Genomic DNA, 115,343 nt, shown 5'->3' with positions numbered 1-115,343 from the left:
CATCATCGCTCCCAGACGTACAGAGGTCTATTTCTGGCCTTTGACCAACGAGTATATGGCTGACTGGTTCAGCCTGGATGAAAAGGTCCAGGGCACTCTAGAGATTCTGCAAGGTGGTCGTCTCGCTTGGTCCTTCCCCACAACGAAGTACTGCATTCAATATCCAGAAGGGCAGGACGGTGGAAAGGTTTATCTTTATGAGGGTGAGGCGGCCGAGAGGCAATATGAGAAGTTCACGAAGGCCAGAGAGAACTTCTTCAAGCAGATCGAGGATTACAACCACCAGAGTGATGAATATGGTCGGCTGCTTGAGGAATGGTCCAAGAAGGCGCCCGGAGAGAGGCAGACCCTTCCGCCGGAGCCCCCTCAGCCCCCGCCCCCATTTAAGTTTGTGAGCACTGGCGTATTTGAGGGCTTTGTAGTGTCTCTTCCTGAGGGGAGCTATACCGTCAGGGTGAGAGCTGGGGATGGGAGCATAGTGGCCGGGAGCGAGAAGAAGCTGATCGTCTTCGCCTCCCGGCGGCAGGGCATCGGATATGTGGTGCGGCCCCAGAGCCGCTGGACCGTCCCGGAGCAAGCCGCTGACCCAGCAGGAGTGATCTACGCCCAGGGCGAAAGCACTATTTATTTAGAGCCATTCACTCAGAGGGAGTATAGAGATCTCTATTACGCACGGTTACTGAACCCGCAGAGCCAAGAGGGCCGGGAGGATAGCTGGAGATGGGTCTTTCTTCAGCCTGAATCCGGCGTCCGTTTGCAAATAATTAAACAGGGACAGCTCATCAACACCATAGATTTGCAGCCGTACTTCGCCCAACTGACCCCCGGCCCAGCCCTGGGCTACGAGGTTGTGCCTTATGATAAAGAGAAAATCAAAGAGGGCTCACCGAGTTTCACGGGGTACAAGGTGCAATTGGATCCGGGCGGTGCTCTGTATACCGTCAGGCTAATTGATAGCGCTGGACAGGTTGTTCCAGGCTCCGAAAGGGAGATCCGGATAATTAAGGCCCAGGACACCTTGACGGCTTTTCCTCCAGCAGCGGTTCCGTTATTGGCTGGGATCATCTTAATGGCCTGGCACCGCAGGCGATTGGCCGAAAAGAGTAAGGTCAGGATACTCTGAATAGTTCCTTAAGAGATTCATTCCAGGACTAACCCCGATTCAAACTGAGACCGAAATCGCGCTTTAAGGGTACAATAGAGTATGGGGCAGGAGACTCAGCACAGCATCTCAGCATTTTTCCCGGCGTATAATGATGGGGGAACCATTGCCAGCATGGTTATCTCTGTTGATCGGGTGTTGCGCTCTATCACCAGGGATTATGAGATCATCGTCGTCAATGATGGAAGCGTTGATTACACCCAGGAGATGCTGGACGAGCTGCGCGAAAAATACCCGGCCTTGAGGGCCATCCTCCATCCCCAAAACGCCGGTTATGGCCGGGCACTGCGCAGTGGCTTCGCCAATGCTAGCAAAGACCTGGTCTTTTATACCGATGGCGATGCCCAGTATGATCCACGCGAGTTGGTTCTCCTCCTTGAGCATCTCACGGATGACGTTGATGTAGTGAATGGTTATAAGATTCAGCGTCATGATCCCCTCCATCGCATCATCATTGGCCGTGTCTATCACTGGATAGTGAAGATAGCCTTCGGGCTGAAGCTGCAGGACGTCGATTGCGACTTTCGTCTTCTCCGCAAGAGGGTCTTAGACTCGCTACAACTGGAGTCGGACAGCGGTGTCATCTGTGTTGAGCTGATGACTAAGATTCAGCAGGGTGGCTTTGTGGTGGCTCAGGTCCCGGTGCATCATTACCATCGGGCCTATGGCAAATCCCAATTTTTTGCCTTCCGACGTATTTGGCATGTCGTAGTGGGCTTAGTGCGCCTGTGGTGGAAACTGATTCTGCGCCAAGAGTTGTCCCAAGCCAGACGCCGTAGCCGCTCTCTGGAAATAGAAGACGGATAGCCAGTGGAGAAGGAGCAATATCGCCTGCTGTTTGAGGCAGAAGAGCGCCACTGGTGGTATTTGGGGATGCGGCGAATCTTTCAGGAGCTTATCTGCCTCTATTATCGAAATGGCTGCGATGGTGAAGTCCTGGATGTGGGATGTGGCACAGGTGGGACCACTCGTTACTTAAGCCGCTACGGCCGGGTTACGGGGGTGGATATCTCGGCTGAGGCCCTTACTTACGGCCAGGAGCGGGGGCTAAATCGTCTTCTGCGGGCAGCAGTGGATAGTCTACCCTTCGCTGATTCCTCCTTCGACCTGGTTTGCTGCTTCGAGGTCATTTATCATCAGCTGATCGGCGACGATAGGCTCGCCCTGCAAGAGTTTTATCGCGTGCTGCGGCCGAAGGGCATCCTTTTCCTCCGAGAACCGGCTTACAATTGGTTACGAGGAGCACACGATATCGCTGTCCATACCAGACATCGCTACACGACTGGGGAACTCTGGGCTAAGCTAACCAGTGTTGGTTTCACAGTGAAGAGGGTGACCTATGCCAATAGCCTGCTCTTCCCCCTGGCGGGGATGAAGCGCCTTATGGAAGGGAAGATCGGCCAATGGGGTTCAGACCTGCGGCTTCCTTCAGCAGGGATCAACCGCTGGCTGATGCGTACCTTATTTTTGGAAGCGTGGCTTTTAGTCCGGACGAATCTACCCTGGGGACTTTCGGTGATCGCCATCGCTGTTAAATAACCGGCACCGTATGCCTAGTAAAGGGGGAAGCAGTGAGAGCCTTTTTACTGTTGTTAGTCGCTATATGTCTCTCAGTCAGTGGTGAGCTATTGCTGAAATACGGAGTCAACCAGATTGGAGTTCTTTCAATGCATCCTAGCCTCCTGCTTGGCGGGCTGACACGTGCTTTTACTACCGTACCGATACTCCTCGGCTTCGGATTGGTCTTCTCTGGCTCTATCTTCTGGCTATCGGTCATATCACGGGTCGATCTGAGCTATGCCTATCCTATGCTCAGCCTGGGCTATGTTCTGGTGGTAGTGACCTCCTGGTTGATCTTGCGCGAGCAGGTTTCGCTCCTGCGTTTTGCTGGAGTATCTATAATCTGCCTGGGAGTCTTCATCGTTTCCAGGAGCTGAAAGGTGGACCTGCTGGATCAAGCAGCTGCTGAGATCGGGAAAAGGCATAGCGGCAAATATGGGCGAGTGTACTCCCTGGCTATGAGGGTGGGGATGAGGGGTGTCCGGGGTCTGGCCCAAGGAATCATGAGGCGAGCCAGGTTTGGGTGGCAGAGCGAGATGAGAGGCGATGTTGGGGCCATCGCCTTTCTGTTTTGTGCCGTGCTTTTCCTCTTCAGGGAAGCTATTCTGGCAGGCAAGATCTACTATGAAAGTGATACCGTCACTTTCTATTTTCCTCTGGCGATGCGGGTGGATCAGGCCTTTGCCCAGGGACGCATCCCGTTATGGACGCCCAATATGCTCGCCGGATTCCCTCTTTTTGCCGATGGGGAAACGGGCATACTTTATCCCCTGAATCTGCTCCTGTTCGCTATTCTTCCTGCCGTGCAGGGCTTCGTCTGGCAGCGGGTGATCCACTTCTTCCTGGCGGGCTGCTTCACCTATGCTTACGCGCGGCTGCTCGACTTGAGCCGATCAGCGGCCATGGTGGCAGCCCTGGTCTTCACCCTCGGTAGCTTTATGGTCGCCCAAATGCATCATGCTAATGTCGTGAACAGTGCTACCTGGCTGCCGTTGATCCTGTTCTTCCTGGAAAAGGGCCTATGCTCTCGGGGCAAGCGCTTTTATCTCTACCTCACCCTCGCTGGGGTTGCCTTGGGTGTTGAGTCCCTGGCCGTACATGTCCAGCCGGTACTGCTCACGTCGCTGGCCATCGCTCTGTACGTGGCCTTTCGTGTCCTCCTTGCAAGTGGGATCACCGTTGAGATGAGGTCGTTTGGTCCCCTCGTCCGGACAGGGGTGGTACGATCGTTGCTCCTTTTGCAAGTGCTGTTCCTGGTGTTCACCATTGGCCTCGGCCTGGCCGCGGTACAGCTTTTGCCACTTTATGAGTTATCTCGCTATTCTTTTCGAGGCTATCGCGCCGCCTGGGAGTTTGCCACGTCGTTCTCTCTGCCGATGCAAAATATTTTGACCTTGCTCTTCCCTTATTTCTTCCGTGGCCCCCATGGGGAGAACTGGTCGCCCTGGGTGCACTGGGAGACGACTGTCTATGCCGGAATTGCCCCACTGATTCTGGCCTCCCTGGCCGTCATCTGGGTGAGAAATAGATATGTTCTCTTCTTCGGTGTCTTGGCCCTGCTGAGTCTATTGCTGGCCTTCGGCGGCTATTTGCCCATCAAGCTTTATTGGCTGGTGTGGCGCGTGCCTGTGCTTTCGATGATGCGCGTGCCGGGCCGCTTCAGCTTGCTGTTTATCCTCTCTGTGGCCATATTGGCCGGGTTTGGTTTGGATTGGCTGCGAAAAAGAGCACTGAGTCATGGCTCGTCTGCCTCTGCATCATCCCTGACTCAGGTGAGACGGGACCGGTTCGGTCTATATCTAGCTGTCCTGGCGGCATGTCTGGGTGGGATAGGTTTGCTTCTGAGCAGCGGTCGGGCCTGGCTGGTGACCAATAGAGAACTGGCTCTCGCTCTGATCCAGCGATTCTATCTGGCTCAGGACCGAGGCAACGCCACGCTCACCGCTGAACAAGCGTACGATTTCTTGTTGCATTCTTTAGACCTTTCTAACCCAAGGACGATCGTGTCCCTGGTCCTTTTACTACTCACTGTTCTGACGCTCTTCTGTTTCCAACGCTTTACAATTGCTCCCTGGTTGGGGCAAGGTTTGTTAGTGCTTCTCGTGGCTGGCGATTTGCTCTATTTTGCCTCGGGATTTCACCCGATGATTTCAATTGAACGGCTGGTCACGCCCTCAGCGGCCATTGATTTTATGAGAGAAGGCGCTGGCCTCTATCGGGTTTACACTTGGAGGCATGTCGAGCTGGAATCCAATAAGCTGACCCAATTCGGGCTGGCCCAGTTTGGGGGCTATAGTTCTCTGAGGATGGATCGTCACCGTATCTATACGGTTCATGCCCAACGCGCTGGCAATCGTCTACTGGACCTGGCCAATGTCCGCTATGTTCAGGCAGCCAAAGATACGTCGAGCAGTGCGCTGTCCAGGTACCGGCCGGTTTTTCAGGATGGCGAAAACATGGTCTATGAGAACCCCAATTATCTGCCGAGGGCTTTTCTTGTCCCCTCGGTCAAAATCATCAAGCCCGGGCCAGGCGTTATGAGGCGGATGATGGAAAGCGACTTCGACCCGGCCAAAGAGGCCATCCTCGAGGAACCCTTCGATTTGACGCGGTTGATGGTGCCTGATAAGGTATCAACGTTGGGGGTCAGTCCCGATGTTTCCCTAATGGGTTCCACTGAGGTAGTGCATTACTCGCCCCAAAGAGTTCTTCTGCGGGTACAGGCCGCAAGAAATGCCTTGTTAGTCCTCACCGATGCCTATTATCCGGGATGGAAAGCCTTTGTGGGTGGGAAGAGGACAAAGATCTATCGGGCTGATTACCTCTTCCGGGCGGTTTACGTTCCTCAAGGCGATCACACCGTGGAGTTTGTGTTCGACCCCTTCATGGTGAAATTGGGGCTCCTGATTAGCGCTATTACAGCCATCCTCCTTCTTCTGTTTTGGCTCACGGTGATCTACGAGTCGCATTTGACAAAAGCTGCCCTGCATCTTATACTTAAAAAGGACACCCGTGGCAGTCCTGAAGCGGTCCTACCGCACGGTGGGGAGTAATAGGCAGCGGCATAATTTATGCATCTTCTTAATCCATAGAGTATCTTAGCGAGGAACACGGCAAGGGAGGAGCAGTAGGATCATGGTTGAGATGACTGTCGAAAGTGTTCGCGTGAGCCTCCAGACTTACCAGCGTGTGGTAGTCTTGAAGGAAAAGGCCGCTGAGCGCTATCTGCCAATCTGGATAGGAAATAACGAGGCTGATGCTATCGTCCTCCGCTTACAAAACGTACCTGTGCCTCGTCCCCAAACCCATGACCTTCTTAAATCGGTCATCCTCCAACTGGGAGCCAAGGTGACTCGCATTGTAGTGAACGATTTGGCCGACGATGTATTTTACGCTAGAATCCTGATGGATCTTGACGGGCGGCATATAGAGGTGGACTCACGCCCTAGTGATGCCATCGCCCTGGCGGTGCGGGTGCAGGCGCCAATCTTTGTGGAGGAGTCTGTCCTGGAAAAGGCCGCTGTCACTCTGGGGACGGAGCGTAAGGAAACGCTACATGAGGAGACTGGCCAGGGTGTTACTGAGGAAGAACTGAAGAGGTTATCGGCCTTTCGGAATTTTATCAACACGCTCGATCTCGACGATCTGGGCAAACCTGATTCTGGGTCAAAAGGGATGCAGTAGGGTAAGTGAAATGAGTGGCCACGAAAGAATAATCAAACAGATGATTTTGACCACAGTAACGAGGTGTGCTGCGTGTGGGCGGCCATATCATATGGATAATGTCAGGATTCTTGGCCACCAGGATGACCTCTGGTTCCTTATGATTATCTGTAATCACTGTCGCAGCCATGGCCTGATCGCGGCTTTAATTAAAGAAGAGCATATCACCGAGATCGTCACCGACCTCACCCCCAGGGAGATGGAAAAGATTCGCGAGGCAGCCGCCATCGGGGCTGATGATGTGCTGGACATGCACGAGTTCTTGCAAGAGTTCGACGGCGATTTCCTCTCTCTATTCCGCGGGCAGGAAGAATCCTGAGCTCGATCTCAGCAGTATCCCTTGTCTTATTGGTTTTTCCAGCCCCTAACCCCCTACGCTGGTGGAGGCTTTATAGAGAGGGTCGCAGCTGGGGGATGCCCCAAACCTCGCCAGGGTGGATTTGTTGCCCTGGGACTCCCGTTGTTGAACATCCTCTTTTATTGTCTGGTTTACCCTGACCCAGGAAAATAGTTTTCTGCCTAACTATTGAGAGGAGAATATCGGTGAAAAAGGGCTATTTTACTTTTGTGCTCCATAGCCACCTACCCTACGTTCGCAAGGCCGGCCGCTGGCCTCACGGGGAGGAGATGGTGCATGAGGCCTTGGCCGAAACCTACATCCCTCTCCTCAACGCTCTTAATGATCTTAAGGATGGTGGATACCAGCCAAAGCTTAACATCGGCTTTACTCCTATCCTTCTCGAACAGATCGCCGACTCCACCGTATTGGAACATTTTGAACTCTATTTGCTGGAAGAGATCGAAGCTATCGAGTCGGACATAAAGCGGTTTGAGCGTGGAGGGCAAGGGCACCTCCATCACTTGGCCAGGTTCTATCATGACTGGTATAGCCAGATCCTAACTAGCTTCCAGGAGCGCTATAAACGGGATGTCGTTGGGGGCTTTCGCCGTTTGCAGGACAGTGGCAATCTCAATATCCTCACCAGCGCTGCCACCCACGGCTACCTCCCCCTACTGGAGAGGGATTCGAATCTTTATGGACAACTTAAGGTTGGTGTGCTGGCCCATTGGCGACACTTTGGGCGAAGGCCGCAGGGCATCTGGCTACCGGAGTGTGGCTATCGCCCCGCCTACTATCGGTCCAATAAGACCTCATATTATAAACCGGGGATAGAGGAGTTTTTGGCCGATTTCGATTTGCACTATTTCTTCACCGATAGCCACGTAATCGCTGGGGGGCAATTGGTGGGCAAGGTAGCTGGCGACGTCATTGGTCCCTACGGTCGGCCGCTAGAGCGGAAGCTGGCCGTAAAAATAGACACGCGACAGCAGGCTAGGGAGCGAACAACTGCTCGCCCCTATTATGTCCAGGCAACCAATGTGGCTGTCTATGGCCGGGATGAAAGGACAGGACTCCAGGTATGGTCTGCTTCCCAGGGCTATCCCGGCGATCCTCTTTACCGTGAATTCCACCGCAAAGATGCTGTCTCCGGGCTTCAATATTGGCGGGTGACTGGTCACAACGTTGACCTGGGGGAGAAGGAGCTCTACGATCCATCCCTGGCGAATAGCCAGGCCCTCAACCACGCTCGCCACTTCGTGCGCATCGTTGGGGAGAGATTACTTGCCTTCCATGAACAGCATAGTCAGCCCGGTATTATCGTCTCTGCCTATGATAGCGAGCTCTTCGGGCATTGGTGGTTTGAAGGGGTCGTCTGGCTTAAGGAGGTACTGAGGCTGCTGGAGACAAACGCTGAGATTGGTCTGACTACGGCTGAGGAGTATCTTGATGCTTATCCACCAGAGGAGGTCATCAGTCTTCCGGAAAGCTCCTGGGGCGAAGGGGGGCAACACTGGACCTGGTTCAACCCTCAAACCGAATGGATGTGGCCATTGATTCATAATGCTGAGCAGATGATGGAGCATCTGGTGTCCAGATACCCTCAAGCAACGGAACCATTACTCTCTGTGCTGAATCAGGCCGGGCGTGAACTCCTGCTGCTTGAGTCAAGCGATTGGCCCTTTCTCATCAGTACTGGACAGGCAGCAGCCTATGCCAGTGCTCGCTTTCAGCAGCACTTAGCCCGTTTCAACCATCTCAATATGATCGCCGCTTCTGGTCAGATGCGACCGGAGGACAGGCGTTTCCTGGCCCTTGTCAGCGAGCTCGATAATCCCTTCCCCGACATTGATTATCGCTTCTTCGCCGACCGGGAGGGCGAGCGGGCTTGAGCCTTGCGGAACCCGCTTCCTTCAGGAGGCGGTCTTCTCTGGCTGAACTTCCAGGGCGCGCAGCACCTCCTGAAGATAACGACTCTCTGGTGTGGCCCCCATAAACTGTATCTTCTCGTTGATTACCACCTTAGGCACCCCCATAACGCGATACTTTTGCGCTAAATGGGGAAATTCTGTGGCCTCAATGACATCAGCTTTAATGTGGGGGGTTTCAACGGCCATCTTATGGGCCAACCTGGCCGCCATCGGACAATGTGGTCAGGTTGGTGTCACGAAGACCTGGATATGGACATCCTTATCCATTTTTTGCAATTCCTCTTTCGTCTTCGTGGATAGGTCCGTCGTGCCTTTAGAGATGTCGATGATCCCCTCGACGAGTGTGGAGAACTCGTAGCCGGAGGGGATACCAAAGAACCTTACCTGCGTGCCCCCCGCACCGCCAACGATGGTGGCCGGTATCTTGTCCACATTGTACTGTTTGGCTGTCTCCTTATCGGCCACAAAATCGTACACCTGGAGATGGATCTTATCAGAAAGGGCGGCCACTTCCTCCAGGAGGTCATGCGTCTCCTTGCAATAAAGACACTCCTGTCCAGGAATGGTCAGCTTGGACTGATGTTGGGTAAAGTAGGTGATTTGCACCTCGTTCCGCAGTTCCTTGGCAAAATGGTCTTTTAGAAACTGCTGGTCTTTCTCGGAAATCAAAGCCATTGGATGGTCCTCCTTGAATTTATGTAGTGGCGTTCGGAAACGCTTCTTAATAGGGCAAAAACCAAGCCATCAAGTTTTTGACCAGATTGGGCAGCGCACTTCGATTATATGATACTCAGGCAAGGTAGTCAAAACGATGTAAGAATATTGAACGAGAGGTTCCCCAGAACACAAACAAGCCCGCAGGGCCGCCTTGAACCCCCTGTAGGGATTGGGGAGATATACACTCTCGATAGGGCCTTGACAGATACACTCAATTGATGTATATAAATTATACATCAATCGTATATATAAATGAGGTGTATATAATGCCTAAGCAAGAGACGGCGAGGGAACGGGAAATTGAGAGGGTCAATGTGCGCTTCCCTAAGGGGCTGATGAGGGAGTTGCGGCGGTACGTCCCTGTTGGGAAACGCAGTCAGGTTATCATCGCCGGGACGGCCAGGTTGCTGGCCGAGCTGAAACAGAAAGAGGCGCTCAAAGCGGGAGCCGGGGCCTGGTCCGACGAGAGCCATCCCGAGCTGAGGAGCCAGGAGGACATCAACCGCTATTTGGCGGAGCTGCGCGCCTCCACCAGTAAGAGGCTGGGTCATGAACGGCTATCTCCTTGACTCGGACATCATCATCTGGCACCTGCGGGGCCGTCAGGAGGTGGTAAGGCTCCTGGAAAGGCTGGCTGGGAGGGGGGAACTGGGAGCTTCAGCGGTCTCGGTGTTGGAAGTGCAAGCGGGGGTGAAGGCTGGTGAGGAAGAACAGACTAACACCTTTCTGGAGGGCTTGACCTGTTGGGCAGTTGACCGGGGGATAGCCAATCAGGCGGGAGAGTATATGCGGACCTATAAGGCCAGGGGAATTACCCTGGATTTCGCCGACAGCCTGGTGGCGGCCACGGTTGTTCTCCACGACCTGACCCTGGTGACAAAAAATGTTTCCCACTACCCTATGCCGGAGCTCCGGCTGCTCGGAGAGGAAAGCTAGACGCTAAGGAAGTTATTTGGTGCGTAGGAGTTATCTGAGCGTGGCAGAGGTTCGGGCCATCACCGCAGAGGTTGTGCGTCATTATCCGGAGATGGAAGGGGTGGAACCGGCGATTGCCGTGAAAGGCACCGCGGCGCCTTTTTATACCCTTACCTACCGCAGGGTGTGGCGTGCTGAGGGTGGTGCCGAATTGGTGCGGATAGTCAGGGCTACTGTTGATGCCACTGGCCGACTGGTCAAGCTGAGCGCCTCGAAGTAAAGGCCGATTAACCCCGGACAAGCGTCTTCTATTTTATGCGAATGGGTTAATTCGAAGAACGTCTATAGTTTAAATGGTCTCGTAATAATGTGGTTATCCTTCTGACTTACTAATTTCTTTATGGATTTCCTCAGGTTTTTCACAATCTTTTGTAAAACAGAGAACCGGTATCTTGGGCTGGCCTACTTGCCCTGTGATTATAGTTGCTGTATACTTTGTATGCTTCAGAAATACATAAAGGGAGGCTGTATCAATGCGGCACACTGTATTCGTCAACGATGGGCTTTTGGAGGAGGCCCGCCGCGTGCTGGGGACGGAGAGTATCCGGGCCACCATCGAGGCAGGGCTACGGGAGGCCATCCGCAAGCGCCGTCTTGAGGAGCTGAGATGGTCCCTGGGCACCGTGGATCTGGACCTGACTCCTGAGGAGCTAGTGAGGCTGCGAGATGAGGGATAGTTTATATCTCATCGACACCTCGGTTTGGCTGGAGGTGCTGCCGCCGGGGCGGGCGGCTTCTGAGCTACGGGAGCGGGTAGATGCCCTGCTAGCAGCCGACCAGGTGGCCACTACGGGCATGATCCGTCTGGAGCTCGTGAGTGGGGCAAGAAACGAAGCCGACTATAGGCGGCTGGAGGAAATGCTGTCGGCCCTGCACGCAGTCCCTGTGGCTGAGGAGCGGTGGAATGAGGCCGCGCAGTTGGCGTTTCGGCTCAGGCGCCGCGGCGTGGTCGTGCCCTCCACTGACCTCTTCATCGCCGCAATAGCCATAGCTGCCGGAGCTACCGTCTTGCACCGCGACCGCCACTTCGATATGGTGGCGAGTCATGCCTCCCTTTCCGTGGAGAGCCATGTCCCAGCGGTGAGTGGGGGCGCCTAGCCCAGGGCTACAGCGTGCTTCTTCACCAACTCATCAATCTCCGCCAATTCCCCCTTCAGTATCTCGCGCACCATCCGGGCAACTTGCCGGTGCTGGTGATCTTCCCCACGCCGCCGTTTCGCCTAACGTTTTCCGAGTTGCCGAAGTCACACAAAATGCGATTTGGGTGGAGGCTGATAGGCCGTAGCCGGCAACACGGTGTTATGCGCTGTTTCAGGCGAGTTTGGCTGGCTATAAATTCCGTTAGCCCTCTCACCTGCTCTTGGACAGCATACCTCTCTTCGGAAAGTAACCACACTTTGCCCCTCGGCATCCATGGGGATGTCTTTTGAAATAGGAGCAAACGATCCTCTCCCGATGAATGGGTAGTTTGATATCAAGATATTCCTTGGCGAGACCACAGCCAACGGTCAGACCAGTCCACACATAGCTCTTGCAACAGCAAGGACCTGTTTCGTTGGCCATTGCATCAACTACTCTGGCTACGGTACGCATGGTGATCGCCGTCTCTTTGTCCTTGGGACACTCGGCTCCCAGAATCACACTAAAAACTGCCCCAATAGACACCGGCACACCACATACCCCTGTCAGCCCGCAATAGGCAGAGATAGATTGTCTCTGAGTACGATTCATCGCCTCGATGATGTATTTATCATCTATGCCTGGGTAGCCCCCATTCTTCAGAGCGGTCATAAATGCAGCCGCAGACACAAGGGCATTTTCACAACCAAGCATCGGGATATTAGGGTGAGTCATCAAAACTTCCGCGATGGCCAAGGGGTCCTTCAAACTACTGGACAGGGCGATGTCCTTAATCGCTTCATAGGCTCCCTTGCCATGGCATGCTTCGCAAACATAGTGCCCTTCGGGACACCTGACATAGCCCTTCTCTTCCCTGCCGCAGTAAAGGCAGGTGCCACTCACTGGCTCCGTCAGATACTCCAAGGGACCACCGCAGATCATGCAATTCTCCTTTTGCCTGGCTGCCTCCTTCCTGGCGATAGTGAAATGGATCTCCTCCTCCCCCTTACTTTCTTCGAGAATGAGGTACCCTTCATCCTGGGCAAAGCGATGAACCATCTTCTCAAAACTTGGCCTGACAATGACCTTAATGGACTCATCGTCCTCTATCGTGGCGATGGCTTCCTTGATAGGGGTGGCCAGGGTGTCGAGGCAACAAGCCCCCTTGGCATCCACCGTTTTGACAACTTTCATCTCACATCCTCCTCGCCCGAAATGGCGTATAACTGTTCAAATATGCGAACTAGTTCATTCTATGCTCCTAGGATAGAACTTATCACGCAGTACTTTGGTTATTTTCGACGCTCCATAGCGCGGTGTAGAAGGGCTGAGGCCGAAGCCGAGGTCAAATGACGGTAGGCATCAACGTAATCTGGTTTCAGCTCTAAAGCGCGCTGCAGCTCCTCTATGGCTTCTTGATATCTGCCCAACTTCTTCAACACCACGCCACAGTTGCGACGATGAAGCGCATTGCGTGGCTCGAGCTTGGCCGCATGGCGATGTTCTTCAAGAGCCAGCGTGTACTCGCCACACTGCTCATACAGTTCGCCCAGTGCACTATGCCAGCTGGCTCGGCCGGGCTCCAGACTCATAGCCATCTTAAGGGCGTTTATGGCCTCGTCCAGCCGATTCATCCGTCTCAGGAGGCCGGCCATATCGGCGTAGAAGACCCCTTTCCTTTCCAGGGCTACGGCCCGTTCATAGGCGGCCAGGGCCTTATCCCAACTGGATTCGGACTCGGCCAAGTGGGCGGCTTCGTAATGAAGCATAGCCTCATAAGGGAACCTCTCCAATCCCGTTTGAACATAGGTGACCGCTTGATCCCCATGGCCCAGAAGGCGGCTCACTCTGGCTGCAGCGTAAAGGTAATCCGCTTCACGGCTCAGTTTTAGGGCTGTCTCTAGTTCGGCCAACGCCTCTTCCAGTAGACCCTGTTCTTCGTACAAGATGGCCAGCTGATAATGGGCCGGGGCATAGGTTGACTCCTCGCTGATGATCCGCTGCATCCTTTCTTGTGCCGAGGCATAGCGCCCGCGCAGCTTATACATAATGGCTATGTCCAATTCATAGTCCCTTTGACCCGGCGCTATCTTCAGGGCCTGGGCATAGCAACGCATGGCCTCTCGTAGATCCCCGCGCTGGAGATGGATGGCTCCCAGTTCAGCGTAATTTGCGGCCTCCGTCGGGGCAAGGCTCAGCGCCTCTTCCATCATCTTGAGAGCCTCACTGCTGCGACGTAGCCGCCGCAGGATTCGACTGGCGTGGCGAAGATAGACTGTCTGCTGTGGCCTTCCTCGGATAGCTTCCTGATACTCAGACAGTGCCTTCTCCCAGAGGCTCTTGGACTCATATAGCTGACCGAGCTGAGCGTGCCATTCAGCCGGGGTTGGCCCCAGCTTAATGGCCTGTTCCAGATCAGTCTGGGCCTCCTCCTGTCCCAGGCAGAAGCGAATCCTGGCCAGATCGTAGCGGAAAGCGGCCACCTCAGGGGCAAGGTGGACGGCTCGCTCATAGGCGGCCAGGGCCTTTTCCCATTCCCCGCTCACTTCATAAATACAGCCTTGCTGGTTGTACAGAGGAGCAGCCTCTAGTCCCTCGGCCAATCCCTCCTCGATCAAAGCCAGCCCTTCCGCCACTCTCCCCAGATGAAGGTAAAGGCCAGCCAGATGACAACGGAAAGAAGCCTCGCCTGGCGCCAGGCTCAGGGCCTGCTGATATTCGGCTATGGCCTCTTCCCCATTCCCCTGGCGCTGATAAATAGCACCGCGTCGATCGTAGGCCGGCGCATACGTTGGGTCGATGGCGAGGGCTTTTTGCAGGTGTTCAAGGGCTAAACGGTGATATTCGCTGTCTTCCTTCTCCACAGCCAGCTGGCCATAGACATCGGCTATGGCTGTGTGAAGCACACAGCTCTGCGGCGAGTATTGCAGCGCTGCGGTGTAATGCTCGAGGGACTGCCCGAATAACCCTATCTCCTGGTAGGCTATCCCCAGGCTATACAGACTATAAACATCGGCTGAGCCGCAGGTGACGGGCTCTCTCAGTATGGTGATGGCCTCCTGGGGGTGGTGCAGGCGGACCAGAAGGAGACCCTGTTTACGTCTGTAGGACATCTCAGCAGGAGTGAGCCGGAAGGCCGTTTCATATTCCTGCGCCGCGCGTTCCAGCTCTCCCATAGATTCCAGGATGGAGCCGAGTTCAGTGCGCCAGAGGGCTGATTCCTGTAATTCAAGGGCCAGCGTGAGTTGGGATGCCGCCTCAGGGTATCTTTGCAAATGGTAGCAGGCGTTGGCGGCATTCCGCCAATAAGATGCCTCTCGTGGCTGTAGCTCAGCGGCCCGGCGGAAGGAATCTGCTGCCTCGAGCCATTGTCCCATTTGTTCGTAGGCCTGTCCGAGCTCGTTATGCCAGGCCGCCTCGTCAGGATCCAGGGCGACACCTTTGCTTAACGCCTCACTGGCCTTCTCCCACTGCCTCAAGGCTGCGTAGGTCAAGGCCGTCTCGCGGTGAAAGAGGCCGACGGTCTCATCGATTTCCACGGCTCGCAGACAGTGAGGGAGGGCTTCCTGCGGTCGGCCACTTTCCCGCAGGGCAGCCCCAAGCAGCACGCGGGCCTCGGCCCAGTCGGGTTGAAGGGCCGCAGCCCTCTCGAGATAGCCGACAGCCCTCTCCCAGTGCTGGAGATGGGAAAGGAGGCGTCCTACATCGAAAAGATAAACTGCCTCTGGCTGTAGTTCGCTGGCCCGCTCATAGCTCCTTAAGGCTTCCTCCAGGAGATGAAGGGCTTCCTGCGCCTGTCCCAGCTGATGGTGCCCTTCAGGGCGCAGTGGTTCGGCCGTTACGGTAGCCTGGAAGAAGTGCACTGCCTCTGCAAAGCTGCCCAGCTGAGCGCAGATGGAGCCGGCTAGCCGAAGGTAAGAACCGCATTCAGGCTGAAGTTCTACAGCCCGTGTCGCCTGGCTGAGGGCTGCTTCCAAACGTCCTTGGGCAAGGAAGACTTGGGCTAGCTCAAAGTAGGCTTCAGCCAGGTCGCTTTGTAGAGCGATAGCTGTTTCCAGTTCGCCAAGGGCCTCGTCTAACCAACCGGCCAGACGGAAGCAGCGACCAAGCGTCACGTGGTAGAGGGCGTTGTCTGATTGCAGCTCAAGCGCCCGCTGTAGTGAGGCGATGGCCTTCTGGGTGTTTCCCTGGGCCAGGTAAACGAGAGCGAGCTCGTAGGGCGCCGCGGCCAGCTCTGGCCGACGCTGCGCCACCGTCTGTAGCTCGGCCTCGGCCTCCACCAGTCGTCCCAGCTGCTGGAAGGCACTCCCCAGATAGAGGGAAAACAGGGGTTCCCCTGATTGCAGTTGGACGGCTAGAAGGAATTTAGATAGCGCTTCTTGAGGGTGGGAGGTATCCTGATATGTGAGTCCCAATTCGGCGTGGAGTTCAGCTCCCTCTGGGGCAAGCGAGATAGCTTCCTTCAGAAGTTGGATGGCTATCTCATACTTGCCCAGTTGGCGATAGACCTGGGCCTCTCGCTTCAGGTATACGGCTGTGAGGGGGGCCAGTTCCACCGCCTGCTGGTGGTGGGCCAGGGCCTCCTCATAGCACCCCACCCTCTGATGGAGGAGACCGAGCTCACTATGGGCATCAGCAGCGATAGTTGGGGCGCCCTTCTGCTCCGAGAGATACAAGGCTTGCTCAAACGAGAGTTGGGCCGCCTCATCCTGCCCCAGGTGTGCCTGCATGATGCCGCAACTGTAGCGGTAGAGTGGCTCATCTGGAGCCAATACAGCGGCGGCCAGCTGGGCGGCGAGTGCCTCCTGGTAGCGGCCTTGCTCGCTGAGAACCACACCTAATTCATTTTGCCACTCGGCCTGGGTCGAGTCCAGGCGTAAGGCCATACTCAGCTCCGTCTCCGCCTCCTCCAGGCGGCCCAGAAGCCTGAGCAGCCACCCGGCCCGTTCGTGATACTCAGCCTGTTCCGGTCGATAGCGGATGGCCTGACGGTACTGCTTCAGGGCCTCCTCAAGCCGGTCGCACTGCATATAAAGTGAGCCGAGTAGGGCGTATCCCTCGGCCCTGTGCGGGTCCAGACGTAGTCCCCGCTGTACCACGGCCATCGCCTGGGTGTGATCGCCCATCCTTTGATAGATGCGCCCCAGGTTGATGTGATTTAAGGACTCATCTGGACGCAGTCTGATGGCCAGGCGGAATTCTTCCAGCGCCTCAGGGTAACGTCCAAGCGCCTCACATAACTCGGCTAGCGCGGTGTGCGCTTCCAGGCACTCCGGATCCAGGGCGATTGCCTGGCGGAGAGTGCGTAAGGCTTCTTCCTGATCGCCTTCCCTCCGTTGTATGCCAGCGCGGTGACACAGGTAGTGGGCCTTTGGCCTCAGGTCAGAGGCGGCCAGGAATTCTGCACTCGCTCGCTCGAGGTACCCCTCGCTTTCGTAGATGTGGCCCAGGCGATGCCGCGCCTCAGCCTGCATTTGGTGAATGTGCTCAAGAGCCTTTGCCAGCTCCTCTTTGGCCTGCTCCAGGTCGCCCTGTCCCTGTCGGACAGTGGCGGCACCGAGGTGATATTGCGCCCAATTGCCCCCGAGCTCGGCCGCCAGCTGGTGCTGGACAAGGGCCTCGGTGTATCTCCCCTGTTCTGTAAGTACTTCGGCCAGCTCCTGGTGTAGATCGGCCCGTTGTGGTTTGAGCTTAACGGCATCTTCCAGGACCGCCCGGGCATCATCGAGACGCTTCAGTTCTTCGAAAGCCCTGGCAAAATGGCGATGGAGGTCAATGTCTGCCGGATTGAGCCGCACGAGGCGGTTATAGGATCCCGGTGGTTCGTTTTGGACTACACATCTGGCGGCGAGAAGAACGTCGGCGTAACTTGCTCCAGGGCGCAGTATGGCCTCCAAGACCCCTGCTCGTGCTTCGGACATGCCGTAGAGGAGGGGCATGATCTCCGACCAGGACTGAACGCCGTCGTCACCTAAAAGGGTAGGGAGCGCTTGGCCTCGTTCCATCGACTCTTTTAAGGCTACCGCGGCGAAGAACTGTCCCAGGAGGCCGCTGCGGAAGGTGAGAAAAGCGCGTTCCCTAGCGGGGATAAGGATACCTGTATCTACCAGTCGATCGAGGATCTCTCGACCGCGCCAGGAGCCGCCTGGGGAGAATTCCGCTGGGTGATCCCTTTGAGGAAGGAGCGGGCTGCTCTCAATCAAACGTTGGCAGAGGGTACGCTCCAGAAGAGAGGTGTGCTGCTGCCGCATCTCCAGGGCGAGGCGGGCCGCGGCCGACCAGACGGAGGCGAGGTGCTGATCCCTCTCTGCCGGGCTGTCTTCCCGCGCCGTCTCGATCAGCCTATGCACGATCTGGTGGAGTAGATTGGCGGTCGTGGCGGCCTCGAAATCGCTGCGCTGGGAGGCAAGGGAACAGAGCATCCCCAGAATGCGTGGGTTACGGGCCAGTTCCCACCATCCCTCCTCGATGGTCAGTCTTTGCAGGAGTGCTTGAGCGCAGCTCTCCTCCAAGGCATGGCTGACATACTCGGCCACCTCCCGATCGGATAAGGGTTGAACGACGGCCGTCTCAGCCGTTCCAAACCAGGGCTCCAACAGGGGATAGTCGTGTGTTCGGCAGGTGATGATGAGGCGTTGTTGAGGATGGGAAGAGATGAAGTCAGCCAGGGCGCGGATGCTCTCTAACGGGTTAGGAAAGGTGGCCCGTTCCAGGTGATCGACAAGGAACAGGAAGGCGCTCTGTCCCAGAAGCTCGTCGAGTATCTGCCGCCTCGCCTTTGAGGAGCCCAGCGACCCACCTGGGAGCCAGGGCGATGGGGTGGCCGCATAATGTTGAAGGGTGGCGAGGATGGCCTCCTCGAGGATCTCTTCCATCAGGCGACTCAGGTCAAGGTACAGTGGGATTCGCCGCTCGGCGCAAAGCAGGCGAGGGGATATCTCACCCGTGCTTGGGTGGAGGGCATACGAGGCATAGTCATAGGTGAGAGCCTGGAGGAGGGTGCTCTTACCGCTCCCAACCTCTCCCAGGATCAGCCAGAGGTAGCTCCTTGGCAGGACGTCAGCCGGAGCGATCCCCATCTGGGCGGGTTGAGTGGCGCTGTCTGTTTCCCCTGGCTCAGCAGAGGGCTCTTCGCTCAAGGATACAGCAGATAGCGACCTGAGATGCAAGGGGACGTAGCGGGCGCGCAAGGCGGCCAGGGTTGGGTCGCCGACGAGGGCCTGGAGGTAGTCCTGCAGGAGCGTTTCTACACCTGGGCTGAGCTGTGCTTCTCCATTGGTCTGGCTCTGCGGCTCCTGGGCGTTCATCTCTTCTTCCTGGACTATATAGCCTCTTACATAATGACCCCCAAATCCGCCTTCGGCGGATTCAGGGTAGCCCTTCAGGGCTTTGTTAAATAGGGGGACGCTCCCTGTGACCCCCGGTCCGCCGAAGGCGGACACTCCCATTATGAAAGTCCCTGATTCTGGTTGGTCAGAGCCTCAGTCGCTGGCTCAGGAAAGCCCCCCACCCGTTCGAAGTCGCTCAGATTATACCATGTCTTTAAGGCATTAAAAATGGCTGGCGGGACATAACGTTATGTCCCGCCAGCCAGGCTTTTACGGGTCAACCTATTTGGCGTACTTCTTCAGCTCGGCATCGAGCCTGGAGACCATCGTTTTGATGGTGGCGTCCACGGGCTGCCCCTTGATGATATTGGTCAAGGCTTCGGCCGTCATGGTGCCGTAGGCGGTGAAGCCGGGGGTCACCGGGGGAGGCTGCCCCCACTCGATCAATTCCTGATAGGGGATGTTGAGTGGGAAGGTCTGGTACTCCGGTATCTGGGCCAGGACCGACTTGCGGGCCGGCAGGCTGTTGGTCAGCTTCTGCCAGGTCGCCGCTATCTCCTTGCTCGTCGCAAACTTGATGAACTCCTTAGCCTCCTTCTGATGCTTGCTGGCGGCCGTGATCGTGAACATGAAGTGTCCTGTGTGGGTGATGGGCGTCTTGAGGTAAGGCAACGGGGTGATCGACCAGGGCAGATTCGGATACTTCGCCGTCAAGATGGGGTAGAGATCCTCTGGGCGAAGGTAGGTGGCTGCCTTGCCATCCTCGAAGGCATTGGGGACTGTCGCCTGAGGCGAGAGCTGCCACTTGTTGAAGAAGTCGGACATGAACTGGAAGGCCTCCAGCGCCTGGGGTGTATCGAGGTAACCAGACGCCTTAGAGCCGTCGGGGCTTACGCCCATGTAGGTGGGGGTGCCCGGCTTATCATTGGAGCGGATCAGCGGTAGCCAGTCGTAGAACGCCCCCAGGCTGCGTGTCACCAACCCCCAGACCTTGGGGACGCCACCGGCGGGGATAGGACCGACGACCTTGCGCAGGGCCTCAGCGAACTGGGGCCAGGTCCAGGCATCCTCTAGGGTTCTCGGTGGCTTAATGCCTGCCTCATCGAACATCTTGGTGTTATAGAAAATGAGGAGGGTGGCTTGCATCCAGGGAGCGCCGTAGAGTTTTCCTTCGTAGGTGCCTTGCTTAACCGAGGTTTCAACGAAATCAGCCATATCCTCCTTGGTGTAGATATCACCCAGAGGGATGATGGAACCGGCGTAGGCGTAGCTGACGATGAAGGGCCCACCAGGCCAGATGATGTCAGGCGGATCGCCTGAGGCCAGGTAGACAGCTATCTTACGGTAAAACTCCCCGAAGGGCACTGTTTCATAAGCGACCTTGATGTTGGGGTGCTTTTCCTCAAACATGGCGACGATTTTCTTGGTGGCTGGTTCAAGTGGTTCACCGGCTACACCGAAGAGACGGATAGTAACGGGTGCTGGCGGTTTGGTGGGCGTCGCCGTCGGTGGCAGCGGCGTCGGGGTCGCCACAGCCACTGGAGTAGGTGTGGCTGGTGGTGGAGCCGCTGGCTTGGTTGGCGTTGGCGTTGGGGCGGCTGCTGGGACGCAGGCGCTGGCGACGAAACTGAGCAGCAGAATGACCACGATTGGCAACAGGAACAGTCTTTTCACTGAGGGTCTCCTTTCACAACAAACTTTCGCAAAACGAAGTGTTGCGCTTCCGCGGAAAACATGAGCAACTGTCTGCCTTTATTGATCACCTCCTTCGGAGTTTCAAGCCCTCACCATCTCCTGCAAGGCTCGAGATGAGGGATCGGAGGCCAGGTCGAAGACTCTTCGAGTCGAAGAGTCTTCGGGGCGGAGCCCCATCCTCCTTCGGCGGACTCCGGGGGTGTCGGGCGGCATCCCACCTTGGCCCCCCCAGCTTTGTTTTTCACGATGCGAAAAATGTTTCCGCGAAAATTATAGAGCCAAACCAGAATGCTTGTCAAGCTATCGACAACGACACGGTGGCGTAGTATAATAGAGGTGGGCTGGTAAGGCGATTGAACCAGGTGGCTGCTTTGTAAGGACTGACTGTTCTGTATGTGGAGGGCGAATAGCCGAGCCGGGAGGTGGTACATGCTGAGAAGGCGTCACTTTTTGGCCATTCTGGTCTGCTTCGTCATCATCCTCGGTCTCCTTACGTTGCCCCTCCATCTTCCCCGTCCGTCACTTTTCGTTCCACCCATAGCCCACGCCGATGGTGGCGACTGGCCCATGTTCCGCCACGACCCAACCCACAGCGGCTACAACAGCGACGAAACTAGTCTCAAACCCCCGCTACGGCTCAAGTGGAGCTATAATATGGGGGGCTACCGCTGCTTGGTGCAGCAGTGGACGGAACTATGCTGTATGAGGGTTCCTACGGCCAAAAGGGGAACGGCTCCGAGATAGACATTGTGCCTACGCCGATGCCTAAGCTACTACCCATGCCCTTAGCCACGGCAACGCCTGGGACCGTGCGAAATAGCACTGCAGTAAGCGGCGGCATCTATGCCAACACCACGTGGGACCTCGGTAAAAGCCCATATATCGTGACTGGAACGGTAACTCTGTTTCCGGGCTGCACCCTCACTATCGAGCCGGGCGTGCAGGTGCGCTTCGCGGCGGGGGCCACCCTTATCATCCGTGGCGCATTAGTGGCCGAAGGAACGGCTACTAACCGGATCGTGTTTACCTCGGATAGTCCTGCTCCCATCAAAGGAATCTGGGGTGGAATTCAGGTTGCCACGAATCAGGGTGGTAAGGTGTCTCTCAAATTCGTCACCGTCGAATATGCGCAAACTGCCCTGTCCGTCGAGTGCTGCTGGTCTGGCGGGCCGGTCAATATCTCGGACAGTGTGTTCACCAATAACGTCACGGCATTGGGAGGCTACGCAGGCTGGGATATGCAGGTTGACCGCTCGACCTTTGAAAAAAACACGTACGCCGTAATGAGTGCGGACAAGAAGATCTCTAACTCTGTCTTTAGAGATAACCGTTATGGCTTATATGAGACGGAGCGTGTCAGTGTGTACGGCAGCACGTTTACGGGCCACGAGGTTGCCCTATGGGGAGGACGGGGCGTAGTCAAGTATTCTACCATTGCAAACAACGGCACTGGTGTGCGGGCCTTCTTCGAGGGGTTCACTCTATCGAACAATACCATCACGCGCAACACTGTGGGCGTCATTTTAGGCCAGTATGACTCCTATTCATCACCTGTGAGTTTTAACAATATCTACGGCAACACAATCGTCACGGGGACCATCAACATGAAGAACACTGGGCCATCCAACAAGGATGCGCTGAACAACTGGTGGGGGACAACCGACACTAGTGTGATAGAAGCGGGCATTTACGATGGACGGGATGACCCTGTGCTCGGTTTGATCAACTACCAGCCGTTTCTAACCGAACCCGCTCCCACCTCGTTAGTGACTACGTCCCTTTCCTCACTCGCAACCTACCAGTCTTCTCCCTCCTTCTCTGTTTCTTGGTCTGGAACTTCAGATCCTGACCCCATCGCCTCCTACGACGTGCAGTATCGGGATGGAGGGGAAGGAGCATGGACCGACCTCATCACCGCCACCACCGCCCTCTCCACCACCTTTAGCGGCCAGGACGGCCACATCTACTCCTTCCGGGCCCGGGCCACCACCACTACCGGTGTGGTGAGCGATTGGAGCGACCCTGTCTCCACCACGGTGGATCTGACGGCACCCACGGGGACGTTGCAGGTGCAGGGCTGGTCCTCTCCCTACATATCCAACACTGTCACCCTTTCAATCTCTGCCTCCGACGCTACCAGCGGTGTCTCCCAGATGCAGTTCGGACCCGACGCCCAGAATTTCAGCGCCTGGGAGCTGTACGCTACTACACGGAGTTACCTGGCACCACCAGGAGCCACGGCCGTCTACGGCCGCTTCAAGGACAACGCCGGGAACATCTCCCAGCCAGTAAGCGCCACCATCACAGTGGACTCTGCTCCGCCCACGGGGTCTATCACCATCAACGGCGATGCCGCCTACGCCAACGCCATCAATGCCACCCTCACCTTGTCTGCCACAGACAACCTGAGCGGTGTCTCAAGCGTGGCCTTCTCTAACAACGGCTCCACTTGGAGCGACTGGCAGAGTTACGGCACCAGCAAGTCCTGGGCCCTGGCCAGTGGCGCAGACGGAGAGCGCACCGTTTTCACCCGCTTGCGGGATGCGGCCCAGAACGTCTCCCCTGTCTACTCGGATACCATCATCCTGGATACGACGCCCCCCGGGACGCCCCAGCCCGATGACGGGATCAGCGGCGTGAGCAATAATCCCCGCCCTACCTTCCGCTGGCCAGAGGTCACCGACAACCTGAGTGGCCTGGCAGGGTATTACTACAAGGTGGACAGCGGCGCGGAGGCGCTGGTGCTGGGGACCGCCGTGACCTTAACCACCCAGAGCGATGGGAACCACACCTTCTACGTGCGGGCCAAGGACCGGGCGGGCAACTACAGCCCTTACGGGTTCCACACCTTCTCCATCAAGACCAACCTGCCCCAGTCCCCCGGCATCATCCAGCCGCAGACTCCCACGGCCTATGACCGCACCGTGGTCAGCGGCATCAGCGAGCAGGGGCTCACCGTTAAGCTCTACGTGAATGGCTCCTTCGTCGGCCAGATCACAGCGGGTAGCTACGGGGTCTGGAACTTCGTCAACGTGCCCCTGGCTATGGGTGCTAACATCCTTACGGCCACTGCCACCGACCAGGCGGGTAATATCAGTCTGTTTTCCACCCCGGTGGTAGTAGACAGGGTAGAGGTCTGGGCCCCACCGCCAGCGCCCCAGGCCTCCGCGGTCATCTCCACCACTGGCGGGACCGTGGCCGCGGGCAACAATGTCTCCGTCACCGTGCCCAGTGGGGCCTTCGCCGAAGAGGTCAACCTCACCTTGACGCCCTATGCCACGGCCAGCGCCCCAGGTGTCTTCGGGGTGGTCAGCGCCAACGCCTACACCTCCATCACCGCGGTGACCACCGCCAGCGGCACCCGGGTAAGCAGCTTGCAGCAGCCGGTCACCATTACCATCGCCTACAACCCGGCCGTGCTGGGCAACGTCCCCGAGACCAGCCTGCAGATTTCCTATTATGACGAGGGCACCAGGCAATGGGTGGCCCTGCCCAGCGTCGTAGATACGGTGAACCATACCGTCAGCGCCAGCACAACCCATTTCTCGTTATACGATGCTCAGGCGTCTCTCCTGACCAAGAAGGTCTACCTGCCGCTGGTATTTAAGTCCTGGGGGGCTGGCTGGTAGTTTATGGGCAAAGGTTGGTCTCGCAGCCATCTTTGGGCCAAGCGGGCAAAATTCGCAATTTTATGCTATTGACAAATGCTGTTTCTGGTGCTAGTATGTATTCAGCATCCAGCTAGCGATCACCCGTCCATTCATCTCACGAGGAGGGTATGATGAGAAGACTCACTGTTGTGGCGATGGCCGTGGTGGCTTTGGTTTTGGCGATATCCCTCGCCCTGCTGGGGGTAGCGGGGGTGGGGGGTGGAGCAAAGAGCACATCGGTCGCTCTGGCCGCTCCGCTGGGTTCACCCCCGGGAACCTGGGTAAGCAGCATCACTGTACAGAATCCTAGCACCCAGAGTGCGACCGTAAAGTTGGAGATCGTCGATCAGAACGGGGCGGTTAAGTTCTCGGATACGGTGACGGTGGCAGCTGGGGCCTCCAAGCTGTGGTATGTGCCCAATCTCACTGGGCTTGCCTCTGGCCGCTACTCCGCAGTGATAAGCAGCGACCCTGTGCGCGTGGTGGCGATCGCCAACCTGGTTTCATCTAATCCTAGCACGGGCGGTAGCTATAGCGGCGTGAACGATGATCAGGCAGCCTCCTCTTTCTATATCCCATCCGTATATAGAGAGTATTATGGCTATACATCGAACATCGTCGTCCAGAACGCCGATACAGCCGATGCCAGTGTGACGGTGACCTTCAAGAACAAGCTCGGTACGACAGTAGATACGAAGACGACAACGATCAAGTCTGGCGCCTCCTATACCTTTGATCAGGCCGGTCAGACGGCGCTTGGCTCTAACTTTGTTGGTTCGGCCGTCGTCGAGGCTGCGGGGGGCAAAAAGGTGGTAGCCATATTCAACATCTCCAGCAGCGCCGGCAATGGGCTCTTCTCTACATCGAATGGCTTCTCCTCAGCCGCAGCGGGCACGGTCGCTTACCTACCGGTAATCTACAACGATTATTACAGCTTCCTTACCAGCTTCCTCGTCCAGAACGTGGATACCGCTGATGCTAACGTCCAGGCTGTGTATAAGAACCATCTCGGCCAGACGGTCAAGACGGCTACGGCTACTATCAAGCCCGGGCAGTCCAATCTCTGGTACCAGCCTAATGACGGTCTGGGCTCGAAATTCCACGGTTCGGTGACCGTAACCAGTACGAATGGGAAGAACATTGTGGCTGTGGCCAATATCCTGAATAATGTGACCGGTCGCTTATCGGCCTACAATGGGTTCACTGGCGGCTCGGCGACGATCGCTCTCCCCGTTATTATGAACATGTACTACGGATGGGTGACCAGCTTGACCGTTATGAACGTGGATACAGCGGCAGCCAACGTGACCCTGGAGTACAAGAGCGCCACTTATAACACGACGAAGACCGCTACGATCCAGCCAGGAACCGCTCAAATGTGGTATCAACCCAATGATGGGCTGCCTCAGCGCTTCAACGGTTCAGTGAAGGTAACCTCGACTGGCGGCGTAAAGGTCGTCGCCGTGGTGAATGAGGAGAAGCAAAAGGGCGATGATAACGTCAGTGATGCTGGACCCGGCGATTGGCTGATGAGCTACAACGGCTCCAATCAATAGTCAGTCATCTCAATCAAAGGGATAAAAGGGGAGCCAGCGATCGTTTGATTGCTGGCTCTTCTATTTATCTTCTAGTGAATATATTGTCCATCTTAGATGGAGACCAATGAAGCTGATCGTCCAGATCCCTTGCTATAATGAAGAGCAGACCTTGCCCTTTGTGGTGGCCAGCATCCCTAGGGAAATCCCGGATGTGGATCAGGTTGAGGTGTTGGTCGTCGACGACGGGTCCACGGATCATACTGCGGAAGTGGCCCGGCAGCTTGAAGTGGATCATATTGTCCGTCACGTGGGTAATAAGGGACTGGCGGCTGCCTTTCAAAGCGGCCTGGATGCCTGTTTGAAGCTTGGCGCAGATATCATCGTCAACACCGATGGCGACAACCAATATCCGCAAGAGGAGATTCCCAGGTTGATCCGGCCAATCATCGCTGGTGAGGCAGAGATCGTCGTGGGGGACCGGCAGACGGGTAAGAGCGCTCAATTCTCATTGCCGAAGAAACTGCTTCAGGCCATAGGTAGCTGGACCGTGCGCAAGGCCTCGCACACGGCTGTCCCGGATGCACCGAGCGGTTTCCGGGCATTTTCTCGCGAGGCAGCCCTGCGGCTGAACGTGATCTCGAAGTATACCTATACGCTGGAAACGCTTATCCAGGCTGGGACGCAGCGCATGGTCGTGGCCCATATCCCCATCACCACTCACGAGCAGCTACGTGAGTCGCGCCTGATTAAAGGACTCTGGGGCTACCTTAAGGAGTCGGCGGCGACGATCATCCGCGTTTATGCGATGTACGAACCACTCAAAGTCTTCTTCTATCTTGGCCTGTTCCTCTGTCTGATTGGTGCAGCCGGTGTAGGCCGCTTCCTTTATTATTACTTCACTGGCACGGGGGCTGGTCATGTTCAGTCCCTTATCCTGGCGGCCGTCTTCTTAATCGTTGGCTTCCAGGTCTTCCTGATCGGCCTACTGGCCGACTTGATTGCAGCCAATCGCCGTTTGCTTGAGGAGATACTTTATAAGGTGAGAAATCTGGAAGTACAGAATCAGAGCGGTGGCGAAAAGAAAGTGAGCAAACGGTAAAGTGAGAGTGAGCAGCGGGGGTTCCAGGGGAGGCACAGCCCCACTGCCGGGATGGACTAGGGGACACAGCCTAGATCCAATTCCCCCCACTGGAGTAAGGGGAGGTCAAGGAGGGAACCCCCTCCTTGGAGGGTCCTATCCGCCTTCGGCGGACGCCCTAGTTCAAAATCCCCCCTTCTCCCGTCCCCCGAAGGGGGACGGGAGAAGGGGGGTAAGGGGGGATGAGGGCATTTCCCCTTGAACCCCCTGCGGGGGTTTGGGGGGAGATATTTAACTCCCTCAACAGCCTTTAAGGCTGTAGCCTCAGGATACGTGGAGTGTAAGGAGGCTATTGATGCTGGGCATTAAAGAGATATGGGAGGCATTACCCCATCGTTACCCCTTCCTCTTGGTGGATCGGATCGTTGAGCTCGCACCTGACGGCAGCCGGGCCGTCGGGATCAAGAACGTCACAATCAATGAGCCCTTCTTTCAAGGGCATTTCCCGGGTTACGCTATTATGCCCGGTGTGCTCATTGTGGAGGCCCTGGCCCAAACAGGGGGCGCTGCTGTCCTGGCCAATGCGGAGCACAAAGGCAAGATGGGTGTATTAGCCGGCATCGATGGCTTCCGCTTTCGCCGGCCGGTCGTGCCCGGTGATACCCTTCGTTTAGAGGTTACGCTCAGTAAAGTGCGCGGGCCCATCGGTAAGATGCATGGGCGTGCTACGGTGGACGGTCAGGTGGTAGCGGAGGGGGAGATCTTGTTTGCTCTCACACCCGTGGAAAGACTGGCAGAGAAGTGAAGTGCTAAGGCGATTCAAAGGGCATCTGATCAGCTTTGTCGGGAGGATTTTGCGCCCCCTCTTTCGACAGACAGGATGGCCGGAGGATTTTCGGCCATCTTCTATTCTGGTGATTAAACCGTGTTGCATTGGGGACGTGTTGATGGCTACGCCAACCCTGGCCGCGCTGCAGCGGCAGTTTCCCCAGGCTCGCCTCGGCTTTGCCGTCTCGGCCTGGTCTCGGGCCGTGATAGAGGGACATCCTGCGATCAAGGAGATAGTCGATTGTGGCCGTGTGGGCAGCGGAGCAAGGTTCACTTTGGGCGAGTATCTCGCTCTCATCAAATCCTTGCGCCGTGGTCGCTGGGATTGTGCCTTCGTTCTGGATCGTTCTCTGTGGATCAGCTTGCTGCCGTTTCTGGCCGGTATCCCTATCCGGATTGGCCTTGATAGTGAGGGGCGCGGTTTCCCCCTGACCCTGAGGGTTCCTTGTCGGCCAGGGCGGCACGAGGCGGAGCTATATTTAGATACGGTACGGGCTATCGGGATCCTACCTCAAGAGGCTCGGTTATCTTTTTATCCTTCGCCTGAGGACCACCTTAAGGCAGAGGAGGCGCTGAGCAGCGTTGGGACCAAAGGGACGAGACTGTTAGCCATTCACCCCGGTGGGGGAAGCAATCCAGGGATGACCCTGGCCGCCAAGCGTTGGTTACCAGAACGTTTTGCCACTGTAGCCGATAGGGCGGTAGAGAGTTTGGGGGTGACCATTCTTTTAGTGGGGGGTCTTTCTGATGGACCGTTGGCCACCCAGGTACAGAATAGTATGCGCTACCCGGCGGTCGACCTTGTGGGTGGCCTCACCCTGGGGCAGCTCGGCGCTGTTATCCAACGTTGCGCCCTCTTTGTAGGTAATGACACTGGCCCCATGCACCTGGCCGTAGCTGTGGGTACCCCGCTGGTGGCCATCTTTGGACCTTCGGATCCTGGGATGTATGGCCCCTATACAACACGGGCCAAAGTTGTCCGCAGCGCTGAACCGTGTAGTCCCTGCTTCCGTAATGGTGCCTTTCCGCCATGCCCTGTGATACGATGCATGGCGGCGATAAGCGTCGCTGACGTTTGGTCGGCTGTGGAAGAGCAGTGGGCGCTATTTAATAACGAAGGTCAGGGCGATGAGGACAAGGAGCATTATCCCGGCTAGTACGGCGATATTTTTCAGGTCGGCGGTGATGTAGCTGTAATCTGTGCTTAGCGTAGCGGGGCCAGTACGGCCAGTCCGTGTGGGTGGTATTGGTCGTGGCTGGACAGGGCTCTGGGCAGACTGCACGGGTGTGGCCTGACTTGGCCTTATTATTGGCGGGCTTGCAGCTATCTTCCGCTGTGCTTTCTTTTTTATCTTTCGACCATATTGGTCACGAGCTTTTTTGGGCATTCTTTTCCTCCTAACCTTAGCCATTATATCTTATTTCTGGCTGATACGACAAGGATACTAAGGGAGGTTGCCCTCATCCCCCCTTACCCCCCCTTCTCCCGTCCTCCGAAGGAGGACGGGAGAAGGGGGGAATAGAAGCTGGGGCGGAGGGTGTAGGGGCGAGGTGACCTCGCCCCTGCTGCCTCACAAGGAGAGATTAAGGGGGCGTAGCTTGGTAAGGGTCTCTCGGATGTGCCCCAAAACAAGCCCGCAGGGCCGCCTTGAATCCGCCGAAGGCGGATTTGGGGGAGATGTTCAACGCTCTGTCCGAACTCTTTGCCAAACTTAGCAGGGATGGGATAAAATGACCCTAGTGAAAGGAGGGATGAGGTAGTGGAAGTCGTGGAAGAGCTCTACCGTCAGCATGCAGTCTATCTTTGGCTTGGTCTCGTAGTTTTAGTGACCTTGCTACTCTTTTGGCTTATTTATCTCCAGGTACGGGTGAGCAGGATGATGCGTCACTATGGCGCTCTTACGCGTCACGTTGGTCACGGTAATCTGGAAGAGTTACTTAACAGGCATCTGGAGCGTATCACGGATACCTCCCTGAAGCTCGAGGAGTTGACAGCATTCTCTCAAGAACTGGATGGGAGATTGCAGCAAGCTATTCAGCGGGTGGGGATGGTCCGCTTCAATCCTTTCGACGATACGGGGGGCGATCAGAGCTTTGCGATCGCTATGCTTGATGCGGAGGACAATGGACTGGTGCTGAGCTCACTGTTTAGCCGAACGGGTACACGTATCTATGCTAAGCCGATTCACAAGGGGCGCTCCAAGTACAATCTGTCTGATGAGGAGCTACAGGCCCTGAGACAAGCCAATGCCGAGAGGCCATCGACTCGTCTGCGATAGGGGAAACGATGGATCAGCGCAGGGTGTTTGACACTTATCGCCCGGCCTTCGTCAAGGCTTGTCGAGATTTAGCGGGCCTCGAGCCGTTTGTCACTGCGGCCAAGGGTGATGTGCTTTACGTGCCCCTTACGGCGACCGCTGGCGAATTTGAAATCCCCTACCTCGGGCGTGCCCACCGGGTGAGTTATCCTGAGGTCAGGGTGCGTGAAGCGAAGACAGGTGAGGAGCCATCGCTTACCACCCAGATATTACTGCTTCATTATCTTCTTCACGCCGATGGCACACCTCTCTCCGGACGTTGGGTCTCCTTTCGGGAGCTGCCGGATGGGCGCGTCTACGATGCGGCCTTTCGGCAACGTTCAGTCGATCCCCTAGCGCGAGCCTTCGGCGCTGACCTGGAGGGTTTCGTCGCCGCGGCGAGGGCACTCGGGGGAGAACCGGCGCGCATGGCCGATGCCTCTTTCATTTTTCGCGTTTTCCCTCGACTCTTCCTGGCCTGCCTGCTTTGGCTGGCTGATGCTGAGCTGCCTCCTGCGGCCAACATCCTCTTTGATGCCGCGGCCGGTCATCAACTACCTACTGAGGACCTGTCGGCCGTTGGGGGCATCCTCAGCGGCCGTCTGCTGCGACCGAAAGGCTTGCAAAGCAGCAGTCCTTCCACTCAAACGCGGCCAACGGAAGACTTCGTTGGGTTGTAAATTTAGGGGGATACCCAAAGATGAATCGGCGATTATTGGCCTTCCTGGCCCTGACCATTTTGCTACTTGGGGCTGGGTGCGTCGAGAGCGTGGAGAGACGGACGGCGATGCCCACGCCCACAGAGCCGCCTGAAGCAACGACGGCCGCTGAGGAGGCAAGATTTGCGACGCAGCGGCGCATCATGGTGGAAACCCAGATACGGGCACGAGGGGTTACTGATGAGGCCGTGTTGGCTGTTATGGCCAAGGTACCTCGCCACAGGTTCATCAGTCGGGAGCTTTGGGGTAAGGCCTATGGTGATCATCCGCTACCAATTGGGGAGGGGCAGACCATCTCCCAGCCTTATATTGTGGCCTTAATGACCCAACATCTGAGGATACGGCCGGGGGACAGAGTACTGGAGATCGGGACTGGCTCAGGGTATCAGGCGGCTGTCCTGGCCGAGTTGACTGATCAGGTTTATACGATCGAGATCATCGATGTGCTGGCCAAACGGGCGGCGGAGCGCTTGACGGAGCTCGGCTATAGAAAGGTACACACAAAGATCGGTGATGGCTACTTTGGTTGGGAGGAATACGCTCCATTTGACGCTATCATTGTGACTGCAGCGCCGGATCACGTTCCCCAACCGTTGGTGCGGCAACTGAAGGATGGTGGACGATTGGTCATTCCGGTTGGGCCGCTGGGCAGCTATCAGACTCTGTGGTTGATCGAAAAGAAAGGTGACCAACTGATTTCGACCAATTTAGGTGATGTTATCTTCGTTCCCTTGCAGCGAGGACGCTAGGGTGGTCGTCTGGCCTCGGGTTGGGTGATTAAAGACAAAAGGAGAGTGGCACCTAAATAACTGAGGCTGGCCAGTCGAATGACGGTGGAGAAGCCGAAGGAGACGGCGATCATGGCGCTGAGGATCGAGGCGATAACTGAGGCAAAGCCGTTTACGCCCCAGGCCCACGGTACCAGTCCTGCGTCTATCTTATGCACAATTCCGAGGCCGCTGGGAAAAGGAAGACCCATCAGGAAACCAAGGGGGGCCAGGGCGAGGAGGCTCAGGGTGAAACGAATCGCTAAGCCCTGCCCCAACGTCAGCTCGAACATCTGAGCCAGTAGCCAGGGATAAATGAAGCCCAATAGTGGTAACAAAAACATGGTGCCGGGCTTGAACCGGGCCGAGAGCAGGCTGCCGATGCCTGAGAAGAGGAGGAGGGCGGCCAGCACGGCTGAGAAAGAGTAGGTGGGCTGACCCAGAAACAGGATGAATTGCTGCATAAGTGGAATCTCGATGAAGAGATAACCAACCCCGATCAGGGAGAAATAGGCGAAGGTCCAGCGGCGGTGTGGAAGTGGCTCACCGCCCTTTTTGAGTAGAAAAAGAGGCAAAAGGATCATAAGTCCTGAGACGGTGGTGGCCAGCACCAGTAAGGCCACCAGTAACAGATAGCCACTACCCCCAAAGGGCTGCCACATCTTACCCAGGTTCTGCAAGATAGCCCACGTCTGCCGCCATTTGAAGAAGTGGAAAAAGAAGGGCTTATCATCTGTAGAGGGCGAAATATCATAGGGATAACTCTGGTAAAGCTGCGCTCTGGTGGAGTCCGAGAGAAGAGCCAGGAAGGTGTAATAGTGAACGTTGCCGGGGAGGATGTTGAACCGATTCGTCTCTGCTAGGTTGATGCCCGGGTAGTAAATGAGGTCATATTTCAAGTCGTTGCAGAAACGTTTCACTCTTTCGATCTCTGTTGTTTCCAAAGGAGATTTCTTAGCCAGGATGGTTACTGTTGACCAGGTACGAAAGGCCAGGAGGTGGGCCGCTGGGTCCGCGATGCCGAGGTTGTTCAGGGCGACAACGACCAGGGAAAAGGTGCGCAGCTCCTCGGATGGGGGTATCTGAAGCCAGCGTGATACGACGAGAAGCCCCTCCGGGGAGAGGTGCTGGTAGTAATCCTGGAAGGCTTCGCTGGTTAAGAGATAGTTTTCAGATAGGCCGTAGGAGCCGGCAAACACCGGCCGGAAGGAGTCGGTCAAGGCTACCTGCACGATGTCGAATTTCTCCTCAGAGCGGTGCACATAGCTCCGCCCATCTTCGGCCACGGCGGTCACACGCTTGTCGCCGTAGATGTTGCCGGCGTAGTCAGCGAAGTATCGTCCAACGACGTCTACTATCAATGGATTGGCTTCAGCTACGGTGACCCTTTGGGCCCCAAACCGTAGGGCCATCAGTACATCCAATCCGCCGCGCGGTTCCAGAATCAGGACCCGGCTGGGATTGGGGCGCAGCTGATAAACGATAGCCGAGGGAAGGGAGGAGAGGAATTCGGACGGGGTTGCGGCGGCCTTGGAGATAGGCGAGATATCGTCACCATCGATAGCCAGCCCTAGCTGGGGTGGGGGAGGCTGTTCATAAGCGAAGCTCAACCCAACCGCCGAGCGCATGCCCCCGCTCTCAATTACATCTATACGGGAAAAGGCATTCCACTTCGTCAGTAAGACCTTCGCCCCGGGATAGAGGAGAGCTTGGCTGAGGGCCTTATAGGGTGAGATTCTGATATCCAGTGCTTTTGGGGAATGAATGAGGGCCAAGAGTAGTAAAGTGGAGAGGAGTAGAGACGCGGCGAGCCACTTACCCCTTGGCCAGGCAAGGGCAGACAGGGCGAGCGTTCCCAGGAGAGCAGATAGCACTATCGCTCCCTGTGCGCCAGTAAGCGAGAGAGCGGGAATAACGGCCAGACAGCCGCACGCCGATCCGGCCAGATTGGCGCCATAGATGCTTCCGACATGGGCTGGAAATGCAGCCAGCAAGATGGCGACGTAGAGTGCGGCGAAGAAGAAGGGTATACTTAGAGAGATATAGTAAATGAGCAGATAAACGATCTGGGCGCGGTCCCAGGCGATGCGAAAGGAGTCAAAGGGCAGGTAATTGATCACCAGGTAGCTGCCGATACAGCTCAAGGAGAAGAGAAGGACAAGCGGAACGAGCCCCCCCTTAGCGGAACGTTTCCAGCCTGAGGGGAGTATGGCGAGGAACGAGCCGCTGCCCCCAATGCCCAGGAGAGCAACGCTCACGCTGACAAAGGCGAAGTGGTACCACTGCGTGACCGAGAAGAGGCGAGTGAGAGTGATCTCGAAGAGTAGGGTTGCCGCCGAGAGGAGAAAGACGCTGCTGACAATTGAGGGCATGGTCTACCTCTCTGTTGTCACCTTGATGGCCTGGAGCGGAACGATGTTCGGCCCCTGTCCACCACCTTCATCCCTCACATACAGTCGTTGCAGGGTGGCAAGGTCATAAAGCCCCACCTCAATGAAATACTCCCCTGGGGTTGTGTGGGGAGGAATAGCGATCTTATGCACGTCGCGAATATATTTCCCGCTTGGCCAGCGGGAGGTGGGAACAAACCCAGGGTGCATGTTATCCGCTTGGGCTATCTTAGTGTGACCGGGTTCCTTCAATATGTGCATGAAAGCGCTATACTCTCTGTCCAGCGGCCTGGTATTCTCCCAATACATGGTAAGGAGAAGATTTTCTCCAGGGGCAACTGTTTCCTTGTCCAGGTCATAGCCCAACAGGAGGATTTGATCCCCAAAATTTAGATGTAGAGGATGGGCGACTCCCTCTACCTTCCCCTGCCCTGACTCTTTCTTGAACCATAGCGTATCGTCGACATAAATAATCTTGAGCAAAAAGAGCAGAATGATTGCTAATCCGAGGATGGCTATCGGCAAGGAGGCGGTTCTGGAGATAGGGGAGGAAGGAGTTCCCCTGGAGACGCTTTTCTTAAGAGATTCCCGACCTTGCCTCCATTCTTCTGGCTTTATAAACAGCAGAAGAAGGATTGTGGCTGGTATGGTCAGGAGAGAGACGAGGTCGGCCAGCCGACGCATGGGCGTATCCTCAAATTGGAGGGTGACGAGATGCTCGCCCTTTGGGACATCGAAGGTGATAAATCCGTAAGGCTCATAGGCCTTTATTGGAACGGGGTGGTCGTCAACATATGCCTGCCAGCCGGGGAAATAGAAGATATCGAAGAGGATACCGAAGTTGTCGGCAGCGTCAACTTTGATCTTCTCAAGGGTTGGGCGCTGTTCAATGGTTTGCACGGCAACGTATTGGGGCAAGGCTCCTCTATCGACCTTAGAGCTCACCTGGTCAAAATGATACTGTGACACTATTGGTGAGCTGGTGGGACGCGATTTTACCCAACGGGGTAGAAACTCTCCAGCGCTGCTTGTCCCGAAGGCGCCGGATTTCAATTCAAATTCAGACAGACTATTCCTCGATAGTTGGCTATAGGAAACGAATGGTTGGGGAGGATAGAGGATGACGAAGCTGGAGGTGAGGGTGAGCAGGAGGGCGATAGAGGTAGCCCAAAAGGTCCTGGACCAGGGCCTGTCATCATTTAGACGGGCGATAAGAGAGGCGGCTAAGAAGGAAGCCGCCAGCCCACTGATGGCCAGCAAGCGCCAGGGGAATTGAGCCAGGGCCAGAAGAGGCAGTCCTTCCCAGATTTTGCTTGAGGCTGGGAGGGTTAGGAAGATGGCGATGCCCAGAAAAAAAGCAAAGAGAAGATGATGGAGGCGCTGCACACGGTCGAATTTGGAGCGGGTGAAGCCGGCGAGCAGCGCAAGCAAGGACAGGATGAGGGGCATGGTGCCTATATTGAAGGTTACGGGAGGATTGGCGCAGCGGAGGTCGATGGATGATGAGGGCTGGGCCAGCTCCGGCAAGGTTAAAAAGTGGTTGTGGAAATCGAAATAGCCGGTTAGCAATTCGTGGAGTTGGACATATCGCCTATCATACAGGGCCGGTAACCAGAAGAAGGCGCTGATTCCCAGGGCTATGCCGAAAGCCAGAACAACCAGCCAAATTCGGTGGGGCATCTTGAGTCCTCTGAGCAGGACGATAAGATAAAGTCCCAAGAAGGGGCTGAAAAGCATGGCCGTTACGTTGTGCGTGAGGATCAGGCTGGCGTAGAGCAGGGAGGCGATCAGAAGGTAGCGTCGTTGCCCGCGAGTGATGACCTTGTAGAAGGCCCAGAGGATCGCCGGCAATAAGGGAAAGGCAAGCATCTGAGCATAATCCCCTCTCCAGTACAGTTCATTAAGGAAGTGAGGGGTGTAGGTGTAGAGTGCGGCGGCCAGTAGGGCTGCTTTAGGCCCCCAGATCTCCCTGGCGAACAGGTACATAGCGAGGCTGGTGGCAATAAGTCCTGAGATGAGGGTCATCTTCAAGCTGGCTACAAAGTCAGCCCCCAGCAGATGGAAGCCCTCTGATACATAGTAGATTAAAGGGGAATAAAAATTGAATAGAGGGTAGCCAAACCCAAGCCAAAGGTCAGGCGCCCAACGGGGATAGAGGATACCCTGGTGGATAAGTTCATCCAGCTGGACGATACGGAAGAGGTGCAGGGCTCCATCACTGGTCAAGGGTAGACCGGGGCTCAGGAGGGGGTAGATGGCAAAAATGGACAGCAGGCAGGCCGACAGTGCATACAGATATTCGGTAACGGCGGCTGATCCGAGCGCTCTCTGTATCGGTTTCATTGGCGTTGTGTCTCGCATTATATCCATCTATGATAGCTGGCACAAGTTGGGCGCTCACTCCTATGGCCATTAGCCAAGAGTGAGGCAAAATGTTAGAATACAGTTGAATAGAGGTGGAGATTAAAGATGCAGGAGAAGTTGCGAGAGCTACCAAGCGTCGATCGCCTCTTGCAGGATGAACGACTGCAAGCCTGCATCGCCCGTTTCTCGCGTCCTACCGTTTTGGAAGCGGCACGGGAGGTGCTTGAGGAGGCGAGGAGAACGATCACAGCCGGCGGCCCCTGTCCCCAGTTCGAGGAGCTCGTGCAGATGATCGCGGCTAGGACTGCCCAGTCCTCAGAGAGCAGCCTTAAAGTGGTCATCAACGCTACTGGTGTAGTGATTCATACCAACCTTGGTCGTGCTCCTCTCTCTCCAGAGGCAACAGCCGCCATGGTTGAGGCGGCCAGCCGTTACAGTAATCTGGAGTATGATTTAGCTGAGGGCAAGCGTGGCTCCCGCCAGGTCCACGTGGAGCGGGCTCTGATCCGCCTTAGTGGGGCCGAGGCGGCCCTGGTGGTGAACAACAACGCCGCAGCCGTTCTCCTCGTCCTCAGTGCCTTGGCCCGAGGCAAAGAAGTGATCATCTCTCGTGGACAGCTGGTTGAAATTGGAGGCGGTTTTCGTATCCCTGAGGTTATGCGTCAGAGCGGAGCCAAACTGGTTGAGGTGGGAACCACCAACCGCACCTATATCTCTGATTATGAAGCAGCCATCAGCCCCAAGACGGCTATGTTGTTACGCGTGCATTCGAGCAACTTCCGTCTCATAGGTTTCACTCATGCCGTGGAGCTCGGCGAGCTGGCCGCCCTCACCCACGGCCGTGGCTTGCTTGTGGTCGATGATCTGGGGAGCGGCGCCTTACTCGATACAGCTGTCTTTGGGCTGGCCCATGAACCTATGGTTCAGGAGAGCATAGCTTCCGACGTCGACCTGGTTTGTTTCAGTGGTGATAAGTTGCTGGGCGGTCCACAGGCCGGGATCATTGTCGGCAAGCGAACGCTGGTTGATAAGTTGAAGAAGCATCCCCTGGCCAGAGCGGTGCGCATTGATAAGGCCAGTCTGGCTGGGCTGGAGGCCACCCTCAGGCATTACCTGCGGGGTGAGGCTTTAGACAAAATCCCGGTATGGTGTATGATCTCCATGCCCTTAGAAGAGATTGAAAAGTGTGCTCAGGAATGGGCGCGTGCTTTCACGGCTGTGGGGGCCAGGGCGGTGGTCATCGAGGGCGAGTCTACGGTGGGCGGTGGTTCGCTGCCCGGAGAGACCTTGCCCACAAGACTGGTTGCCCTTACAGTGAGGTCGGCTGGGGAGCGGGGCGTGGACTCAGGGGCGGTGAAGGAATTGGCCACTCGTCTCCGCTGTGGGCGACCGCCCCTCATTGGACGCATTGATAGAGGGCGCTTCTTGCTTGATCCACGTACTGTTCTCCCCGAGCAGAGGGAACAACTGATTCAAACGGTGCGCCTGGCCCTGGCGGAGCTGGGTCAAGCCGAGTGGGCGAGAAGTCTGAGAGTCTAAGAAGGTAATGATCAACGTGGTTCCAAGAGGGCGCAGCTTGGTAAGGGTCTTTCGGATGCGCCCCACCAAGATTGTGTGTGTCGGCATGTGGTCAAAGGTCAGATCCCCCTCTCCCGCCGGAGCGAGGGTAGTCCAGAAGGGGTGTCCCCTTCTGGGAGGGTTCTAGGGCTCTGCCCTAGTAGGGGCGAGGTGACCTCGCCCCTACTTTCGCTTAAACCCCCAGCATGGGTTCCAAGGGGGCGCAGCCTCCTTGGCAGGGGTCTGGGGATGTGCCCCAGAGTATAAAAAGCCTGCAGGGCTACCTTAAACCCCCCGTGGGGGTTTGGGGGAGATATTCAATGCTCTCTTGAAGAATTGTTCTTAGAGGGTTCTTCTCGTGTATACCATTGGGACGGCTGGGCACGTTGATCACGGCAAGTCTGCGCTGGTTAAAGCGCTGACGGGCATCGATCCGGATAGGCTCCGTGAGGAGAAGGAACGGGGCATGACCATAGACCTGGGGTTCGCCTGGTTGCGCTTACCCAGCGGGCGCGAGATCAGCATTGTGGACGTGCCGGGACACGAGCGCTTTGTAAAGAATATGTTGGCCGGTGTGGGGGGTATTGACCTGGCCCTACTTGTTGTGGCCGCTGACGAGGGAGTCATGCCCCAGACGCGGGAGCATCTGGCTATATTGGATCTGCTGCGCATTAAACGTGGGCTGGTAGCTATCACCAAGGTGGATCTGGTTGATGAGGAATGGTTATCCCTCGTTACAGCTGATGTCGAGGATGTATTGAAGGGGACCGTCTTGGCTGAGGCCCCGATCGTGACCGTTTCAGCTAAAACAAGGGAAGGGTTGAGCCAACTGTTGGCGACGTTGGATGACCTGTTGGCTGATACACCCCCTAAGCGAGATATTGGTCGTCCTCGTTTAGCGGTAGATCGTGTTTTCACCATCACCGGCTTTGGTACCGTGGTTACGGGCACCTTGATTGATGGGCGCTTCCAGGTGGGACAGGGGGTTGAGATTCAACCGGCTGGGCGTCAGGCGCGCATACGAGGATTACAAACCCACAAACAGCGGGTAGAAGTGGCTATGCCAGGCAATCGGGTGGCGATCAACCTGGCGGTGCTGTCTACATCTGATTTGCAGCGAGGTGATATTGTGACTATCCCCGGTTGGTTGCAACCAACGCAGGCGATTGACGTCGGCCTCAGGTTGCTACCCGATGCCCGCCGCCCATTGCCCCACAACACCTTGGTCGCTATGCACACCGGTTCGGCCGAGGTGATGGCCAAGGTGCTGTTGCTGGATCGGGAGGAACTGAAGCCGGGGGAGACGTCTTGGGCTCAATTACGGCTGGCGGCGCCTGTGGCGGTGGTACGGGGCGATCTTTTTGTGTTACGCACCCCCAATGAGACTATTGGTGGAGGCGAGATCGTCGAACCGCACGCCAAACGCCATAAACGTTTCCAATCCGAGGTGCTGCGCTCCCTTAGCCTTTTGACCAGGGGTTCGGTGCAGGATCTTGTTCAGCAATCTCTGGAGGGACGTTTCCCCTTAGAATTAGACCAAGTGGTGCAGCGCTCTGGGCTGCCGCGTGAGCAATGCTTGGCTATCCTCCAGGAATTAGTCCAGTCTGGTCAGGTCATTCCCCTTGATAGCTATTTCCTTACAGAGAATAGTTGGCGGGTTCTGGCGGAGAGGGTGGAGGCCATTTTGGGCAGCTATCATCAACAACACCCCCTTCGTCTCGGTATGCCAAAGGAAGAGGTGAGGAGCCGCCTGGCTCTACCAAGCCGTGCTTTTAATGAGACGGTCGCTCGGCTAGCTCGTGAGGGGCGCCTCGTGGAAACAGATTCTAAGTTGCGGCTGGTGGAACATCTCCCCCAGTTTACCACAGAGCAGCAAGAGAAGGTGAAGCAACTGCTGGTACTTCTGGCGGAGCATCCTCATGCGCCACCATCTCGCCAGGAGTTGGAACAGCAGCTCTCTCTGGAAGCGGAGGTGATCGACAGTCTTATCGAGCAAGGGAAATTGGTCAAGGTGAGCGATAGTCTGGTCTTTTTGCCCTCCGCTTTGGAGAAGATGAAAGCTGAGATCGTCAACTATATATCCAATAGGGGAAGCGTTACTGTAGCGGAGGTACGTGACATGTTTAAGACTAGCCGCAAGTACGCTCTGGCCATAATGGAGTTCCTGGATGAACAGAAGGTTACCCGTCGGGTGGGTGACGAACGCCTCCTTCGCTAGGTTGACATTCGATAACCAGGGTCGGTATTCTGGTGGACAAGCAAACGGTGTAGCGCCACTTTGCAGAGGGGTCAATGGCTAGGTATAAAGTTAATCTGACTAAGGGGTTACTTTTCGGGGCGATGCTGGGCGCCTTCTGGGTAGCCAGCAGACGTTATAGCGACTACGTCCCCCGCCTGATAAATTGGGAGCGGGTGAGACGCCTGGCCGTGCGTATTGCCCTGCAAAAGGGTGGAGGGCTGCCACTCTCCCGAACCGAGCTGTCCCAGCGTTACGGGGCGCTGGTCCACTACAGTGCAGAGCTTATTGCGCGTTATACGGGTCAGAAACTGCCCCAGCCTTTAGAATCAGTTTTTGTCTTCGATCGGATCGACTGGATCGATGCCAACCTGGCCAATTTCAAGCTACTCTTTGAACCGTTAGAACGAGTAAACTGGGAGGCGCTTCGGAGCGCCACCATCGGATCGCGCCTGTTTGGTGGCCTGAGTCAGGTGGTCCTCAGCGCTCAATTGGGCGCCCTGATGGGCTATCTGTCGCAGCGAGTGCTGGGTCAATATGACCTCTCTTTACTCGGTAAGGAGCCCTTAACCGCTGGTCAGCTCTATTTTGTGGAGCCTAATATCCTTGATTTGGAGCGGCATCTTGGTTTGAGTGGTGAGGATTTACGCCTGTGGATTGGCTTACACGAGACCACTCATGCTTACGAGTTCGAAGCGCACCCCTGGTTACGGGATTACTGGAACTCTCTATTGAGGCAATATATCGAAAGCATCAGTGCCGAGCTGATGAGGGTGCAGAGTGATGGCCTTCAGTGGCGTCGCCTGGTGGGGCACATTGGATCAGGGCTTTTCCGAAGCAGGTATCTGCTCGAGCTCGTAATGGCTCCTGAACAGCGGCGTCTCTTTCATCAGATACAGGCTTTAATGTGTCTGGTTGAGGGCTTCAGTAATCACGTTATGGATCAGGCGGGCAGAGCCCTTTTGCCGAACTATAAGCTATTGAAGACATACTTTGAGGAAAGGCTCAGGCAGAAAAGCGCGGCGGAGCGTCTTTTTATCAGATTAACGGGCTTAGATGTTAAACTGGAACAGTATGCCCTTGGTGAGCGCTTCGTGGCTGAGGTGGTGCGTCGCCAGGGCATCGAGTTTTTGAATTTGGCCTGGCAATCGCCGGCGACACTTCCCACGCTTGAAGAGGTACATCAGCCACGTCGCTGGATAGATAGGATAAGAAGTCAGATGGTTTAGGGGGTTGCCTTGGGACTCAACGTCAGCGCAGTGAGCAGACAGGTTCGGCAGATGGCCGAGGATATGCGCACCGATGAGGCGGGCCAGGATACGTCTCTTCAGCTCGCCTTAGCCGTCCTTTCCGGGCAAGCGGCAGATCTCTCTAATGTCCAGGCCAAGCTGGCACGAAGCCAAACCGGTTGGTTAGTGGCCCGTCCGGTGGAAAGGATGCAACTGTGCCGCTCCTTGCCGGAAAAGCCAAACGTTTATTCCGTCATCGCTACCGATGGATCGCAGATCGAACCTGACCGCCACGGCCCGGTGCTTTGCTGCTTGATCAATATCGGCACTGCTGTCCTGCGCTATGGTCCTAACCCACGGGCCGAGCTTAGCAGCGATCCCCGGCTGTATTACAAGGATGAAGACCTGTATCTCTCGGCAAAAAACAGACAGATCCTGATGGATGGCAGCATTCTGGGGGTCAAACGTCATGTGGCTGAGTTGGAAAGGCTCGTTGATTTTGCTCAAGTCGACTGCTCGGAGCAGCCCCTCATTGGTTTGCAGGATGGTTCTTTTATTCTCTGGTCCCTTTGGGCCCTTGAGGGGCGCAGTGGATTAGAGCCCTTCCGTATGTCACTCTTGAAGCAGTTTGTCGCTTCCCTTGAGCGGTTAAGAAGCCTGAGCGTACCGATTGCCAGCTACATCAGCCGCCCTCGTGCTACTGATGTAGTTAGCGTCTTGCGGGTAATACTGTGCCCTTATCCCGTCGCTGATTGCGACCAATACTGTGCAGAAAGTTCTCTACAGGCTAAGGAGCCGTGTGCTGGGTTGGCCAAGCTCGCGGACCGGTGGCTTTTCCGTCACCTCCTCTCCGCGAGCGGTGATCGATCGGCTATTTTTATGAGTTCTTCTTCAGTTTCTCTGGATTACTATGCGGCTAACAGGGTCTACTTCTTCTATCTGAATGTTGGACAGGAGATCGCCAGGGTTGAGATACCCGAATGGGTGGCTCTTGATGCGGGGAAGCTGGATCTTGTCCATGGGACCATTTATGATCAATGTCTTCGTGGTGGGGGCTATCCCAGGGCGTTGATTGAAGCCCACGAGAAGGCCGTCATCGGCGCCTCTGACCGTCTCTATTTTCAGGAGATGGTGGATCGGGCGCTCATACATGAGGGTATAAGGCGGCGGGTGTCAGAGAAGGCACGCAGCAAGCGCCTACGGGCCATTTAACTGGTTAGGAGGGGCGAGTGAGCGAGAGGATCGGAGAGGTAATTGAGGCCAGTACTACGGAGTTTGTCGCCCAGAGCTATGAATTACATCAGCCTCCACCTTTCGGTAGCTTTGTGCGGGTGACTGATGCGGCCATCGAGATCTACGGGCTGGTGGCCAATACGAAGACAGGTAGCATCGACCCGGGTCGTCGTCCTATCGCTCGGGGCAAGGATGAGGTTGACGAAGAGGATGTCTATCGCCATAATCCGGAGTTGCCAGAGCTGCTGCGGACTGATTTTACCGTGGTCATCGTTGGCTTCCGTGAGAACGGAGTCATTTATCAATATCTACCCCCACGCCCACCACGCATCCACGGCTTTGTCTATGCCTGTTCACCAGCAGAAGTAAGGATGTTCACCACGGAGCTGACCTTTTTACATACGTTGATTTCCTCTGTGGCCCACGTGGCGGTCGACGAGCTGATCGCCGCCTGTCTCCGCCAAGCCAGTACGGCGCGTGGCAATGATCGTTCCTTCCTGATCAATGCCGGTAAGGAACTGGCTATACTGCTGATGAACGATATCAATCGCTTGAATGCTGTCCTACGGAGGATCAAAGTATGAGTGGGAATCCTTCGCCCGATCAACGGGAGAGGTTAGGTATCGTCGTCGCTGGCTCACTCAGCGAGGGGTTAGAAGCCCGGCTCGATGCTGATTGTTCCGTGGAAGATATGGCTGTTGGCAGATACGTCGTCATTGATGGGGAGAAGCGCAAATTCTTTGGTATGATTACCGATGTGATGCTTGAGGCCAGCAGCCCCCAAATTGCTATGTCTCCTCCCGATGTATCTGATCCTTTCATCGCCGATGTCCTGGCTGGGACCAGCACTTTCGGGGCCCTGAAGATAGCACCGATGCTGACCATCGGACACGACGCCTTCAGCCAGATGATGGGGCCACAACCGGTGAAAACGATACCCAGTCATTTCTCTCAGGTGAAACAGGCCACAGCCGAAGATGTAGCGGCTGTCTTTGGGCAGGAGGATGATAGGCATTTTCACATTGGAACTCCGCTGGATATGGAAACCAAGGTCTGCCTGGATCTCAAGAGGCTAGTCGAACGGAGCAGTGGCGTTTTCGGGAAGTCTGGGACCGGCAAGACCTTCCTCACCCGCTTGTTGCTTACGGGTATAGCCCAAAAGAGGGTGGCGGTAAACCTGGTCTTTGATATGCATAATGAGTATGGCTGGCAAGGGACGATGGAAGGTGGTCGCTATGTCAAGGGGCTGAAGCAGCTCTTTGGGGTGCACGTAGCTATCTTTGCTCTGGATGAAAAATCGGCTCGTGACCGAGGGGTTATGCCAGATTTTGTGGTGGAGATAGGCTACGATCAGATTGAGCCGAATGATGTGCTTATGTTGCGTGAGACCCTCGAGTTGACCGAAGCCCAGATTGAGTCGATCCACCGCCTGGCCCGCATATATGGAGAGAGCAGATGGTTTGAAGCCTTCATCGAGATGGATGGGTCCGAACGCGATGCTTTGGCAAAGGAGGTGGGGCTGAATCCTGGCACACTGCAAGTGTTGCATCGAAAGATGGATACTCGCCTGGCACGCTTGCCATTTCTGAAGAAAAAGGTGATGGATGATTCGGTGCAACGGATTATGGAGTGTTTGGCCAGGGGCGTGCACGTTGTTCTGGAGTTCGGGCGTCACCGGAACCTCGATGCCTATATCCTGGTGGCAAATATTCTAACCCGGCGTATTCATGAGCGTTACGTGGAGCAGAAAGAGCGGGCTATGGGGGAGAAGGAGCTCGAACCGACTCCCCTCGTTATTACCATCGAAGAGGCTCATAAGTTCCTTAACCCCCAGGTAGCGGGACAGACCATCTTCGGCACCATTGCCCGAGAGATGCGCAAATATAATGTCACATTACTAATCGTTGATCAGCGGCCGAGCGGTATTGCTGATGAAGTGATGTCGCAGATTGGAACCCGTGTCACCTATCTCCTGGACGATGATAAAGATATCTCCGCCGTGCTCACGGGGGTATCTGGCGCACAGCTCCTGCGTACCGTTTTGGCTAAACTGGATTCCAGGCAGCAGGCTCTTATCCTGGGGCATGCTGTTCCGATGCCCGTAGTCATCCGGACGCGCGATTATGGCACACCTGAATCATACGCAGAGCTACAGTTTGTGGAAGGGGCGCGTCTGCTGGAGAGGGCCAGACAGGATATTGAGGATCTCTTCGGCAAATAGATCATTCGGTAAATTCGGTAAATTGTTATTTCATAGGGGTCTTCAGCATGGCTGGGGTCGAGGACATAGGAAGGGTTCACTCCAGAGAAGCGCTCAGTCGATACCTGAGTGAAGGCCTTGGCTACCGTGTTACTGACGTCTCTTACCCGCCAAAGCAGCTTGCTATTCCTTCAAAGCCATCTGAGGCCATTCAGTCGGTTCACTTGCTGAGTGACTACGACAAGGCCTTCCAGGTTTATCTACTCGAGACAACCTCTTGGACCCGGACTACGGTTCGCTCTATCCTTGAACCTTTTTACCGTCATCATCCAGCGGGTGACTACCTTTTTATCTTCACCAAGGACTATAGCCAGTTGGCCTTCGTTAGTCCACTCCGCATCCTCAGACCAGAGAAGCCGATGCCCGCCTTGCAGCTGCGAATCCTACCCCTGGAACCAGCTAATGTCTACCACACAGACCTGGAGGTGCTTCACGGCATTGCCCTCACACCTGAGGAGCAGCAACCTGAAATAATACGCCGGAAGCACGAAGAAGCCTTCAGCGTTGAACGAGTCACCAGCGAATTCTTCGAGACCTACGAGCAGATACTTGAGCGGCTCAAGGGGACTCTTGCTGCCCAGCGTAAGGGCAACGATAGTCAAGTGCATGGCTTTGCCCAGCGGCTACTCAACCGGCTGATGTTTCTTTACTTCCTTCAGAGAAAGGGCTGGTTGAAATGGGGCGATGGCACTCCTGACAAGCGCTATATGCGCAATCTGTGGCAAGGGTATTGTGGGGAATCCCCGCATAGAGGATTTTACCGCCTTTGGCTATCATCACTTTTCTTTTATGCCTTTAATAGGCGCACAAGTCTGATGCCGCTGGACCTTCCCGGTGACATCAGGGCCTCTTTCCAGCTAGGGATGCCTTTCTTGAATGGCGGTCTATTTGTCGAGGATGACCTGGACAAGCTCGGATTCGATGTGCCGGATGAGGTGTTCGTAACCCTCTTCGACCGGACCATCGATGGAACTTATCCCGGATTATTGGAGCGATACAATTTCACCATTCAGGAGAGTTTGCCCCTTGAGGTAGAAGTCGCGGTAGACCCGGAGATGCTGGGGCGAGTATACGAGTCCCTAATCAATAAAGAGGACCGGCATCAGGCGGGCATCTTCTATACCCCGAGGATAGAAATCGACTACATGTGCCGCTTATCTCTCATAGAGTATCTACATGAAGCCACCGCCTTGTCCAAGGATACACTTATTCCGCTGGTAATGTCACCGCTGTCTGAAGATGGACGAAGGGAATTGGACGGGCTGGCCAGTCCAGAGGTCAATCGACTCAGGGGGGCTTTGGACTCGGTCAGAGTGGTTGACCCGGCGGTAGGCTCGGGCTCGTTCCTGGTAGGGATGATGAACGTTATGGTTCAACTGTATCGGGCTATAGCCGAGCACCAGGGTCATCCTGAGAATGAGTTTGCCCTCAAGAAGCGCATTATCTCGCAGAATCTCTACGGTGTTGATGTCAAGGATTGGGCGGTACGAGTCTGTGAGTTGCGGCTGTGGCTGTCGCTCATTATTGAGAGCGAAGAGAGCCAGATGGATATCTATAATCAGCCCTTGCTCCCCAATCTCACTTTCAAGGCACGGCAAGGTGATAGTCTGGTGGAGGAGATCGCCGGCATACCTCTATCCCTCAGGGCTGACTACGCTCATATTCCACCAGCGCTTAAACGGCAAATCCAGACCATCGTGGAGAAGAAAGCGGACTACTTCCGTGGTGACCGCTCCGTCAAGAAGCACAACATTGAGTATCTTGAGCACCAGCTCCTGCGCAGCGTCCTGGACGCCAAGGTAAAAGCCATCGACGCTGATATCCGAAAGCTAGAGTCACCCCAAGAACAAGCCTTTCAGGCCGGCCTTGAAGAGATAAGGGGCGGTCTCGATATAACCCAGACTCTTCTTAAGCAGCAGGAAGAGGCCCGTGCTAAGGTTCAGCCTCAAATAGATGCTCTCAGAGGCGAAAAGGGGCGCCTGCAAAAGGTAGCGGCGAGCATTGGCAAAAAGGGGGAGAAGGACTACTTTCTCTGGGATATTGACTTTGCTGAGGTATTCTTAGAGAAGGGCGGTTTTGACATCTGCATTGGTAACCCACCCTATGTGCGCCAGGAAGAGATAGCACCACCTCTAGCCAGAGCTGAGGATTACGACCCAGACAAATGGCGTGAAATTAAGAAGGGCTACAAGGAACGACTTGAGAATGCTGTTAAGGCTCACTGGGGTAAGGCCGTTGCCAGGATAGATAAGAAGAGCGACCTCTACATCTATTTCTATTACCGGGGGCTTAACCTGCTTCGCCCCGGCGGTGTTTTCTGCTTTATCAATTCCAACTCCTGGCTGGATGTTGGCTATGGCGGTTCATTACAGCAGTTTCTGCTGAGGAACATTAACATTCGCCAGATTATAGATAACCAGGCCCGCCGCTCCTTTAAGGAGTCCGATGTTAACACCGTTATTGTGCTCCTCCAGCGCCCCAAAGATGGCCACTGGGAAGCCTTAGAAGGGAACATCTCCAAGTTTACTGCCTACCGGGTTCCCTTTGAGGCGGCGGTTAACGCTGAGAATCTCCTGCTCCAGGAGTGGACAGACAGCATCCAGAGTGTTCCTGAATTTCGAGTCTATCCTATTAGCCAGGAAGACCTGTGGCTGGATGGTCTAGAGACACCTGAAGAAACCGAAACTCCCGCAATGGAGCTAGGGGCTGAGCACGGCAGGTATTCCGGTGGCAAGTGGGGTGGTAAATACCTGCGGGCACCAGACATCTTCTTCACTATTCTGGAAAAAGGCAAGGACAAGCTGGTCAGGCTGGGGGATATCGCTGAGGTGCGCTTTGGCATCAAGACCGGCGCCAACGAATTCTTCTACCTACAGCCTACGGGCAATCCTGCCCCAGCCGGCTTAGTTCATGTCAGGAATGGGGCTGGATGGGAAGGCTTCATTGAAGAGGAATTTCTAAAACCTGTGATTAAAGGCCCGCAAGAGGTTAGGGGCGTTGTAGTCAGACCCGAAGGTCTGAGGTTCAAAGTATTCATGTGTGATAAAGCTAGGACGGCTCTGATAGGCACAAGGACGCTTGAATACGTGAGTTGGGGCGAGAGAGCGGCGATCACTGTGAAACAAGGTAGCTCTAAAGGCGCCATCATCACTGGCTACCAGAACCTGCAGACCCTGGTCGCCAGGGAGCCGTGGTACGATTTGGGAGCGCATGCGTTTCCAGATATAGTCTGGGTAAAGTCCATTAACGATTGCCATAGGCAGGCCAGAATTGAGAGTGAGGTGCTTGTTGACCAGAGGCTATATGAAATACTTTGCCCAGATGCCGACAAGCTCAATGTTGTCCTGAATTCTACCCTAACGATGCTGAGCAAGGAGCTATCAGGCAGGGTCAATCTTGGTGAAGGAGCCCTAGACACAGCCGTATACGAGGCTAAGCGGTTATTGATTTTGCACCCACACCACCTAGCAGAATCCCCAAAGCTAGCTGAGGCGACCTTGAGTTTGGAAAAGCGTGATTCAAAGAGCGTATTCGAGGAGTTTGGCCTACCCAAGCCCAGCAAAGACTACTCCAACATCCACCCTGAGGATGTTTCGCTAAACAAAGTGTTGCCAGACCGGCGTGAGCTGGACAGAGTGGTGTTTGAAGCCCTGGGTTTAACCGAAGGTGAGCAAGTGGAGGTTTATCGGGCAGTGGTCGGGCTAGTGAAGAATAGGCTGGCGAAGGCAAGGAGCGTATGATTGGGGTATAATTTGGGATATAATGGTTAAGGGAGGCGAGATGACCAGATATCGGTTTACTATCTTAGTTGAGCAGGATGAAGACGGGGTTTATATTGCGTCTTGCCCAGCCTTGCAAGGTTGTTATTCCCAGGGCGAAACTTATGAGGAGGCAGTCACTAATCTGAAGGACGCCATCCGCCTTCATATTGAAGCTCGACAGGCCGTGGGGGAAGTCATCCCTCTTGAAGTGGCCGTGGATGAGGTAGAAGTGAGCGCCTAAACTTCGCCCGGCCAAGCCCCAGGAAGTTGTCGCTGTCCTTAAGGAGTTGGGATTCGAGTTAATCTGTCAGAGCGGCGGCCATTCAGTGTGGCGGCACCACGATGGCAGGTGGACGACTGTGCCCATTCATTATGGCAAGGATCTCGCCAAAGGGACAATGCGCAAAATTCTAAAGGATGCTGGTATCACACCGGACGAGTTCGAAAAGTTATTTTGAGATTATGGAAATCCCAGATATTATCGATAACAGCATTGAGGGCAGTAAGCTTTCTGACATACTGAACCGGGTGCTTTCTGCTGACGTATCCGCTGAGTTCGCCACGGCCTATTTTAACCTGGCCGGCTTTGCTCTCCTGAAGGACAATTTGACTAAGGTCAAGCATTTCAGACTCCTCCTTGGGCGAGAGCCGCTGATGGGTGAGCCTCGGCCCAGTATGGGAGCTCTGGTCGGTGAAGACCTTCGCGCTGATACAGAAGACGCTATGGGGCAGCGTGAGACCCCTCATTTGATCAAGGAATTAGTGGACTTCCTAAATCGGGAAATGGTGCAGGTACGTCTTCATACAAAGCAATTTCTACATGCTAAGGCTTACGTTATTGAAGGCCTGCCTTTTGTAGGCACTCTGGCTATACATGGCTCTTCCAATTTTACCAGTGCCGGTCTCACTCGCCAGGGAGAACTCAACTCAGTTCGGAAAGAAGCATCCGCGGTCAGGGGGATAAAGGACTGGTTTGACCGCTACTGGACAAACTCTGACGATTTCAAAGGGAAGCTTATTGAACTTCTTTCTGATTTCACGATCAAGTATACCCCGTTCGACATTTATATGAAGGCTCTCTACGAATACTTCAAGGACAAGTTCCAGATGGAGGTTAAGGTTGACGGCCCAAGCCCTATTTTCCTGGCCGACTTCCAGAGGGATGGCTATCTGGCGGCCAAGGACATACTTGAAACCTATGGTGGGGTGATGCTGGCCGACTCTGTCGGGCTGGGGAAGACCTACCTGGGCTTGAAACTGCTGGACGATTATGCCTACCGCTTGCGCCAGAAGGCATTGGTCGTCTGCCCGGCTCAACTCAGGGACCTCTTGTGGGAGCCCAAACTCAGGGACTTGGCTATTCGGGCAGACATCGTTTCTCAAGAGGAGTTGGGGCGCAATACCTTCGACATCCAAAAATTTCTGGAGTACGATGTTATCGTAGTGGATGAATCGCATAACTTCCGCAATTCAATCGCTAACCGCTATGACAACCTTAGCCGGCTCCTAACCCTTAGCAAGCCAAAGAAGCTCATCCTTTTAACCGCCACGCCAGTTAACAACTCTATATTCGACCTATTCAACCAGGTTCAACTTATCACCCGCGGCCACGATGATTTCTTTTCCTCGATGGGCATACGGAGCCTGTGGGGCTACTTTCTCCAAGTGGAAGCTAACAAGGATCATCTCTACGACTTACTCGAAGAGATTACAGTGCGACGAAGCCGCCACTACATCCGCAAGAACTATCCCCAAGCTATCATCGACGGGAAGCCGGTACGCTTCCCCGGCCGTGGCCTTCACACCGTCCGCTATAGTCTTGAGCAAACCTACGCTGGCCTCTATCAGGAGATCGCTGATACCATCGAAAACCTCAATTTGGCTAGCTACAGCCTCGATGCCTATCGGAGACAGGTGCGCCAAGGGCAGCTCGCCCTGTGGGAGACCTTGAAGGAACGCCTTCTTGGGCAGGGATGGGAGCCAAAAGAGGCTGAAGACTTCACCATGCGTCTGGGGAGGCAGCTCAGTTTGGTGCATATCCTGAAGACCCTTTACCTGAAGCGATTGGAGTCGAGTGTTGAGGCCCTACGCATCAGTCTGGACCGACAAAAGAGGTTCCAGGAAAAGTTCCTCGAGATGCTTAGAAATGGCCGGTTGCTCGACGCCGCAACCTACCGGCGAATCTTCGTTTGGAATGGCAGTGATGATGAATCTACGGATGAGGGTGAGATCGAAGAGTTGCTTACAGCCCTTCCGGAGGTGGACCCAGCGGGGTTTGACCTAGAGGCTATCGAGAGGGCTGTTGAGCAAGATGTGGGCGCGCTTAGTCAAGTCCTCGACCGCTTCCCAGAGCCGGTGGCTAAGCACGATGATAAGCTGCGCAGTCTTAAAGAGCAGTTGCTGGAACTAAGAGACAAAAAACTGGTGATCTTCACCTACTTTAGGGACACGGCCCGTTATCTTTACTGTGAGCTTCAGGCAGATGAGGATTTCCAGGCGAAGCTCCGACGCCGCATGAGCATAGTTGATGGTGGTGTGGACGCCAGAGAGCGAACCGACAGGGTGATACGGTTTTCGCCGATAGCGAATGAGCGCCGCTATTTGAAGGGTACTAACCGTGAAATCGACCTGCTCATCAGTACGGATGTTCTCAGCGAGGGGCAGAACCTACAAGATGCAGACACAGTCATCAATTATGACCTTCATTGGAACCCCGTCCGGATGATCCAACGAGCAGGGAGAATTGATCGCATCGGCTCCGAATGGGACATGGTGCACATCTTCAACTTCTTCCCGGAGGACAATCTCGAGGCGTTGCTTAAGCTGGTTGAGCGACTATATGAGAAGCTCGATGCCATAAAGAGAAGCGTAGGCCTGGACGCCAGCACCCTGGGGGAGGCCGTGGACCCCAAGGAGTTCAACGCTATCCGTCGTATAGAGGCCCAGGACCTAACTATCCTCGATGAGCTAGAAGAAGCTTCTGAGCTTACCACGGGCGAGTTTGTCAAACAGGAACTCCTTGATTTCCTGAAGAAGATAGGGGAGGAGAGGCTCCGGCGCATACCCCTGGGCGTTGGAAGCGGCATGAGAAGGGAAGGACAACGTGGCCTCTTTGTCTACCTAAAGGGGGGTGACCGCCATTTTTGGTGCTACTATGACTCAGCCACGGAGAAAATAACCGAGCGGAAGCTTGATATCGTCCATCTCATCCGCTGTAACCAGGTCACACCGCGGGCTGAACCCGAATTCGATGTTTATGAAATCATTGACAGGGTCAAGGATCGCATTGTAAATCGCTTCAAACAGCTCCAGACTAGCCCGCTTACCTTCAAAGCACCCCAGAACCAAATCGTCAACCTGCTTCAAACCGTGAGGGGCCAATATGAGGTGGCCGATCTCCTAGCCTATTACGCAACGCCTCTCCCCAATACCTTGTTACGCCCTCTGCGCAAAATGTGGGATGAGTATCGTCGAAACGGAAACGTTGCGGATCTAACATCGCATCTGACGGCCTTTGCCCAAGACAATCCTGTAGCTCCTGTTGCTCCGCCAATTGTCGGCCCCGGCGAGGGGGTCCAGAAAGAGGATTTGAAGCTGGTATGCTGGCTGGCAGTGACTTGAGAGCACGGGTACTGCCCCTTGTCACGGCTAGTTAAACATTCCGCCTAGCGATGTAGTCCAAGTTCCTGGCGCACTCTGAGAAAGCGGATCAGGTTACTTCTAGTGATCATCCCCACGAGTTGTCCTTGATAGACCACTGGTGCTTGGTTCAAGTCGTGTCCATCGAGGGTGGCCAGGACTCGACCAACATCGTCCAGGGGGCTCACCGTGCGCAGGTCTTCTGCTTTAGTCATCGCCTCTCGGACTGTTCTGGTCAGCCACTGTTCCTGGGGTACATGCTTAACATCGCTCAGCGTGATCATACCTATGAGATGTGTTCTCTCGACCACAGGCAAGGCACGAAGGCCACGCTGGAGGATGTAGTGGTTTACCAGCTCATCGAGAGTGATGTCAGGTTCGACCGTCGTGAAGTCGCGGATCATCATATCGCGGACCGTGATCCCCTTGAGGGTCTCTTGAATCATAGTCTGGCGGTAGCTCATTTCTGCTGCATTATTGAGGAACCAGCCGATGAACATTAACCACAAGCCATTCAGCCAACCCCCGGCCAGGTTAATTGCTAGCGAGCCCAAGCTGAAGCTTAAGCTCATTCCGAAGGCCATCATTAGTCCGCTGAAGACGAAAGCATAGCCGATTGTTTGTCCCACTGCGGTGGCGATGCGGGTGGCTCTGATTAAGTTCTTAGTAATGGCCCAGATAAGGGCGCGCAGGACGCGCCCGCCATCCAGGGGAAAACCAGGGATCAGGTTGAATACGGCCAGCATGAGATTAATGGTGCAGAGATACAGGCTGATAGCGGCTGCCTCTTCGCTAAGGCTTTTGGTGAGTACCCACGTCATCCAAAACAGTGCGGCGAGGGCCGTGCTGGATGCTGGACCAACTATAGCGACCAATAACTCATCCGCTGGTTTCTCTGCCTCCTTGGTGATGCTGGCTACGCCTCCGAAGATGAACAAGGTGATGCTCCTTACGGGAAGTCCTTTAGAAATGGCTACCAGGGAATGAGCCAGCTCGTGAACTAGGACGGAGGCGAAGAGCAATAGGCTGCTCAGGGAGCCGATCATCCAATACATGGGGATGGACCAATTGGGGTACTCTTGAGGGAAGTAGGATCCAGCCAGGGACATTGTGACGAGTCCGAAGACGATCAACCAGGTATAGTGCACTCCGATGGCTATGCCCTTCAGACTGCCAAGGTGGATGGAGCTTTCCATTGAGAGTTTAATCTCCTCTATTCAGTGGGGTGGTATGAAGCGTGTAATCTCTTCGCTGCGGCTGAGTGACGTATCTTACGCAGGGCCTCGACTTCCATCTGGCGGACCCTCTCTCGGCTAAGCCCAAATGCCTGGCCGATCTCTTCCAACGTTCGTTGTTTTCCATCATCGAGCCCAAATCTCAATCGCAACACCTTTCGTTCACGAGGGGTGAGATCTTCTAGAACCTCGTCGATCTCCGCACGAATGAGGTATTGAGAGGCGAGCTCCTCTGGACTGGACATGACCTCATCTCTGAGTACATCGCCCAATCTACTCTCCTCATCCTCACCCACCGGTGTCTCGAGGGAGATAGGCTTCTGGGCGGCGGCTAGGGCTTCGCGCAGCCTAGCGGGGTCCATATCCATAGCCTTGGCCACCTCCTCAAGGCTAGGGTCGCGGCCCAAAGTCTGCAGCAGCTGACGGTAGGTACGAATAAAGCGGTTAATCGTCTCTCCAATGTGCACTGGAAGACGGATGGTTCTGGCTTGATCGGCGATGGCTCGAGTGATCGCTTGGCGAATCCACCACGTAGCGTAGGTAGAGAATTTGTAACCCTTACGCCAGTTAAACTTCTGCGCAGCACGAATAAGGCCGATATTACCTTCCTGAATCAAATCGGAGAGACCGAGCCCCCGACCAGTATATTTCTTGGCGATGCTGACCACAAGGCGCAGGTTTGTCCGCACCAGCCGTTCGCATGCGCTGATATCGCCTTTTTCAATTCGTTGGGCCAGGGTGATCTCTTCTTCGGGACTCAACAGAGGGATTCGGCCGATCTCTCTGAGATACATTCTTATCGGATCTGGGCCAGCCCCCTCCTCCCGATCTGGCGGAGAAGGCTCCCTGGAGCGATCCTTTGGCTGGGCACGCTGTTGCTCTAGGGCTATTGAATCAGTGATCGCCTGCTTATCGTCCTCGATCATTTGAGACCCCTACCCGATCTAGCAAAGACTGAGCGTACGCGCTCGATCCAGTTGTTTCGCCGTTCGCCTGAGACCATAACTTTTACCAGCTGGGTTAGGCAAGGTTCTCCTCTCCCAGGTCCCAGGCTATCCAGCAAGACTCACAAAGCTCCAATTGTTCGGATAAAGTCCCATTAAGAACACCTGCGGGGATGAGGTGCGTTTTTTCTCTGGCCACTGGGTTTCCACAGTGGGAACATAAGATATATTCTCTACTCGTGACCTCTCTCCCTGGGATAAGGATATCTTCTTCCACATCAATTCCTTCCATCAGCATTCAAAACAGGGTTTATACTGGTGAGGCCATTATAGCAGAAATCATTTAATTTCTATATCTATCTTTGATAGTAAAGAAGCGGCGTGCTGAGAGGCAATGCCTCTCAGCACGCCGCTGGATATTCCGATCCCTCGAACTGGTGCGCTGATCAGCTGGTATGGAAACAATGCTCCTTAAGAGGTTTATACGGCGCAAGCGTAATAGTTTAGACCGGTGAACCGCATAGCCTTCTCCAACATCTCTGTAGAAAGCTTGTTAGCTTCCTCAACCAGCTTTTCCTCGTCAACATTGACCAGATGGCTGTCCCTAACGACGATCTCTCCATTCACGATGGTCGTGTCGACGATGTGAGAGTCTCCGGAGAATACGATGGCCGCTAGAGGATCGCTGAGTGCTCCAGCATAGCCCAGCACATTGAGGTTGATCAGCGCCATATCGGCGGCCTTGCCCACTTCCAAACGGCCAATATCGTCTCGCCCGAGGATGGCTGCCCCACCAATCGTACCCATCTCCATTACCTTCTCCGCCGACATTGAGCCGACGCCGCTGGTGAGGCGATGCAGCAGCAAACAGGTGCGGAGTTCCCCCAGCATATCTGAGGTATCGTTGCTGGCACTTCCATCCACAGCTAGCCCCACGTCGACCCCCAACTCGAGCATGCGCGGGATGGGTGCTGCCCCGGAAGCCAGGCGCATGTTAGATGTCGGACAATGAGCCACCTTTGAACCGGTAGCGGCCAGCTTGCGGCACTCCTCCTCGTTCAGGTGAACGGCATGGGCATACCAAACATCAGGTCCCACCCATTCCACCGATTCCATGTAGGCCAGAGGGCGCAGCCCAAATCGCTCAAGACAGTATCTCTCTTCGTCCTTGGTCTCGGCCAGGTGTGTATGCAGCCTTACGCCCTTTCGGCGGGCGAAGCGGGCCGTCTCCACCAAAGATTCTCTGGAGACCGAGAAGGGAGAGCAGGGAGCGAGAGAGATGCGCAACATGGAAAGGGGTCTCGGGTCATGGTGCTTGTTTATTAGCCGTTCCGAATCCTGCAGAATCTCCTCCTCGCTTTGCACAACATCATCAGGTGGCAGCCCACCCTTGCTCACGCCCAGCGACATGCTCCCCCGGCAGGGTTCAAAGCGTACGCCAAGCTTCGCTGCGGCCTCGATTTGCATATCGATCAGGTTGCCGGGAATATCGCGCGGAAAAACGTAGAAGAGGTCTGTCGTCGTAGTGCAACCTGTTTTCAGCAGCTCGCCAACGGCCACCTGGGTGCTGACATACACGGCCTCCGGCGTGATATTACGCCAAACCTCGTAAAGATGCTTCAGCCAGGGAAAAAGCTCCTCATCCTGCATCAAGGGGATGTTGCGTTGCAGTGTTTGATACATATGATGATGGGTATTGACCAAGCCAGGGATAACCAGCTTATTCCTGGCGTCGATGACCTCATCAGCCTTACGGCTTAGACCTACCCCAATCTCAATGATCCGATTTCCCTCAATGTAGATGTCGCCGTTGGAGTATCGTTGTCTAGAAGTGTTCATCGTGACTATCGTATGCGCATTTTTGATGAGCTTCGTCTTGCTCCTCATCTAGAAGATCCTCCTTAACTTAATTTTCAGGGGGACAATCTCGTCGTCTAACCACCCTCCTGAGCGTCAAGATTATAGCATCCCTTGGGGAATAGGCGGTATTTTTTGAGCCTTAAGCGATCCCAAATCGGCTACCACGTCGCTATCTCGTGTACACCGTCTCGGATCATTTCGATAAGGCATTTCAATAGCTTCTCCCCCTTCTCGCTAGTCGCTTTGGTTGGTTCTCCCAGGATGCCTGTCTCAGAAACATCCGCTGAGGACCAGCCATAGCAGATGGGCCCCACAAGGGTAACCTTCTTCTTGTCGGCAAACTTTGTGGGGGTGGAGTCTTGCATCGAATCGTAGCGGACCAGTTCTGGATTGATCTTCATCATTATCGAGGTTTCAATCTCCCCGGCGTGAATGTCAATATCGCAGCGGGACTCCTGAGTTATTGGGGGGATTGGGCTGGAAGCCAGCAATCTCCAAACGTCAATAACGAAGATGTGTAGGCCATACCGGCGGCGCAGATCGTAACTGACGGCTTTTAGGATATCGGTGTTCCCACCATGAGCGTTCAACAACACTATCTTCTTAAATCCATGGGCGGCAAGGCTGGAGCAGAGATCCTCCATTACCTTCAGTAAGGTTCCAGGCCGGAGCGAGATAGTGCCAGGGAAATCCATGTGTTCGGGACTCTGCCCGATTGGGATGGTGGGGAGAACAATGAAGGACAACTCCTTGTCTAGGTTCTCGCATATTCCTTCAACGATAGCATTGGCCAACATCGTATCAGTACCCAGGGGCAGATGGTGGCCATGTTGTTCGAGCGACCCAATAGGGATGAAAGCGATGGTCGCCGCTTTATCCATTGCAGCAATCTCTTTCCAGGTGAGCTCAGAGAGAAGCCTTCTCTTGGCCATCTTTTGTTCCTCCATAATTGATAGAACAATACGATCGCGTTCTATCCAACACACTGGTTGGGCCGGGTGAGCGCAAGGCCGCATTGGGCTGTACAGGTATAGCGCCATTTTGGCATGGAGGCGCAGGCGTCTGCCCCAATGCTCCCTGTCGATCCTGTGCCTATTTGACGTTTTTGTCTAGAGACCGGCGTAGCCGGCGAGGCGCAGATAAATGGCCACAACTATCAAGAGGACAAACAGCAATATGGCCACTGTGTCCTCCCTTTTCCAGACTATCTCATAAAGGGAGGTGCGGTTGGTCGCCTGGGCAAAGCCCCGACACTCTAACACCATCTCCAGCTGCTCGGAGTTACGGAAGGCACCCAGGATCACCGGCACGGCCAGAGGGGCGTAGGCGGTCACCTTCTTGACCAAACCGGCCTTCTCTACCTCCAGGCCACGCAGCTTTTGGGCGTTTAAGATAGTGTTGGTCTGAGCCAGGAGCACGGGAATGAAGCGAAAGGTAGTAAGGACGATATAGGCGATGCGCCACGGAACCCCCATCGATTCCAGGGCCAACGTTAGGTCTTGCACCTGTGTGGTCATCGTGATCAACGGCATTATCGTGAGAACAGCGCCCAATCGGAAGCCGAGGCTGATGCCGAAGATAACCCCTTCCCGCACGAGTATGCCTCCTCGGTGTGGGTCCCACGATTCACCAATGATGCGCGCGATGGGCCCTACCCGCGACCACGAGGGGAAGAGATCGATCAGAACAGTGCGCTGCGCTCCTTGCCAAAAGAGTCCTTGTATCAGGACAATAAAGATCATGAAGGCTATTAGGGCGATGAATAGATTGCGAACGAAATCCATCGGCGCCTTTATCCAGATCCAGATGGCCAGGACGGCCAGGAATAAACCGAGCAACAGGAATGCGTTATCGAACAGGAAGGCCAGGATCAGGACAACCGCGGCCATAGCCAGCTTCGTCCGAGGGTCCAGACGATGCACCGCCGTATTACCGGGAACATATTGCACTAATACAGGCATGTAGTGAACCTCCCAATATAATGTGTTGATCTGTCTGCGAACAAGAACCAGGGCCTCTCTATCTGGCCCTCGGTATGGATTCTACACTGTCCTCGCTTTATTGGTGACCCCCTCCCTGGCTGTGCAATTGATTCAGCGCCGCTACCATCTGAGGGACAGTCAAAATATTCTTCGGAAAGGTGGGATAGATGCTATTCAACAAGCTGGCCAACCTGGTTACTTGTGGTGGCTCGATATAGCTCCGGTGCAACGTCTCTGCATCCAGGAAGACATTAGATACCTCTCCTTCAGCGAGAATCTCTCCCTCGTAGAGGACGACCACATATTTACAGAATTCGGTAACTAAACGCATATTGTGGGTGATAATGATAATCGTCTTCCCCTGCCTGTGCAGGCTGGCGCAGGTCTCCAGAATCTCATAACTGCCCCGCAGGTCCTGTCCGGTCGTGGGTTCGTCCAGGATAATGGTATTTGGCCCCATAGCCAAGATTGAGCCTATAGCTACCTTTTGGCGATCTCCCCAGCTAAGCGAAAGGGGATGGCGTTTACGCAAATGGAGGATGCCCAGTTCCTCCAGGCTCTTCTCTACGGCCTCCTTAATCCTTTCTGGGGGGTAGTCCAGATTATTGGGTCCGTAGGCCACCTCACTCTCCACTGTATCAGAAAATATCTGGTCATCGGCATTCTGGAATACGTAGCCTACTTGCTTGGCCAGGTCCACGATGGCGGCCTTCTTCGTATCGATGCCGTTAACTACGACCTGTCCACTTGTCGGTCTTAGCAGTCCCACGAAATGCTTGGCCAGAGTCGTCTTGCCCGAACCATTTTGGCCGATGAAAGCGAAGAAGTCATTCTCTCGTATCTGTAGACTTACGTTTTTGAGGGCTTGAAAGCCGTTAGGGTAGGTATACGAAAGGTTTCTTACATCTATAGTAACCGGCCGTTCGGTCATTTCCGTCCGCATCGTTATCTTAACCTCCTATGATTGACGCCAGATGCTGGCACATCGTTTGCTCATCGATGGGGAAGGGCGAGAACTCTCGTTGCCATTCCCTCCCCAGTATGGTGGCTAGTTCAGCTACCTGTGGTGTAGGGATGCCCCGTTCTTTCAGATCATCGACGTATCTGAACACTTCGGCCGGCGTACCTTCCATAATCTTTTTGCCCTGATCAAGGATGATGAGGCGATGGGCATATTGAGCCAAAAGATCAGCCTTATGTTCCATAATTAGGATGGTGATACCCTCTTCTTCGTTGATGCTCTTTAGTGCTTGAAAGACCATATCTGAACCGATCGGGTCTAACTGTGAAGTAGGCTCATCCAGGACGATCAGTTTCGGTTCCAGGGCCAAAGCAGTGGCAATGCATACAGCCTGTTTCTGTCCACCGGAGAGCTGGTCAGGGGTATGTTTTTCATAACCCTCCAGCCTGACCGTTTTTAAGGCCTGGCTGATGCGGCGACGGATCTCCTCACGAGGGACGCCGCGGTTCTCCAGGGGAAAAGCAACCTCCAGTTCTACATTGATTGATATGAGTTGCAAATCTGGTTGCTGGAACAGGATACCTACCCCGCGACCAATTATATCTGCTACCGAGGCTTCCTTAGTATTGAGCCCAAAGACGAGAATATCACCAGTAAGGCGGGCATCGGTATGATGGGGAATAATACCAACGGTGGACAAGGCTAAGGTGCTTTTCCCGGCCCCATTTGACCCCATAACGCCTACGAACTCGCCTTGTCGTACCGTGAAGGAAACATCGTCGAGGGCCAGGGTTGACGTAGTATTACCCTGATAAGTAACGCTGAGGTTCCTCACTTCTAAAGCTATTTGCTCTTCGACCATCAGTTCTCCTTAAAATTTATTCACTCTCTCCAAAAGTTAAGGCTTCTGAATAGGCATAGCGAAGACCAGGGTCACAAGGGGCATGCCCCTTGTGACCCTGGTCTTCAAGGATAGTTACCAGATACCCTGCGCGGGCCTTCTGGCCCCCATCTGACGCAATCCAGTGATAACGCCCAGTCCGACGACCATCGCTACCAGGTCGAGCACCGCCCGCTCACCCGGTGTGATGATGAAGATCAAGGCGTTCAGTACATCCTGCGGCAGACGGAAGAGATAGATGTCTCCCACCGTAGCGCTGATAAAGTGCCCTGACTGCGAGCCGATCCAGGAGATGTAGCCCACTGCTACAGCGATGCCCAGTCTGTTCTCCGACTGCAATAGGCGCAGGGCCTTCTCGTTCAGCGCCGGGAAGAGCAGCAGGACAGCCGGCACGAAGTAGCGCCATGGGTACAGATACACCTTTGGGTCAGGGTAGTGCAGAATCATGGCATAAGAGATGACCCACCACAGCCCCCCAGCGAACATTATTGCTGCAGCTACGTAATATTGCCGAATGACGATGAGCCCGGCGACGATGGCCGGAAGGGTCACAACGGCGATGGTGAACGGTCCGAGGAAAGCTGTGTGAGGGGCGATCATGATGCCAATCACGCTACCGATGAGGACAGCTAGACCCCCTGCCCACGGCCCAAGCAGAATACCAACCAGGCTATCGATGGCCAGGCTTAAGGGGAAGCTTAAGCCGGGGCCAAGTACGACTGAGAAAGGAATCAACTGGAAGGCCGCTGTCACCGCGGCTAACAGGGCGATATAGGAAACCGGAGCGCCGAAGATCCCAGCCCTTCTTGCTTCTGCCATTTTAAGCACCTCCCGTCCTCGGCCTGGCAGCCAAGGCCACAAGTACTAAGGCTATTCCACAGATAGCGAACATGGCGATAGCGCTCCACAGAGGGAGGGTGATGTCCATTACGCCTATGGGGATGGTGGTCATCGGAAAACTAACCTTCCCGCCGGGCATCCCCACCTGAGGAGCCAACTCGCCTGCCTTAAGCGGACCCCCAATCGCCTGGGGGGCGATCAGGTAGACCAAGGCGATGATGATAAGGATCACACCAATGATTAACGATACAAGTCTACCGGTTGTCATCACGCCTCCACTCCTTTCTCTTCTTTGGCGAAGATGATGTAGAGCACCAGAGCTACCAACAAGAGGAAGTCGTACATTGCAATACCTCCTTACTTTGGGAATATTCCCCAGCTAACATGCGACAGCACTAAGGTCGATCCGCAGCCTTCCTGGCCAGGGAACTTTGGCTTGTCAACCTCCTTTCTTGTCGCCTTGTGGCTGCCCCTGGCTGGCCCACCTGCCCGGGGCAGCCTTTACCTTCTAAATCGCAAAGGGAATCTCGTAGACATTGAAACCAGGGTGTGGTGGGCCGAACAGATAATCGTTGATGTTGGAGATGGCCATCTCCACCCCATTCACCTTGATGTTGCGGAGGGTGGGACGCCCATCACGTCCCTTTATGGATATGATTCTACCGTCTACCATCACCATGGCCACACCGGGGGTGTCACCAGCCTGTATCGCTTCCAGGGCATCTTTCCCCACTGACCCAGGTGGGCAGTCGATGGCCAGCAGGTCTGCCTCCCGTCCAACCTCTACCTTACCCCTGTTCAAGTGATAAAGATCAGCCGTGTTGCCGGTAGCCATAGCGATAACCTTATCGGCCGGGATTTCATCGAGGGACGAGATGAAGACGATCGTCCTGGTGATGGCATTGGGGATCGCTCCTTGACCAGTGGGACAATCGGTGCCAAGGACGATGCGGTGCAGCTCTCCTCTCTCCTGGCACCTCTTCACGATTCTATGCATCATCTTGTGGTTGCCGTTGTGAATCATCTCCAGGGGAATCTCGGTCTCATCGATCAACCTTCGCGTCAACTCCCACGGCGCAGCTGTTGAGCCCCCATTGGCGTGAGCGATCTTGTCCGGGCCAACCTCGATGATCTCCTCCGCCGAAACCGTCGATGAGCCGGGTATTGAGCGGGCTCCGAAGTGCATGGAGACGATCATCTCGTACTTCTTGGCCCATTGCACCATCGGCTTGACGTCCTCCGGTCTCCACAAACCACCGCCGCCGATCTCGGCGACCAGCCAGACACCAGCCTCGGCCATCTCCTTGAAATCCTCCTCGGTCAAACCGTTCACCAGAACGACGGCCCCACCGTGCATTTTCAACGCTCCACCCGGCCGGTAGCGATCGAAGACTCTCCTGGCCAGTATGGCCGTCGCCTTGACCCCCACCGCATCATCGAAGAAGCGAGGGAAACCGGGACCCTGTTCTCCCTCAGAGATGATGGTCGTGGTTCCTAGCCAAAGGGCGTTCTCCATCCAGCCGATTTCGTTCTGCATCGGAGCCCAGTCGTCCAGGGTATTGTGGACGTGAGCGTCGATAAGGCCCGGACAGATGGTCATCCCGTTGACATCGATGACCCTATCAGCGTTTCGAACATCTATATCCCGTTCTGTACCGATCTTTTCGATTACCCCATCCTTGATCAGAATGGTCGTCGCTTCGGAAAGACTGTTCAAGACGTCTCCGGTGACCAGTTTGCCTATGTTAGTCACCACTACATAGCCCATAATTTGGGGAGCCTCCTCAAAGTAGATTTAGGAACTTCCTCAAAGCGATCAATAAAAAAGCCTGCACCTTATCAGAAGGTAGCAGGCGTATTAGTGACGAATATGCTGGCCGACTCATCACCGACGTTCTCCCAGTAGTGCGAGAGGAGAGAGCGGTAGTAGATTATATCTCCCTCCTCTAAATCATAATACCGCTTATCGTTGAGCCAGATACGCACCGAACCGGATAGGACGAAAGTAAACTCCTCGCCCGGATGGGAACCAGCCTTCCCAGAGTTAGAATGAGGTGGTAGATCGATGATCGCCGCCTCCAGGTCCAACTTATCCTTGACAAACAACAGGGTCTCCGTGGCGTGGCCATCACAAGAGTACACTCTGCGCTCGCCTTTTCGCACTATGCTTACGTCCAAATCCTCGCTACCAGCGAAGAAGTTGATGATTGGTACATCTAGAGCGATGGCTATATCCTGCAAGTTTGAGAGGTTAAGATTTATCTTTCCATTCTCGATTTGGCTTAGGTACGAGGGAGAGAGTTTGACCCGTTGTCCCAACTGTTGCAGGGTCAGCCCCTTGGCTTTACGCAGAGCCCTGATTTGCTGTCCGATATCCATGTATTCAGCCATAGATTTTACCTATGATGAAATTTAGCCTCATAATTTTGCTATTACTAAATATTTTATACCACACAAAGGGCTATTTGTCAAGTATATTTCGATTGACAATGTGGCTGGTATGGTGTTAGATTAAGCGGGCTAATCCTATCGATCCCCAAAATTCCTCAAAAGGAGCAAAGAAAAGATGTCGCTTTATGCCCTGTTGAACACCCTTGATCGTGCTCATAATGGGCCTGTCTGTACCGTGAAGGATTGGGACGCAAGGGTAATACCCACTAAGGTGTCTGAGAAGCTAAAGAAATATGGCTTGCTTAAGACTTGTGACCGTGACAACCCCATAAACACTGATGACGCCCTGGCTAATGAGTTCTTCAAGGCTGGATTCGAATTGGCTGTTGATGTGGGGATGCTCTGCCAGGAGACGGAAAGGGTAATCAAGATCAGCGAAGAGGAGTTGCGGGAGGGCATTGAATATGCTCCAGCGACGCTTGTTGTGGGACAGGGACTGGACCGCGTCCTGATAAAACACAGGCGTCCCGAGGACGCTACGAAGCCGGTATTCACAGCACCCCTGGGCATCGTTGTCTCCGAGGAGATATGGGTTCCCCTCATGCAGGGCATCGCTCAGCAACGGGAGATCGATATATTTCAGGGAGGATCCTTGGCCACCGTCTGGGGAAGGCCGGTCCTCGGTGGTACCCCCTATGAGACATTAGTAGGTCGGGTAGAGGCCCAAATGAACCGGGAGGCGCTGTGGAGGGCTGGGCGGCCCGGTATGCCCACAACCGCCGTCATCTCCAGCACTACCGTCTTCGGACAACTGGGAGGCTACGGCATACCTGGAGGGTACGATCCAGCCAAGGATATTGCCCTGGTCCTTGCCCCGGCGGAGCTGAAGGTTACCTATGCCTCATTGCATAAGGCTGTCCACGCCCACAGCTGCGGTGGGGTGATCCGGGCAGCTTCACCATCCATGATTGGGGGTTATGCCGGACCCCCGGAGGGGGCGGCCATTGCGGCCATCGCCTATACGATGCTGCAATACGCCGTTTATCACAATCATTATGGCGGGGGCAGCGTCTACGATGTCCGTTATTTGGGTAATTGTGGCCGAGAGGGACAGTGGGCTATCGGCCTAGTCAATCAGGCTCTCAGCCGAAATACTCACCTGCTTACTGATCCAATCACAGAGCAGGTGGCTGGTCCATGTACAGAAATGATCCTCTACGAATCGGCTGTGGGGATGATGAACCTCTCAGTCTCTGGGGCCAGCGGCTCGGTGGGGCCACGGTCGGCCGGTGGCAAGTATGCCGATCACCTCACCCCCCTTGAATCCAAATTCTGTGCTGAGGTATTCAAGGCCTGCGCCGGGATGAAACGTGCGCAGGCTAACGAGATAGCTAAAGTACTGATACCCAAGTATGAGGCCAGGCTCAAAGAGCCACCGAAGGGCCAGAGCTTTAGGGATTGTTATGACCTGAATACCTTGGAGCCAACCACCGAGTGGCTTGATCTTTACTTAAGGGTAAAGAGGGAGCTCAGCGAACTGGGCATACCGCTGACCCATTCATTTTAAGGAGGAGCATTGGATAAGCAGGATATTCTGGATAGGCTAACCAAGGCTATGGTTGAGGGTGATGAGGCGGAGGCACGGCGAGCCTCTGAGGAAGCCATTGTGGCTGGGATAGACCCCCTGGAGGCTGTCAAAGAGGGTGGTGCGAAAGGCATGCAGATAATTGGAGAGAGGTTTCAGAATGGAGAGGCCTTCTTGCCAGAGCTGATTCTGGCTGCCGAGGCGATGAAGGCCAGCCTGGCCGTCCTGGTGCCCAAGATCAGCGCCGAGCGCAAGGGAGAGGTGTCTCTCGGTAGGGTGGTGATTGGCACCGTCTCTGGTGACCTCCATGATATCGGCAAAAACTTGGTTGGCGCAATCCTCTCTGCCCACGGCTTTGAGGTCTACGATCTGGGTGTAGATGTCCCTTCGCGCAAGTTCATCGAGAAAGCGGAGGAAGTGAAGGCCGATTTCATCGGATTGTCTTCCCTTATGTCCACTTCTGCTTACTACCAGAAGGATGTCATTAAGTACCTGGTGGATATGGGATTACGCCAGAAGTATTATGTAGTAGTGGGGGGAGGACCGGTTACCGCTGAGTGGGCGACAGAGATCGGAGCCGATGGCTACGCCCGTTCAGCTGCTGAGGCCCCGCCCGTCTTCAAAAGGCTGGTAGAGGGCACCGTCCAGCCGCCATTACCCCGTCCCATTGTCGCTTAATTAAGATTTTCTAGGCTGACTGCGCTGGGGAAGAGATCAGGCCGCTTAGTGCCTGGTGCTTGGTGCGCGGTGCTCGGTGAGGATACCGTATGATTGGAAGAGGTCCCTGATGGCCACAGTATATTTGCCAAATTCAGGCATTTCCCGCACCGCGAGATGGCGAGGGCGAGGCAGATCGATCTCAAAGATCTGAGCGATACGCCCCGGTCGCGGTGTCATCACGACAACCCGGTCGGCCAGGAAGACAGCCTCATCGATGCTGTGCGTAACGAAGAGTACTGTTTTGGCTGTCTCCTGCCAGATCTGCTGTAGGTCCAGGATCAGCTGCTCTCGGGTTAGGGCATCAAGGGCCCCAAATGGCTCATCCATGAGTAGAAGAGAGGGATCATGGATCAAGGCTCGGCAGATAGAGACCCGCTGCCTCATACCCCCGGATAGCTCGAAAGGATATTTATGCTCGAATCCGCTCAGTCCGACCGAGTGAAGTAACTCCATCGCCCGTTGGCGATATACAGCCCTCTCCATCCTGCGGATTTCGATCTGAAGCATAATATTATCGATAACCTTACGCCAGTCGAGAAGCACGTGATTTTGGAAGACGATCCCAATATCTGTCTGTGGCTTCTCCACGGGGAGATTGTTAATCAGAACAGTCCCCTTAGACTTTGAAATGAGGCCGGCCACGATCATCAGAAGGGTGCTCTTGCCACAGCCGCTGGGGCCCAGGAGGGCCAGGAATTCGCCACCTTTAATGTTGAAGCTGACATCGTCCAGGGCGTGGACGGTGCCCTCCCGCGTCCCATAAAATTTGGAGACACCCTGTATCTCCACGGCTGTAGCCTTTCGAACGGCTGCCTTGGTCGCTGTGGAGATACTCTCAGTCATCGCTGCTGATTGTGCTGTTTCTCCCATCTCTTCTCCTGTGTTGTCCTCCTCACATAGTAGCGGCCGGCACCTCGATACGTTGGGACACGTGCCACGGGAGGACGGCCTTCTCCAAAATATCGATTATCTCGAACAATATGATGCCGACAAGGGCTAAGATAGCGATGGTAGCAAAGACCATAACGGTATCCAGGTAGCCATTGGCTACGACAAGAACGTAGCCTAAACCGGCATCGGCCCCGACAAACTCGCCCACTATCGCCCCAACCACGGCCAAAGTGATGGCCACCTTAAGCCCGGCGAAAATGTTTGGCAGAGCATTTGGGAAACGGATCTTAAAGAAGGTTTCCAAGGGGTTGGCCCCCATAGAACGCACTAGGTAGAGCATCTCCGGTTCCACGGAGCGTAGACCAACAACGGTATCGATGACTATGGGGAAGAAGGCGATGAGGAAGGCGACGAGGATCTTGGGGAGGATACCAAAACCGAACCAAATGATAAAGAGGGGGGCCACGGCTACCTTTGGTACAGTTTGGAAGGAGACAAGCACCGGGTAAATCGTCCTTTCGAGGGGGCGGGAATACACGATGATGACCGCGGTCGGTATCCCTACGGCGATGCTCAGAGCGAAGCCCAGCAAGATCTCGCGTATCGAAACAAGGGTATGCCTGAACAAATATCCTCCTTCGGTGATCACCCTGACCACGATTCGGCTAGGGGCCGGTAGGAGGTACTCGGGAACCCCAAAAACCATCACGCCGATCTGCCAAATGACCAGTATACCGACCATCGCCCAGACCGGGTAGGATAGATTGACTATCTGGCTGCCCACTGCTCTGCCTTTGATGGCCATCGCCTAACCTCCCAATGCGGCTATCACTTTTTCTTCAGCAGCTCGCCACCCGGCGAGGCGCTGCCCAACCAATCTGCGGACCTGAACTACGGTCAGGATTATAACAGTACTTCAATTTATAGTCAAACTGTCAGGGCCTCTTTGAGCCAATCGACGGCCAAAGCGATGACTTTCTGTTCGTTGGCGGGCTGAATAAAGGCATGATCTGATGTATCCAGGAGCACTAATCTCTTCGGCTCCTTAGCCCGTTTGTACAGATTTTTGGCCAGTTGGGCCGGCATCAGGAAATCATTGACCGCGTGTACCAGGTACAATGGGGTGGGGGAGAGTTGTTCAACGACGGTCAACGGGTTGAGTGGCAACAGGCTTCGCAAACTTGGCCAGAAATGCGTGTAAAATCCCTTGGCCTGATGGCGGTTCTGGAAGCGTAGCTGCTCGATGCCGAGCCGCCGAATAGGCCGCCGAATGAGATTATACCAGGCCTCTATGTCGCCGATGGCCCGCCATCCTACGATGGCCTTCACTCGGCGATCGTGCACCCCCACCCAAATGGCTGGTATCACCCCGAAGGATAACCCCAACAGGGCTACTGGCATCTCTGGCGCTACCTCCTGGTAAAGCAAGTTAAGCGCTGCGGCGAGGTCTGCCGGCATCGCTGCCAGATCGAGCTCCCCTTGACTACGACCATAGCCCCGAAAGTTGAAGGTGAGCGAGGTAAACCCCTGTTGGGCGAAGGCTTCAGCCCGCCTGGCAGTGCCGTAATCTATACCCTTGACACCATGCAGAAGGATGATAGCAATGTGCTGATCCTGCTCCTGGTTGGGCCGAAACAAGCGGCCCTCTAGATTGAAACCTTCGCTATTGATCCAGAACTGTTGTATTTTCACTATTGTGCCCTCATCCCCCTGTCCCCCTTCTCCCGTCCTCCGAAGGAGGACGGGAGAAGGGGGAGTATGGGCTAGGGCGTCCGCCGAAGGCGGATAGAATCCTCCCAGAAGGGGTGCTCCCCTTCTGGACTACCCCAAACTCCGGCGGGAGAAGGGGGAAAGAGATTAAGGGCAGAGCCCGTAACCCTGTAGGGGCGTGGTCTCCACGCCCCTCTACACACCCTATCCGGTGTGGTGTCAGGTGGTTAAGACCTACCCTCATCTCACACAGCGAGAGCCAAAAGAGTATAGTTTATACGTTGTAGTCCTCAACGACCGGTTGTTGTTCAAGGGGTAACGGTTCACCCAGCTGGGATTGCAGCTCCTCTACAGACAGTTTGCCCAATTTCACTATGCGGGCTATCTCGGCCACGCGCCGCCCCAGGCCAAGTACGGTGGCCATACCGACCTCGTCTTCCTGCGCTCCTGTCTTACGGTTGTCTCTAGACCAGATGGTGCCTCCGGCGTATCCTCCGAAGGCGCCGCCCACGGCGATGACCTGGCGAGCGTAATAGAAATTGAGTATAGTCAGCAGGGCTGTTTCCTGGCCACCGTGGCGGGTGCCCCCCACGGCGATGGCTCCACCCACCTTGTTCTTCCAAGCGCCGGGATAGATGAAGCGTGCTGCCCTTGTGCGATTGAGCAAAGCCTGGAGCTGGGCCGTGGTATTCATGTTGTAAACAGGCGACCCGATAATAAAGCCATCAGCCTCTGCCACCAGCTCGTACACTTCATCCATATCATCCCTGATGATGCACGTCGTTCTATGGCGGCGACAGTGATCGCAATGGTTGCAATAGGCTATCTTCTTGCCTCGCACCGTGTAGAATTCGGTCACTATGCCGGGTACCTCTGCAGCCGCTCGCAGCGCCTCCTGGACGGCATACTCGGTAGCTCCTTTGCGCGGGCTACCGGCTATGCCCAGTATTTTGATTACAGTAGTCATCGTCTTCTCTCCTGACTAAGGGACGATGGTGAGCGCTTTTGGAGCGCAGATCGAGACGCAATAGCCGCAAAAGCGGCAGGTGTTTTCGTCAAGCGACATCTGATAGTTGACTAAATGGCGTGACCTGTAAGGGCATAGGGTGACGCAGAGTTGGCAATCGGTGCACTTCTCCTTGTCATAGGTGAAATTGAGTCTGGTTACCGACTCTTTCTCAATGAGGTAGGGCAGGGAAGCGCCTGAAACCTCAGCGATGGAGGCATAACCCAACTCATCAAGCAACCGCCCCAGTCCGCTGGTGAGCTTCTGGAAGACGCTGAGTCCACGCGTGAGTGGGGCCGTGCAAACCCCTATCGCCTTTGCGCCGGCCAGAAACATCTCTACGGCATCTTCAGGCGTGCTCACGCCACCGACGCCGACGATATCGACCCTGTTAGCCATAGCTGTCTGAGCAACGATGGCCAGGGCGATCGGTTTAATGGGTGGTCCAGAGAGCCAACCCAAGCCATAGCTGCCCCCCAAAATGGGCTTTCTCGTTCGAATGTCCAGGCGTAACACCGGTCCGACGGAGTCGATGGCCGTTATGCCGTTGGCTCCTTCAGCGATGCAACCAGCCACAACGTTGGCCAGATTTCTCCAGTTAGGGCTGAGCTTGGCCAGAAGGGGGATATGCACTCGCCGCCGTGCCTGCGTTACCATGGACACCAGCTGGTCCTCCTCATAAGAGACGAGCTCAATCATGTCTGATCCCGCGCCGGCTATGGCCTCTACCAACTCGATGACCTCTCTTACTGTATGTCCTAGGCTGGCAATGACTATGCCCCCGCTCTGTTTAGCACGGGGAATCTCCTTCTCAATCCACTCGCGGGGGCCCAGGTCAGCCCACTTCTCGCAGTTCAGAAGCCCACTCGGTGTCAGACGTACCATGTGCGGCGTAGGATTGATGGCTGCTTCGCGGCGGATAGTTTTCGTGACTACGGCTCCTGCTCCAGCCTCCAAAGCCCGTGCCAGCGCCTCCCCTGAGTAGGAGAGTGGACCTGAAGAAAGGATGAAGGGATTGGGCAGGGTAATTCCACAGAGGGTCGTCTCTAGGCTAGCCATTCGAATCACCCCCACAGCCTTGTGGCGGCCTGCTGGGCCTCAGCCTTAACTTTGCTCTCATCCAGCGTGAGTACCTCCTTATTCTTCATCAGAAACTGTCCATCCACGATGACCGTATCAATGTCAGTCGGATGGCGATAAAGGACGACCTGGTCCATCAGATTAAAGTCGGTGAGCGGTGTATCACAGTCGCCGTCAATCAGAATCACATCAGCCAGATGGCCGGCTTCTAAGGTGCCAACACTCGACAATCCTACGGCCCGTGCTCCCCACTCTGTGGCCATACGCAGTATGGCTGTCGAAGGCATGGCCAAAGTATCCTGTCTGGCCGCTTTGTGAATCAGGAAGGCGCCACGCATCACCTCAAAGAAGTTATTGATATAACCATCACTGCCCAAACCAACGGTGATGTTCCTGGTCAGCAGATCGGGGACGGGTGAGATACCACCACCGACCTCGCAGTTGCTCAATGGCATGTGGGAGACCCTCACTCCTTGCTGCTCCAAAATAGCTATTTCCTCCGGCCGAACCTGTACGCACTGCGAGGCGAGCACATCCGGCCCAAGAAAGCCTAGCTGTTCGTATAGCTTCACTGGCCACACACCATACTTCTCCATACAATATTGGGGTTCGTAGGAGCTCTCGGAAAGGTGCATATGAATGTCGGACCCCAGTTCCGTGGCCAGGGATTTGGCCTTCTGAATGAAGGGGGGACTGCAGGTGAAGGTGGTATGCAGGCACATCATGCCGCTGATGCATCCTGTGCGGGGGTGCTCCTGGATAAAGCGGGCATTCTCCTCAAGTCCCAGCTGGCCATTCTCCGCGCCCATTCGCTCCGTGGCCTCGAAGGATAGGACGGCCCGCAATCCAGACTGGGCAACCACTTCTGCCTCTACCTCCAGGGCCCCCGGGATGGCCCGCGGTGCCTCCAGGATGTCACAGAAGGTGGTGATGCCGCTTCGGATCATGGTGAGGCAGGCCAGGGCTGTCGCCGAACGAATCAGATCATGATCGAGGCGGTCCTCCACCTGTGGCCACCAGAAGTCCTGCAGAAAGGCATAGAAACCGCGGGGAGGGACACGAATGGGGATGCCGTGGGAGAGTAGCCCATACAGATGCATATGGGAGTTGACGAAGCCGGGGAGGATGATCTTATCACTTGCGTCTAGAAAGTCCAATGCTGGATAGGATTGGCGCAGCTCAGCATTGGGTCCCAGGGCGACGATGGTGTTGCCCTCAATAGTCAGCCCCCATCCCTTTTTGGGTCCCTCCATGACCGAGGGGAGCAGGTACCCTCCCAGTATGGTCAGTCTTGACATAAGCTTACTTCTCTGACCTCACTTACCAATCAGGGGCAGTTTAGCCAGGGTATGAGAGTAAGTCAGCTTGCGGCTAGGCAGGTAAGTGGCCATACCGTCCAGCATCCTCCTCTCTTGAATCAGATGGTGGAATATTCCTGCATCGCTGACATCGCCCACCAGCTGCACCCCCACAATGTAGTTATCTTGAGTCACGATCTTGCGGTAACGCTGGGATGTGTTCACCCAGATATGTTCAATATAGCCATCCCCTTGGGGGCGACTGATCCCCAGCGAAGCCACTGGCACCTTGAAGAAAGAACCGATGTTCAGGGCTGTAGTGCCGGATTTAACGAGAGACTCCCCGCTCATGTTCGCCCCGGCCGTCTGACCCTGCTGCGTGGCGTTAAGCCACATTGCGTTCACTCGATACTCGCGGTAGGCTACGTCGTAGGCCTCAGTGGCATCACCGGCCGCATAGATGTCAGGTACACTTGTTTGACAGCGCTCATCCACGATGATACCACGCCTGACCTTTATATCAGTGCCCTGCACAAAATCAATATTGGGTTTGACCCCTTTCCCCATGACCACTAGCTGACAGGGGAGGCGCTGTCCATCGTTGAGCACGACACTCTCTACTCTCCCTGGCCCACATATTTTGATGACGTCCCTACGGGTCAGAATCCTTACACCCAGTTCCTCCATACGCTTCTCTACAATCCGGGCTGGCTCTCGGTCGAGCATTTGGGAGAGGACCTGCCCGGAGCTGACGACGACCGTCACCCTTAAGCCTCTGGAGAGGAGGGCCTCAGCTGTCTTCAGCCCAACCAGTCCGCCGCCGACAACCACGGCCGAGGTGGCCTTCTCCACCCATCTGGCTACCTTGCGAGCGTCAGCCAAGGTCCACATCGTCGAGACGCCGTCTAAGTTCACGCCGGGGATGTTGGGGAGAATGGGCGAAGCACCGCTGGCGATAAGCAATTTATTGTAGGTGAGCGTCTGACCATCGGCCAGATGGATGCTCTTTTGTCGCGGCTCTACCTTCAATACTGTCTTGTCCTCGCCCTGGAGGATGGTGGCTTCCATTTGCTCATAGAACTCGTGGGGACGGACAAGCATATCCTCCACAGTGACCTTGCCAGCCACGTAATCGGGGGTGAATATGCGGGAATAGGGGGGCTCCGCTTCTCTGGAGATGACGGTTATCCTCGCCCGCCCTTCGCGCTGGCGGATGGCTTCCAAAGCACTTAGGCCAGCGGCACTGCTGCCAACGATCACGTAATCTTTCCCGCCGGCACCGCCAGCGATGGCCGGGAAGAGGAGGAGTTCGGCGCCATCGCTGATCTCGGTGTCCAGGTCTGCCTCATGTATGGCTTTGCTATCGAGGAAGATACGGGCGTACGGGCTGAGCTCCGCCTCCTCCGTGAGCAGCAGTTGGCGAAGGCGGGGACCATATCTGTCGCAAATCTCTATCAGGACCTGCCTGAGCCTCGTCATCCGGGGAAAAGTGAGAACCTCACTCCTTTTTCCTGTTGCGTCCCTGATTATATTGTGATACTTAAGGGTGACGTTTATCGCCTGCTCCACAGAGGGTCCTTCTCTTAGGGATTACGGCGGCTGGCCCGTTCGGCTACCGCGATCCTGTCGATTGCTTCCTCCAAGCCGAGTTCGCGCAGCTTCTGCGGGGTAGGGAAGCCTGTCGTCTTATCCCAGCGTCGCAATTCGTAATACTCCTCGAGCATTGGTTGGAGATTGACCACGTGCCCTTTGGCGTGTCCGGAGGGGGAGAGTTCTTTAAGAAATCTTTCTGGGAGGGTATCATCCTTGCGCGATATGCCGTGCATAATGTTGTAACAGCGCTGGAGATTGTAGATGCGTTCCCCGATCGTTTTCAGCTTGGGAACATCCATGTCCATGCCGGTGGCGTATTGAATCGCCTTGGCCATCTCTGTCCAGTAGACCTCGGCCAGGACGAAGGTGCCTCCCGACTTACATAATCCAGAAGAGTCAACGACTGCTCCGAAGTCTTCGCCATCCTTCACTAGCATCGCCTTATGCTTGTTGGAAAGGGGATCGATCAGGTCGGGCATATACTCATCGCCGTAGCGGCGCACAGCCTCAGAGGGATAACCGGTCTCGTCAATGGTGGGGAAACCTTTGAGATGGTCTGCTCCTCGGCTCGAGGTCACATGGGCGAGCCCCATGGATTGCTGAGCCCGACCATCCTGGCCAGCAATCTCTTGTCCCTTAACGTGCATTACATAGCGCTCTGCGCCCCTACCGATGCGCCGCGCCGCTCGTAGTGTTCCTTCTGCCAGGAGGTCGCCGAATCCTTCTCGTTTGGCGATCTTCTTTAGTAATATGGGGATAACCTCATAGTTGCCCCAGGTGAGATCCAGGCCATCGGTCTCCTCTTTGGTTAAGATTCCCTTCTCGTAAAGTTCCATAGCAAAAGAGATGGCTCGCCCGGCAGAGATGGTGTCCAAGCCCAGCTCGTCACATAAGACATTGTCTTGCAGGATAGAGGGAAGGTTATTGTTCCAAACGGCGGCCCCGAAGGCATCTAAAGTCTCATATTCCAGGCTACGTACAGTCGTGCCGGCGAATTCTGTTCCCTCGGGGGCGCGGTAGATCTTGTCGCAGCCCACAGGACAATTGAAGCAGCCGAGCTCTCGCACGAAGTAGTGTTCACGCAACTCCTCGGCGCTGATATCATCGGCGTAGAGGAAGCTGCCCATTTGGAAGTTTTTCGTGGGGAAGCGTCCCATGGGATTCATCAAGGTAACTAGGCCAGGTGTCCCATAGCGGGAGACAGGACCGTAGAATTCGTTGACGCGTATCCGTCGGTGACAATCTGTGGCCACATCATAGAAATTGATTGGATCAGCGATCTCCACGTTTCCGCAGCCGCGTACGGCTACGGCCTTCAGGTTCTTCGAACCCATCACCGCGCCGACACCGGTGCGGGCCGCTGTTCTTAACTCAGGGAAGTTGATGCTGGCAAAGCGCACAAGATTCTCGCCAGCCGGGCCCATAGAGGCCACCTTTATCTCACGGTCACCATGTCGCTGCTGGATCAGCCTGGCTGTCTCTGTGTTCCCCTTACCCCAGAGATGTTCCGCTGGCAGTAGCTCCGCCTGTCCATCTTCGATGTAGAGATAGAGCGGGCTTTTGGCGCGTCCCTCAAAAACGAGGAGATCATAGCCAGCGAACTTCAGTTCGGGGGCAAAGAAGCCACCTGCGTTGGCATCGCCGTAAATGCCTGTGAGGGGAGACTTGGCGATAACCTCTATACGTGAGCTGTTCGGCATCAACGTGCCACAGAGGACGCCCGTGGCGATGATGAGCCTATTCTCAGGGGAGAGAGGATCGACCTCTGGAGGCACCTCGTCCCAGAGGATCTTGGTACCGAAGCCATTTCCTCCCAGATACAGTTCGGCCCGTTCCTCTTCCAACTCGCAGCTGTGAATGGTACCCTCTGTCAGATTGATGCGGAGGTATTTTCCGGCGTATCCCTTATAAGGAAACATACAGCTACCTCCCTTCCACCAGCTCCAGCAGGGCGGCCAGCTTTCCTACCCCTTCCCTGCGCAGGCGCAATCCAACCTTCACCTCTTTTTCGTAAGACAGCGCCTTGGGGGCACACCATTTGACGCACTCCGGATCGCCCTGGCAAAGGTCGCATTTTATCGGCAAACTCCTGTCCCCATCCCACCAGATACCTCCGAAGGGGCAGGCCAGGATGCACATCTTGCAACCGAGACACCTGGCGGTGTTTATCTCCATCGCCCCTGTTTGGGCGTTGCGGGCGATGGCCTGGACAGGGCAGGCCTCAGCGCAAAGGGGTCGGGTACATTGCTGGCAGGTGAAGGGAATGAAGATGCCCTCGTCCTCCCATTTGAGAACCGAGATGCGCGCTTTGGCTGGATTGATCGCTTTTTCTTTAATGAAAGAGCAGAAGACCTCGCAGGCTCGGCACCCGGTACATTTGCCTGGGTCTATAGCCAGATACATCGAAATACCTCCTCAGACGCATATATTATTCAGAAAGGTGTGCCTCAGGCAAGGCCAAGTTGTTTCAGTTTTTGCGGGGTTGGGATACCGGAGTCATCCCAACCCCGCAAGGTGTAATACTCCTGTAACATTTTAGCGATGTCGATAAGATGGGGTTTCCCAGCGGTCTCTTTGGGCTTGGCCATAAGTCCGGCGACTCCCTCTCCAGTGTACTCGTAGAGCTGGAGTGGCTCCTCCGTGAATCGCTTGGGTAGGATGTCGTCTCGCCGAGAGAGCCCATGTCTGACGTTAAACATCCTTTCCAGATTGACGATACGCTCGCCGGCTGTTAGCAGCTCCTCAGTGGTGAAGAGGGGACCCAACTCGCTCAGTCCGCTAGCGATATCCTCAGGGAAGACGGCGTAGGTCTCCGGCCCGGAGAACTTGCAGATCCCTACCGAATCGGCCACAGCGCAGAAGTGCTCTGAAAAGACTACCAGATTGGCCTTGTACTGTTCGGAGGTCACCTCCATCAACTCAGGCAAGAGGTCGGGGAACAGCTTTCTGGCCACATCGTGCATGCCAGCGATATCAACCGTGGGCAGGGCATAGAGGTGGTCGGCTCCTCTATTAGAGGTGGCATGTCCCAAGCCGAAGGCCTTGGCTATGCGTGGCTCCTGGCGGGGCAGCTCCACCCCCTTCACCTGCATAGCAAAGCGCTCTGCCCCTTGACCTATCCGCTCAGCGGCTCGCTTGGTCCCCTCAGCCAGGATATCACCCAACCCCTCCCTGGCACCAATCTGACGGACTAGTCCGATGACTGTGTGGGGGTCTCCCCATTCCAGGGATAGATTCTCATCGTTCAATAGTCCCTGTTCATGGCACTCCATAGCGAAGGCGATGACCACACCGGTGGAGATGGTATCCAGCCCCAGCTGATTGCAGAGAAGGTTGGCATACATCACCGCCTCGATATCCTCTAGCCAGCACATAGGGCCAAGGGCATCGGTGGTCTCGTATTCCGGCCCTTCCAGCTCGCAGGCGTATGGCCCTGCCTCTATTTTGGACACCCTCCCACACTTTATAGGACAGGCGAAGCAGCCCTTGTTGGTCACGGTATAGCGGGCGATAGCTGCGGCGTCTATGCGATCCACAAAGGGCACCTGAGCCTGTTGGTGGTTCTTAGCCGGCAGGTCGCCAACGATATTCTTGGGCCGAATCAGCAGGACTGTGCCCCACTTGCGTAGCCCCTCGGCGCCGGCATTCTGGGCTACCTTCCGATGGGCCTCTTTAACGGCGGTCTGGAAGGCGGCCGAATATGTTCCTGGCCCACCTTTTCCGCGCGCCACCACGGCCTTGAGCCTTTTCGAACCCATCACCGCGCCCATACCAGTACGTGCCGCTGCCCGATGATAGTCGTTGATTATAGCGGCGATGCGCACTAATCTCTCCCCGGCCGGGCCGATAGAGGCCACCCGTGATTCCGGATGACGTTCACGCAAGATGGATTCTGTTTCCGTAGTCGTCTTTCCCCAAAGATCGTTCGCCGGCCGAATTTCGACGTGCTGGTCGTCAACCAGAAGATAGACAGGTTTTGGGGAGCTACTGCTGATCACCAGGGCATCAAAGCCGGCCTTCCGTAGCTGGGGACCGAAAAAGCCACCGGAGTTGGCGTAACCGTAGGCATCGGTGAGAGGGGACTTGGCCGTCACCGTATAACGGGCCGCAGTTGGCCAGGGTGTACCGGTGAGCGGTCCGCTGGAAAAAATGAGCAAGTTCTCTGCATCAAAAGGTCCTACGCGGGCGGTCACCTGGTCAGACAGGAGCTTAGCGGCGTAACCTCGTCCACCGATGAATTGCTGCAAGAGGCTCTCGTCCGTTGGGGTGACCTCGATCCGCCCGTTGGACAAGTCGACAAATGCTGTCAGCGCCATAGTCCCCTCCTTATACGCCCCAAATTTGGAGGAATGGTGCTCCCTCGTCTCCTATTTCTGCGCCTGAATATAGGTGCCGAGGTCCACCTCTGGATAGACCACCCGCTGGTGATACTCTTTACGCCGACCCTTCACGAGGGTGGCGTCAATACCGATCTTGGTTTGCACGCCCCGCTCATCGCCGGTCAGATCCAGCTCGTGGCCTTGCGCATGAGGCACCAGGAAGACATCCTCCTTCCAATCGACCCTGGTAGATAGGGCGAAAAGGACCTCGCTGGGAACGAAGATGTTTATATCGGGATCGACGACGATGCAGATCCTGATGTTCACGTGGGAGGCCAGCGCTGCCAGAGCTACATTTTTAGGTTGCCCGGGATTATCCTTTTCTAAGGCGGCGACAGCCATGAAGCCTCCACTATAGGGGGTGAGATGCACGACCGATACCTGTGGAGCGACGTGTCGTACGAACTGTCTTAAGATAGGCTCGCGGGGCAGAACGTTGCCCAGGTTGACGTGTTCAAATGAGCCGGGGACGATCGTTTGGAAAATGGGTTCCCGTCGGTGGCAGATAGCAGTCACTTCGAAGACAGGACAATCCCAGAGGGCACCGTAGTGACCGGTGAATTCGGCCAGGGGGCCTTCACTCTCCCGTACACCAGGAATGATTCTCCCCTCGACTACGATTTCAGCCCGGGCTGGGACGTTGATGTCTACCGTTGCCCCTCGAGCGATCTCTATAGGCTCGCCCCTGATGCCCCCGGCGATCTCTATCTCGTCGCGCTCTGTCCGTATTCCAGCAGCGATCATTATGGCTGGATCCAATCCGATGGCCACGGCAATGGGCAGGGGTTGGTTCTGCTTTTCGGCGAAGGCTAGGAAGCCGCGCAGATGTCGCCATTCGTTGATCATAATCCCCAACTTATTGCGCCCCTTGAGCTGCATGCGTTGGTAAGAGCAATTGCCTCGTCCGGTGGCAGGGTCTTTAGAAAAGGTCACCCCACCAGTGATGAAGGGGCCAGCATCGCCTTGGGCATGGAAGGGTATGGGCAAGCGATAGAGATCGACCTCTTCACCCTTCATTATGACCTCCTGGCAGAGGGGGGCAGTCGCATAGCGGGGAGGAATGGGATTGGCGATAGCTGCTCCCAGGGCATCAACGATCTCCTCCTTCTTACAACCAAGGGCCAGGGCGATACGTTCATGAGAGGCGAGAGCACTACCCACTACTGGTATACCCTGGTCACCGGCGGTGGTGAAGATGGCTGCTGGTCCGTCCTTCCTCTCCAGCGTGGCCAGCACATTGGCCAGCTCGTGGTGCAGGGAAACAGGCTTCTCGATGCGCACCAATTGATTATTGCCCTCAAGGACCTGAAGAAAGGAACGCAGGTCGTTAACTTTTGGCATCCTGAACACCTCTCCATCGAAATTCGGGTTGCCGCCTCTTCACAGAGTGCGGCCAATAAGCCATTTTTGGGGGCAAACCGCTAAGGATGATAAGGTATGCGGGTGGATATGTCAATGAGGTGAGCTCGTTGGCTCTACACTATTAAGTGTGAAACTGGGGAGATATTGAAAGCACCCGCCGATCTCTGTAGCCTAAGGGTTGCAAACTCTAAGGCGAAAGGAGGTCCAACGGGTGCAGGACGATTGTATCGCAGTAGCATTAGGATAGGCATGAGCTTAAGATTCTGTGGCAGAAGGAGTTGGAAAACCATCTTGAAATCACCGCACAACATTAACTTGACATTAGGCGTTTTTCGTGTTAATATATCATCTGTAGGACCCTACGGTGTATGTGACGCTCTGACGATGTTTTGAGCCAACACCTAACATATAGGGAGCCGATCTCTCGAGGCGGCTTGGTAGCGTCCAATTGAGGCGCTCGGTGCGCAGCCAATAGGTAGGCACCCACCTGTATATGCAGGTTCAAAACGGAGTAGCTTCACAGCACAGTGGGGTCTGCACTTATTGGCATTCTTAAGATCATCCGAAAAGTATACCTGAGAACGGCTACGAAGGAAAGAGTAGACGGGTTTGGTTGGACCAGAGAGTTTGGGGCCGGTGTAACTAAACGCAACCACCCGATCGAAAATCGTTCCGGAGCTGTCAACCGAAAGGACCGCCGGGTGAGACGGACAAGATCATCCAAGGCCCGCTGGTACCGAGTAGACTTGACCGTCGTTGTCCACCGTTAGACAGGACAAGGGTATGAACACGTACCCTACAAAGTGAGCAGGGTTCAAGTGTATAATCGAATGTCCTGCTAAGAAGGGTGGTACCGCGGGCACAAAAGCCTCGCCCCTTGGGGGTGAGGCTTTTGTTATTATTAGAGGAGGTCAACATGTTTAAGCCTGTTTCATCTCGGGTGGATTTCCCCACCCTAGAAAGAGAGCTCCTCCAGTGGTGGTTAGCAAATGATCTGATGAAAAAATATATCGCTCGAAATGAAAACGCCAGGAAGCGGTTCTCCTTCCTCGACGGGCCGATCACTGCCAATAACCCTATGGGTGTACATCACGCTTGGGGACGCACCTATAAAGACCTCTTCCAGCGATTCAAGACCATGCAGGGGTTCGCACAACGGTATCAAAATGGCTTCGATGGTCAGGGTCTCTGGGTTGAGGTCGAGGTTGAGAAGGAGCTCGGCTTCAACTCCAAGCGAGATATCGAAAACTATGGCTTGGCCAGATTTGTAGAGCAATGCCGCGCCCGTGTAGAGAAGTTCTCTCGGATTCAGACTGAACAATCGATCAGGCTTGGCTATTGGATGGACTGGGATAACTCCTACTATACCACCTCTGATGAGAACAACTATGCCATCTGGCATTTCCTACAGAAATGCCACGAACAAGGGCTGCTTTATAAAGGGCATAGTGTAATGCCCTGGTGCACTCGTTGCGGTACCGCCCTCTCCCAGCACGAACTGGCTACAGAAGGATATGAGGAGATCACCCATCCCTCTGTATACGTGCGCTTGCGACTCAAAGGGCGAGGCAATGAGTATCTGCTCGTTTGGACAACGACCCCCTGGACGCTCACCTCGAACGTCGCTGTCGCTGTCCATCCAGAACTCCTGTACGCAAAGGTGAAACAGGGAGAGGATATTTACTATCTCTCGCAAGGTACACTCGACTGCTTGAGTGGGCCATACACCATCTTGGGTAAAATCTCTGGACGAGAGCTGTTGGGACTCCAATATGAGGGGCCATTCGATTACCTCCCCGTACAGCAAGGAATCGTACATAAAGTGATCCCCTGGGAACAGGTGGGGGAGGAGGAAGGCACAGGACTAGTTCATATCGCTCCTGGCTGTGGACAAGAGGACTTTGAACTCTCTCGGGAACACAACCTAGCGGTGATCGCACCCCTCGACGAAGCGGGCTATTACGGCGCTGGTTTTGATTGGCTGACTGGCAGAAATGTGCAAGGCGTTAATCAAGACATCTTCGCTGACCTCTCCCGCAGAGGTGTAGCCTACAAGATCACCACTTATACGCACCGCTATCCTGTCTGCTGGCGTTGCAAGGAAGAGCTGGTCTTCCGTCTGGTAGACGAGTGGTTCATTAAAATGGATGACCTCCGCCACAAGATCATGGATGTTACCCGAAAGATACGATGGATACCAGACTTCGCTCTGGATAGGGAGCTCGATTGGCTGCGCAATATGGGCGACTGGTGTATCTCACGTAAGCGCTACTGGGGCTTGGCTCTGCCTTTCTTCGAGTGTGCTTGTGGCCATCTCCAGGTCATCGGCAGCAAGGAGGAGCTTTATGCGAAGGCCGTGTCCGGCTTGGAGAATCTTAAATCTCCCCATCGTCCCTACATCGATGCCGTCAAGATACCCTGCCCCAATTGCGGACAGCTCATAGCCAGGATTCCCGAAGTGGGTGATGCCTGGTTAGATGCTGGGATCGTTCCCTTTTCCACCCTGAGCTATTTCGAGGACAAAGAGTATTGGCAAACGTGGTTTCCGGCTGATTTTATTACGGAATCTTTCCCCGGACAGTTCCGCTGTTGGTTCTACTCCCTTCTCACTATGAGCACAGTTTTGGAGGGGGCGAATCCCTTCAAAACCTGCCTTGGGTATGCCCTGGTTCGGGACGAACAGGGAGAGGAGATGCACAAAAGCAAAGGCAACGCTATCTGGTTTGATGAGGCAGCCGAACGTATGGGCGTGGATGCTATGCGCTGGATATATCTCACTCAGAATCCGGTCAACAATCTTAACTTTGGCTATGGAGTCGCCGACGAGGTGCGAAAGCGCTTCCTGCTCCCCCTGTGGAACGCCTATTCCTTCTTCGTCACCTATGCCAACATTGATAGGTTCAACCCTATGGAACACGCCACACCCATTAATGAACGTTCACCACTGGATCGTTGGATCTTAGCCAAATTGAACATCTTAATTCAAACGGTCACCGAAGGGCTGAACGACTACGATACCGCCACCCCAGCGAGAGCCATCGAATCATTCGTCGATGATCTCTCCACATGGTACATTCGGCGCAGTCGTCGCCGTTATTGGAAGTCGGAACAGGATAAAGATAAGACGGCCGCTTACACCACGCTGTACGAGGTTCTGGTAACGCTGTCCAAGTTAATCGCTCCGTTTATCCCCTTCCTGGCCGAGCACATTTATCAGAACCTGGTCCGATCTATAGACAAGATAGCACCAGAGAGTGTCCACCTTGCTGATTTCCCCCAGGCCGACGCTAAACTAATCGACAAAACCCTGCTCCAAAGCGTAGACCTGGCTCGCAGGATAGTCAGCTTAGGACGAGCAGCCCGCAACAAGGCTGCCATCAAGGTCAGGCAACCGTTGAGCGAAGCACTGATTAACGTCCCGGACATGACCGAGCGCACAATCATTGCGCAGCTGGCCTCCCAAATCCTGGAAGAACTAAATGTAAAACGCCTTGCTTTTGCCGTTGATATGGCTGATGTGATCACCTTTTCGGTCAGGCCCAGACTCGACCTGTTAGGCCCGAAATACGGCCAGGCATTACCCGCTATCCTAAGAGAATTGACCAAGCTTGATCAAATGGAGCTGGCCAGGCAGGTGCGCGGACAAGAAACAGTGATCGTAGGCACCTATACGCTGGAACCGTCGGACTTAGAGGTCATCATCACCGATAGGAAACCATATGCTGTGGCTACCGATGATAGCTACGCTGTAGCCATCGACACCAGATTAACCCCTGAGCTTTTGCAGGAGGGACTGGCTCGCGAGCTGATTCATCGCCTGCAGCTGATGCGCAAGCAGGCGAACTTCAACATTGAGGATCGCATTATCACTTATTATCAGGGAAGTGCCAGAATACGAGCGACGATAGAGACACATGCGGCTTACATCAAACAGGAGACCCTCTCATTGTCACTAGAGAATAGCCCACCGCCGGATGGTGCTTACAGTGAGACTCTCCTCATAGACGGAGAGCAGGTAACGCTAGCTGTAACTCGACCAGGCAAATGATCAAATTCCCTAAATTGCTTTTTCTCTAAGACTACTTTAAAATGCTGAATGGTAAGACACGACCATAGCGGATTCTGTAATCGCCCCAATGGGGGGAGCTAGGATGGAACTACAGTCGCGATACGAGACACAAAAGCAGTGGCTGGAAACAGAGCAAGAGAGGCTGCGCAGAGAGATCGCTCAGCTCAACGTTGACGAAGAGATGGCTGCAAGCGCTCGTGGTGGACATAGCGCGTATGGCAATCACCTGGCCGACAACGCTACCGATACCTTCGAGCAGGAAAAAACGCTGTCCCTCCAGAAACATCTGCGCGGCCTGCTGGAACAGGTAGAACACGCTCTCAACAAATGGGATAAGGGGACGTATGGGTTGTGTGATGATTGTGGCGAACCGATCGACCCCCAGCGTCTTCAAGCCCTGCCCTATGCTAATCTCTGCATCCATTGTAAGACGAAGCAGCAAGTTAAGCGCAGCCGGTTGTAAGCGCCGAAATGCTGCTCTTTAGGCCGCTATGTCTAAGATAGCCAATAGCTCAGGGGATTCCCCTTTGCCCCACCTACACCTATTACGCCATTATCTACCCTTCTTCACTGTGGCGTTTTTTGTCTTTGCCCTGGATCAGTTCTCTAAAATGCTGATACCGTACTACATTTTTTCCCGGACCAATCGGTTAGCGCTCCTTGGAGATTGGGTTCGTTTGGATTACGTCACCAACACTGGGGCCGCCTTCGGTCTGCTTCAGGGGAAAACAGGACTATTTGCAACGATCGCCCTACTAGTGATTCCCATCCTTATCCTCTGGCAAGGATATGTTGCCCCAGGGAAGCTGCTTCCGAAGGTGTGTCTGGGGCTCTTGCTAGGTGGTACACTTGGCAATCTCCTTGATAGGCTACGTTATGGTTATGTCATAGACTTCATCGATATCGGCATCGGTAACCTGCGCTGGCCAACCTTTAATCTGGCCGATAGTGCTTTCGTGATCGGCAGCATCATCCTGGCCTGGTGTCTTCTTACCACTCCCTCGAAACGAGACAGCCGTGGTCATCCTGCATAAAAAAGTTTCTGTCCCGGCATCCGCCGCTGGGACACGCTTGGATAAGTTCCTGACAACGGTCTACCCGCACCTTTCTCGCTCCCTCATTCAAAAACTCATAGAAGCTGGGCATGCCACTGTGAACGGACAACCAAGCAAGCCCAGCGTTAAGATACTCCCAGGTGATCAGATCGACTTACATTTACCACCGCCCGAGCCGACCACACTGATTCCCCAACCGATTCCCCTGGACATCGTCTTCGAGAATGAGGATGTGTTGATGATCAACAAGCCGGCCGGATTGGTGGTGCATCCAGCTGCGGGGCATAGGACAGATACCCTGGTGAATGCTATCCTGGCTTATTATCCCAATCTGGAGATCGGGTCAAGCCTACGGCCTGGCATCGTCCATCGCTTGGATAAGGACACTTCTGGATTGCTAGTAATAGCTAAGAACGACAGGGCCCACTTGAATCTATCCCGGCAAATTCAGGAACGGAAGATACTAAAAGAGTATATCGCTTTGTTGCACGGCCACCTCACCCCAAGCAAGGGGCTGATTGAGGCCCCCATCGGTCGTCATCCCAAACAACGCAAATTGATGGCCGTCGTCGCTGAGGGTCGAGAAGCGCGTACGTATTATACCGTCAGCGAATATATGGCCGACTATACTCTTGTCCGAGTCCGCCCAGAGACAGGCCGTACCCATCAGATTCGCGTTCACTTCGCCTCTATTGGGCATCCTGTAGCTGGCGATCGCGTTTATGGCCGCAGGCATGAAGAGATATCCTTTCCTAGGCAGTTTCTGCACGCCTGCCGACTTAGTCTTTGCTTGCCCAATAGTGAGCAATTCGTTGAGTTTGAAGCCCCTTTGCCCAGCGACCTGGAAGAGATATTGACCGAACTACGCCGCAAAGACTGAGGCGGATCCGGATCTTCCTTCATTGAGGTTATAGCGGTCAGGCGACCCCCTATGATCAGACACTGTCCACCAATCTATGTTACACTTAAAATAGGAGGTAAAAATTATGTCTGCGCTGAACAATGGCGTGCGCGTCCGCATCGCCCCCAGCCCGACCGGTCCCTTACACGTCGGACGCGCCCGTACAGCTCTCTTCAACTGGCTATTCACTCGCGCCAATGATGGCGTTTTCATTGTGCGCATCGAGGATACCGACCGTATTCGCTCCACAGAGGAGAATCTACGGTCGATTCTCACTTCCTTGCGCTGGTTGGGGCTGGAATGGGACGAGGGCCCCGAGGTTGGCGGCCCTTATGGTCCCTATTTCCAGATGCAGCGTCTGCCTCTCTACCAAGAGTTCGCCCAGCGCTTACTGAGGGCAGGAGCGGCGTACTATTGCTATTGTACACCCGACGAGCTGACAGCTATGCGCGAGGCCGCAAAAAGGGCCAAGATGCCCTTCCGTTATCCTGGTCGCTGCCGACCGTTAACAACCAAACAACGCGCTGCCTATGAGGCCGAGGGCAGGCGGCCAGTATTGCGCTTTGCTGCTCCATCGACAGGATCCACCGCCTTTAAGGACTTAATCCGCGGCGACATCACCTTTGACAACACTGAGATCGATGACCTTGTGCTCGTCAAGAGCGACGGCATTCCCACCTATAACTTCGCCGTTGTTGTCGACGACATCACCATGCAGATCACCCATATCATTCGTGGCGATGATCATATTGCGAATACGCCCAAGCAACTGCTGCTCTATAAGGCTCTTGATGCTTCCCCTCCGGACTTCGCCCATCTACCGATGGTGCTTGGCTTAGATAGGGCTAAATTATCTAGCCGACACGGGGCTACTTCAGTCATGGAGTTCGCTGAGCTCGGCTACCTGCCTGAGGCGATGGTGAATTACCTGGCCCTTCTCGGCTGGGCCTTCGATGACAAACGGGAGATCTTCCGTAAGGAGGAACTGGTGCAACACTTCCGCATCGAACGCGTCTCCAAGACGGCTGCGGCCTTCTCCATAGAGAAGCTGGACTGGATGAACGGTTACTACATTCGGCAGTTAAGCCTAAAAGAGTTGGCTGAGCGCGCCCTACCATTCTGGCAGAAAGCTGGGCTCGTCCCCACCGATCAGGTGCCAACAAAAACGTTAACCTATATACAAAAGATGATTCCCCTGATTCAGGAGAGAGTAAAGCGATTAGGTGAGGTGGTCGAGCTAACCGACTTCTTCTTCAAAGAAAGACTGACCTATGATTCAGCCTTGCTCATTGGTAAAGGGATGACCGCAGCTATGACGAAGCTCGCCCTGGCCGAAACCAAGAGAGTTGTGGAGAATCTTTCCCTTTTCAATAGTGAAACGTTAGAGATACAGATGCGTTCTCTAGCCGAGTCCCTTGGGCTGAAAACAGGGCAGCTCTTTGGCGCTGTACGCGTGGCCGTGACTGGACGTACGGTAGCACCACCCCTCTTTCAAACGATAGCTGTGTTGGGCCGCGAAAAAACGCTGGATCGCCTGACAGAGGCGCTTCGGCTCCTGGACACTTTGCCCAGTAAATAAGCGCCTTAGACAGGTGCCTATTCAGCCCTAATCTTTTTAGCCTACCAGCTCCGAATGTTGTTCCTACGGCGGTTCAATGCACCGAGATCACCGGATCGATGATCTCCTGCTTTTCCACGGCGATATAACCCTTATCCGTGATGGCGAATTCCGGAATAGCTGCCAGGGTGATAAAGGACAGAAACATAAATGGATCGCGAATGGTAGCACCACATTCTTTAGCCTTGGCGACCATTCGTCTTTTCTTGTCCGCCAGCGTGTAGGCATCATCGTCGCTAAGCAATCCCAAAATAGGCAGGGGCACTTCTTCGAGTATCTTACTATCCCTCACGACGATTTGTCCACCTTGTAGCTCGGCCAGGCGATTAACAGCCAAGGCCATATCCTCCAGATTGATGCCCATCACGACAATGTTGTGGTTATCGTGGGCCACGCTCGAACCGATAGCCCCTGCTTTTAGATTGAACCCGCCCATAAAAGCCCTACCGATATTACCGATCTGATGATGTCGCTCGACTACGGCGATATGCAGAACATCTTGCTCTGGATCTGCCCGGATATAACCATCCTTAACCGGAAGGTTGGCCTCGCCCGGCACAGTGATGGGAATCCAGTCCAAGGTACGCATGACCCTCACCCTGGCTTGATCTATCTGCACGCCGGTTGCTATGGCCAGCTCGCCTGGCTTCACTGGCGCTTTAAGATGGAAAGTGTTAAGGAGTAAGGCCGAATGTTCTAAGACACCAATCGGCGCGACCATACGCCCATCCTGGGCCACTAATCGTCCACTGGCGATGGTCTTCACGACCCTAAAATCCTGTGGTCCACTGACGATGTTAATATCAGCATATCTACCGGGGGCAAGGCTACCTATCTCCATCTCTAGATGGAAAGCCGTAGCCGGGTTCAGGGTCACCATCTGGATGGCCGTGACGAAGTTCGCGCCTTCCTGCATAGCCCGGCGCACCTTGTGATCCATATGTCCCTGCTCGGTCAGCTCCATCGGGTCGGTATCATCGGTGACGATGCTACACAGTCGTGAATCCACCTTGTGTTCCGTTACCGCTTTAATCAAGGCGGCCATATTCTGGGCTACCGGACTCTCACGCATAAACAGATATACGCCATTGCGCAGCCGCTCCAACGCCTCCTCGGTTTGCATGGCCTCGTGATCGTTGCTCACCCCAACGGTGAGATAGGCCGATAAGGCTGGACCGCTGGTAACCGGCGCATGCCCCGCTAGTATCTTGCGTGCCTTTTTGGTCAAAGCAATAGACTGCATCAGATCAGGGTAGTTCATCAGGACGTACGGAGCCACGATCTCCGAAAGTCCCACCGCATCATCCCTCTGAATGGCCTGGGCCACAACCCCGGCATCGAAGTGCCCACCACTCGTCTCTAACCCTGGTGAGAAGGGAACATGGGATGGCACAACGAAGTGAATCTTAAGCGGTGTCCTTTTTCCCCCCTCCAGAACAGCAGCGACGGCCTCCATACCCCCTACGACGCCTATCTCGTGTAGGTCTGTCATTATGCTCGTTGTGCCATGAGCCAGGACGATCTCAGCAAAACGACCAATGCTCAGGTTGCTGCTCTCCGGATGAATGTAAGCATCGATGAATCCAGGAACGATGTAATGGCCCGTCGCATCGATCACCTGGGTCTGCTCACCGATGGTGTAATCAATGTTCCCGATAGCGGCGATCCTATCACCGCATACGGCTACGCCACCCCGATAGGTCTCGCCTGTGTTCACGTTGACGAGATTACCGTTGATCACGGCCAGATCTGCTTTTTGCTTCCCCAAGGCGACTCCCATCAATCTCTGGTCAGGCATAGCGCTCCCTCCTTAGTTTTGTTGATACGAATATGATACTACTGATCAGCGGGAGTTCCAAGGGGTAGCTTGGTCAGGGCGCCGAAAGAGTAAAAAAAGCGCAGGGCCACCTTGAACCCCCTGCGGGGTTTGAGGGAGATATTCACGTTCTCAAGTAAGGATTGCCAGACCAAACCACTTTATGCTAAATTATAGTTGTTCAGTTAGGACAACTTGAGCGACCCGCCCGATTGCCGGATGGTGTAATGGTAACACGCCTGACTCTGGATCAGGTAACTCTAGGTTCGAATCCTAGTCCGGCAGCCAGCATAGAACATAAGGCAGCAATAGTCGTGCCCCGTTATCGGAGCCGTCGAGTGGGCGCCGATGTTTACTTAGCGACCTTCCCCAACCAGTAAGTGCTAATGGCCCCTCACCATTCGACAAGCGCTGGAAGACCTAGTATAATTGCGAGCGTCGGTTTCGCTTGACCTTGTGTTAGGGGGTGATTACCATGCCCAAGACCTACGACGTCATAATTGTCGGGAGCGGCCCAGCTGGCATCTTCGCCGCTCTGGAACTGGCCGAGTCTGGATTAAGGATCCTTCTGCTTGAAAAAGGTCGCCCCCTCGAGAAACGCAGCTGTCCGGCGATGGATCGCTCAATCAGCTGCATCCGTTGTTCACCGTGTGGTATGGTCAGTGGTTGGGGCGGTGCCGGCGCCTTCTCTGATGGCAAACTCACCCTTTCCGCCGAGGTTGGAGGAAGATTAAATGAATATCTCGGTGTAGATGAACTTAATGACCTCATCGAATATGTTGACCATGTTTATCTCAAGTTTGGTGGTGGTGATCGTGTTTTCGGTGTCGGTGAGGAGGTAGAGGAATGGCGTCGACGCGCCGCCTTAGCTGGTCTCCGCCTGATCCCAATCAAAATCAGGCACCTGGGAACGGAGCGCTGCTACAAGGTGCTTCAGGCGGTGTACCAGCACCTGAGCGAGAAGGTAGATATGAGACTGGGCGTGGCGGCAACACGACTGCACACAGAGGATGCCCGAATCGCCGGGATAGAATTATCCTCTGGAGAGGTGATCGAAGGGAAATATGTCGTGGTAGCGCCCGGTCGGGAAGGGGCTGATTGGCTTTTGGCCGAATGTCGTCGCTTGGGACTCTCCTTGAAAAATAACCCTGTCGATGTTGGGGTGCGCGTGGAAGTCCCATCCGCCATCCTGGAAGAGATAACGAGTGTCCTCTATGAATCGAAGATGGAGCTATATTCTAAAGTGTTCGATGATAGAATACGCACCTTTTGTATGTGCCCGCACGGTGAAGTGACGACAGAGCTAACGGCTGGGGCTGACCCGGTGGTCACTGTTAATGGCCACAGCTATGCAGACAAGAGGACGGACAAAACCAATTTCGCCCTGCTGGTATCGACGACCTTCACTGAGCCATTCAACGAACCGATCGCTTATGGGCGCTATATCGCCCGCTTGGCTAACATCCTCAGCGGGGGAGTGATCGTGCAACGTCTAGGGGACCTCTTGAGTGGCCGTCGTTCGACACCTGAACGGATCAACCGAGGCATCATCGAGCCATCTTTGAAGGGAGCCACCCCAGGCGATTTGAGTTTTGTACTGCCTTATCGTTACTTGACCGGTATCCTCGAGATGCTCCAAGCGATGGACAATCTGGCACCGGGCATTTACTCCCGCCATACCCTTCTCTACGGCGTAGAGGTAAAGTTTTACTCAGCACGCCTAGAGCTTAATGATCGTTTGGAGACTGAGATAAAGAACCTCTTCGCGGCCGGCGATGGTGCTGGTGTGACCAGAGGACTCATACAGGCATCGGCCTCGGGCGTCATTGTGGCGCGGAGCATCCTGCGAGACGTGGAAACAGCCAAACAGGTGCTTAAAGCGACAGCCTAGGCATCTACTCCAGATAATCCTTAAGTTTCTTGCTACGGCTAGGGTGGCGCAGCTTACGCAAAGCTTTGGCTTCGATTTGGCGGATGCGCTCCCGGGTCACGCCGAATCTCTTCCCCACCTCTTCTAAGGTGAGATTACGGCCATCATCTAATCCGAAGCGTAACCTGAGGACACGCCGTTCCCGTCCAGTCAGGGTGCAAAGAACCGCATCTACCTGTTCCCTGAGGAGCTGCTTGGAGGCTGCATCAGCGGGAGCCGGACTCTTATGGTCTTCAATCAGGTCGGCCAGCTGGCTATCCTCCTCCTCCCCAATGGGGGTCTCTAGGGAAACTGGTTGTTGGGAAGACTTCATAATCTCGCGAACCTTCTCCGGCGTCGTCTGCATCTCTTTAGCGATCTCTTCAGGAGTCGGCTCTCGCCCTAGTTCTTGGACGAGACGGCGTGACGCCTGATACAGGCGATTGATTGTCTCCACCATATGCACCGGTATACGTATAGTTCGGGCTTGATCAGCGATGGCCCGTGTCACAGCCTGCCTGATCCACCAGGTAGCATAAGTACTGAACTTATATCCTCGCCGATAGTCAAATTTCTCCACAGCCCTCATCAGGCCGGTATTTCCCTCCTGAATTAAGTCCAACATAGTTAGACCACGACCGATATACTTCTTAGCAATGCTCACCACAAGCCGTAGATTAGCCTCCACCAAGCGTCGTTGAGCGAATTTAGCTTCCTGATGAATAGTTAGGAAGTGATTGGCCAACTGTTCCTCTTGTCCCTCGATGGCCGATCGAACTACCGCGACCGAGGGCATATCGCCCTTATAATTGTCTGTGAGTAGTTCTACCACTTGGGGCGGCAAAACGCGGACAATCAAGGATAGCTCTCTCATCTGCTGTTCGGCTTCTTCAATGGAAATACCTCTCTGATTACTTATCACCTCCATTAAAGCAGGATCCAGCCCCCCATCAATTAAGGTATGCAGACTAGTGTGCCTCAGCTGACCAGCGAGGGAAACGTCATCAGCCAGCCCTTCGCATCCTCTCAGTATAGCAAGGAGCTCGCTGGCCCTCGCTAAGCGGCTGTAAAGAAGGAGGGTCAGACCAACGTTCGTTCGCTCTTCCCGCTTATCCCTTAGATCCTCCTCGATGGACTGCAAATAGCGACCCTCTTCCATACGACGGGCCAAACGTTTCTCGTCTTCAGCGGTCAACAATCGTACGCGGCCGATTTCATAGAGGTACATCCTTACCGGATCCTCGCTCAGTTCCGGTTCGATGATGGCTCCAGCAGTTGCCTCTTCTAGCAGCGCCGTCGGCTCTTCCCAACCGGAAGGAATGAGTGGTTCCCTCGGAACCAGCACCTCGCCGACGCGAGGGGCCTCAGCCGAAGCTAGCGGGTTAGTCTCAACTAAGTCAACAACGTGAAATCCTGATTCCAGCAGGGCATCAGTCAGATCAGGATCCTTACCTTCCAAAACCGGATCGCCCTGCGATCTCTCTTCGCTCTTGCTATCTATCACTGGCCTCTCCTCTTAGATAAACGCATATTATATAAAGACAACGACCCCCAATTAGAGGGGGATCGAGCAGTACATTCGTATCATTAATAAGTAGCCTCACTGGGCCACGATATTAAAAGAGTTCAACGTGGCCAAAACTTATCCCAAGTAACCTTTCCCCTGACCAGACAGCTCACCAAGGCAGCCTAAGAATCTGCCTATCTCTCCTGCCCCACACAGGGCACCTGCTGCTAAGTCCTTTAGAGTCAGGTACTTGGGACACATCAATTTATATAATAATAAATTTCAGCTGAAATGTCAAGGATTCCCTGTGCCAAATCATCCTTGACTATCCTGGCAGATCGAATCTATAATGCACGCACACCCAGAACAAGGTGAGAGTACCTTTATGCCGAGGAAGACCGCTGATGTCGACCTTAGCCGGGCCAAGGTGAGCATTTATCCCTCTGATGCTTCGATCTGGCACCGTTTTATTGGGGGGCGAGGCTACGCGGCAAAGCTGCTTTACGATGTCCTCCCGCCCACCATCGCCCCTTTTCATCCAGATAACCTCTTGATCTTCTCCAGCGGTCCTCTTACCGGTACCCCATGGCCGGCCTCCTCCCGCTACCACGTCACCACTAAATCTCCCCTCACCGCTGCCTATGGTTACGCCAACTCCGGCGGTTTCTTTGGCCCAGCCCTTCGCCACGCTGGATACGACGCCCTGATCATCCAGGGCTGTGCACCATCGCCCCTCTACCTGGCGGTCGACGATAACAAGATAGAGCTCTGGCCTGCTGAGGACCTCTGGGGCAAGACCACGACTGAGACCGAAGCCACGTTGCACCAGCGTCACCCAGGCTCACGCGTGGTCAGCATCGGCCCAGCCGGAGAGCACCTGGTCCATTTCGCGGCCATCATCAACGAATACCACCGCGCTGCTGCCCGCTGCGGTGTTGGCGCGGTGATGGGTTCCAAAAGGCTCAAGGCCATCGTTGTCCAAACAAGTCAACGCGAGGAGTATCCTCCCCTCTTTCGGCACCTCGCAAAGGAAGCCATGAGACAGGTTGTGGATAATCTTGGATCGCGCATCCTCCAACAATGGGGAACGGCCTCGTTGGTCGAACCAAAGAACAAGCGGGGAGACCTGCCTACCAAGAATCGCCAACTGGTACAATTTTCAGGAGTCTCCAGGGTGGACGCCCAAGCCCTGGCCACTTACGTCAGAGGCAAGCGAGGGTGTTTTGCCTGCCCGATCAAGTGCGCTCGCCTTTCCAAAGTGGCCGGGGGGCGGTTCGCCTGCGAACTGGAGGGGCCGGAGTTTGAGACGATCGATGCCCTGGGCCCTCTCTGTTTCAATGCTGATCTCGAAGCGATCATTTATGCTAACCTGCTCTGCAATCAATATGGATTGGACACCATCTCTGCCGGTGGCGTTATTGCCTTCGCCATGGAGTGTCACGAACACGGCCTCCTTGCTGATGATACGCTCAGTCTGGAATGGGGTGATACCAATACAATCATCGGACTTATAGAGAGAATAGCTTTAAGACAGGGAATCGGTGACCTGTTAGCTCTGGGGGTGAAAGGAGCTGCGGAAAGGATCGGGCGTGGGGCAGAGAGGTATGCTATGCATGTCAAGGGGCTGGAGCTCCCCGGTCAAGATGGACGCGTTGGGAAGGGCTTCGGCCTGGCGCACGTCACCTCCAATAGGGGAGGCGATCACCTCTACGCATTGCCCACCATTGATCAGGCGGGATTGCTCGAAACCGCCAAAAGGCTCTTCCCTGCCTTCCTGCCCGAAATAATGCAGACGGATTCAGAGAAGTATAAGGCTCATATGGTCGTGTACGGCGAACATTACAATGCTATAGCAGATGCCACTGGCATCTGCAAGTTTGCCTCTACACGCAGCCATGCCCTTTACCCAGAGGACGTGGCCCAGGGGCTGACCGCCCTCGGTTTTCCTTATACTACCGAGGAATTACTCAAAGCCGGGGAGCGCATCATCAATCTGGAGCGATTGTTCAACCTCAGGGAAGGATTATCCTCAGCCACCGATCGCCTCCCGGCCCGCCTCCTCACTGAGCCAGCCATCGTTTCAGACACTTCTGAGACAAGGACTTTCACCATCGATTTGGACCAGATGTTGCAGGAGTATTATCACCTTCGAGGCTGGTCGCCGCATGGCCTACCTCAGTCTATAAAGCTAGAAGAGCTCGGACTTTGATACGACTGGTTCTGGTCTATCGCGGCTTCTTCCGCAACCTCGTCGGCCTTGACCGGGAGATACTGGAGTTATCCCCAGGCAGCGATTTGAGCAGCGCCCTTAGGGCCGCTGTCTGCCGCCATACCGAGCTCGGCGTGGCTATCGACATAACCACCGGTGCTATAAAAGGGAATATCCTCGTCGGCTTAAATGGCCAGGTTCTCAACCCTCTCGATAACCCCCTGCTGCAAAGCGGAGATGTGCTTGAACTCGTCCCCCCAGCCGGGGGTGGCTGATTTGCCATCCAATGCCGATGGCGAGGTCGGAAATCCGGTCGTTGTTAAGCATCCAGATGAAGCAGGACCCCGGCAACCCCGCTGGTTTGTTGGGGTCTTTGGCTCAATTTCAGGGAGTACCCGAAACCAAACGGGGGATGATGCGCACCCATGTGCGTCCTCCATCGGTTGTTTTAAGCAGAAACGGGCCAGATTGAGTATAGCCAAAGGCCCAGCCCACCTGGTGGCTGACAAAGTTGAGTTTCGTCACATGCTCCAGACTCACATTGGGGGTGATCGCTGTCCAACTCCGTCCGCCGTCGCGTGTTTCGTAGAGTTTACCCCCGCCCTTGCGATAAGGCTCATCGGTAGCCCAGCCGTGGTTGAGATCAACAAAATCATAGATGACCGCGGACTGGATGGACGTTGTGGCACCCCAGGTCTCTCCTCCATCGTGTGTGACATAAAAAACGGTAACTGTCCCATCTCGATTATTAAATGTTACCGGGAGGAGGCCATCTCTGGCAGTGAAGAACATTGGTGGTTTGATCGAGAGTTGGGTGGATTGATGAGTGGGCGGAATCGTCAGATTCTGATGTTGCCAGGTACGACCACCATCCCTCGTTACATACAACCAGGCTTCACCCATAGAAGGTACGAAGCCCGTAGCCCAGCCGGTTGAGCTATCTCGAAAACGGATCCCGTTTTTGATGCCACCAAAGGGCAGGCTACCAGGCTTATTGGTGCCCGCGCCTGTGCTCGACACTCTGGTCCACATCTTCCCGCCATCTGTAGTCTGATATATCTCGACCGGTGATGATCCCAGGGCGACGCCGGAACTCGTCATGACCCAGCCATTTTGGGGGTCGACAAAGTCAAACTGCCCACCAACGATCGAGATGGCGAATTTATCCCAGGCCCTGCCTCCATCGACGGTGTGGAGGAGGGTGCTGGTCGAGCCGCCGTTGCCGCGCACAGCCACCCATCCAATGTTGGCGTTAAGGAAATATTCGCTAACTAAGGAGGCAGTTCCCAGTGCGGGGACTGGGATGCGAATGTCCCGCGGTGTAACGTCCATCCATCTGATTCCGCCATCGGTGGTCTGCAAGATGGATCTATCGGTCAACGCCCACCCTGTTGTCTCGTTGATCATGCGGATGGATGTCAGCGCCAATATTTCACGGTCATTATTTTTAGGTCTGGTCGGAGTCGGCGTGGTCGAAGCTGGCATCGGCGGGACAGCGCGCGTACTAGAGGGCATGGTCGAACAGGCAGCCACCATTCCGCTCAGAAATAAGAGCATCACCATAAGTACTGTCCCTGATGTTCGGTGCAGCATTTCTGTACCTTTATTTCCCCCTTCTCCCGTCCTTCGGAGAAGGACGGGAGAAGGGGGTAGGGGGGATGAGGGCCTAATCCTACTTATCAGCCGCCAGGCTCCCGCCCAAGCCCCAGTTTTGCTTGGAAACCTCGTGGATTATGATGGAGGTAGCCTCGTTCGGCACACCAAGAACATCCCCCACAGTCTTAGTCAACGCCTCTACCAGCCTCCGTTTCTGCTCCACTGTACGACCCTCCCACATCTCGACGATCAGCACAGGCATAGTCTTTTTCCTCCTTTAGCGGAATAAATCTTTTTCTTTAGGGCGCAGGAGCTCCCGGGCCGACCCTTCTCCCCGCGGATAAATTAAACCGCGCACGATCACGGCCGGAATCCCTTCGTCGCTTTGTCCCATCAACATGGAAGCAGCCGCGGCTATCTCATCGGCCATGGCCACGATAGTGCTGCGCAACTCATAGCCATAGAGATCACGGTGTCCTCTCCTGTCCAGGAGAGCCACCATTCCAGAGATTCCGATAGCCACGCCGACTGCCCCCTCCCGAAAGGCTCGGCCATGGGTATCGTTGATGATCACCGCCACATCTCGCCCGCAGAGGTCCCTAATCCGGCGGCGAATCCTTCTGGCCGAAGCATCTGGATCGTGAGGCAACAGGCCGACCACAATACCGTCCCCCTGAGGGATATTAGAGCGGTCAATGCCAGCATTGGCACAGACAAAGCCCAGCCGCTGCTCGACGATGAGTACCCCATCACGTGCCCTCAACACCTCAGCGGACTCCTGGAGGATGAGCTCAACGAGGCGGGCTTCCTTCCCCGTCGCCGCGGCTAAGTCCGAAGCCCTCGCCGAAGGTTGGACACCGTTGAGATCGACCAGCCTTCCTTCAGACTTGGAGACAACCTTTTGGGCAATTACCACGATGTCACCCTCGTTGAGCCCGTAACCGGACCGCTCGGCCGCTTCGTAAACGAGACGTGTCAGATCAGCGCCTTTTTGGATGTGAGGCATCCCCTCCAGGGGAATCAATGTTACTGGTTCCATATCATCACCTACAAGATGCCCGATCTGCCTGACATCTCAGCCTCTTCACCACCGGCTATCCCTGCCAGTCCAGCCGAGGCAACCTCAGGTTTCGGCCAAAGGGACCGCAATCTGGATAGGTCTTCGGGCAGGTCAATATCCAGGGCTAATCTGTCCGAATGGTAAATATACACCGCCAGACCCCTGCTCATAGCCAGTTGGCGATGGGTGGCAAAACTCCCCCGTCCATAACGATATGGTATGGCCCCAGGCGGGCGCAGAAAGAGGGCGTTCGTGCCATCCCCCCGCAATGAGGGGGCGATGACCATCACTCGCTCCTCATGGGAGAATCGGACGATCCTGTCAATATCCTCAGCGGTGACAAGGGGCACATCGCAGGGCAGGACGAGCACAGCCTTAGCCCCTTGCTCCATACACCACTGTCTTGCTTGATCGAGGGCCCTGTTGAGATCACAACCATGATCAAGAAGCACAGCCGCTCCCAACTCAGCCGCTAGGGAGAGCACCGCCTGATCCTGAGCGATAACCACTTTACCATCGATCTCTTCGGAGGTGGCCAGCGCTCTCAACACACGGTCCAGCATGCTCAGGGTCAGAATTTCTCTTTGGCGCGGACCGAGGGCTGGCGCCAGCCTTCGCTTTCCCTGCCGAAGCCTTTTCACCGGAACAATAGCCCATACCACCACCTTAACCGCTCCACCTCAGGATCTTCCTGGCTAAGCTTATCCTGTCCATATCGTCTCTCATCACGGTATCAGTAACCAGAACCTCCAGCTCCAAAGAGCGGATACGCCCCTCCTGCGCGCTGTCCACCTCATCCAGAACGAAGCCAGTCAGAAAATCAGCGTAGAGCTGCGCTACCCCGTAGGCTGAAACCTCCAGGCCAAGACCCTTCAGCATCCTGGCTGCTGGACCACGGATGGCCTGTCCACCGATGATGGGGCTCACAGCCACTTTTCGGGCAGCGGAGCGCTTAAGCATACCCCTAACCCCCGCGAGGGCCAAAATAGGTCCGATGCTGACAATGGGATTAGAGGGACAGAGAACGATCAATCTGGCTCTTTCCAGGGCTTGCGCAGCTTGGTCCGAGAGCCTCGCCTCGTCTATGCCTTGAAACCGTATGCCGCGGACCTCGTCCTGCCCCCTGCGACGGACAAAGTAATCTTGGAAGTCGAGCCAGCCATCGTCCGTTTGGACGAGTGTGGCTACGCGCTGATCGCTCATAGGTAGGAGTGTCGCTTGAACGTGCAGCGATTGAGCCAGAAACTGAGTCGCCTCGGTAAGGCTTTTGCCTGTTCTTAGCATCTGTGTACGCAACAGGTGAGTAGCGATGTCCCTATCACCTAGAGCGAACCAGGTTTCCTGTCCATAGGTTCTGAGCATGGAAAGGGCGTTGAAGGTATCCTCCCTTATACCCCAGCCCGTTGAAGGGTTAGCCAATCCAGCCAAAGTATACATTATCGTGTCAAGGTCTGGAGAGACGTATAGCCCACAAATCTCTAAATCATCGGCTGTATTAACGATGCAGGTAAGGTTTTCGGGCGTGGTGCAGGCTGCCAGTCCGTAGATCAGTTTGGCTCCACCCACGCCCCCAGCTAGGGCAACGATCATAGGCGCTCCTTACAATGATGGCGCATCATAATCCTTTTAGCGATAGTAGACCAGGGAATGAAGAGGACACCGCTCAGGAGCCTGCGGACTCTCGGCGGCGTAGCCCAATGTGAGCAGCGCCTGGGGCCGGAGATCATTCGGAATATCCAGGACCCGCCGAATGACATCAGGACAAAAGAGAGGAGCACACAGCCAGCATGCGGCCAGGCCGCGCTGATGAGCCATCAGTAACATGTTCTGGATAGCTGCCCCAATGCTCTGAACAGCCATCATCATCTCCGCCTCCTGGCGAGCGGCGTCGGGATAGACGTCCAGGTTCTCGCTACTCAGGCAGACGAGGATAAGCACAGGGGCCTCCTCGAGACGCCTACAGGAGGCGGCCATGCGGAATTCGATCACCTTCTCCAACAGTCCATCTCTTTCCATATCCCGTTGCCACTCGGCAGCCATGGCCCTGGCCAGGCGAAGCCGCTGCTCCCGTTTGCTGATGACCACAAATCGCCAGGGTTGGGCGTTATGCGGCGATGGGGACCAGCGGGCAGCCTCCAGGAGCTCTTCCAGCAATGTTGCCTCAACCGGTCGTTGTGCATAGCATCGCACCGATCGTCGGCCCCTTATAATGGCTAGCAAATCCATCTCTGACAGCACGGCTACTCTCCCTTCCCCTGGTAACCAGCGGCGTACGACGTAGTATGCCCTCTAATTATACTCTTCCAAAGGCTGTCTAAAAAGCTTATGTACTCCTCCCATTGCCCATTGTCTGCTTGACTAGTTTTCTCCCCTCTGGTATACTCTCCTTGACCCCAAGAAGGGGGCGAAAAGGATGGCGAGAGAATTGAAGAAAATCCATGTCACACCGGGGAGCGAACTAGCTCGGCTTTTGGAGCAAGCTGCACTTGCGCCGCTTATTCTAGAAAAAGACGGTGAGCGTTACCGCCTCAATCGGGAGGAGGAAAAAGAAGATATCTGGGCCGGCTATGACCCGGAAAAAGTGCGCAAGGCCCTGGCTCAGACAGCCGGCAGTTGGGCGGATATTGATACAGACGCCTTGATTGCAGATATTTATCGCGCTCGTGAAGAAGGCTCCCGACCAGCCAATCGACCATAATGTCATACATTCTTTGGGGGCGAAAATGGCCCTAAAGCAGGCGATTAAGGGGGTGAAAACTGCTAGCATCTATACCATGGAAGGAGGCCAGAGATGGCTATCACGGACTGGATACAAGGGGCGCTGGTGGGCGTGACATTCCTGCTCGCCGTCGTCGCCTTCCTCTCCCTTCGGCAACAGAACGACCAGATGAGAAAGTTGGTTATGCCCATGCCCCTCCCCGACGGCAACTGGCTGTATCCGAGGAATGCCCCGGTCGGACAACAGAAACCGGTCGCCCTCAGGAACATCGGGAGCGGTTCCGCCTTGCAGCTGCAGTGGGAGGTCGACTTAGTAGTTCGAGTCTCAGACGGGCCCCCGCAGCCTCGGGCGCACACGCTCATCACGTACTTAGAGCCAAGGGAAACTGAAAAACTATGGAGCACGATAGGCCCCCAGGAAGGCTTCCTGATAGGAGATGGTTTTCAACTCACCCTGTGGTATAACGACATCTTCGGGAACCATTACCGCTGCGTCTTCGAGCGACGTGGCGAGGCTTGGCAAAAGACCCACCAGAGGCAAGAGCGGGGTCGTCTCCCTCTCCGGGGACCCAATACGATGGGGCTGTAGATTCAGTTCGTACCTCCACCCTTTTGAGCGTCACGGACCGGAACCCCATTAGGCGCTCACCGGTTCTTAGACAAAAGGAGCACTAATGTCCAATAATGCTTGCTTTCCTCTTTGCTTCTAACCTGCTTTTAGCCTCGTTTTCGCCCTGTTAGGAATTTTTGAAAAGTGGACTCCTTAACGATTCAAAAGTGGGCTCTAGGGAACTCCTTTAGCGGGTAAGTGACAGATTGTACCATCCGGTTTTCCCACCATATGCGAACCTCGATTAGACCTCGTTCCACCTCAGGAACAAGGTGAATCTCAACCTCCTCCCGGAGGGGCACATGGGGCACGGCTATCTCATGGTTGAATAGGGAAATCCTCCGATAGCCATTGACCATCCTTCTCTCCCGCAAGCAGAAGACATCTTTAGGTGAGGTATATGGCTTGGGTAATGCAAAAGGCCTGAACAGGCTGTTTCCCCTCTTTCCTGGCCTTCTCAAAGCTAATGCTCGGTATCTCCCTCTGTGCTTGACAAATGGGGGGAGTGATATAATGTTGACAACAGAGCGATAAGACCCCTGACAAACGGGCTTGCCCGAAGCGATTTCGCTATTCCGCAGAAAGCAAGCTGCGGAAAGGAGGGTGTGATGGCGCAAGATGCCTATCAGAGGGAAGCGGTAGCAGCTCCAAGCAAGGGAACAACCCCTCAGGGGCTGCCGGTGGGTCCAGCCATCGAGCCGTTGATCGCGACCGGCTTAGTGGTGACCAAAGCCAACCTCGTCAAAGCGCTGCGGATATACGTCCCCCAATTGGTTGACATCACCTCTTTGAACGACGAGCGTTTCCTGCTGAGCCTGACCCCACTTACCCCAGAGGGGAATAAGTAAAGGAGGTCAGCATGCCCGAGTGTAGCTGCAACATTTTTCCGGCGAGCCTGGGTAATGTCACCTTCGGGGCCAAGGTTGGAATTGGGATAGACCCGGCGGTGGAGCCAGGGGTCCAGCTGGACCTATCTCAGAACCTACGGATTGGCAGTGCAGGGAGGATTACGCCTGCGAGTGGAAAGGGGCTGGAGCTTTTCTATTATGCTGCTGCCGATGGCTTCTATCTGGAGGCCTACGATTATGGAGTCTCCGCCTACAAGCCGCTCAGGATCCAGGGGAGTCCCGTGGTGTTTGCTGCCGGCAACGTGGGCATTGGGGTGGTGGATCCAGGTCAGAGATTAGAGGTTGCAGGCAACATCAAGCTTGTTGGGCAGTGGGATATTATAGGAGGCTCAGGGACTGGTGAGGATCTCGACCTGAAAATAGGGAATGATGGTGGTAACGTGATCATTAGGGATACGGCGGACAATATCCTCTTCAGACAGTTCAACAACGGGCAGTTGGTTTTAGGATATCGTGGCAACGTCGGCATTGGGACGACGGATCCGAGGGCGAAGCTGGATGTGGCGGGTGTGATCAACACAACCCTTATCGAATTTGGCGGTTCTGCAAGATATATGTATTGGGATAGCGCTCAACTTAGAATCAACGCCGGAATAGCGATGAACCTTATTCTTCAGGTCTCATCCCCAAGGAGGCGATAACCCCCGAGGAGCCATCCCAGTAGATAGCGCTTAAGTCCTTCCCCCAGGCCTCTGGTGTAAAGAAAACACCAACCATTTCAACCACCTCGTTTTTGACCTTCCCACCCGTTAACGGTCCCCTGCCCCAAAATGGTGATTGCTTTTGCTGCTGAAAGATGGTACCATTCAGTCACAGCGGCAAGGAGTAGCTGGTGCTCATCTTACCTGAGACTGCCAACTGACCATAGGCCAGGGATCCAACACCACTCTAAGACGGCCATTGGTTAACTATTAACTGGATATTCCCGGACACCAAATGTTTGGTCCATCCCACCATTCGATCCCACAACCTGGTAAGGGGTTTGGCAATATGAGAGGATGGATTTTGACCATCCTTATATCCCTGCTGCTCATTGCCTATCTGGCCAGCGGATTGGAAGGGCGTCCCGGCCGTGGCGCACAAACCCCTGGGCCAGCCCTCCTAAGTCGTATTGTCCAACGAGGAACGGTAAAGGGTGAGGCAGTCACCCTGAAAGCGCCAGATCTCCAGGCAGGCACCCTGGAAGGACTGCATGCTGCACCCGACCCCAATCAGGCTGGCTCCTCTCTCCTCGCCCTGGTCGATGGTTCCAGCGAAGGCAGCTTCACCTCTGGTCCGGTGGCCGCTCCGTTTCCCTTCAGCGATGTGGGCGTACGTTGGACAGGCGATCTTCCGACCAATGCTCAAGTGGTCATCGAACTGCGCACCAGCAAAGATGGCGTCACCTGGAGTGAATGGCGTGCAGTGGAACCCGACGAAGATCTACCCCCCGGGCCAAACGGCGAGCTCTCTAGCGCCCTGCTGGCCGTCGACGGTAAGGACTTGCACACCTATGCGCAAGCCCGGGTGGGCCTGCAGGCAAGCTCCACTGGTTCTGAAGCGAAGCCTGCCCTCAAATCACTGACCTTCGTTTTCATCGATGCGAGCCGAGGACCTACGCGAGAACAGGCAGTGCAGGCCAGTCGCATAACGGCCAAGCAGCTCACGGCCCAGAGCCAAAACCTTGATAAGCCGCCTGTCATCCCCCGTACGGCCTGGGGCTCACCGGATGGTGAAGGCAGCCCCGATTGGCCACCTGAATATCGCACCGTGAGCAAGATCATCATCCATCATACGACCAATGCCAACAGTGATACCGATTGGGCAGCGAGGGTTAGAGCCATTTGGTATTACCACACCATAACTCAAGGTTGGGGTGATATTGGTTACAACTACTTGATTGATCCTGATGGCTATGTCTACGAAGGAAGGGCTGGGGGGGACGACGTCGTCGGCGGACACGCCTTGAAATATAACTGGGGGAGCCTGGGCGTAGGCCTCCTGGGTACTTTCACCAGCGTTGAGCCCACGCAGGCAGCACAGAACAGCCTGATAAACCTGATGTCCTGGAAGTGCTACCAACGGGCCATCAATCCAGGTCTGAGTGACTTTTTTGTAGATAAATTGCTGCCCAACATCATGGGACATCGCGACGCCATGCCCCCTACCCAGCCTGGGGGGACGACGTGTCCGGGCAGCAGTCTATATGCATTGTTACCAACCTTTCGCCGACAGGTCTATCAGCGCGTAGCCCAGGCCCCTATCTCCGCTGAGATCACCTCCGCTAGCTTTGAGCCAGTGACTGTGCCCTCTGGGCAGCTTCTCAAGGTGAATGTAACAGTAAGGAATAATGGCAGCCTTCCCTTAGAAACTCAAGGGCCACCGCCGGGGTACGTCTATGAGGAAGGGGAGATCTTCTCCAATCCAGAATTTGCCCGTATCAGGGTTGGTGTTGACTACGGAGATCGTGACCCGCGGGCCAAAAACCACCCCTACCGTTGGGGTTTGGGAGGGACCCTAGCTCCCGGCGCTAGCACGACGGTAACGGGCTACATTCGGCTGGTCAACACCAAGACGACCAATTATTGGGCGGGGATAGCCCGCGAAGGGATTGGATGGACCGACAATAACCGGGGCACCATTTCCATAACGGTGGCTCCATTTGTTACTATCTCAGGAACGGTGAGAGATAATCGAGATGTGCCGATATGGGGGGCTAAGGTCAGCGCCGTCGCTGCTTCAGGAAGCAGCGTTTCGGCTACAACAGATAGGGCTGGACATTATGAGCTCCCCAATCTGACCGCAGCCAATTACACCTTGCTCGTAGAGGATGCAGGCTTCGGTCGGCTCCCGGAGATGCGTAACTTCACGGCCAGCTCCAGCTCAACCACTGTTGACTTCAATCTACCACCAAGCACTAACCTCCTCGGGGAGGACTGGGACTTTGAGGCGAGTGGGAGCAAGTGGTATAAGACGACGAGTGTGGACCTCGCCTCAGGACACACCGGTAACTATGCCGCCCGCCTGACCAACTCCGGAGAACTGACCAGGGAGGTAGCCATACCGGCCTCCATCTTTGAGCCCACTCTCTCGTTCGTCTATAAGTTGCAATCAGTGAGCCCTACCGATAGGCTCACCATCAAAGTAGAATCTGGCTCAACCTCGGTAGAATCAGACGCCGAAGCGACGGGCGAGGTGTGGCGTCATAAATACTTCGCTCTTGACGCCTATAAGGGGAAAACAATCAAGGTACGGTTTATGCTCAGCGCCGGGGCCGGCACTCAAGCGCTTATTGATGAGGTAAGCGTTGGTCCCGCCTCCGGCGGACCAAACAAGCTCATCCTTCCTTTCCTCCCCAACCGCTGAAACAGGGAACCTTTTCCTAGTACGCAGCGTCTACATTAAGAAACTCACTTAAGGAGGATGTCTAATGAAAACTAACCTCTTCGCCATTGTGATCGCAGTGGCGGCCATCATCATCGCTGCCGCCGTCACATTCGCTCCAAGATGGGAGATCCGCTCAACCGCTGCGGCCCAGACGCTGACCCCCAGTGGCATCACCGTCTGGGGCGATGGTTCGGTCAAGGCCGCGCCAGACATCGCCTATGTCACCGTCGGTGTTCAAACGAGGGCAGCGACTGCTCAGGAAGCCCAAAGGGAGAATGCCTCAGCAATGAAAAATGTTCTGGCTAAACTGGAACAGCTGGGACTCACGAAAAAGGATCTCCAGACCAGCGGGATCAACATCTACCCGGTCATGGAGAAGCCCGGTACCGTCTCCGGCTACACGGTCACTAACAATGTTATGGTGACCGTCCATGATGTGAGTAAGGCTGGAGAGGTGTTCGATGCCGCTATAGGGGCCGGGGCAAATACTGGCGGCAACGTCCGCTTTGCTATTAAGGATGATAGTAAGCTGAGACAGGCTGCTCTGGAGGCGGCGGTGAAGGCAGCCAGGCCAAAGGCCGAAGCCATCGCCTCAGCCTTGGGGGTGAAGATAAAGGACGTGCAATCAGTGACCGAGGAGTACGGGGGTGGGCCAATGCCTCTCCCTTATGCTAAGGGTGCTGAGGGGATGGGCGGTACTCCGATTCTACCTGGGGAATTAACCATTACGGCCAGGGTGCGCATTGTTTACAGCTACTGATCCCTGAAGAGACCAGGCGCTCGTCTTCTCTACCCGCACCATAGCCATCTGACCAAGCCAGTCACGCTCATCCTGGAAGAAAACAAGCTTGTTCGTCCGAGTGCGGCCCTGCCATTTGCCCTTTTCCCTTCCCTCTACCAGAACTTCCACAACCTGGCCAAGCAGGGCCGCATTCCGCTCCGCAGCGATCCTCTCCTGTAACTCCTCCACCGCCGCTAAGCGTGCCTTCTTCACCACTTTGGGCACATCGTCGGGCATCTTGGCTGCTTTCGTGCCTGGACGGGGCGAGTACATGGCCACGTGCACAACGTCGAAGCGTAGCTCCTGGAGCAGGTTGTAGGTATTTTGAAACTCCTCCTCGCTCTCCGTGGGGAAACCGACGATGACATCGGTGGATAGGCTGATACCAGGGATGGCCTCTCCGATACGGGCGACCAGCTCACGGTACATGGCCACCGTGTAGCCACGTCCCATAGCTCTGAGGATGCGGTCATCACCGCTCTGGACAGGCAGGTTAAGGTGTTCGCACACCTTGGGCAGGATGGCCATCGCCTGAATGAGCTTAGCGGTCATATCCTTCGGGTGCGAGGTCAAAAAACGGATGCGCCAAAGCCCCTCTATTCCATTCAGGTTCGCCAGGAGGTCGGCCAGGTCCGTCTTTCCAGGCAGGTCATGCCCATAGCTATCAACATTCTGCCCCAGCAGAGTAACCTCACGCGCCCTCTCCGCCACCATCTTTTTTACTTCGTCTATGATCTCCGCTGGTGGCCGACTCCGTTCTCGTCCTCGCCGATAAGGAACGATACAATAAGTGCAAAATTTGTCGCAACCATAGATGACCGCTACCCAGCGGGTTGGCCGGCCTACCGCAGACGGCGTGGCGCGGCTCACTGTGGGATATTGCAAGCTGGCCTCAGGACACTGTTCTGGAGCCCAGGGGAGCGGCAACGGGGCAAGGTGAGCTTTTGCCAGAGGTTCTGGAGACTTAGAGGGTAGACGGTCACGCACGATTTCCACAAGCGGCTCGACCGCAGAGGGACGCAGAAAGACATCTACATCTGGCCACCTCCGCCGCAGATCGCTTATATCCGGCCCCACTACGCAGCCCATCAGAGCAATAATCTTCTGCGGATGTTTCCGCTTGAGCGGTTTAAGCGATCCTAACTTACTCCAGACACGCTCTTCAGCGCTCTGGCGAACACAACAGGAGTTCAATACAATGACATCAGCCCTCTCTATTTCCGCTATCGGTTCCAGGCCAAGCTCCTCGAGGGCCGCGGCCATGCGCTCGGAGTCGGCCTTATTCATTTGACAACCGATGGTCCAGACATGGTATTTCATAAACAGGCTTATTGTTCGGCCAGGGTGGTCAGCCATCCCTGCAACTTGATTAGTTTCTCCCGTTGGGTATCCAGCTTGACCTGTTCCTTCTCGACAACGTCGGCCGGCGCTCTCGTTCGGAAATCCTCGTTGGCTAAGCGTTCTTCAAGGCGAGCTATCCCTTGTTGGACCGTCTCTTTTTCCCTTTCTAGGCGCCGCCATTCCTCGGCCAGGTCAATTACGCCCTCCACCGGCAGGTAAATCTCCACCCCTCCGGCTAGCAGGCGCAAGCTATTCTGCGGCCTTTCATGTAACAGCAGCGCTACCTGAAGGGGTCGGACCCTAGCCAGACTGGTAATGATCTTACTTTGCTCTGTCAACAGCCCCTGCTGTTCAGCGGCTACGAGGATAGCCGGGATATAGCGTGCTGGCTCAATCTGGAACTCAGCCCTGGCGTTTCGAATCGCTCGCACAACACTGATGATTACGGCCATTTTCCTTTCCGCCTCCAGGTCACGCTCCCCTGGCTGTGGCCAGGGAGAGACCATCAGGCTATCACTCCGCTGGGGCAGATGTTGCCATATCGCCTCCGTGACAAAAGGCATGAAGGGATGAAGCAAACGGAGGGCTGTGTCTAATACACTGCCCAGCACGCTCTGGGCCATCCGTCTCTCAACGGCATCGGTACCATAGAGCCTAATCTTGGAGATCTCGATGTACCAATCGCAGAACTCGCCCCAGAAGAATTCATTAAGCAGACGTCCAGCCTCACCAAATTGATATTCCCCCATCAGACGAGTTGCCTCAGCGATCACGTAATTGCTGCGACTGAGAATCCAGCGATCGGCTAACTCCTGGCCAACTGAGGGTGATTTTACCTGGTCATAATTGCCCACTGGGCTTGTGCTAACCACAAAGCGGGCCGCATTCCAGATCTTATTGGCAAAGTTGCGAGCGGCTTCCAGCTTCTCTGGAGAGAGCTTCATATCATTACCCGGGCTACTACCGGTGATGATGCTGAAACGCAGGGCATCGGCCCCGTACCTGTTGATCACATCCAGGGGATCAGCTACATTCCCCTTGGACTTGCTCATCTTCTCCCCCTTTTCATCACGCAACAGGCCATGAATGTAGACATCCCGGAAGGGTATCTCCCCTGTGCACTCCAGCCCCATCATTATCATCCGCGCTACCCAGAAGAAGATGATGTCATAGCCGGTTTCCATAACATCTGTGGGATAGAAGTAACGTAGATCCTCCGTATCATCAGGCCAGCCAAGTGTACTGAAGGGCCAGAGCGCCGAGCTGAACCAGGTATCAAGGACATCCGCGTCCTGAACTAAAGATTCGCCCTCACAACGAGAACACGACTTCGGCGTCTCGGTGCTGACATTGATCTGTCCACAATCCTGGCAGTACCAAACCGGGATACGGTGCCCCCACCAGAGCTGTCGTGAGATACACCAATCGCGAATGTTCTCCATCCAATTGAAATAGATCTTACTGAATCGCTCCGGAATAAAACGAATGCGTCCCTCTTGCACAACCTTGATGGCTGGTTCAGCCAGGGGCTTAATGCGCACGAACCATTGCTCTGAGATGAGGGGCTCAATGACCGTACGACAACGGTAGCAACGGCCAACAGCGTAGGTATAGTCCTCGACCTTAACCAGGAACCCCTCTGATTGCAGGTCGTCCAGGATCGCCTCCCGACAGGCATAGCGATCAAGTCTGGCATACCTGCCGGCATTTTCATTCATTGTCGCATCCGGGTTCATCACATTGACCGCCGGTAGATGGTGCCTAAGGCCGATCTCATAGTCGGTCGGGTCGTGGGCTGGGGTCACCTTTACTGCCCCCGTACCAAAGTTCGGCTCCACCGCGGCATCGGCGATGATGGGGATAACACGGCCAACGATGGGAAGGATGGCCGAGCGACCAATCAGTGAGGCATAGCGCTGGTCCTGCGGATTTACGGCCACCGCTGTATCCCCAAGGATCGTCTCGGGACGAGTAGTCGCTACGGTTATATACCCCTCCCCTCCGCCGCTGGCATCGCTCAGGGGATAGCGCACAAAGTAAAGGTTACCACTCCTCTCAGTGTGCTCTACCTCTAGGTCAGAGAGGGTCGTCCCGCAGCGTGGACACCAGTTGATGATATATTTCCCTCTATAAATAAGTCCTTTGTTGTAGAGGCGGACGAAGGCTTCACGTACGGCGCGTGAAAGCCCCTCATCGAGAGTAAAACGCTCCCGCGTCCAGTCGCAGGAGGCACCCAGACGGCGCAGTTGATGGGTGATTATGTTCCCGTACCTCTCCTTCCATTGCCATACCTGCTCTACAAACCTCTCGCGACCCAAATCTTGCCGGGTCAATCCCTCCTTAGCTAGCTCCGCTTCGACCACGTTCTGCGTCGCAATTCCGGCGTGATCGACGCCAGGTAGCCAGAGTGTGGGATATCCCTGCATTCGGCGCCAGCGAATCATCAAATCCTGGAAGGATATGAACATAGCGTGACCATGGTGGAGCTCGCCCGTTACATTTGGAGGAGGAATGACAATGGTGAACGGCTTCTTCGTCCAGTCAATCTGCGGCGTAAAGTAGCCGCTCTTTTCCCAAAACTCATAAAGCCTCTCCTCCACCAGGCGGTGGTTATAAACCTTAGGCATTTCCGTTTCGGCCGCTGCTGCCTGCCCTATCATAGGACATCCTCCCCTCAGTGAGCGATAACAAAAACCCCTTCGTGTCTTAAGGACGAAAGGGGAGATGTTCGTAGTATTGCCATTATCTTAAGCCACCACGGAGAGGAAGTCAAGGTCACTTAAGGCGTGCTGACCTTGGCAGCGTCTCGCCCCTGTCCTTAGAGCCCCCGCTTTAATCAAACGTTAAAGGAAATTTTACTTTCTATTGATGATTCTTAAAATAGATGTTAATTCATTTATGCTATGCTATCTCTAAAAAGAAAGGGGGTGCACGATGAAAATCGCCATCTTTAGCGACATCCACGCCAATATCTATGCTCTCGAGGCGGTCCTGGCCGCTATAACCAGGGAGAAGCCTGCTAAGATATTTTGCCTGGGAGATTTGGTAGGCTATGCACCCTTCCCCAACGAAGTGATAGGCTTCCTTCGCCAGGAGGATATCCCTACCATCCTGGGAAACTATGATGACGGGGTCGGTTTTGAGCGCGCTGACTGTGGCTGCGTCTACCGAGACCCAGAGTTGGAACGGCTGGGCAGGATCTCCCTGGAGTGGACGAAGGTTCATACCACTGAGAAGAATAAGTCCTACCTGCGCAGCTTGCCAAAGGAGATCCGCCTTGAGGCTGAAGGGAAAAGCTTCCTCCTCGTCCACGGTAGCCCCCGTAAACTGAACGAATATGTCTACGCTGATCGACCCCAAGCCACCCTGGAGCGAATAGCCCAGAGCGCGCAGGCTGATGTTCTCCTTTTCGGCCACACCCATCTGCCTTACCAGAAACAGGTGGGTCGGGTCCTTTTCATCAATGCTGGTAGCGTGGGTAAGCCCAAGGACGGCGATACGCGGGCAGGCTACGTCCTCCTGGAGCTCTCCGCCTCAGGAATCGAGGCGGAATTCAGGCGGGTTCTGTACGCCGTCGATGTCGTGGCTATGGCCATCAAGGAGCATGGACTCCCAGAGCAGTTCGCCAGACAGCTAAAGAGCGCAAGTCTCTAAATGACCGAATATTTCTAGCAATGACCGTACAAAATGTTTACAGAGCTTTAACCCAGACTTAAACAAGCGTTAACAACGGTGTGCTACAGTGATTGTGGCTGAGATCAAAATGATGTATCCTAAAGGAGGAAAACAATGAAATTTAAGTCACTAACAGCTGCCATTGTCGGACTGACCGTCATCGGACTACTCCTCATAGCCGGCGGGTGTGGACCCCAGACACAACCAACAGGGGAAAAACTCTCTGGTCGCGTCACCGCGGCCGGCTCAACGGCTCTACTGCCTCTCGCAAAAGAGGCGGCTGAGCGCTTTATGCAAAAATATCCAGGGGTAAACGTTAACGTAAGTGGTGGAGGTAGTTTCACTGGCCTCACCCAGGTGGCCAGTGGAGCGGTAGATATCGGCGATTCCGATGTTCCTGCCACAGCCAGCAGGGATATTGATCCCAAGGAGTTAGTAGATCACAAGGTATGTGTAGTCGGTTTCGTTACGATCGTCCACCCGGGACTCACGGTGGATAACCTCACACGCCAGCAGGTAGTAGACGTATTCACCGGCAAGATTACCAATTGGAAAGAGGTAGGCGGCCCTGACCAAAAGATCGTGCTCGTTCTACGCCCCATGGCCTCAGGCACGCGGGCCGTCTTCAAGAAAGAAGCGCTCAATGGCAAAGAGGAGGCTTCAGGCATCGCCCTCACGCAAGACTCGTCAGGAGCGGTTAAACAGGCCGTGGCCCAGACCCCAGGGGCCATCAGCGTTGATGGACTGGCTTATCTGGACAGCTCAGTCAAGCCCCTGAAGTTCGATGGGGTGGAGGCGAACGCCGCGAACATCACCAGCGGTAAGTACCCCATCTGGTCCTACGAGCATATGTATACTAAAGGCGAACCGAAAGGAGCAACCAAGGCTTTCCTGGACTACATCCTCTCCGAGGAGGTACAACGAGGGATCGTCCCCAAGCTCAAGTACATCCCTATAGTGGATATGAAGGTACAAAGGTCAGAATGAGAGTGAACATAGGATTGGTCTAGTGAACAAAGGTATAGCCACTAGGGAAAAAGGAGAACAGGGCACGGCTGCCAGCCTATTCAGACTCGAACGTCGAACCAGCGCGGCTGTCAGCCAGGTTCTATTTACGCTCTGCGCCTTGTTGCTTATCCTCATCATCATCGCCCTGTTCTACTTTATCGGCTCTAATGGACTGGCCATTTTCGTCATGGGTAGGGCCAGTCCCTTGACCTTTCTCGCCAGCAGTGATTGGCGACCGGACCACGATGTGGTCGGTGCCTTCGTCTTCATCTTCGGTTCCATGAGCGTCACGGCCCTGGCCATTCTTATGGCCACACCTCTGAGCGTGGGGGCGGCCATCTTTATGACGGAGATAGCCCCCGGCTGGGGCACCCGCCTCCTGCAACCAGCTATCGAGCTCTTTGTAGGCATCCCTTCAGTGGTTTATGGTTGGATCGGACTCACCGTCTTGGTACCACTCATCCGCCAGCACTTCGGAGGCGTTGGCTTCAGCCTGCTTGCAGGAGGACTGGTACTGGCGGTGATGATCCTGCCCACCGTTACAAGCATTGCTACTGATAGCCTCCGTAGATTACCCATCGCTTTAAAGGAGGCGAGTCTGGCCATAGGTGCTACCCGCTGGCAAATGATTTGGCATGTACTCGTTCCAGCCGCCCTGCCTGGCATCCTGACGGCCATCATCCTGGGGATAGGACGGGCTATCGGTGAGGCGTTGGCCGTGCAGATGGTTATCGGCAACTCTCCCCGTCTGCCTCATTCTATCTTCGAGCCGGCTTCCACGCTGACCAGCATCATCACCATGGATATGGGCAATGCCGTGCCCGGCTCCGTCTGGAGCGACGCCCTGTGGTCTATGGCCCTGTTATTATTACTCATCTCTTTCCTCTTGATCCTGACGATCAGACTGTTCGTCCGGAGGATAATGGTATAATGAGTGCACGCACTATTGATCGCCTGGCGACGATCGGGTTATACCTGGTAGCCGTGGTCATTATGGGCATCTTGCTCTGGCTCATAGGTTATATCCTCTGGCAGGGAATACCAGTATTGTCCTGGCATTTCTTGACGGCCCCCTCCAGCGAGATAAGCGCCGGAGGTGGTGTAGGACCACAGCTATTCAATTCCATTTATTTGGTGGTTCTGTCTATGCTTATCACCGTACCCATCGGTTTAGGAGCCGGACTCTATATGGCCGAGTACGCCGGAACGGGCTGGTTGACTGAAACCATCCGTTTCTGCACTGAGGCATTGGCCAGCATGCCCTCCATCATCATTGGGCTGTTCGGACTGCTGGTCTTCGTCAATCTCACTGGCTGGGGGTTCACCCTGATGGGAGGGGCGTTGGCCCTCGCCCTTCTAAACTTACCGGTAATGGTGCGGGTGAGCGAGGAGGCCATTAAGAGTGTGCCAGTCTTCTTGAAGGAGGGGAGCTTGGCCTTGGGAACCACCCAGTGGCAGACTATTCGGGAGGTGCTTTTGCCATCAGCCCTGCCGGGGCTGGTCACTGGGGCCATCCTTACCGCAGGGCGAGCTTTCGGGGAGGCAGCCGCGCTCATCTACACCGCCAGTGTAATGCCAGGCCGTCCCTTGGACCCCAACCCATTTCGGCCAGGAGAAACCTTAGCTGTACATATCTGGTACATCAACTCCGAAGCCCTGGTATCCGATAAAGAGCGCATCGCCGATGGCTCAGCGGCTATACTAGTGATCGCTCTGCTCACCTTCACCCTCCTGGCCAGGTTTCTGGGACGTTATGCCTATAAACGGATTACAGCAGCCTGATAATCTTTACGACGGAGAAGAGGACGAATCGAATGCAGTTGAATAGGTCCTTTCAGGGAGTACTGACAGCTCCTAGAGAAGGTAATAAATCTCTTAAGAAAAAGATGGAGGTAAAGAGCCTCGATTTCTATTATGGGTATTTTCAAGCCCTTAAGGATATCAATCTGCCCATTTGGGAACGACGCATTACAGCCGTTATCGGTCCATCAGGGTGTGGCAAGTCCACTTTCCTGAGGACGCTTAACCGTATGAATGATATTATCCCCGGGATTAAGATCGAGGGAGAGGTGTGGCTTGATGGGCAGGACATCTATGATCCTCGTGTGGATATGGTGGCCGTGCGTAAAAGGGTAGGTATGGTTTTCCAGCGGCCGAACCCCTTCCCTAAATCCGTCTTCGATAACGTGGCCTTCGGTCCCCGCATGCATGGTCACCACCGACCTGGGGAGTTAGTGGATATCGTCGAAAGAAGCTTGAGACGGGCTGCCCTCTGGGATGAAGTCAAGGATAAATTGCACAAGTCGGCCCTCATCCTCTCCGGAGGACAGCAACAACGATTATGCATCGCCAGGGTGCTGGCCGTGGAACCAGAAGCAATTTTGATGGATGAGCCTTGTTCAGCCCTTGACCCCATCGCTACCCTCAAGATCGAGGAGCTGATGCACGAGCTCAGCAAAGATTACACAGTGGTCATCGTAACGCACAACATGCAGCAAGCCGCTCGTGTTTCAGACTACACCGGAGTATTTATGATGGACACTGATCGCGCTGGAGAGATGGTCGAATACGGTGAGACAAGACAAATATTCACCGCTCCGAGGGATAGGCGTACCGAAGCCTATATCACCGGCCGGATCGGCTGATTCAGGAGGGATAGCTATGCCGAGAGAAGCATTTGAGCGACAATTACAGGGTCTTCAGGATGACCTCCTCGTGCTGGGCAGCATGGTGGATAAGGCTATCGATCGGTCAGTTGAAGCCCTCAAGAGGCGCGATGTGGAGATGGCCAAGCAGGTCATTAAAGATGATGCCGAAATAAATAAGAAGCGCTTCGAGATCGAGGAAAATTGCCTTCTCCTTATCGCTACCCAGCAGCCGATGGCTACCGACTTAAGAGTCATCGCCGCAGTGATGAACATCATCGTCGAATTGGAGCGGATGGCCGACCACGCCGAGGGCATCGGCAAGATCGTGGTCATGATGGGTGATGAACCGCTACTCAAGCCGTTGATCGATATCCCTCGCATGTCCGAGAAGGCGCGCCAGATGCTGCGCCGCAGTCTGGATGCTTTTCTGAACAGAGATGTGGAGGCAGCCAAGCAGATCAGCAGCGAGGATGATGAGGTAGATGCTCTCTATAATCAGGTTTACCGGGAGCTACTAACCTATATGCTGCAGGATCCTCGGACAATCAGTAGGGCTACTCATCTACTCTGGGTGGCCCACAATCTGGAACGCATCGCTGATCGCGTGACCAATATCTGCGAGCGGGTGGTCTTCACCGTAACCGGACGTATGGAGGAGATGAATGTCTCCACATACTAGGCAGAGACGATGCGCTCAGGAATCTCTGGCTATCTTATGCGACCGACCTTCCCCGAGACGGTGGGAAGCGCCTCTTCCCACTGGCTTAAGCCAAGGCTGACTGTCACATAAGTAGCGGACAGGTTCAGGATCAACCGCTGCCGTACCAGGTTGCCCGCCTCTACCACCTGGACTCGCGCTCTGCAAGTTACTATCCGCCCGATGCATATGTTATTTTTTGATAGAATATCTCCTAAATATTAATTAGTAAACTTGACAAATATTGGCTCAAGTATTATAATATTTCCATGAAGGATAAGGCCTAGATTTAAGGAGCATAGAGACATGACGAAGGAACATGAATTCGAAAACGAGCAGACAGAAGGGTCCCAAGTGGAGGTCGGCGCGCCGCCTGCCGCCGAAAGCGAGGACGCTCTAACCAGGCTGTCGAACCAGCTTGTGGAGGAAAGGAAGAGAGCTGACGAATACTTAAGAGATATGCAACGTATACAGGCGGACTTCATCAATTATAAGCGTCGAGCGGAGCAGGAAAAGGAAGAGCAGCGTAAGTTTGCTAACGCTATGCTCATCCTAAGAATCCTGCCCGTCCTCGACGATTTAGAGCGCGCCGTTGAGACAGTGTCGGCTCAGCTCGCCGGGCTGCATTGGGTTCAAGGCATCTTCCTGATTGAGCGTAAATTGCGGAAGATTCTAGAAGAAGAGGGATTGACTAAGATTGAGGCCTTGGGTCAAACTTTCGATCCCAGGTTTCACGAGGCCATCATCTATGAGGAGACAGATGAGCATGAGGAGGGAAAGGTTATTGCTGTGCTACAAAACGGCTATATGATGCACAACAGGGTGATACGTCCGGCTGTTGTAAAGGTAGCCGGTACTTCAAATAGACTGAAGGTGGATGATTAAGGATAGGAGGAAAGATATTATGGCCAAGGTATTAGGCATTGATTTAGGGACGACGAACTCGTGTATGGCGGTGATAGAGGTGGGGGAGCCGCTGGTGCTGGAGAATGCGGAGGGGGGGAGGATCACCCCCTC

The 115,343-nt window shown here is 55.0% G+C and carries 97 protein-coding genes, 1 tRNA gene, 1 other RNA gene and 1 pseudogene (1 of these 100 running past the window's edge); 59 read left to right on the top strand and 41 right to left on the bottom strand.

Features of this window, described 5'->3' with window-relative positions; translation table 11 throughout:
* The 8 genes from M1136_02335 to M1136_02300 all read left to right on the top strand — a co-directional run.
* Nucleotides 1-1,123 carry the 3' portion of a hypothetical protein gene (locus M1136_02335; protein MCL5074477.1) on the top strand. Its footprint begins 191 nt before the window's first position, so the window shows 1,123 of its 1,314 coding nt (coding positions 192-1,314); the start codon falls outside the window, past its left edge; its stop codon occupies nt 1,121-1,123.
* A gap of 81 nt (nt 1,124-1,204) precedes the next feature.
* Complete coding sequence (locus tag M1136_02330) at nt 1,205-1,969, top strand: glycosyltransferase family 2 protein (GenBank protein MCL5074476.1); 765 nt, start codon at nt 1,205-1,207, stop codon at nt 1,967-1,969.
* 3 nt (nt 1,970-1,972) lie between these two features.
* Nucleotides 1,973-2,701, top strand: coding sequence for a class I SAM-dependent methyltransferase (locus M1136_02325; protein ID MCL5074475.1), 729 nt, complete (start codon nt 1,973-1,975; stop codon nt 2,699-2,701).
* Between the two features lie 32 nt (nt 2,702-2,733).
* Nucleotides 2,734-3,099 carry an EamA family transporter gene (locus M1136_02320; GenBank protein MCL5074474.1) on the top strand — a complete coding sequence of 122 codons (366 nt, stop codon included), beginning with the start codon at nt 2,734-2,736 and terminating at the stop codon, nt 3,097-3,099.
* A gap of 3 nt (nt 3,100-3,102) precedes the next feature.
* Nucleotides 3,103-5,775 carry a YfhO family protein gene (locus M1136_02315; GenBank protein ID MCL5074473.1) on the top strand — a complete coding sequence of 891 codons (2,673 nt, stop codon included), beginning with the start codon at nt 3,103-3,105 and terminating at the stop codon, nt 5,773-5,775.
* 82 nt (nt 5,776-5,857) lie between these two features.
* Nucleotides 5,858-6,406, top strand: coding sequence for a bifunctional nuclease family protein (locus tag M1136_02310; GenBank protein ID MCL5074472.1), 549 nt, complete (start codon nt 5,858-5,860; stop codon nt 6,404-6,406).
* 10 nt (nt 6,407-6,416) lie between these two features.
* The gene (locus tag M1136_02305) at nt 6,417-6,764 is read left to right on the top strand and encodes a hypothetical protein (GenBank protein ID MCL5074471.1); all 348 of its coding nucleotides are present in this window, start codon (nt 6,417-6,419) and stop codon (nt 6,762-6,764) included.
* A 224-nt stretch (nt 6,765-6,988) separates the two neighbouring features.
* Nucleotides 6,989-8,677 (top strand): DUF1957 domain-containing protein, encoded by a 1,689-nt coding sequence (locus M1136_02300; GenBank protein MCL5074470.1) that lies wholly within the window; start codon nt 6,989-6,991, stop codon nt 8,675-8,677.
* Between the two features lie 21 nt (nt 8,678-8,698).
* On the opposite strand, the gene M1136_02295 is transcribed toward M1136_02300, so the two are convergent.
* Entirely contained in the window at nt 8,699-8,902 is a 204-nt protein-coding gene (locus tag M1136_02295; protein MCL5074469.1) for a thioredoxin family protein, read from the bottom strand.
* 36 nt (nt 8,903-8,938) lie between these two features.
* Nucleotides 8,939-9,391 (bottom strand): thioredoxin family protein, encoded by a 453-nt coding sequence (locus M1136_02290; GenBank protein ID MCL5074468.1) that lies wholly within the window; start codon nt 9,389-9,391, stop codon nt 8,939-8,941.
* A 308-nt stretch (nt 9,392-9,699) separates the two neighbouring features.
* Between M1136_02290 and M1136_02285 the strand changes: the two genes are divergently transcribed.
* The 5 genes from M1136_02285 to M1136_02265 all read left to right on the top strand — a co-directional run bounded on the left by M1136_02285 (nt 9,700) and on the right by M1136_02265 (nt 11,506).
* Nucleotides 9,700-10,002 carry a hypothetical protein gene (locus M1136_02285; protein ID MCL5074467.1) on the top strand — a complete coding sequence of 101 codons (303 nt, stop codon included), beginning with the start codon at nt 9,700-9,702 and terminating at the stop codon, nt 10,000-10,002.
* On the top strand, nt 9,983-10,369 hold the full coding sequence (locus M1136_02280) for a type II toxin-antitoxin system VapC family toxin (GenBank protein ID MCL5074466.1): 387 nt from the start codon (nt 9,983-9,985) through the stop codon (nt 10,367-10,369). Before M1136_02285 ends, M1136_02280 begins: the two co-directional genes overlap by 20 nt.
* A 19-nt stretch (nt 10,370-10,388) precedes the next feature.
* The gene (locus M1136_02275) at nt 10,389-10,628 is read left to right on the top strand and encodes a hypothetical protein (protein ID MCL5074465.1); all 240 of its coding nucleotides are present in this window, start codon (nt 10,389-10,391) and stop codon (nt 10,626-10,628) included.
* A gap of 253 nt (nt 10,629-10,881) precedes the next feature.
* Nucleotides 10,882-11,085, top strand: coding sequence for a type II toxin-antitoxin system VapB family antitoxin (locus tag M1136_02270; protein ID MCL5074464.1), 204 nt, complete (start codon nt 10,882-10,884; stop codon nt 11,083-11,085).
* Nucleotides 11,075-11,506: a PIN domain-containing protein gene (locus tag M1136_02265; GenBank protein MCL5074463.1), complete on the top strand. Its 432-nt coding sequence runs from the start codon at nt 11,075-11,077 to the stop codon at nt 11,504-11,506. Before M1136_02270 ends, M1136_02265 begins: the two co-directional genes overlap by 11 nt.
* 252 nt (nt 11,507-11,758) lie before the next feature.
* On the opposite strand, the gene M1136_02260 is transcribed toward M1136_02265, so the two are convergent.
* From M1136_02260 to M1136_02250, 3 genes are all read right to left on the bottom strand, one after another.
* Nucleotides 11,759-12,721, bottom strand: coding sequence for a DUF5714 domain-containing protein (locus tag M1136_02260; protein MCL5074462.1), 963 nt, complete (start codon nt 12,719-12,721; stop codon nt 11,759-11,761).
* A gap of 98 nt (nt 12,722-12,819) precedes the next feature.
* Nucleotides 12,820-18,834, bottom strand: a complete 6,015-nt coding sequence (locus M1136_02255) for a tetratricopeptide repeat protein (protein MCL5074461.1) — start codon at nt 18,832-18,834, stop codon at nt 12,820-12,822.
* A gap of 303 nt (nt 18,835-19,137) precedes the next feature.
* Complete coding sequence (locus tag M1136_02250; protein MCL5074460.1) at nt 19,138-20,529, bottom strand: extracellular solute-binding protein; 1,392 nt, start codon at nt 20,527-20,529, stop codon at nt 19,138-19,140.
* A gap of 450 nt (nt 20,530-20,979) precedes the next feature.
* Between M1136_02250 and M1136_02245 the strand changes: the two genes are divergently transcribed.
* From M1136_02245 to waaF, 6 genes are all read left to right on the top strand, one after another.
* Nucleotides 20,980-21,294, top strand: a complete 315-nt coding sequence (locus tag M1136_02245) for a hypothetical protein (GenBank protein MCL5074459.1) — start codon at nt 20,980-20,982, stop codon at nt 21,292-21,294.
* On the top strand, nt 21,246-24,179 hold the full coding sequence (locus M1136_02240) for an Ig-like domain-containing protein (protein MCL5074458.1): 2,934 nt from the start codon (nt 21,246-21,248) through the stop codon (nt 24,177-24,179). Before M1136_02245 ends, M1136_02240 begins: the two co-directional genes overlap by 49 nt.
* A gap of 149 nt (nt 24,180-24,328) precedes the next feature.
* Entirely contained in the window at nt 24,329-25,756 is a 1,428-nt protein-coding gene (locus M1136_02235; GenBank protein ID MCL5074457.1) for a DUF5719 family protein, read from the top strand.
* 106 nt (nt 25,757-25,862) lie between these two features.
* The gene (locus tag M1136_02230; protein MCL5074456.1) at nt 25,863-26,837 is read left to right on the top strand and encodes a glycosyltransferase family 2 protein; all 975 of its coding nucleotides are present in this window, start codon (nt 25,863-25,865) and stop codon (nt 26,835-26,837) included.
* A 334-nt stretch (nt 26,838-27,171) separates the two neighbouring features.
* Entirely contained in the window at nt 27,172-27,621 is a 450-nt protein-coding gene (gene fabZ / locus M1136_02225; GenBank protein MCL5074455.1) for a 3-hydroxyacyl-ACP dehydratase FabZ, read from the top strand.
* A gap of 142 nt (nt 27,622-27,763) precedes the next feature.
* Nucleotides 27,764-28,801, top strand: a complete 1,038-nt coding sequence (waaF, locus tag M1136_02220) for a lipopolysaccharide heptosyltransferase II (protein MCL5074454.1) — start codon at nt 27,764-27,766, stop codon at nt 28,799-28,801.
* On the opposite strand, the gene M1136_02215 is transcribed toward waaF, so the two are convergent.
* Nucleotides 28,748-29,032, bottom strand: coding sequence for a hypothetical protein (locus M1136_02215; GenBank protein ID MCL5074453.1), 285 nt, complete (start codon nt 29,030-29,032; stop codon nt 28,748-28,750). The two genes, waaF and M1136_02215, sit on opposite strands and share 54 nt — an antisense overlap.
* Nucleotides 29,033-29,404: 372 nt before the next feature.
* On the opposite strand from M1136_02215, the gene M1136_02210 reads away from it, so the two are divergent.
* Genes M1136_02210 through M1136_02200 form a run of 3 tightly spaced genes read left to right on the top strand, consistent with a single transcriptional unit; the run spans nt 29,405 to nt 31,409 of the window.
* Nucleotides 29,405-29,923, top strand: coding sequence for a DUF4446 family protein (locus tag M1136_02210; protein MCL5074452.1), 519 nt, complete (start codon nt 29,405-29,407; stop codon nt 29,921-29,923).
* Nucleotides 29,924-29,931: 8 nt separating this feature from the next.
* Nucleotides 29,932-30,621, top strand: coding sequence for a DUF3786 domain-containing protein (locus M1136_02205; protein MCL5074451.1), 690 nt, complete (start codon nt 29,932-29,934; stop codon nt 30,619-30,621).
* 20 nt (nt 30,622-30,641) lie between these two features.
* Nucleotides 30,642-31,409 carry a protein-L-isoaspartate(D-aspartate) O-methyltransferase gene (locus M1136_02200; protein ID MCL5074450.1) on the top strand — a complete coding sequence of 256 codons (768 nt, stop codon included), beginning with the start codon at nt 30,642-30,644 and terminating at the stop codon, nt 31,407-31,409.
* Here the strand turns inward: M1136_02200 and M1136_02195 are convergent.
* Both M1136_02195 and M1136_02190 read right to left on the bottom strand, forming a co-directional pair.
* Entirely contained in the window at nt 31,406-33,799 is a 2,394-nt protein-coding gene (locus M1136_02195) for a hypothetical protein (protein MCL5074449.1), read from the bottom strand. The two genes, M1136_02200 and M1136_02195, sit on opposite strands and share 4 nt — an antisense overlap.
* Before the next feature lie 3 nt (nt 33,800-33,802).
* Nucleotides 33,803-36,160 (bottom strand): 6-pyruvoyl-tetrahydropterin synthase-related protein, encoded by a 2,358-nt coding sequence (locus M1136_02190; protein ID MCL5074448.1) that lies wholly within the window; start codon nt 36,158-36,160, stop codon nt 33,803-33,805.
* Nucleotides 36,161-36,286: 126 nt separating this feature from the next.
* Here M1136_02190 and selA point away from each other — a divergent pair, with 126 nt between their 5' ends.
* The 10 genes from selA (at nt 36,287) to M1136_02140 (ending at nt 52,078) form a co-directional block, all read left to right on the top strand.
* Nucleotides 36,287-37,720, top strand: a complete 1,434-nt coding sequence (gene selA, locus M1136_02185) for an L-seryl-tRNA(Sec) selenium transferase (GenBank protein ID MCL5074447.1) — start codon at nt 36,287-36,289, stop codon at nt 37,718-37,720.
* 376 nt (nt 37,721-38,096) lie between these two features.
* Nucleotides 38,097-39,956 (top strand): selenocysteine-specific translation elongation factor, encoded by a 1,860-nt coding sequence (gene selB / locus M1136_02180; GenBank protein MCL5074446.1) that lies wholly within the window; start codon nt 38,097-38,099, stop codon nt 39,954-39,956.
* A gap of 74 nt (nt 39,957-40,030) precedes the next feature.
* Nucleotides 40,031-41,203: a zinc-dependent metalloprotease gene (locus tag M1136_02175; protein MCL5074445.1), complete on the top strand. Its 1,173-nt coding sequence runs from the start codon at nt 40,031-40,033 to the stop codon at nt 41,201-41,203.
* A gap of 9 nt (nt 41,204-41,212) precedes the next feature.
* Nucleotides 41,213-42,415 carry a DNA double-strand break repair nuclease NurA gene (locus M1136_02170; GenBank protein MCL5074444.1) on the top strand — a complete coding sequence of 401 codons (1,203 nt, stop codon included), beginning with the start codon at nt 41,213-41,215 and terminating at the stop codon, nt 42,413-42,415.
* A 17-nt stretch (nt 42,416-42,432) separates the two neighbouring features.
* On the top strand, nt 42,433-43,020 hold the full coding sequence (locus M1136_02165; protein MCL5074443.1) for a hypothetical protein: 588 nt from the start codon (nt 42,433-42,435) through the stop codon (nt 43,018-43,020).
* Entirely contained in the window at nt 43,017-44,657 is a 1,641-nt protein-coding gene (locus tag M1136_02160; protein MCL5074442.1) for an ATP-binding protein, read from the top strand. The genes M1136_02165 and M1136_02160 overlap by 4 nt, the downstream gene beginning before the upstream one ends.
* Nucleotides 44,658-44,704: 47 nt before the next feature.
* Nucleotides 44,705-48,436, top strand: a complete 3,732-nt coding sequence (locus tag M1136_02155) for an Eco57I restriction-modification methylase domain-containing protein (GenBank protein ID MCL5074441.1) — start codon at nt 44,705-44,707, stop codon at nt 48,434-48,436.
* A gap of 40 nt (nt 48,437-48,476) precedes the next feature.
* Nucleotides 48,477-48,698 (top strand): type II toxin-antitoxin system HicB family antitoxin, encoded by a 222-nt coding sequence (locus tag M1136_02150; protein MCL5074440.1) that lies wholly within the window; start codon nt 48,477-48,479, stop codon nt 48,696-48,698.
* Nucleotides 48,699-48,744: 46 nt separating this feature from the next.
* A complete protein-coding gene (locus tag M1136_02145) occupies nt 48,745-48,915 on the top strand; it encodes a type II toxin-antitoxin system HicA family toxin (protein MCL5074439.1) in 171 nt (56 codons plus the stop codon).
* Between the two features lie 4 nt (nt 48,916-48,919).
* Nucleotides 48,920-52,078: a phospholipase D-like domain-containing protein gene (locus M1136_02140; GenBank protein MCL5074438.1), complete on the top strand. Its 3,159-nt coding sequence runs from the start codon at nt 48,920-48,922 to the stop codon at nt 52,076-52,078.
* 44 nt (nt 52,079-52,122) lie between these two features.
* Here the strand turns inward: M1136_02140 and M1136_02135 are convergent, their stop codons facing one another.
* The 11 genes from M1136_02135 to M1136_02085 form a co-directional block, all read right to left on the bottom strand.
* Nucleotides 52,123-53,292: a site-2 protease family protein gene (locus M1136_02135; protein ID MCL5074437.1), complete on the bottom strand. Its 1,170-nt coding sequence runs from the start codon at nt 53,290-53,292 to the stop codon at nt 52,123-52,125.
* A gap of 17 nt (nt 53,293-53,309) precedes the next feature.
* Entirely contained in the window at nt 53,310-54,257 is a 948-nt protein-coding gene (locus M1136_02130; GenBank protein MCL5074436.1) for a sigma-70 family RNA polymerase sigma factor, read from the bottom strand.
* A 498-nt stretch (nt 54,258-54,755) separates the two neighbouring features.
* Entirely contained in the window at nt 54,756-56,162 is a 1,407-nt protein-coding gene (locus M1136_02125) for an 8-oxoguanine deaminase (protein ID MCL5074435.1), read from the bottom strand.
* Between the two features lie 131 nt (nt 56,163-56,293).
* Nucleotides 56,294-57,067 carry a creatininase family protein gene (locus tag M1136_02120; protein ID MCL5074434.1) on the bottom strand — a complete coding sequence of 258 codons (774 nt, stop codon included), beginning with the start codon at nt 57,065-57,067 and terminating at the stop codon, nt 56,294-56,296.
* Between the two features lie 177 nt (nt 57,068-57,244).
* Nucleotides 57,245-58,096 (bottom strand): energy-coupling factor transporter transmembrane protein EcfT, encoded by an 852-nt coding sequence (locus M1136_02115; protein ID MCL5074433.1) that lies wholly within the window; start codon nt 58,094-58,096, stop codon nt 57,245-57,247.
* A 97-nt stretch (nt 58,097-58,193) separates the two neighbouring features.
* A complete protein-coding gene (locus M1136_02110; GenBank protein MCL5074432.1) occupies nt 58,194-59,060 on the bottom strand; it encodes an energy-coupling factor ABC transporter ATP-binding protein in 867 nt (288 codons plus the stop codon).
* A gap of 7 nt (nt 59,061-59,067) precedes the next feature.
* Nucleotides 59,068-59,940 carry an ATP-binding cassette domain-containing protein gene (locus M1136_02105; GenBank protein MCL5074431.1) on the bottom strand — a complete coding sequence of 291 codons (873 nt, stop codon included), beginning with the start codon at nt 59,938-59,940 and terminating at the stop codon, nt 59,068-59,070.
* 114 nt (nt 59,941-60,054) lie between these two features.
* Nucleotides 60,055-60,798, bottom strand: a complete 744-nt coding sequence (locus M1136_02100) for a hypothetical protein (GenBank protein ID MCL5074430.1) — start codon at nt 60,796-60,798, stop codon at nt 60,055-60,057.
* A 1-nt stretch (nt 60,799) separates the two neighbouring features.
* Complete coding sequence (locus M1136_02095; GenBank protein ID MCL5074429.1) at nt 60,800-61,087, bottom strand: hypothetical protein; 288 nt, start codon at nt 61,085-61,087, stop codon at nt 60,800-60,802.
* Nucleotides 61,088-61,327: 240 nt separating this feature from the next.
* Nucleotides 61,328-62,587, bottom strand: a complete 1,260-nt coding sequence (locus tag M1136_02090) for an amidohydrolase family protein (GenBank protein ID MCL5074428.1) — start codon at nt 62,585-62,587, stop codon at nt 61,328-61,330.
* Nucleotides 62,588-62,658: 71 nt separating this feature from the next.
* Nucleotides 62,659-63,210, bottom strand: coding sequence for an XRE family transcriptional regulator (locus M1136_02085; protein ID MCL5074427.1), 552 nt, complete (start codon nt 63,208-63,210; stop codon nt 62,659-62,661).
* 175 nt (nt 63,211-63,385) lie between these two features.
* Between M1136_02085 and M1136_02080 the strand changes: the two genes are divergently transcribed.
* Entirely contained in the window at nt 63,386-64,777 is a 1,392-nt protein-coding gene (locus M1136_02080) for a monomethylamine:corrinoid methyltransferase (GenBank protein MCL5074426.1), read from the top strand.
* A gap of 9 nt (nt 64,778-64,786) precedes the next feature.
* Entirely contained in the window at nt 64,787-65,473 is a 687-nt protein-coding gene (locus M1136_02075) for a corrinoid protein (protein MCL5074425.1), read from the top strand.
* A 45-nt stretch (nt 65,474-65,518) separates the two neighbouring features.
* Here M1136_02075 and M1136_02070 read toward each other — a convergent pair whose 3' ends face one another.
* The 11 genes from M1136_02070 to M1136_02020 all read right to left on the bottom strand — a co-directional run bounded on the left by M1136_02070 (nt 65,519) and on the right by M1136_02020 (nt 78,813).
* Nucleotides 65,519-66,358, bottom strand: a complete 840-nt coding sequence (locus M1136_02070; GenBank protein ID MCL5074424.1) for an ABC transporter ATP-binding protein — start codon at nt 66,356-66,358, stop codon at nt 65,519-65,521.
* 49 nt (nt 66,359-66,407) lie between these two features.
* Nucleotides 66,408-67,211 (bottom strand): ABC transporter permease, encoded by an 804-nt coding sequence (locus tag M1136_02065; protein MCL5074423.1) that lies wholly within the window; start codon nt 67,209-67,211, stop codon nt 66,408-66,410.
* 122 nt (nt 67,212-67,333) lie between these two features.
* A complete protein-coding gene (locus M1136_02060) occupies nt 67,334-68,098 on the bottom strand; it encodes an alpha/beta hydrolase (GenBank protein MCL5074422.1) in 765 nt (254 codons plus the stop codon).
* 292 nt (nt 68,099-68,390) lie between these two features.
* Nucleotides 68,391-69,083 (bottom strand): flavodoxin family protein, encoded by a 693-nt coding sequence (locus M1136_02055; GenBank protein ID MCL5074421.1) that lies wholly within the window; start codon nt 69,081-69,083, stop codon nt 68,391-68,393.
* 15 nt (nt 69,084-69,098) lie between these two features.
* Nucleotides 69,099-70,181: a 4Fe-4S binding protein gene (locus M1136_02050; GenBank protein MCL5074420.1), complete on the bottom strand. Its 1,083-nt coding sequence runs from the start codon at nt 70,179-70,181 to the stop codon at nt 69,099-69,101.
* A 5-nt stretch (nt 70,182-70,186) separates the two neighbouring features.
* Nucleotides 70,187-71,500 carry an amidohydrolase gene (locus M1136_02045; GenBank protein MCL5074419.1) on the bottom strand — a complete coding sequence of 438 codons (1,314 nt, stop codon included), beginning with the start codon at nt 71,498-71,500 and terminating at the stop codon, nt 70,187-70,189.
* An 18-nt stretch (nt 71,501-71,518) separates the two neighbouring features.
* Nucleotides 71,519-73,069 carry an FAD-dependent oxidoreductase gene (locus M1136_02040; protein MCL5074418.1) on the bottom strand — a complete coding sequence of 517 codons (1,551 nt, stop codon included), beginning with the start codon at nt 73,067-73,069 and terminating at the stop codon, nt 71,519-71,521.
* Nucleotides 73,070-73,083: 14 nt separating this feature from the next.
* Nucleotides 73,084-75,012 (bottom strand): aldehyde ferredoxin oxidoreductase family protein, encoded by a 1,929-nt coding sequence (locus M1136_02035; GenBank protein MCL5074417.1) that lies wholly within the window; start codon nt 75,010-75,012, stop codon nt 73,084-73,086.
* Between the two features lie 4 nt (nt 75,013-75,016).
* Nucleotides 75,017-75,496 carry a 4Fe-4S dicluster domain-containing protein gene (locus tag M1136_02030; protein ID MCL5074416.1) on the bottom strand — a complete coding sequence of 160 codons (480 nt, stop codon included), beginning with the start codon at nt 75,494-75,496 and terminating at the stop codon, nt 75,017-75,019.
* A 44-nt stretch (nt 75,497-75,540) separates the two neighbouring features.
* Entirely contained in the window at nt 75,541-77,409 is a 1,869-nt protein-coding gene (locus M1136_02025; protein MCL5074415.1) for an aldehyde ferredoxin oxidoreductase family protein, read from the bottom strand.
* Nucleotides 77,410-77,460: 51 nt separating this feature from the next.
* Nucleotides 77,461-78,813 carry a UbiD family decarboxylase gene (locus M1136_02020; GenBank protein MCL5074414.1) on the bottom strand — a complete coding sequence of 451 codons (1,353 nt, stop codon included), beginning with the start codon at nt 78,811-78,813 and terminating at the stop codon, nt 77,461-77,463.
* A 374-nt stretch (nt 78,814-79,187) separates the two neighbouring features.
* On the opposite strand from M1136_02020, the gene ssrS reads away from it, so the two are divergent.
* From ssrS to gltX, 7 genes are all read left to right on the top strand, one after another.
* Nucleotides 79,188-79,372: non-coding RNA, 6S RNA (ssrS, locus tag M1136_02015), on the top strand.
* Nucleotides 79,362-79,604, top strand: coding sequence for a hypothetical protein (locus M1136_02010; protein MCL5074413.1), 243 nt, complete (start codon nt 79,362-79,364; stop codon nt 79,602-79,604). The genes ssrS and M1136_02010 overlap by 11 nt, the downstream gene beginning before the upstream one ends.
* 146 nt (nt 79,605-79,750) lie before the next feature.
* Entirely contained in the window at nt 79,751-82,882 is a 3,132-nt protein-coding gene (ileS, locus tag M1136_02005) for an isoleucine--tRNA ligase (GenBank protein MCL5074412.1), read from the top strand.
* Nucleotides 82,883-82,985: 103 nt separating this feature from the next.
* A complete protein-coding gene (locus tag M1136_02000; protein ID MCL5074411.1) occupies nt 82,986-83,366 on the top strand; it encodes a TraR/DksA C4-type zinc finger protein in 381 nt (126 codons plus the stop codon).
* Between the two features lie 64 nt (nt 83,367-83,430).
* Nucleotides 83,431-83,937 carry a signal peptidase II gene (gene lspA, locus M1136_01995; protein ID MCL5074410.1) on the top strand — a complete coding sequence of 169 codons (507 nt, stop codon included), beginning with the start codon at nt 83,431-83,433 and terminating at the stop codon, nt 83,935-83,937.
* Nucleotides 83,921-84,838 (top strand): RluA family pseudouridine synthase, encoded by a 918-nt coding sequence (locus M1136_01990; protein MCL5074409.1) that lies wholly within the window; start codon nt 83,921-83,923, stop codon nt 84,836-84,838. Before lspA ends, M1136_01990 begins: the two co-directional genes overlap by 17 nt.
* A 115-nt stretch (nt 84,839-84,953) precedes the next feature.
* A complete protein-coding gene (gltX, locus tag M1136_01985; protein MCL5074408.1) occupies nt 84,954-86,438 on the top strand; it encodes a glutamate--tRNA ligase in 1,485 nt (494 codons plus the stop codon).
* Between the two features lie 73 nt (nt 86,439-86,511).
* Here gltX and M1136_01980 read toward each other — a convergent pair whose 3' ends face one another.
* On the bottom strand, nt 86,512-88,275 hold the full coding sequence (locus M1136_01980; protein MCL5074407.1) for an amidohydrolase family protein: 1,764 nt from the start codon (nt 88,273-88,275) through the stop codon (nt 86,512-86,514).
* Nucleotides 88,276-88,506: 231 nt separating this feature from the next.
* Between M1136_01980 and M1136_01975 the strand changes: the two genes are divergently transcribed.
* Nucleotides 88,507-88,581 (top strand) — tRNA-Gln (locus tag M1136_01975).
* A gap of 187 nt (nt 88,582-88,768) precedes the next feature.
* A complete protein-coding gene (locus M1136_01970; GenBank protein ID MCL5074406.1) occupies nt 88,769-90,184 on the top strand; it encodes an NAD(P)/FAD-dependent oxidoreductase in 1,416 nt (471 codons plus the stop codon).
* Between the two features lie 4 nt (nt 90,185-90,188).
* Here M1136_01970 and rpoD read toward each other — a convergent pair whose 3' ends face one another.
* A complete protein-coding gene (gene rpoD, locus M1136_01965; protein ID MCL5074405.1) occupies nt 90,189-91,286 on the bottom strand; it encodes an RNA polymerase sigma factor RpoD in 1,098 nt (365 codons plus the stop codon).
* A 103-nt stretch (nt 91,287-91,389) separates the two neighbouring features.
* Nucleotides 91,390-91,430 (bottom strand): annotated as a pseudogene (locus M1136_01960) (hypothetical protein).
* Between the two features lie 664 nt (nt 91,431-92,094).
* Here M1136_01960 and M1136_01955 point away from each other — a divergent pair.
* On the top strand, nt 92,095-93,918 hold the full coding sequence (locus tag M1136_01955) for an aldehyde ferredoxin oxidoreductase family protein (protein ID MCL5074404.1): 1,824 nt from the start codon (nt 92,095-92,097) through the stop codon (nt 93,916-93,918).
* A complete protein-coding gene (locus M1136_01950; GenBank protein MCL5074403.1) occupies nt 93,915-94,193 on the top strand; it encodes a MoaD/ThiS family protein in 279 nt (92 codons plus the stop codon). The genes M1136_01955 and M1136_01950 overlap by 4 nt, the downstream gene beginning before the upstream one ends.
* A gap of 109 nt (nt 94,194-94,302) precedes the next feature.
* Here the strand turns inward: M1136_01950 and M1136_01945 are convergent, their stop codons facing one another.
* The 6 genes from M1136_01945 to M1136_01920 all read right to left on the bottom strand — a co-directional run bounded on the left by M1136_01945 (nt 94,303) and on the right by M1136_01920 (nt 98,812).
* Complete coding sequence (locus tag M1136_01945; protein ID MCL5074402.1) at nt 94,303-95,511, bottom strand: YCF48-related protein; 1,209 nt, start codon at nt 95,509-95,511, stop codon at nt 94,303-94,305.
* Nucleotides 95,512-95,590: 79 nt separating this feature from the next.
* Nucleotides 95,591-95,776, bottom strand: coding sequence for a 2-hydroxymuconate tautomerase family protein (locus M1136_01940; protein MCL5074401.1), 186 nt, complete (start codon nt 95,774-95,776; stop codon nt 95,591-95,593).
* A gap of 15 nt (nt 95,777-95,791) precedes the next feature.
* Complete coding sequence (cofE, locus tag M1136_01935) at nt 95,792-96,553, bottom strand: coenzyme F420-0:L-glutamate ligase (GenBank protein MCL5074400.1); 762 nt, start codon at nt 96,551-96,553, stop codon at nt 95,792-95,794.
* Between the two features lie 8 nt (nt 96,554-96,561).
* Nucleotides 96,562-97,239 carry a 2-phospho-L-lactate guanylyltransferase gene (gene cofC / locus M1136_01930; protein ID MCL5074399.1) on the bottom strand — a complete coding sequence of 226 codons (678 nt, stop codon included), beginning with the start codon at nt 97,237-97,239 and terminating at the stop codon, nt 96,562-96,564.
* Nucleotide 97,240: 1 nt separating this feature from the next.
* Nucleotides 97,241-98,164, bottom strand: a complete 924-nt coding sequence (gene cofD, locus M1136_01925; GenBank protein MCL5074398.1) for a 2-phospho-L-lactate transferase — start codon at nt 98,162-98,164, stop codon at nt 97,241-97,243.
* A gap of 36 nt (nt 98,165-98,200) precedes the next feature.
* Entirely contained in the window at nt 98,201-98,812 is a 612-nt protein-coding gene (locus M1136_01920) for a nitroreductase family protein (GenBank protein ID MCL5074397.1), read from the bottom strand.
* Between the two features lie 175 nt (nt 98,813-98,987).
* On the opposite strand from M1136_01920, the gene M1136_01915 reads away from it, so the two are divergent.
* From M1136_01915 to M1136_01890, 6 genes are all read left to right on the top strand, one after another.
* Nucleotides 98,988-99,272, top strand: a complete 285-nt coding sequence (locus M1136_01915) for a hypothetical protein (GenBank protein MCL5074396.1) — start codon at nt 98,988-98,990, stop codon at nt 99,270-99,272.
* A gap of 93 nt (nt 99,273-99,365) precedes the next feature.
* Nucleotides 99,366-99,881: a hypothetical protein gene (locus M1136_01910; protein MCL5074395.1), complete on the top strand. Its 516-nt coding sequence runs from the start codon at nt 99,366-99,368 to the stop codon at nt 99,879-99,881.
* Between the two features lie 629 nt (nt 99,882-100,510).
* Nucleotides 100,511-100,750, top strand: a complete 240-nt coding sequence (locus tag M1136_01905; GenBank protein MCL5074394.1) for a hypothetical protein — start codon at nt 100,511-100,513, stop codon at nt 100,748-100,750.
* Nucleotides 100,751-100,761: 11 nt separating this feature from the next.
* Entirely contained in the window at nt 100,762-101,451 is a 690-nt protein-coding gene (locus M1136_01900; protein ID MCL5074393.1) for a hypothetical protein, read from the top strand.
* A gap of 349 nt (nt 101,452-101,800) precedes the next feature.
* Complete coding sequence (locus M1136_01895; GenBank protein ID MCL5074392.1) at nt 101,801-104,155, top strand: N-acetylmuramoyl-L-alanine amidase; 2,355 nt, start codon at nt 101,801-101,803, stop codon at nt 104,153-104,155.
* 64 nt (nt 104,156-104,219) lie between these two features.
* Nucleotides 104,220-104,936 carry an SIMPL domain-containing protein gene (locus M1136_01890; protein MCL5074391.1) on the top strand — a complete coding sequence of 239 codons (717 nt, stop codon included), beginning with the start codon at nt 104,220-104,222 and terminating at the stop codon, nt 104,934-104,936.
* Here M1136_01890 and miaB read toward each other — a convergent pair.
* Nucleotides 104,895-106,277 carry a tRNA (N6-isopentenyl adenosine(37)-C2)-methylthiotransferase MiaB gene (gene miaB, locus M1136_01885; protein ID MCL5074390.1) on the bottom strand — a complete coding sequence of 461 codons (1,383 nt, stop codon included), beginning with the start codon at nt 106,275-106,277 and terminating at the stop codon, nt 104,895-104,897. The two genes, M1136_01890 and miaB, sit on opposite strands and share 42 nt — an antisense overlap.
* An 8-nt stretch (nt 106,278-106,285) precedes the next feature.
* Nucleotides 106,286-108,958, bottom strand: a complete 2,673-nt coding sequence (locus tag M1136_01880) for a valine--tRNA ligase (protein MCL5074389.1) — start codon at nt 108,956-108,958, stop codon at nt 106,286-106,288.
* A gap of 274 nt (nt 108,959-109,232) precedes the next feature.
* Here M1136_01880 and M1136_01875 point away from each other — a divergent pair, with 274 nt between their 5' ends.
* The 8 genes from M1136_01875 to M1136_01840 form a co-directional block, all read left to right on the top strand.
* Entirely contained in the window at nt 109,233-109,952 is a 720-nt protein-coding gene (locus M1136_01875) for a metallophosphatase family protein (protein ID MCL5074388.1), read from the top strand.
* Between the two features lie 135 nt (nt 109,953-110,087).
* Nucleotides 110,088-110,960: a phosphate ABC transporter substrate-binding protein gene (locus tag M1136_01870; GenBank protein MCL5074387.1), complete on the top strand. Its 873-nt coding sequence runs from the start codon at nt 110,088-110,090 to the stop codon at nt 110,958-110,960.
* Between the two features lie 22 nt (nt 110,961-110,982).
* Nucleotides 110,983-111,912, top strand: a complete 930-nt coding sequence (gene pstC, locus M1136_01865) for a phosphate ABC transporter permease subunit PstC (protein ID MCL5074386.1) — start codon at nt 110,983-110,985, stop codon at nt 111,910-111,912.
* Nucleotides 111,912-112,763, top strand: a complete 852-nt coding sequence (pstA, locus tag M1136_01860) for a phosphate ABC transporter permease PstA (protein ID MCL5074385.1) — start codon at nt 111,912-111,914, stop codon at nt 112,761-112,763. The genes pstC and pstA overlap by 1 nt, the downstream gene beginning before the upstream one ends.
* A gap of 104 nt (nt 112,764-112,867) precedes the next feature.
* Nucleotides 112,868-113,626, top strand: coding sequence for a phosphate ABC transporter ATP-binding protein PstB (gene pstB, locus M1136_01855; protein MCL5074384.1), 759 nt, complete (start codon nt 112,868-112,870; stop codon nt 113,624-113,626).
* A 16-nt stretch (nt 113,627-113,642) separates the two neighbouring features.
* The gene (gene phoU / locus M1136_01850; GenBank protein ID MCL5074383.1) at nt 113,643-114,308 is read left to right on the top strand and encodes a phosphate signaling complex protein PhoU; all 666 of its coding nucleotides are present in this window, start codon (nt 113,643-113,645) and stop codon (nt 114,306-114,308) included.
* Nucleotides 114,309-114,632: 324 nt separating this feature from the next.
* Nucleotides 114,633-115,211: a nucleotide exchange factor GrpE gene (gene grpE, locus M1136_01845; protein MCL5074382.1), complete on the top strand. Its 579-nt coding sequence runs from the start codon at nt 114,633-114,635 to the stop codon at nt 115,209-115,211.
* 19 nt (nt 115,212-115,230) lie between these two features.
* Nucleotides 115,231-115,343: Hsp70 family protein (locus tag M1136_01840; protein MCL5074381.1), on the top strand; the 113-nt coding region annotated here is incomplete at its 3' end.

The organism is Chloroflexota bacterium (genome assembly GCA_023475225.1).
Taxonomy (GTDB): domain Bacteria; phylum Chloroflexota; class UBA6077; order FW602-bin22; family JAMCVK01; genus JAMCVK01.
Note: the sequence above shows the minus strand (reverse complement) of the source record. Positions and strands in the feature narration are given on the sequence as shown.

Bases quoted from the DNA above. Each gene is read 5' to 3' on its own strand.
- M1136_02085 (MCL5074427.1), bottom strand. From the start codon at position 63,210: ATGGCTGAATACATGGATATCGGACAGCAAATCAGGGCTCTGCGTAAA.
- M1136_01900 (MCL5074393.1), top strand. From the start codon at position 100,762: ATGCCCGAGTGTAGCTGCAACATTTTTCCGGCGAGCCTGGGTAATGTC.
- M1136_01895 (MCL5074392.1), top strand. From the start codon at position 101,801: ATGAGAGGATGGATTTTGACCATCCTTATATCCCTGCTGCTCATTGCC.
- M1136_01945 (MCL5074402.1), bottom strand. From the start codon at position 95,511: ATGCTGCACCGAACATCAGGGACAGTACTTATGGTGATGCTCTTATTT.
- M1136_02255 (MCL5074461.1), bottom strand. From the start codon at position 18,834: ATGAACGCCCAGGAGCCGCAGAGCCAGACCAATGGAGAAGCACAGCTC.
- M1136_02025 (MCL5074415.1), bottom strand. From the start codon at position 77,409: ATGGCGCTGACAGCATTTGTCGACTTGTCCAACGGGCGGATCGAGGTC.
- pstA (MCL5074385.1), top strand. From the start codon at position 111,912: ATGAGTGCACGCACTATTGATCGCCTGGCGACGATCGGGTTATACCTG.
- M1136_02035 (MCL5074417.1), bottom strand. From the start codon at position 75,012: ATGTTTCCTTATAAGGGATACGCCGGAAAATACCTCCGCATCAATCTG.
- M1136_02045 (MCL5074419.1), bottom strand. From the start codon at position 71,500: ATGTCAAGACTGACCATACTGGGAGGGTACCTGCTCCCCTCGGTCATG.
- M1136_01910 (MCL5074395.1), top strand. From the start codon at position 99,366: ATGGCTATCACGGACTGGATACAAGGGGCGCTGGTGGGCGTGACATTC.
- M1136_02000 (MCL5074411.1), top strand. From the start codon at position 82,986: ATGGAACTACAGTCGCGATACGAGACACAAAAGCAGTGGCTGGAAACA.
- M1136_02155 (MCL5074441.1), top strand. From the start codon at position 44,705: ATGGCTGGGGTCGAGGACATAGGAAGGGTTCACTCCAGAGAAGCGCTC.
- M1136_02100 (MCL5074430.1), bottom strand. From the start codon at position 60,798: ATGGCAGAAGCAAGAAGGGCTGGGATCTTCGGCGCTCCGGTTTCCTAT.
- pstB (MCL5074384.1), top strand. From the start codon at position 112,868: ATGGAGGTAAAGAGCCTCGATTTCTATTATGGGTATTTTCAAGCCCTT.
- M1136_02125 (MCL5074435.1), bottom strand. From the start codon at position 56,162: ATGAGGAGCAAGACGAAGCTCATCAAAAATGCGCATACGATAGTCACG.
- M1136_01915 (MCL5074396.1), top strand. From the start codon at position 98,988: ATGGCGAGAGAATTGAAGAAAATCCATGTCACACCGGGGAGCGAACTA.
- M1136_01870 (MCL5074387.1), top strand. From the start codon at position 110,088: ATGAAATTTAAGTCACTAACAGCTGCCATTGTCGGACTGACCGTCATC.
- M1136_02095 (MCL5074429.1), bottom strand. From the start codon at position 61,087: ATGACAACCGGTAGACTTGTATCGTTAATCATTGGTGTGATCCTTATC.
- M1136_02215 (MCL5074453.1), bottom strand. From the start codon at position 29,032: ATGCCCAAAAAAGCTCGTGACCAATATGGTCGAAAGATAAAAAAGAAA.
- fabZ (MCL5074455.1), top strand. From the start codon at position 27,172: ATGCTGGGCATTAAAGAGATATGGGAGGCATTACCCCATCGTTACCCC.
- M1136_02175 (MCL5074445.1), top strand. From the start codon at position 40,031: ATGGCTAGGTATAAAGTTAATCTGACTAAGGGGTTACTTTTCGGGGCG.
- M1136_02065 (MCL5074423.1), bottom strand. From the start codon at position 67,211: ATGGCCATCAAAGGCAGAGCAGTGGGCAGCCAGATAGTCAATCTATCC.
- M1136_02270 (MCL5074464.1), top strand. From the start codon at position 10,882: ATGCGGCACACTGTATTCGTCAACGATGGGCTTTTGGAGGAGGCCCGC.
- M1136_02330 (MCL5074476.1), top strand. From the start codon at position 1,205: ATGGGGCAGGAGACTCAGCACAGCATCTCAGCATTTTTCCCGGCGTAT.
- M1136_02080 (MCL5074426.1), top strand. From the start codon at position 63,386: ATGTCGCTTTATGCCCTGTTGAACACCCTTGATCGTGCTCATAATGGG.
- M1136_02070 (MCL5074424.1), bottom strand. From the start codon at position 66,358: ATGACTGAGAGTATCTCCACAGCGACCAAGGCAGCCGTTCGAAAGGCT.
- M1136_02205 (MCL5074451.1), top strand. From the start codon at position 29,932: ATGGATCAGCGCAGGGTGTTTGACACTTATCGCCCGGCCTTCGTCAAG.
- M1136_02290 (MCL5074468.1), bottom strand. From the start codon at position 9,391: ATGGCTTTGATTTCCGAGAAAGACCAGCAGTTTCTAAAAGACCATTTT.
- M1136_01880 (MCL5074389.1), bottom strand. From the start codon at position 108,958: ATGATAGGGCAGGCAGCAGCGGCCGAAACGGAAATGCCTAAGGTTTAT.
- M1136_01890 (MCL5074391.1), top strand. From the start codon at position 104,220: ATGAAAACTAACCTCTTCGCCATTGTGATCGCAGTGGCGGCCATCATC.
- M1136_02295 (MCL5074469.1), bottom strand. From the start codon at position 8,902: ATGGCCGTTGAAACCCCCCACATTAAAGCTGATGTCATTGAGGCCACA.
- M1136_02310 (MCL5074472.1), top strand. From the start codon at position 5,858: ATGGTTGAGATGACTGTCGAAAGTGTTCGCGTGAGCCTCCAGACTTAC.
- M1136_02120 (MCL5074434.1), bottom strand. From the start codon at position 57,067: ATGGCCAAGAGAAGGCTTCTCTCTGAGCTCACCTGGAAAGAGATTGCT.
- M1136_02265 (MCL5074463.1), top strand. From the start codon at position 11,075: ATGAGGGATAGTTTATATCTCATCGACACCTCGGTTTGGCTGGAGGTG.
- M1136_02285 (MCL5074467.1), top strand. From the start codon at position 9,700: ATGCCTAAGCAAGAGACGGCGAGGGAACGGGAAATTGAGAGGGTCAAT.
- cofD (MCL5074398.1), bottom strand. From the start codon at position 98,164: ATGATCGTTGCCCTAGCTGGGGGCGTGGGTGGAGCCAAACTGATCTAC.
- M1136_02195 (MCL5074449.1), bottom strand. From the start codon at position 33,799: ATGCCCTCAATTGTCAGCAGCGTCTTTCTCCTCTCGGCGGCAACCCTA.
- M1136_02140 (MCL5074438.1), top strand. From the start codon at position 48,920: ATGGAAATCCCAGATATTATCGATAACAGCATTGAGGGCAGTAAGCTT.
- M1136_02160 (MCL5074442.1), top strand. From the start codon at position 43,017: ATGAGTGGGAATCCTTCGCCCGATCAACGGGAGAGGTTAGGTATCGTC.
- M1136_02030 (MCL5074416.1), bottom strand. From the start codon at position 75,496: ATGTATCTGGCTATAGACCCAGGCAAATGTACCGGGTGCCGAGCCTGC.
- M1136_01980 (MCL5074407.1), bottom strand. From the start codon at position 88,275: ATGCCTGACCAGAGATTGATGGGAGTCGCCTTGGGGAAGCAAAAAGCA.
- cofE (MCL5074400.1), bottom strand. From the start codon at position 96,553: ATGGAACCAGTAACATTGATTCCCCTGGAGGGGATGCCTCACATCCAA.
- M1136_01905 (MCL5074394.1), top strand. From the start codon at position 100,511: ATGGCGCAAGATGCCTATCAGAGGGAAGCGGTAGCAGCTCCAAGCAAG.
- phoU (MCL5074383.1), top strand. From the start codon at position 113,643: ATGCCGAGAGAAGCATTTGAGCGACAATTACAGGGTCTTCAGGATGAC.
- M1136_02105 (MCL5074431.1), bottom strand. From the start codon at position 59,940: ATGGTCGAAGAGCAAATAGCTTTAGAAGTGAGGAACCTCAGCGTTACT.
- M1136_02245 (MCL5074459.1), top strand. From the start codon at position 20,980: ATGCTGAGAAGGCGTCACTTTTTGGCCATTCTGGTCTGCTTCGTCATC.
- M1136_02260 (MCL5074462.1), bottom strand. From the start codon at position 12,721: ATGAAAGTTGTCAAAACGGTGGATGCCAAGGGGGCTTGTTGCCTCGAC.
- M1136_02305 (MCL5074471.1), top strand. From the start codon at position 6,417: ATGAGTGGCCACGAAAGAATAATCAAACAGATGATTTTGACCACAGTA.
- M1136_02115 (MCL5074433.1), bottom strand. From the start codon at position 58,096: ATGCCTGTATTAGTGCAATATGTTCCCGGTAATACGGCGGTGCATCGT.
- M1136_02135 (MCL5074437.1), bottom strand. From the start codon at position 53,292: ATGGAAAGCTCCATCCACCTTGGCAGTCTGAAGGGCATAGCCATCGGA.
- M1136_01875 (MCL5074388.1), top strand. From the start codon at position 109,233: ATGAAAATCGCCATCTTTAGCGACATCCACGCCAATATCTATGCTCTC.
- waaF (MCL5074454.1), top strand. From the start codon at position 27,764: ATGGCTACGCCAACCCTGGCCGCGCTGCAGCGGCAGTTTCCCCAGGCT.
- miaB (MCL5074390.1), bottom strand. From the start codon at position 106,277: ATGAAATACCATGTCTGGACCATCGGTTGTCAAATGAATAAGGCCGAC.
- M1136_02280 (MCL5074466.1), top strand. From the start codon at position 9,983: ATGAACGGCTATCTCCTTGACTCGGACATCATCATCTGGCACCTGCGG.
- M1136_01970 (MCL5074406.1), top strand. From the start codon at position 88,769: ATGCCCAAGACCTACGACGTCATAATTGTCGGGAGCGGCCCAGCTGGC.
- M1136_02055 (MCL5074421.1), bottom strand. From the start codon at position 69,083: ATGACTACTGTAATCAAAATACTGGGCATAGCCGGTAGCCCGCGCAAA.
- grpE (MCL5074382.1), top strand. From the start codon at position 114,633: ATGACGAAGGAACATGAATTCGAAAACGAGCAGACAGAAGGGTCCCAA.
- M1136_02235 (MCL5074457.1), top strand. From the start codon at position 24,329: ATGATGAGAAGACTCACTGTTGTGGCGATGGCCGTGGTGGCTTTGGTT.
- M1136_02190 (MCL5074448.1), bottom strand. From the start codon at position 36,160: ATGAAACCGATACAGAGAGCGCTCGGATCAGCCGCCGTTACCGAATAT.
- M1136_02110 (MCL5074432.1), bottom strand. From the start codon at position 59,060: ATGCGGACGGAAATGACCGAACGGCCGGTTACTATAGATGTAAGAAAC.
- M1136_02200 (MCL5074450.1), top strand. From the start codon at position 30,642: ATGAATCGGCGATTATTGGCCTTCCTGGCCCTGACCATTTTGCTACTT.
- M1136_02020 (MCL5074414.1), bottom strand. From the start codon at position 78,813: ATGCCAAAAGTTAACGACCTGCGTTCCTTTCTTCAGGTCCTTGAGGGC.
- M1136_02090 (MCL5074428.1), bottom strand. From the start codon at position 62,587: ATGGGCTATGTAGTGGTGACTAACATAGGCAAACTGGTCACCGGAGAC.
- M1136_01955 (MCL5074404.1), top strand. From the start codon at position 92,095: ATGCCGAGGAAGACCGCTGATGTCGACCTTAGCCGGGCCAAGGTGAGC.
- M1136_02230 (MCL5074456.1), top strand. From the start codon at position 25,863: ATGAAGCTGATCGTCCAGATCCCTTGCTATAATGAAGAGCAGACCTTG.
- M1136_02240 (MCL5074458.1), top strand. From the start codon at position 21,246: ATGCTGTATGAGGGTTCCTACGGCCAAAAGGGGAACGGCTCCGAGATA.
- M1136_01940 (MCL5074401.1), bottom strand. From the start codon at position 95,776: ATGCCTGTGCTGATCGTCGAGATGTGGGAGGGTCGTACAGTGGAGCAG.
- M1136_02050 (MCL5074420.1), bottom strand. From the start codon at position 70,181: ATGGCTAGCCTAGAGACGACCCTCTGTGGAATTACCCTGCCCAATCCC.
- ileS (MCL5074412.1), top strand. From the start codon at position 79,751: ATGTTTAAGCCTGTTTCATCTCGGGTGGATTTCCCCACCCTAGAAAGA.
- M1136_02150 (MCL5074440.1), top strand. From the start codon at position 48,477: ATGACCAGATATCGGTTTACTATCTTAGTTGAGCAGGATGAAGACGGG.
- M1136_02130 (MCL5074436.1), bottom strand. From the start codon at position 54,257: ATGATCGAGGACGATAAGCAGGCGATCACTGATTCAATAGCCCTAGAG.
- selA (MCL5074447.1), top strand. From the start codon at position 36,287: ATGCAGGAGAAGTTGCGAGAGCTACCAAGCGTCGATCGCCTCTTGCAG.